Source organism: Negadavirga shengliensis, from assembly GCF_042652345.1.
Lineage (GTDB): Bacteria > Bacteroidota > Bacteroidia > Cytophagales > Cyclobacteriaceae > Negadavirga > Negadavirga shengliensis.
This window is the reverse complement of the sequence record NZ_JBHSJJ010000008.1, coordinates 1-115,343: the sequence shown is the minus strand read 5'-3', so window position 1 is coordinate 115,343 and position 115,343 is coordinate 1. Positions and strand designations below refer to the sequence as shown.

Below are 115,343 nucleotides of genomic sequence, written 5' to 3'. Positions count from 1 at the left end.
CTATTTTAATGGAGAAAAAATCCACGAAAACGAATCCATTCAGCAGGTTTGGGGAGGTGCCAACTCCGGCATGGATGGCGGCAATGATGGCGGCAAGGGCATCACCGACCGTCCCGGCGGCATCAAATTGCAGGCGGAGGGACATGATGTGTTGTTCAGAAACATCTGGATACAACGGCTGAAATTGGATGAACCGGACACTGATTTTTAAAGCCGGAGCAAAAGACATCCGTTACCCACCTGTCTACGGGCTCCGGCGATAAGGGGAACGACATTTCATTGGCAGTGTTTTTGATACCCATGAGGTAAAAACGGAACTACCATGAATTTTAAACGTATTTTCGGACCATTGCTGACTTTAGCGGGAATTTTCGGACTGATTTATGGCGCCTACCTTTTTCTAAACCCGGAATCAGCTGACTGGAAAACCATTTTGGTTCTTCTTGTGCTCGGTTTCGTTTTCTTCGGTTCCGGCTTAGGCCTGCTAAAAACAACTAAAGACAAACACTGATCCAGCGGACCCGTACATGGAGGCTATTTTTTTTAGGGTCGTCACCACTATTTTTTTAATACGATCGACAAAAGGTATAAAGTTTGTTGAAATAAGGATGCGATATCGCATGAAACAAAACCAACTACCGATGAAACCGATAACTAATAGCCCTTTACGCTACCCGTGGATGATCATTTTTTTCCTTTTTTATTCTTCAAGCGTTCCCATCCCGGGATTCGCCCAGGTGAAAGTGGAAAATGAAATCGTCGAAGAAAACATCGACAGCGAAGAATCTGTCTTTTCCGTCATAAAAGTGATAGGGGGATTGGAGCACCCCTGGGGAGTGACTTGGCTGCCCGATGGCAGCATGGTCGTCACAGAAAGACCGGGAAAAATGTACCTTATTCACGAAGATGAGGTCCAAGAACTCAAAGGCCTTCCCAAAATCGATACGGATGAGGACCAGCTTACCGCGCCCCAAGGCGGCAACCAGGGAGGGTTGCTGGATGTGGTCGCTCACCCCGAATACGCTTTCAATGGCTGGATTTATTTTACCTACTCCAGTCCGGGCGATGATGATTCCGTTATTGGAGACGATGAACATGGGACTGGAACCACGTTGGCCAGGGCAAAGATTTCCTCTGACCGTAAAAAGCTGGAAGAAGTTGAAACCATTTACGCCCAGGTACCGAGGACAGATCCTGGCAGGCATTATGGGTCACGGATTCTATTTCCAGGGGATGGAACGGTTATTTTTTCTATTGGAGACAGAGGACAACGGTGGGGCTCCCAAGATCTCACCGATCCAGCCGGATCCATGATAAGACTGAATGAGAACGGAGGTGCGGTGGAAGACAACCCATTCGTGGGGATGGCCCCCGGCAACCTGAGACCTGAAATCTTTTCATTTGGGCACCGCAACAACCAGGGCATAGCCATGGATCCCGCTACCGGAGTAATCTGGTCCACAGAACATGGCCCAAATGGAGGCGACCTGCTCCACAAAATCGAAAAAGGAAATAACTATGGCTGGCCCCAGGTGGCTTTTGGCAGGGAATACAGCACGGAGGAAAAAATCGGTATCGGCAGAGAAGCACCCGGGGTGACCGCTCCCAAATATGTCTGGGAAGACAACATGGCCCCTTCAGGACTCACTTTTTATCAAAACGGGCCTATCAGTGCATGGAACGGCCATTTGTTTGCCGGCTCGCTCTATCAGAAACAGCTTTTCAGGATGGTGATTGAAAACGATGAAGTGATTCATGTGGAAGAACTGCTCAAAGACAAAATCGGAAGGATAAGAGATGTAAGACAAGGTCCTGACGGGGACTTATACCTGTTGACCGATGAAGAGGACGGCGGTTTATACCGGCTGACCCAAAACCTTGCCGAATAAACGGCGATATTATTTATTTATGTGCAAAAAACGGGCCCATGTCCCCCTTCCAATATTCATTGGGGATGACACGCTCGCTTAAATGCGGACACCTTCATCAATAAAAAAGCCATGAAACAGTGTTCCATAGCTTTAGTCAATTAACAATAAACCCAAAATAACCTGCTGTAGGAGAAGGATTCGAACCTCCACGGGGCAGTTAGGCGAAACACGAGCTCCATGTTTGCTTTATGCTGTGATCCCCACCCCCGAGACAGGAGGGCATGTATGCCAATTTCATCACCCTACAGTATAAAAGACCATTTGTCTTTGTTTAATATTTCAAAGTTAATACAACAAGGGTAAAAATAAAAATATAGCAATGATTTTAAATAATTTTTACATTATTTTTAATAAATTGTGTTTTTATTGATTTTATCAACAAAACACAACCTCACTGTGTTTCCAAAATTGAGAATTCGCTAACAATACTATCGGTTGGCTGTTTAAAAAGAGCCTTTATCAAGGAGAAAACCTTAAATATACCCCAGATGAAGCATATGGGGGAAAACCTTAACTCCCCGGAACCATGCAGGGTCCAAAACTACAGCCATCGCGGCTATACTACTCCGCAATGGGCAATAAAGTCCGAAAGGCAAAGGTTACCTGAAAGATCATTTAAAAAAATCCTGCAAACCGGCATAGTGCCATCATTTGCAGGATTTGATGAGCGTCAAGCCCGGAATCCTTTTAAGCAGCGTTTCTCGCCGCATTGATGATTCCGAACATGGTCCTTAAGATCAATTTTTGAAGGGCGGCATCTTCTTTACCTTTCTCCAGTATGGTTTGTATTGCATACTGCTGGATGGTGATCAGGGGCAACACAATCTTTTCACGGATCGCTATGGATTCCTTACTCAATTGGTTGTCATCCAACAGGTTCTCCATATTTGAGACCTTTAGAATGTTTTTCAATGACCTTTGGTACTCACCGTACATCAATTCCCAAAATCCACCAAAGGTATCATTATCCTTCAGGTAAGCCGTGGCAGGATAAAAAGATTTTGCCAGGGATTGCATGGAATTTCCGAGTAGAGACCTGAAGAAAAGGGAGTCATTGTACAGTTTTTTCACCTCTTCCAACTTTCCCCTTTTTTCCATTTCTTCTATGGCTTTACCTACGCCAAAGAAACCAGGGATATTCTGTTTCATCTGTGCCCATGCACCCACAAAAGGGATGGCGCGGAGGTCCTCAAATTTCATGCTTCCCCCCTTGCTTCTTTTCACGGGTCTGGAACCTATATTGGTCATCCCAAAAAACTTCAAGGGCGTCACGTTTTCAAGATAAGGGACAAACTGCGGATGGTTTTTCAGTTCTTTATAAGCCTGATAGCTGTACTCCGCCATTTCTTCGATCAGTTCCTTTTGTTTGTCAGTGAGGCTGTTTTCGCTTGAAGGATAGAGGTGGCTTTCCATACCGGCACTGAGCAGTTGTTCCAGGTTATAGGTGCAGCTTACCTGCTTGCCATAATTGGCACTTATTGTCTGTCCCTGAATGGTTATCTGTATCTCTCTGTTTTCCACATTTGGGCCCAGAGAGGCATAGAAATTATGGGTATTACCACCCCCTCTCGCCGGAGGCCCTCCTCTTCCATCGAAAAACACCACATCTATGCCTTCAGTCCTTGCCACTTTGGTCAGTTCCTCTTTGGCCCTCAGGATGGACCAATTTGCCCTGATATATCCTCCATCTTTGGTACCGTCTGAGAAGCCCAGCATAATCGTCTGTTTGTTATCCCGGTTTCTGAGATGTTCCCTATAAATACTGTTTTGATAGAGGCTTTTCATAATACCGGGCGCTGCTGCCAGGTCATCAATGGTTTCAAAAAGGGGCACAATATCCAAATGTAAACTGCCTCCTTTGCCCAACAGCAACCGGTTGAGCTGAAACACCTCCAAAATATGAAGGGCGGATTGGTTGTTTGAAATGATATATCTTTGACAGCCCGAGGGACCGTTTTTCTCCTGGATATAGCGGATTGCTTTGATACTATTCAGCATCTCTTGATGGAAATGGTCTTCAAAGGATTCAATCTGGGGCAATTTATCTGTGGAAAGAACTTTTTCAATTTTCTCAGACTCACCGGCTTCTTGGAATGCAGCCAGCCCCTTTTTTCCTTCCTGCTGAAGTATGAGTGTCTCCCAAAGATCATCATGTTTTCTGCTGTCCTGCCTGACATCCATGCTCGCAAAATGAAACCCAAAGACCCTCACTTTCAGGATAAATTCATCCAATATTTCCAAAAACAATCCCCCGTGCTCTTCTATAATACCTTTCCTGGCTTGGTAAAGTACATCCAGCAACTCTTCCTTAGTGTGAAAAACCTCACCATCGCCGCCAAAAAGGGTATTATAAATCAGTCTTTCAGCCTTGATCAGATGGGATTCAACGTTTTGGAATGTGAGTCTCCTTTTGACTTTTCTGATATCCCTATAGTAACACTTCAATATACTGTTTTGCAACTTGTCCGCCACCTTACGGGTAATATCATGAGTCACATAGGGATTGCCATCCCGATCCCCTCCAGGCCAGAAACCTATCTTCAGGAGGTTGGGATTTTCCCAATCATGGAGGGGCAAATCAAGTTGATTCAACATCCTTACCATGATTTCCGAAATGCTGGGATAAAACACGAATTCCAAAAACCAACAAAGGCTGACAGCCTCATCGTACGGTGTTGGTTTTTCCTTGTTGATAAAACCTGTCTTACCTAACTGTCTCAGCAACATATCGATAGCTCCAAGATCATTTTTACGGATGGCTGATTCCAGATCGGTAATGATTGCAAGCACATTCCCCGGATAAAACTGGGTAGGGTGTGCAGTAAGGGTAAGTCTCACAGAAAAGTTCTTAAGCTTGTCGATAAGGTCTTCCTTTTTATGGTCATTTTCTGCCCTGGAAATCATTGCCGTCATGCTGCCCTTTCCTTTAAGGTCATTTACTTTCTCATAGGCAGCATCTTCTATGGAGTCAAAAAGCACTACCTGCCTTTCGATATACTGAACCATTTTAAAAAGCAAATCATGCCTCTCTTTCTCTGATTTTTCAGCCATCAGCTCTTCGAAAAACTGATGGATGATTTCTTTTGGTGTTTTGTTTTTCTCAAAACCGCTTTGGCAAGCCCCTGTAAGAATCGGCAACAGAGTACCCGTCCTGTATATTTGGTCGAAGGGTAAATCCAAAAATAGACTGTTGTAAATGGTAAACCGCTTAGCTACTTCAGTCTCATATATATTTGTCATTGCTTGGTATATTTTTATTTGAAGTCCCAAATTACTCAAAAATGAGCAATTTTTCCCGGCTACGCATGAATCTCTGCGTATAATTTTGACGCCGTTGGAGAAAAGCTTCTCTATATTCTTAGCTATCAGTTTATTATTTAAAATAATACAATACATCTTGTCAATCTTTACCGATTGCCCAATAAGATCGAATATATTTTGTATTTTAGGCGCTCCATAGCCACCCTTTTAATTAATATCAGGATGTTAATAGCAGTTGTTTCGGGTTTCATTTTTGCCCTTTTGGTTCCGGCTTTAATGAATTATTTCAAGCAAAGGTCCACCCTTTGGGTCTCCCTACTGCCCTTGTCTTTATTCGCTTTTTTTCTATCCAAAATCCCTTATATAAAAACGGGGCCCATTCGGGAATCCTACCAATGGGTGCCCTCCCTCGGCATCAATCTTGATTTCAATCTTGACGGGCTTTCCCTGCTATTTTCCCTGTTGATCACCGGTATCGGTTCGTTGGTGTTTATCTACACGGCCGCTTATTTAAAAGGCCATGTCTATCTGGACCGTTTCTACGCCTACTTGTCCATGTTTATGGCATCCATGTTGGGACTGGTGCTTTCCGACAATATTTTCTCGCTGTTCATTTTCTGGGAACTTACCAGTATCAGTTCATTTTTCCTGATCGGGTTCAACAACGACAGCGGGGCTTCCAGGAAGTCCGCCCTTATCGCTTTGGGCATTACCGGTCTTGGCGGTCTTTTCCTGCTGGCCGGGATGATCACCCTGGGATACATTACAGAGGCCAACAAGATATCCTCCATGCTTTCGCTCGCCGAAGCCATTAAAGCACACGGGCTGTACCCGTTGCTCCTTTTTTTCGTTTTTGTAGCCGCCTTTACCAAATCAGCTCAGTTTCCGTTTCATTTTTGGTTACCTGGTGCCATGAAAGCCCCCACCCCGGTTTCCACCTACCTCCACTCCGCCACCATGGTAAAAGCGGGGGTGTACCTTTTGGCAAGGTTCACGCCGGTTTTAGGCGGCCATGAATGGTGGAACGGCACGCTGATAACCATAGGGGCCATTACCATGGTATATGCTGCTTTTCATGCGGTTTTTCGGTTGGATTTAAAAGGGATTTTAGCCTACTCCACCATAGCGGCGTTGGGCATTCTGGTATTTCTGATCGGACTGGGAACGGAAGCCGCGCTTTTAGCCGCAGGTGTTTATATTCTGGTACACGCCCTTTATAAAGCCACCCTCTTTTTGATCACCGGCATCATTGACCACGAAACAGGCACCCGCGATGTGTCCAGGCTGCGGGGGCTGAACAAGGTAATGCTGCCTGTGGGAGTAGCGGGGTTATTGGCAGCCCTTTCCAATGCCGGCGTCCCTCCTACTTTAGGTTTTATCGGCAAAGATCTTATTTATGAGGCTACCCTGGGAATAGGAGACTTAGGTTGGTTTCTCACCCTACTTGCTGTTGTCACCAACATAACCCTTCTCTTTGCAGGTTTTCTTGCAGGAATCAAACCTTTTGGCGGGCCACTCCCCCGGGAATTTGAGAAAATACACCTGCCCAGCCCGATCATGTATATCCCCCCTTTGATACTGGCAGGACTGGGTATTTTGTTCGGCTTCTTTCCGGGATTGATAGAACAGCGGCTTGTTTATCCCCTTGTCAGCAGTTTGACACAGGCTGTTCCTGAATTTCACTTGCAGTTATGGCACGGATTCAATACCGTTTTGGTGCTCAGCGTGGCCACCATTGCCTCGGGGATTGCCCTTTATCTGATCCTGAAGCCGTCAGAAAACCTGCTGGCAAAAACCGAGCGGTTTGAGGTGATTTCTCCCCAGCGGATAATCATAGGCCTTGCCGGTATCTTCCAAAAAGCCGGAAAGTACTGGACAAACTTTTTCCAGAACGGATACCTGAGGTATTACCTTATCACCATACTGGTATTCATTTCTGTTTTGCTGGCCTACAGGCTGTTATTTGGGGTTGAAATATATTTTGACACCTCATCCCTGACGGAAATAACGCTTTATGAAGCTACGGTCATATTCATTATGGCATCTGCCATCTTCTTTACGGTATTCTCCAAGTCGCGACTGGTGGCCGTGGTTTCGATGGGCGTGGTCGGGTATGCTTTCTGCCTGATATTTTTGTTTTATTCCGCCCCGGATCTTGCCATGACACAGTTTTCGATCGATACGCTGACGGTGATCCTGTTTGTGCTGGTGATTTACAACCTCCCCCGTTATCTAAAATTATCTGACACAAGGGACAGAATCAGAGATGGGTTGCTTTCGTTGATTTTCGGAATCCTGGTCAGCATCTTGACGCTGGAAGTTTTGAATGAATCCGTCATTAAAGATACCACGGCTTACTATGCCGAAAATGCTTATCTGCTGGGTAAAGGAAAAAACGTGGTCAATGTCATATTGGTGGACTTCCGGGGCTTCGATACCATGGTAGAAATCACTGTACTGGCCATTGCTGCTATAGGAGTTTTCAGCTTGTTAAAACTTCATTTAAAAAGTGTTGAAAAAGAATAATATATGAAGACAATAATTTTTAAAACAGCTTCCACTTACCTGCTACCGCTACTGCTGTTGTTTTCGGTATTTATTCTCCTGCGGGGACACTATCTTCCCGGAGGCGGGTTTGTGGGAGGGTTAATCGCTTCCATTGCCTTTGTCATCCACTCTTTTGCCAACGGCATTGAAAAAACCAAAAACATTGTCAAATTCCATCCCGGTTTCCTGATGCCCCTGGGCCTATCGCTGGCTCTGGCAGCCGGGGCCGCCCCTTTGTTTATCAGTGAACCGTTCATGACCGGACTCTGGTTTGACGATCCCCTTCCTGTCATAGGAATGGTGGGTACTGCGCTGTTCTTCGATACCGGTGTATTCCTGGTTGTGATCGGGGTTACCCTGACTATCATCTTTACTATTTCTGAAGGCTTATAAAAATGGAAATATTACTGGCCATCATTATTGGATTATTATATGCGGCAGGCATTTATATGATGCTCCGCCGAAGCCTGGTAAAACTGATCATCGGGCTGATTTTGCTGGGCAACGGGGCCAACCTCTTGATTTTTCTGCTGGGCAGAATAGCCAAGGGGACACCGCCGATCATCGGGGCTACGGAGAAGGTCCTGTCTGAAATATATGCCGATCCTGTTCCCCAAGCCCTTATCCTCACCGCTATTGTGATCAGCTTTGGATTACAGGCCTTTGCCATCATTCTGGTCAAACGTGCTTATAAAGTGGTGAAAACCGATGATTTAGATGAAATGAATGCAACCGACGAAGACTTATGAGTAACCCGTACATTGTTTTGCCTGTAATTTTCCAGCTTTTTATCGCTGTCATCCTGATGTTCTGCTGGACCCGCAAAAACCTGCAAAAACTGATCTCAGTGACCGGATCCCTGATCGCGTTGATCATCAGTGTCAGCTTATTTGCAAGCGTCAGGACAGGCGGTATACAGACCATGCAAGCGGGCAATTGGGAAGCTCCTTTTGGTATCAGTTTTGTGGCGGATACTTTCAGTGCGATGATGGTGGTACTGACAGCCATCTCAGGTCTGGCAGTATCCGTCTTCTCTGTAGGCAGCGTGCGAAACGCCAGAATAAAGTTCGGTTATTTCCCGATTTTACACCTACTCCTCATGGGGCTCAGCGGAGCCTTCCTGACAGGCGACATCTTCAACCTGTACGTATGGTTCGAAATCATCATCATTTCTTCCTTTGTCCTCATTACCATTGGAGGGGAAAAAGCCCAGCTGGAAGGTGCCATTAAATATGTAACCATGAACCTGTTGGCCTCAGTGATCTTTCTCACTGCCATCGCCATCCTTTATGGCTTGACGGGTAGCCTGAATATGGCCGATCTTTCTTTAAAAGTAAGTGAAATTGAAAACCGGGGCTTGGTCAATGTTACCGCCATACTGTTTCTCGTGGGCTTTGGCATAAAGTCAGCCGTCTTCCCCTTGTATTTTTGGCTTCCCGCCTCTTATCATACGCCTCCACCGGCAATTTCCGCCATCTTTGGGGGCTTGCTCACCAAGGTGGGGGTATATGCACTTTTAAGGGTTTTTACCCTGATATTCATACCTGATGCTTTTCTCTCCACATTGATTACCGTGATCGCTATCATGACCATCCTTACAGGGGGAATAGGGGCATTGGGTCAAAATAATATCAGAAAAATCTTCAGTTATCTGATCATTTGCCATATCGGTTATATGGTCGCCGGATTAGGTATATATACAGAAGTTGCCATCACCGGTGCCATCTTCTATTTGGTCCATGACATCATCGTCAAAACTAACTTGTTCATGGCAAGCGGGCTGATCTTTAAAATCAAAGGCACCTACAGCATGAGGTTACTGGGTGGGTTTTATAAACAATATCCAAAATTAAGCCTGTTAATGGCGGTACCTTTGTTTTCCCTGGTCGGCATCCCCCCGCTTTCAGGATTCTGGGGAAAGCTTCTTCTGGTTGAGGGAGGTATCGAAACCTCAAATTACTGGCTAATTAGCTTTATTATCCTCGGAAGTTTCCTTACCTTAATTATCATAGCCAGGTTGTGGGCCGAAGTATTCTGGAAAGAAGGCCCCGATCTTCCAAAAAAGAAGCATGTAAAATATTTTAATGAACTGAAACCCCTGAAAAAACAAGCCATGATCATTTCCATTGCCCTGCTTGGACTGGTTTCACTCGCCACCGGTTTTGGTGCAGAATGGGTGATCAGGGTCGCACAAACAGTTTCTTCAGAACTATTGGATTCCCGTAATTATATAGACGCGGTATTGGGGACATTATAAGAATTGACTACCATGATTAAGACCAGATTTCTAAGTAACCTTTTGCTCTCCTTCATTTGGCTGGCAGTCACGGGAGCTTTTACCTTTGAGAATTTTGTTTTTGGGTTCCTGCTAAGCTTTGTCCTTATGTGGCTGATTACAACCAACAGGAGAGAGGATAAATACTTCTATCGTGGACCCAAGCTGGTCGCTTTTATTTTCTTCTTCCTGTATGAATTGATAAAAGCCAATGTACAGGTGGCGTATGATGTGATTACGCCCAGATATTATATGAAACCGGGGATTATAAAAATACCCCTTACCGCCAAAAGCAACCTGGAAATCACCCTGTTGGCCAACCTGATTACCCTTACGCCCGGGACTTTGAGCCTGGATGTGTCGGATGACCGAAAAGTATTGTATGTACATGCCATGTATGTGAATGACAAAGAAACGTTTATTGCCAACATCAAGAACGGTTTTGAAAGGAAATTATTGGAAATATTAAGATGAGCCTATACGACTATTTATATTATGTGATATTGCCGGTTCTGGCCCTTTCCACGCTGATCATATTCGTCAGGTTCCTTAAAGGCCCCACTTTGTCCGACCGTGTGGTATCCCTGGATTTACTGCTAACCACCGGTATAGGGATCATTTCCATCTACAGTATCCACACGGACCAACCCACCTTCCTGGATATTGCCATGATCATGGCCCTGATTGCATTTCTGGGTACGGTGGCATTTTCTTATTACATGGAAAAAAGAGAAAAAAATGAATGAAATATTGATCATAGGACTAAGCTCCTTAGGAGCGCTTTTTATTCTTTTGGCAGCGATAGGAGTGGTAAGAATGCCGGATTTATACTTGAGGATATCGGTAACGACCAAGGCTGCCACCCTCGGTATAGGCCTGATTTTAGGAGCTGCAGCCTTTTATTTTCAGGACAGTGCCATTACTTCCAGAGTGCTTGCCATCATCCTCTTTATGCTGTTGACCGCTCCTGTCGGCGCCCATATGATTGGCCGGGCTTCTTATTTCACCGGCGTAAAACTTTGGAAAAATTCTAAATTTGATGATCTTAAGGGGAAATATGATCCTAAGACACATCAACTGTCAAGTGAAGATAAACCCATCAAATCCACAGACCATGAATAAGTTTCTTGCCGTTATGGCCGGCTTATTGCTGCTTGCATGCGGTAGCCCTGAGCAAAAGGAAGAACAAACCCAAAACAGTATGACCACTGACTATCAATTCCTACTTGGAACTTACAACGAAGAAAACAGGAAAGGCATCCACCTAGTGAACTTCGCACCGGACCAGGAAAAACTGGAGATATTGGCCACCGCACCGGAGCCTGACAATCCGTCCTTTGTCATCATGAACAAGACTCAAAACCTCGTTTTTTCCGTAGAAGAAACGGGAGGGGAACAGGGAGGTAAAGTCTCTTCATTTGCTTTAAAAGAAGGTAGGTTCGGTAAAATAAATTCTGTTTCTTCCCAGGGTGAACACCCCTGCTATGTCAGTATGGACCCTTCGGAAAAGTTTTTGGTGGCAGGAAATTATTCCTCGGGAAATTTTGCCGTGATCCCCGTAAGCCGGGAAGGCAGGTTATCCGATGCCGTACAGACCATCCAGCATCAAGGAAGCAGCGTAAACCCCAATAGACAAAAACAACCTCATGTCCATGCTGCTATATTCCATCCCCAGGATCACAGGCTGTTGATCGCAGATTTGGGCACTGATGAGGTAGTGGTTTACGATTTTGATTCCCAAAATGACAAGCCGGTGGCTGAAGAACCGTTTTATAGGCTGAAAGTAAGTCCTGGGGCCGGTCCCAGACATCTTGTTTTCAACTCCAAAGGAGACCGTCTTTATCTTGTCCATGAGATTACCGCTGAAATTGGTGTATATGGATACCTGGACGGAAAACTGGAGCACATAGCGACCCATAGCCTGCTTCAAGATGGATTTGAGGGGAAAGTAGGTGCAGCAGAGATAAGGATTACTGAAGATGACCGCTTTGTTTATGTATCCAATCGGGGCGAAGCCAATGAAATCATCGTTTTTCAAGCTCAAAATGATGGTGGGCTCACCCACATCCAAACCATTCCGTCCGGTGGGGAAGCTCCAAGAAATTTCAACCTGACGCCGGACGGAAAATACCTGCTGGCCGGCAATCAGAACAGCAGTAAGCTAGTGGTTTTCGAAAAAGATGATGATACCGGCAAACTGACGCCTACTGACATGACGTTGAATGTTAATAAACCCGTTTATATAAACTTCCTGAATTAAATCAAATTAACGACCCATCGGATTTCCAGTATTGGATTCTTTTCCTTAATATTGGAGCCGATTTCAAAACGGACGATAGTTTCTATTGCACGATTACAATGCAACATATGAATATGACAGAAACCAGTGCGCTGAAGTACGAAAGCATTCTGAACAGAAGGGAAACGGAAAAAGCCATTGACTTGATCAAAACCAATTTTCCGGTTTTGATGGCCAAGAGGCTTAATTTGTTTAAAGTATCCTGTCCTTTGGCCATTATTGACGGCACCGGAATCAACGATGACCTGAACGGTGTGGAAAGGCCTGTGGGATTCCCTATCAAGAACCAGGATGATGCCCGTGCCGTAGTGGTACAATCTCTCGCCAAATGGAAAAGATGGCAACTGGCTGAGTTGGAGGTAGCTCCGGGAGAAGGGATTTTTACAGATATGCGGGCGCTGCGTCCCGATGAGGACTATTCACCGCTGCATTCATTATATGTAGACCAGTGGGACTGGGAAAAGAGAATACCTGCCGAAGAACGCACCCTTTCATCCCTGAAAAATACTGTAAATGCCATCTATGACACTTACAAGGACATAGAAAAAATGGTGTATGATCAGTTCGAAGACATTACACCGGTCTTACCTGATGAAATTACTTTTATCCATTCAGAAGAATTGGTGCAACAATATCCGGATTTAAGTCCGAAAGAAAGGGAGTACGAAGCCTGCAAAGCCTATGGGGCCATATTCCTTATAGGTATAGGAAGTATCTTGAGCAACGGAGAAAAGCATGATGGACGTGCTCCCGATTATGACGACTGGTGCAGTGAGAATGAAGACGGGTTTAAGGGCCTGAACGGGGATATTCTGGTTTGGAATCCGGTTTTGGAAAATTGCTTCGAGCTTTCCTCCATGGGCATCAGGGTGGATGCGCCTACCCTGGAAAGGCAGCTGAAAATTGCCGGGGAAGAGAAAAGAAAAGAACTGTTTTTTCATAAAAAACTGTTACAAGGAGATCTCCCCGAAAGCATAGGAGGAGGGATAGGGCAATCCAGAACCTGCATGTTTTTGCTGAGAAAAAGGCATATAGGAGAGGTACAATCCGGTATATGGCCTAAAGAAGAAGTGGAAAAATGCCTTCAAGAAGGCATAAAACTGATGAAATAACTTCGGGCTTTTGAGATTATCCAAAAATATGCTCTTAAAGGGGCACCAAAAGGGCAAAAAAAACCGTTTTTTGCCCTTTTTTAGCTGAAAATGTATTTTAAGAAATCTTTAATTTTCAAAAAATAATTTTATCAATCACTTTTTTTTGTAAAAAGAATCCTTACCTTTACTTCCAATATTACAATCAATTTAATTACAATTATGAACACAGGAAAAGTTAAATTTTTTAATGAGTCCAAAGGATTCGGTTTTATTATTGATGATGAATCATCAAAAGAATATTTTGTGCATGTCTCTGGTCTAATCGACGAAATCAGAGAAGACGATGATGTATCCTTCGACCTCAAAGAAGGAAGAAAAGGTCTGAATGCGGTGAATGTGAAGGTAGTTAACGCATAACATAACATTGACATCAGTAATTGAAAGCAACCTTTAAAAGGTTGCTTTTTTGTTTTAACACCTTCCCATTTTTCTGTAAAATCAACCTTGAGTTTGCTCCTGACGAACAGGATTTTTTAAATCATTGTCGGCGGGGGTTGTCATCACGCCGTATTTTTGTCCTTGACATATTGGGAAGGAAGAGAGCCGTAGGTGGCCTTGAAATGCCTTGAAAAATACTTGGCGTTGTTGTACCCTACTTTATAGGCAATCTCGGAAACGGTAAACTGATGTTTTTCCAGCAGCTGGGCGGCACGCTGCAACCGGATCATTCTGATAAATTCCAAAGGACCGTTTCCTGTAAGTGAGCTTATCTTCTTGTAAAGGTGAACCCTGCTCATTCCCAATTCGCGGCTCAATTGCTCAACAGAAAACTCTGGGTTATCAATCTCTTTCTCTACGATAGCCACTGCATTCTGAATCAGTCTGTCATCCAATGATTCAAGCTCTTCCTCGCTGGTATCCACCGTAATCTTCTTCCGGTAATGCTTTTGCAATCTTTCCCTTTCCGACAATAAATTATGAATACTTGAAGCGAGAATTTCCAGATTGAAAGGTTTATGCATGTACAAATTACAGCCAGAGTCAATCCCCTGTAACTGATCTTCCTCTGAGGTTTTTGCGGTCAGCAATATTACCGGAATATGAGAAGTCTTGATATTGGTCTTGATCTGCTTGCAAAGCGTCGCCCCATCCATATGCGGCATCAAAAGGTCCGATATCACCAGATCGGGGATATAATGAAGCGCTATTTCCAAACCTTCTTTCCCATGAGAGGCTTGCAAAACATTGTATTCCCTTCTTAAGACTTCGCTCAGATACTGTCTGAGCTCTTCGTTATCTTCCACAATAAGGATACTTGGCTTTACGGTATTTTCGGGTGAATCACCCAAAGAAAACAATGACTCTTTGCCATTGTCCACGGCGTATTTTTCCCATACCAAGATGTTTTCATCTACCTTTAAGGGCAGCCGAACCTCAAAGACGCTTCCTTCACCCTTCTTGCTTTTAACTTCAATGGTACCTTTATGCAACTTCGTAAATTCCATGGCCAAGGACAGGCCGATACCGGTGCCTTGGTTGTTTTCTGATTCCATGGTGAAGTACCTATCAAATATTTTATCAATATGCTTATCATCAATCCCTATACCGTTATCCTCAAACCGGATGGCAAGCATTCCCTCTGCATTTCCACGTTGGGAAAATTCCAGCTCCACATGTATGCTTCCTCCATCCGGCGTAAACTTGAACGCGTTGGACAAGAAGTTGAACACAATCTTTTCCAGTTTATCGGGATCAAAAGTGGTGGAAATGGAACGGACGTTTGAGGAAAAAGAAAGATCGATGTTCTTTTTCTGTGAAATGCCCTGAAAGGATTTTACATTTTCTTCAACGAAAGCGATGATATCACCTTCTGACGGACTGAGTTTCAACCCTTCTTTTTCAATATTTTTGATGTCCAGGAGTTGGTTGATGAGTAACAACAGCCTTTTTGCATTTTTTTGAATAGTTTGATATTGGAATACTTCCGGAGAATCCGGTCTGTCCTGAAGCAATTTCTCCACGGGAGCCAGAATAAGGGTCAAGGGGGTCCTGAACTCATGGCTGACATTGGTAAAAAACCTGGTCTTCATTTTATCCAGTTCAGCAAGTCTCCTGCTTTCCTTCAACTCGTCCTGCCGTTTCAACCTCTCCCTTTCCCTGGCCACAAACCATCGCCAGGCCAAAATGAACAGGATGAAAAACAAAATAAAATAACCTACATAAGCCAAAGGCGTCTTCCAAAAGGGAGCTTTTATTTCAATCCTTAGACTGTATTCATCATTTCCCAAAATACCGTCAATATTAGTTGCCTTCACAACCAGTCTATAGTTCCCGGGATCCAGGTTGGTATAGGTCACCTTGAAAGGAGGTGTTTGCAACATTATCCATTCCTCATTGAAACCTTCCAGTTTATATAAGAACCTGCTTTTAGCAGGATTGAAATAATTAAGTGCTGAAAAAGAAACGGAGAAAATATTTTCATGATGCCTGAGTTGGATTTTCTCAGCTTGATTCAAGGAAGAGGAAAGGAGGGATCTTCCATTTATCTCTTCATGGACAGCCACCGGCTGGTTGAATAATTGAAATTCAGTAAACACCACCTTTGGCTCAGAGGTATTGAAATTAAACGCTTCAGGATCCAATACATTGAATCCGTTTGACCCTCCAAAATAAAAATTACCCTTTTTGGAAGCAAAGGCGGCGTTTTTATTGAAATAGGCGCTTTGCAACCCGTCTCCCTCATCAAAATGACCAAATTCCAGTTCAAAAACATCTCCCGTCCGGTCTACATTGGCATGGATTAAACCGCCCTGGGAACTTATCCAGAGATTGCCGTTTTTTTCTGCCAGCACCGAAATCAGGTATTCATTAGGCAGCCCCTTTGCTTTGTTAAAGCTGACAAAGCGGTCTTTCCTTCTATCATAGTAAGCCAAGCCCTTGCTTGTTGTCACCCAAATGATGCCTTCATGATCTTTGGCAAGTTCCGTGACATACTTTATACTAAGCCCTGAAACATCATCACTTTTACCGGAGAAAAACTTATGGAAGCCATTGTCTATATTGAATACATCAATACCATTGTTACCCCCAACCCAAATGTTGCCTTTTTCATCCTCCAAAAGTGCCGTGACGTACTTGTTGCTCAAAGGAAATTCCTCTCCATCCGCCGGAAAGTGGATGAATTTTTCAGTTGTCCGGTCATACAAGTGAAGGCCTTCCCTGAGCGTGCCTACCCATAATCTTCCCTTGCTGTCTTCAAAAATCTTCCAGATATTGTTATCCCTCAATGAACCGGGTTTTAACAAATCCGCCGTGAAATGTTTGAATGAATCCCCATCATATGCATAGAGGCCATTTTGGTAAGTCCCGATCCAAAGCATGCCATCCCTATCCATTTTCATATCTACGATTACCTCTCCGGGTTGGAGTCCCGGACCGGTGACAGGAAATACATCATGGGAAGTTTTGTTTACTGGATCGTACTTCCAAAGCCCCCCTCCATTGGAACCTATGTATAAATAACCGTTTTGATCCTCCTCAAAAGCATTCACATCATTGAAGGGTAAGGGGCTTGTTTGCTGCATATCCCTTCTTACCAGATCAAACCGGGAAATGCTGGAATGGTATAAATGAATCCCCTTTTTATGGGTACCTATCCAAATGACATCCTGTTCGTCTCTGTATAAGGCATACACCGCATTATGAGAGATACTTCTCGGCTCCTCCGGCTGGTGAAGAATATAGCTCACACTTTGATTATGCTTGTCTATCAGGTTGATCCCGCCGTGATCAGTGCCCACCCAAATCTTACCCTTTGGATATTCCATGATGCTTTGTATCAGCGGATTATTCAGCCTAAAAACAGAAGACGTGTCATTGATATACCGGATCGAAGACGTGGAAGTGGAAATATGCGCGAGACCTAACGCATAGTCCGGACAAAATATCCAGGCATCCCCGTCCTCATCCATAAATATCTCCAGTTGGTAGCTCAAGGCGGGATCCAGAAACTTATCCGCCTTGTAGCTTTTAACCGCGGTAAGGTTTTCCGAATCCAGCACATCCACAGCGCCGTTTTGATAAACCACCCAAAAATCGCCATCGGGAGCTTCATCGATATAGGAAACGTGGTTGTAACTTAAACTACCTTGGATGGAAGAATTCTGGGCAAAATAAGTGGCTTTCTTGTTGGACGGGTCATAAAGCGTCATTCCTTCAAATGGATGGACAAACCAATATCTGCCTTTGGAATCCTTAAAAACCATCTTTACCTGTTCACTTTTCAGCTGGTACTTCTGTGCCATACGCCCCAGACTTCTTTCAAATATTTCTTCTTCCTTGAGGTATACGTTAAAAATGCGGTTGAAATTTTTCAACCAAAGATTCCCCTCCGGCCCCTCATATATCCTGAAGATGGAGTTCTGGCTTAGAGCGGAAGAATCCGCATCATCACTCAAAAACGTGCGCATGGACGTGCCGTCATAGCGATTCAACCCATTTGCTGTGCCAAACCACATCAAACCGTCCTGGTCCTTAAAAATAGCCTGAACGTCGCCATTGGAAAGTGCCTTGTCCCCTTCCAGTTTTTTGAACAACATGCTCCCACTTTCCTGTCCGGCTGCGGGATCAACTGAGAAAAGGAAGGCAAAAACAAACAAACAAACCAGTTTATAATGCATTTTTAGGCTGATCGGATTCAGTATCAAATTTAAAAACATCTCTCTTACCTCCGCTATCTTTTTAAATAAAAAAAACAAAACACACTGATTATCAGTAAATATCACCGGCTTATCAATTCTTCAAAATCATCCCTGATATAAATGATGTTCCGCCCAAGCTCAATCCATCGTTTTTTTTCCAGCTGTTTGAGCAGCCGTGAAACCACTTCTCTTGATGTCCCCAGCTCGTTGGCGATTTCCTGATGAGTGATATGGAGTTCATTGGCTTTGACTTGCTTCATTTTGGTGACAATATAGCGCATCAGCCGTTCGTCCATTCTCTTGAATGCTACCGCGTCCAGGGTATGCAACATTTCCTGAAACCGGTGTTGGTAGGTCTGGGCCACGTAATTTTTCCACTGTTTATATTCGTCGGTCCATTTTTCATGCATTTGCACCGGAACAGCTAAAACAAGGGTCGGTTCTTCCGCAAGGGCCTTGATCTCACTGGTTTTTGAGGATGAGCAGCAGGTCAGGGAAAGCGCACAGGTATCTCCCGGCTCCAAATAATACAAAAACAGTTCTTTGCCATCTTCATCCATCCGGAGGATTTTGATGGCGCCCTCCAAAACGATGGGGACTGTTTTAATGAACTGACCGGGGGTCATGATGGATTGCCCCGGTTCTATTTTCATCAAAATGCCCTCTTTCGCGAGCGCTTCCAAAAGATGGTTATCCGTAAAAAAAGGCAGCTTTCTTTTTAATTCTTCCAATGCGATCATTACTTACTATATATAGTTTGTCCTCTCTGTTTATTGAAAATCTCCGTCTCTGCTGTATAGGTTTATCAATTTTCTTCCATCACACGCATCCCTTACCGGCCCTTTAATTGTCTCACCAGATTCTCTTTTTTTCTGGTTGAGACCTCTATCTCGGTTCCGTCCATCAGTACCAACGTGCCGCCTTTTCCCTTTCTGTACTGTTTCACTATATCCAAATTAACCAAATGGGAATTATGGACACGGAAAAACCCATAGTCCTTCAACTGTTCCTCAAATTCTTTCAGGGTTTTGGACACCGTTAGCTTTTGCCGGTTTTTCAGGAAGATGTGGGAATAATTCACGTCGGCCTGTAACCGGGTGATTTCATCGGCAAATATAAAAGTAAGCCCTTCATTTGAAGGCAGACAAACTCTTTTTCTTCCTATAAATCTATTTTGAAGATGAGTTAAAAGGGTGTCCATTTTTGCCGCCCGTAGTTCCATAGATGCTTTTTCTTCCAATTTACCCAACGTACGCAAGAGATCTTCCGCTTCTATCGGTTTGAGCAGATAATCCACCGCTGAAACTTTAAACGCTTCTACCGCATATTGGTTATGGGCTGTGGTAAACACGACATCAAAAGGTACAACCGGAAGGGAAAGCAACCAGTCAAATGCAGAAACAGCGCCCAGTTTGATATCCAGAAACACCACCTGTGGATTTTCGCGAAGCAAACTCTCGGCCTCTTTTACGCTTTCGGCCGAACCCAATAAGGTCACCGTGTCTTTGGCATAATGTTCCAATAATCTTTCAAACCGTAGCCGGCAATGTGCCTCATCATCTACCAGAATAGCCTTGATCATTTTTTCTAATTAGAAAGGTTTAATTCTACCTTGAAACCATGTTCCAAATCAATATGGCTGACACTGGCTTCTCTGGATTGGGTGATGTTCCACATGGCCAATCTGTCAGCGGTAAGGGACATCCCGCGGGATTGCCATCCCGGATGCTTTGTCTGTTTTATCCCGGCTTTTCTACCCACTCCATTGTCCTCCACCGAGCAGGAAATACCGTTTATCGTCTTATAAACCAATATCAGGATTTTACCAGGCCCTTCCATCCCAGACAGGCCATGCCAAATGCTGTTCTCCACATAAGGTTGAAGTAAAAGGGGCGGTACTTCGATCTGATCGGGGTCCAATCCTTCCTCTACCTTGATGTTGTAAGTAAACTTGTTGTTCAATCGTAAGGATTCCAATTGCATGTAAAGCTCCAACATCTGGAGGTCCTCACTCAGTCTGATGGCCTTTTCCCCACTTTTTTCGAGGATCATCCGCATTAACTTGGCAAACTTTCCCAGATAATAATCCGCTGTCATCGAATCATTTCTCAATATGAAATCACTTATGGAATTTAACGAATTAAAAATAAAGTGCGGGTCCAACTGTGCTTTTAGCCATTTCATCTCCGTTTCTGCCATATGCTGTTTCAAAGACGCCTCTTTTTCCCGTTCCTTGGCATCCCTCTTCTTCTTATACAACGCATAAGCCACCCAGGAAAAGAACAAAACACTTATGAAGCCTACCAAGAAAATATTCTTCTGCCATTGCTGCCTCCGGGTCTCTGCTTTCCCCACTTCCAATTCCTTTTCATGTTCGGCCTGTAGCAGAGCCGCTTTTTTTTCAAACCCGAACTGCACTTGTTGGCGCATCAGTTCTTTTCGCTTCGTATCGTTCATAATACTGTCGCTGATCTCCACATGGGATTTGTACCAGTATAATGCCTTCGCATAATCTCCCAGCCTTTCAAAAGACAGGCTGAGATCTCTGTACACATCCTCCAATACGCCCAGTGCGCCGGATTCGATCGCTGTATCTTTGCTTTTAAGCCTCCATTCCAACACAATTTGCGGCACCTCTGCGGGGGAAATGCCCAAAGCAGCAAGCTCGCCCGGGGACATTTCTTCCAACAAAGCCGCTATCTGAAGGTAATTTCTGCTCCTGTTTTGCAAATCATGGCTACCTTCATACAGGATTCTGGCTTTTTCAAAATGATCGAAAGCCTTGGCATAAAGTCCCTGTTTCCTGAAAACTTCCCCCATATTGGTATAATCGCTGGCCACCCGCCGGTCATTCCCTATAGCTTCATTGATTTCCAAGGCCTGAACAAAATAGGCCATTGCTTGGTCATGCTGCTCTTTCATATCATAAATCGCCCCCAGATTTCCCATGGCGTTGGCCATCCCCTGCCTGTTGTCCAAGGCAGTATAAACGGCGAGCGCCTCCAGATGGGAATTTAGCGCGTCATCCAGCTGGCCGATATTTTTATACACCAGTCCTATATTGGTGGCGAGGTTGCCTTTCACCACGCTGTCGTCTTCAGCGGCAAGTCTGGCAGCTTCCAAAAAGGTTTCCAAGGCTTTGGTATAATCCGCAAGCGCCAGGTATACCACTCCCATGTTGCTGTAATTGTAATATTGACCGGGGAGGTGGTTTAAATCCCTGAACAGCTGAATGGCTTCATCATGCTTTGCTATAGCCGTTGGAAAATCGGAAAGGTTATAATGGACCAATGCCAGGTTGCTCAATGCCCTGGCCATGCCCACGGGGTTTTTTGCAGCCCCATGGATTTCCAGGGATTTTTGATAAGCTTTCAAAGCCAAAGAGTCCTTTCCTTTAGCCCAGTAATTTGTTCCCAGATGACTGTAAGCTACGCCCAAAAACCGGTCATGAGCTAGATCACGAGCCAGGTCAAGGGCCTTTTCAGCATAAAGTACACCCGAATCCGGATTGATGGGATGGTAAGCATAGGCAATCTCGTTCAAAAGGGTGAGCTGAACAGTATCCCTCGCGGCGTTCCGGGAAGCCTCACCCAATAGGGAATCCAATTGGCTGCTTTGGGAGAAACCGAGCAATGGCGATAGCCATAACAACATTATCAATGATTTTTTCATCAGAATGACCTGGAGAAGCCCTTATTCTTCCGGATACTAAACAGTTACCTGCAATTAATAAATAATCCCCCACATTCAATCAATCTCCCTTTACTTTATTATATGTCTACTCTAATTTCAGAAATAATATTTTAAAAAAAGCAAAAAAATGAAAAGTTTTACAACCAACAAAAAAATTCTTACAGTAGCAATCGCCATAATTTGGGGATTTGTACTATCGCCACTGGAATCAAGGTCCCAAGCCTTCGATAAAGGGACAAAGGTGCTCAGCGCCGGAATAGGCATAGGCAGTTCTCTGGGCAGCTTTTCGTATTCTTCACAGCTACCTGCATTGAGTGTGCAGTATGAACAGGGCGTATGGGAAGTTGGCGGACCCGGGGTCATCAGCCTCGGAGGGTATCTGGGTTACAAAAGTTATAATTGGCGCCATGAATCAACCGGCTTCACCTCTTCTGCCAGTTGGAAATATACCATTGTAGGACTGAGAAGTGCTTATCATTATCAAGGGCTTGAAAATGACAACATCGATGTTTACGGCGGATTGATGCTGTCGGCAAACATCCTCAATTATACCTACAAGGACTCTACCGGTGGAAACATGAATTCAGGCAATTTCGGTAATACCACCGGGTTCACCTTGTATGTTGGGGGACGGTACTATTTTGCTCCCAATCTGGGAGTCTTTTCGGAGCTGGGCTATGGAGTCTCATACCTTAATCTCGGTTTGGTCCTGAAGCTTTAATTCTTCGTATTATTTTTTCGCACATCAGGGAATGGAGCGAAAACATGATTTCCGGTATGAAGTTCTTGCAATCCGCGAGAGGGGGGCAAGAGATGAAATGCATTCAATCTCTTACCCAAACCTCTCCTTCTTTTTTTGCAGTGACCGCGGTACCATAGAAAATGTGTTGCCCCATCCTCCTATTAAAAAGTCCGGTCTCCATCTTCCGGCGTGCCCGTATTGATTCAAATGGCCTGAAGACCATGGAAACTTTCCCCGGATAAGCCAACCTTTAAAAAAAGGACCGAAAACAAATGTTCACAGCTCTCCCTATACTATCTTGCGACAAAGCATGTCTGCAAAATACCTTTTATCATCCATAAAGACCTCTATGACTTCAAACCCGGCCTTTTCCACCAATTCACTTACGTCCGACACGCTGTATTTTTGGGAAATTTCGGTAAAAATGGGCTCTGCCATTTCAAAAGAGACTTCCATACCCAGTTGTTCGACGAACACCCGCTGTTCCTTCAAACTGACAAGGTGGCTTTTGCAGGTCCCTGTAACGGGATCATATACCGGCCAGTGCCTGAACGCATCCAGGTCAAAATCAGCACCCAACTCCCTATTGATCCTTTTCAATAAATTCAGGTTAAAAGCCTTTGTCACTCCGCCTTCATCATTATAGGCCCTCAAAATAACTGCCGGGTCTTTTTTCAAATCAAAACCCAGGAGTAACTGGTCACCGGACTCAAGTGAGGCAGAAATAGAGTCCAAAAGGGACTTGGTCTCATTCTCTGTATAATTGCCAACGTTGGAGCCAAGGAAGATCATCAAGCTGGGCTGATCGTTCCGCCATGCGTTCTTCTTTAAGGCCTCAAAATAATTTTCGGCGATAAGGCGAAAAGACAAATCCGGAAATTCTTTCTTCAAGGTCTCCGATAATAAATCCAAAACATTGGAAGAAATATCGTTGGGATAATAGGTAAAAGGGATATGCTGCTGATAGAGGTAAGAGAGCAGCAGCTTGCTTTTAAATCCGTCCCCAACCCCCAACTCTATTAAATTGAACTTTTGTCCCAAATCCACTATGGGTTTCAGGATTTTTTCCCGGTCGGTCTCTAAGATGCTGAATTCTGACCGGGTAAGATAATACTCGGGTATTTTCATGATCTGCTGAAAAAGCAGATCCCCATATTCATCATAGAAGTACCTGGAAGGGATATGTTTGGGATGTGCTGTCAAGCCTTTTGCCACGTCTTTTGCAAAAGCGGATTGATAGATATAGTCTGTCTTCATAAAAGTTGTAGGGATAAAATATTAGGATCTTGCAAGCCGGATTCCGGTAAACTGCCATCTTGATTCCGGACCAAAGAAATTGCGGTAACTGTACCGGGAATGACCTTCTGAGGTAGTCACAGATGCTCCCCTGAGCACCATCTGGTTTATCATAAATTTGCCATTGTATTCGCCGATGGCCCCTGAGGGCTTCTTGAATCCCGGATAAGGCAGATAGGCAGAATTTGTCCACTCCCATCGCTTACCCCAATCAAAATGATGGCAGGCGGCTTCCCACTCATATTCGGTGGGCAGACGATATCCGGACCACTCTGCAAAGGCCGCTGCTTCGTAAAAAGAAATATGTGCAACAGGTGCCGCTAAATCCAAATCCGTCATACCATCCAAGGTATAAACCCTGTAGGCTCCCTGCCCATCCGGTATCCAATACAAAGGGGCTTTGATTTGATTTGCGTTTATCCATGCCCATCCGTCGGAGTGCCAAAATTCACTTTTCCGGTATCCACCGGCTAAGATAAACTGCAGGTATTCACCATTCGTCACCAGCCTGGTGCTGATTTCGCAAGGATGCAAATATGTTCTGTGCCTCCCTAGTTCATTGTCAAAACAAAAACCGTCCCCTTCATAACCTATTTCATATAAACCCTCTTCGATTGGATGCCAACCCCCTTCTTTTTCTATGGGATATTCCCCAATGTCCAATATCCGGGGGTAGAGAGGGTTATGAAAGAGGTTATATTTCAGGTCTGTGAGCACCAGTTCCTGATGCTGTTGTTCATGACTTATGCCCAATTCGAGCAGCGGCCTGAACTCCTCGATATCGGAACGGCTCAGAAATTGCTGCATATGTGTGTCGACATGAGACCGGTAAGCCAGTACTTCATCAACGGTAGGCCGACTGATCAAGCCACGCTGGTCACGGGGCACCCGCTCTCCTACCTTATTGTAGTAACTATTGAACAAATAGTTAAATTGCGGGTGGAATTCTTTGTATCCGTTGTGGTATTTTTTAAGTAAAAAAGTCTCAAAAAACCAGGTAGTGTGGGCCAAATGCCATTTTACGGGACTGACTTCCACGGCTGCCTGAAGACCAAAATCCTCAATTTCCAGATTTTGGCACAATGCCAGGGTTTTTTCCCTTACCCCCTGAAATAGAAGACCCAATTGGGAAACGGTTGCTGGTTGAATAGCGGTTGATCGATCCATTTTAAAATGATTACATCTTTCCTATATGAATTAAGGCATCGCCTGCGTTGATTACAGGCTGGTTGTTAATACCAATTACAAAACCATTGACAGAGCTTTTTACCGGAACCTTAACTTGCCCGTAAGGATCTGTTATCCTGGCCATAACCTGACCTTTCCTCACCTCTTCTCCCTGGGATACATTGGGAGTGAATATACCCGATACTTTTGCCCGGGTCCAAGAACTCTCCCTTAATTTCATGGTCCTGCTTTCCGAAACTTCCCCATCAATCATGCCAAGATGCGTAAGCATTCTGCGTGTCCCGGCAATGCCTTCCGAAATAACCCTGTCGTCCAAACGCATCGATTCCCCTCCCTCATAAACGAGAATGTGTTTTTTCATTTTGTAGGCTTCCTTGCGGAAAGATTTGTCAATAGGAGGGGAATTGACCGTAAAATGCGCCCCAAAGGCCTCTGCAAGCCTCAATCCCTTTTTATCTCTGAAATCTACCCGCACTTGGGGAAAGTTGGAAAGCATACGCCCTCCTGTATGAAAATCTATACCATAATCTATCTGAGGGATGATCTGATGCGTCAGAATATAAGCTATCTGAGACGCCAGCGAACCCTTGTTGCTTCCCGGAAAACTCCTGTTGAGGTCCCTTCCGTCTGGAAAGGTTCTGGAATTACTGAGAAAACCGTATACATTTACCAGGGGAATAAAAATCAATGTCCCTTTGATGGGCACAAACAGCCCATCTTCCAGCATCTGTTTTACTGCAACTATCCCATTGATTTCATCCCCGTGAACACCACCGCTGATTAATACTGAGGGGCCCGGCAATTTGGCACTCCTTATAAATACCGGCAAATCAATGAGTGTATGGGTAGGTAACCTGGCAATGGCGATCTCCAGGTTAAGCGACTGGCCGGGTCTTATCCTGACACCATTGATGATCATTTCCCTCATAGTTAAAGAAAAAGGTTAGCTGTTTATCTGTTTGATGGGGAATTCGTTTTCTAATTGCCCAAATAATTTATTATTTCGCATAATATTAACTAATTATGAAGATACTAGAAAACGTTTCATTAAAGGAATACAATACTTTTGGAATAGACAAAAAGGCACATTTTTTCATACAGGCCAAGGAAATACAAGACATCCGGGAAGCCATCACCTGGTCCCGGACCCAAAAGCTCCCTCTGTTTGTTCTCGGCGGAGGAAGTAACGTGTTGTTCACGCATGACTTGGAAGCGGTGGTTTTAAAGGTGAACATCCAGGGGATTTCCATTAGCCGGGAATCCGGGGAACATGTCTGGCTTAAAGCAGGGGCCGGGGTCGTCTGGCAGGACCTTGTGGACCATGCTATAAAAAAAGGATGGTCAGGGATCGAAAACCTCTCGTGGATTCCCGGCACTGTAGGAGCCTCTCCCATGCAAAACATAGGTGCTTATGGTGTAGAGATCAGGGAAGTGTTTGATCACCTGACAGCCGTAAACAGGGAGACTTTACAAACAGAAACATTTGATAATGAAGCCTGTTGCTTTGGGTACAGGGAAAGCATTTTTAAAAACCATCTTAAAGACAAATACATCATCAGCTATGTGGTACTGAAACTTAACAAGCAACACCATTTCAATACCAGTTATGGGGATGTCCAAAAAACCCTGGAGGAACTCGGCTATGCGCCCGACATTCAATCCATCAGCGAAGCCGTCATTCGTATCCGACAAAAAAAACTCCCCGATCCCAAAGCGATCGGCAATGCTGGAAGTTTTTTCAAAAACCCAACCCTATCCCAAGAAACATTTGACCGGCTGAAGCGCAGGTTTCCTGATATACCTGGATATACTACAGCAAACGGAGTAAAAATCCCGGCGGCATGGCTCATAGATCAGGCCGGCTGGAAAGGCAAACGTTTTGGCCAAGCAGGCGTCCATCACCGTCAGCCACTGGTACTGGTGAATTTTGGGGCGGCTGAAGGAAAAGACATCCTGGACCTGAGCAAGATGATACAGGAAGACATCTCCCAAAAATTCGGCATTCACCTCGAGCGTGAAGTAAATGTGATTTAAATCAGTGGATCGTCTATGATGAGCCTTTTGCTGTATTTTTCAACGGAGATACCGAATTTTCTGAGAAATGTTATCCCCTCATCTTCAGTAAGACCTTTATATTCCGCATAGGAGTACATGTACATTACTTTATGAATCCCCATGGAATAAATGATCCTGGCGCAAGGCAGACATGGGGCGAGGGTCACATACAGGGTAGACCCCTCTACCGAAGCTTTATTTTTGACCGCATAAAGTATCGCGTTTTGCTCAGCATGTAAAGCCAGGGAGCAGCTACCCTTACTGTCCCGGCTACAGCCCGTTTCCGGAAATTCCTCATCACAGTTATGTGTACCGGAAGGAGGGCCGTTGTAACCAATTGAAATGATCCTGGTTTCCTTGGTGAGTACAGCGCCCACATGTTTTTTTATACAATGGGATCTTTTGGCCAAATTCACGGCCAGTTCCATAAATATGTCATCAAAATCCGGTCGGTCCATAGAAAAGCTAAATCGTAATATTCCCGGGTAAAAGTAGTATTAGTTATCCAATTTAAAAACCTTACCTGTTTCATTGAAAAATCAACTTTAATGCGGGAGTTTCATCTTTCTGAGAGATAAGCCCTTTTTTAGGTGAAAAATATAAAGGTACCGGTAGTTTATTAAAAACTATTACGTACTTTTGTATAAATTTAATTGCTTTTTAAAAACATGTTTTTGTATTTCGATGGTTAAAATAGTCCTCATAGATGATGATCCCATCAGCATTTTTGTAACAGAGAAGCTGATACACAAAAACGTCCGGATGCCTTGTAAGATCTTCAGCTTTGACAATGCACTGGATGCTTTGAGGGATATAAAGAATATAAAACCCCAGTATCTGTTTGTTGATCTGAATATGCCGGACATGTCCGGGTGGGATTTTTTGGAAAGGTTTTGTCCCAAAAACAGGGAACCGGAGATATATATACTGAGTAGCTCGATCGACCAGAGAGACATCAACAGGGCGAATCAGTATGACCAAGTAAAAAAATTTCTTTCCAAACCCCTTATCAAACATTATGTGAATATGATCTTTGGAGAAGAAAGACAGGCTTGAATTTTATTTTTAGCTCTTTCCTTTTATAAATGCTTCTTTTGTTTTATACTGTTGTCATCAAAAAAGCGGAAAGGCCATGGCAAAAGCGAATCCCGTCCTTATCAAAGCCCTTAAGAAAACTGTTCTAAAGCTAAAAAACGGAGCTTCTTACCAATGGGGCCACATGGGGGCCTGTAACTGCGGCAACCTTGCGCAGGAAATCAGCCAATTAAGTAAGGGGGATATCCACCGTTATGCCATGCAAGGCCACGGGGACTGGAGCGAACAACTGAGGGATTATTGTCCCACAAGCGGATACCCCATGGACCTGCTTATCTCCAAGCTCCTGGAAACAGGCCTGGACATTGATGATTTGAAGCATTTGGAAAGATTGTCCGATCCCTGCGTCCTGGCTTTGCTCCCCCTCGGGAAGAGGGGAAACGTCAAATACAATGACAGATCAGATGTTATTGCCTATCTGGAATGCTGGATAGACCTACTGGAGGAAGATTGGTCCAAAAATGCCTTTACAGGGCAACCCGTAGCCTCCGAAAAAATAAATGCTCCCTGCATATTGAGTTAATTAGTAATTTTTTATTAATTAGCGAAGACAAAGGTTAAATTAACAACTCACTAATTTTAGCTCCTATGATAGAGGACTTTGATGACGACTACGACGACGATCTGGATGATTTCGAAGACGAATTTGCCGATGAATTCAGTGATGAAATCTTTGACGAGGATGAAGATACGGGCCTTGAAGATGATGTTTTCAGGGATTTCGAGGAGGATGACTTCGAGGATTCCGATGAGTTTGACGAAGATGACTTCGAAGATGAGGGTGAAGAAGATGAGGACGACCGGGACTATTGAGGCCGTAAGCGCTTAACGCCCATTGCTCCTTATTTTAGCCTATGGCCGGCCTTTTAAAATACAACTCCTTCAATCAAAAAAGCAGTATTTCTTTCTTAAAGTTGTACTGCTTTTTTATTGGTCATTTTGCAAAAACAGCATTCTATATTATCTTGCGAAAAAATTTGATAAATAAAAAAACAAAAACATATGCTACTAGAAATTTTCAGTTCGCCAATAGCTTCAGGAGCCCAATTATTTTGGCTTATTGTTTGTATACTTGTCGGTTTAGGAGCTGGGATTTCTGCCATAGATTTCCGCAAGACAGTATTTAAAAAGGGTTCCAAAGAAGGTTGACGAAAACCTGAACATTTCATTCCCTTCTAAGTTTATATTGAGCCGGTTCTTAGCCGGCTTTTATTTTACGTTGCCCATCAGGGACCGGATGGGCTTTGACAGCAATAATAAAACGGCACCGGCCCCCATTGTAGTGTAAACAATGAGTGCATACCGGTCAGGCATCTGCTGCAACGCGTCTGCCGTTCCCCCGCTCGCCTCTCCGGCTATCCTTCCAGCCACTAGATTTCCTAACGCTATGGAAAAAAACCACATTCCCATCATCTGTCCGGCAAACTTTTTCGGGGCAAGCTTGGTGGTCAGACTGAGCCCCACCGGGCTAAGGCTCAGCTCACCAAATGTGTGAAACAGATACGTCACTACCAACCAAGTTGGGGCGGCCACTCCCCCACCGGCGGCTATTTTAGCTGCAAAATACATGATCAAAAACCCTATTCCAAGCAAGAGCAGGCCAATGGCAAATTTAAGGGGTGAACTGGGTTCCAGGTTTCTCCTTCCCAACCATACCCACATCGCTCCAAATAAAGGGGCAAATATGATGATAAAAATGCTGTTGATGGATTGAAAATAGCCCGTGGGTATCTCCCATCCAAACACATGACGGTTGGTAAACCTTTCCGCAAATAGGTTCAGAGAAGATCCTGCCTGTTCAAAGCCAGACCAGAAAATGGCGGAAAATGAAAACAAAATGGCAATCACCAGCACCTTCTTTTTTTCTTCTCCATTAAGTCCGCCAAAAAACAGGACATAGAGGAAAAACAACAACGCCACCAAAGCTATCACTGTGTTGGCTAAAGCCGCTACTGCGGAGGCATTGACGGAAAAAATGCCGAGAAAAAAAAGCAAGATGACCAATGCCACGACGGTCCCTACTCCTATGGTGACCCGGATAAGCCTTTTCCGCTTATCCTGTTCCTCCTTACCTCGGGGGACTGGAGCCTCACCTAAGCGGTCGAGGTATTTCCCCGTAAGCCGGTATTGTACCAGTCCCATCAACATGCCGAATCCCGCAAGACCGAACCCTAAATGCCAGTCATATACCGCTAAAGTGCTACAGGCTATGGGAGCCATAAAAGCACCGAGATTGATTCCCATATAGAAAATGGAAAAGCCAGCATCCCGCTTGGAACTGTTTTCCGGGTACAATTGCCCCACAATAGAACTGATGTTGGGTTTCAGCATGCCTGTACCGATCACGATCAATACCAGGCCGAGAAAAAACGTCTGCAAATCCAGACCGGTAGGTGCCGACCGCAGGTCGGCTTCTTTGACCAACCAACCGACCAAACCTGGCAAGGCCATGGTGAAATGGCCCAAGGTAATGATGATCCCGCCGTACCAAATCGATTTTTTGAGCCCCAGCAGCCTATCGGCCAACCATCCACCGGGAAGCGCCAGTAAATATACCGCCATACTATAAAGGCCATAAATTGCTCCTGAAGAGCGGTCATCAAACCCCAGCCCTCCCGCCGTTGCCGGGGCTGTCATGAAAAGTATCAGCAACGCCCGCATGCCATAGTAACTGAACCTTTCCCACATTTCCGTAAAAAAAAGCGTCATCAACCCCTTAGGGTGGCCGAACAACTCTGGGCCTTCCATTTCCATGATTTCTTCCGGGGCATTGCGTTTGCCCAAAAACTTATCATCTTTTTCCAATACCAGGCTTATTTATTTTGATGGATCCTTTAGCTTCCCTTAAAAAACCTAGAGCGCATGAGTATGAACGCTATACCTCATACAATTGCTCATATTGCAATGATACTACAATTATTTCTGTATTATTGCAAAAAAATCAATAAAGTAAGCATGAAATGGCCATGAGCGGTGGCGCTCAGTCTGACGAAAATGAATAAATTGGAAATGAAACCCCTTGCTTTTCGGAAGGCTATCAGGCCATTCCATATGACCATGTAAAACAAATTATAATTATATGAAAACAGGAGAAATACACACCGAAAAAGGCATCATGACCGTGGACTTTTATGAAAAAGATGCGCCTAACACTGTGGCCAACTTTGTCAAGCTTTCCAAAGAAGGGTTTTATGATGGACTGACTTTCCATCGGGTCATCCCAAACTTTGTGATTCAGGGCGGCTGCCCAATAGGCAACGGAGCGGGAGGACCCGGTTATACGATAGACTGCGAACTGGAAGGAGAAAACCAATACCACGACCGGGGGGTTCTGTCCATGGCTCACGCAGGCAGAAACACAGGAGGCTCGCAGTTTTTCATTTGCCATAACCGGACCAATACCCAACACCTGGACAGAAACCATACCTGTTTTGGAAAAGTCACCGATGGTTTGGAGGTCTTGGACCAGATCCGTCAGGGGGACAAAATCGAGAAAATCATTATCAATGATTAACGGAAACCCATCAGAATAAAGCCCCGGCAATAGTCGCCGTCATCAGACAGGCAAGCGTGGCGGCCAACAAAGCCCTCATCCCGAGCCTGGAGAGATTTCCCTGTTGACCGGGTGCGATACTTCCTATCCCTCCCACCTGGATGGCGATGGAGCTGAAATTGGAAAACCCACAAAGCGCATATGTAGCGATGATGATGGATTTTTCTGTCAACCCACCGGCTTCCTTCATTTCAGCCAATCCGAGATACGCTACAAATTCATTGATGACTGTCTTTTGGCCTAAAAGGGAGCCTACGGACAAAGTGTCTCCCCATTCGACCCCTATGACCCAGGCAAACACCCTGAAAATCTGCCCCAAAATATACTCCAAAGAAAGGCCTGAAAATTGCCCCTCGGTAGCCTTCGCTATTACGAGATTTATGCCGGTAGGATCTCCGATCACTTCTGACAATATATAGTTAATGGCCGCTATGACTGCGATAAAAGCCAATAGCATTGCCCCTACATTCAGCGCCAGTTTCAGCCCTTCTGAAGCCCCCCTGGCCATGGCGTCAATGAGGTTCACGTCCTGGATTTCCCCACTGATCTCCAGGTTTTCATTAATGGCGGACCTGTCTGTTTCCGGGATGATAATCTTTGACATGACAATGGCCGCCGGGGCATTCATTATGCTGGCGCCGAGCAGATAAGTGGCAAACCTGGTCTTCTGTACGGGGTCATCTCCTCCCAAAAAAGCCACATATCCCGCCAAAACACCCCCTGCTATGGTGGCCATCCCGCCAGTCATGAGGCACATCAGTTCGGACCGCGACATGGTGGGAATAAAAGGCCTGACCAAAAGAGGGGCTTCTGTCTGACCCAGGAAGATATTTCCCGCAGCCGAAAGGCTTTCTGCCCCCGAAAGCCGCATGGTCCTGGACATCACCCAAGCAATGGCATACACCACTTTCTGTAAGATCCCTAAATAGTAAAGGCCCGCGGATACCGTCGAAAAAAATATTATAGTGGGAAGTACCTGAAAAGCAAAAATAAATCCAAAAGAATTGGTGGCTAAGTCCCCAAAAAGGAAAACCGCCCCGTCTTGGGAAAACCCCAAAAACCTTACAAAGATGGCGCTTATGGCAGTAAAAACCCTGGCCACCACATCGACCTTGGTAATCAAAATACCGAACAATGCCTGCAAGGCCACACCTATTGCCACCAATCGCCAATCCACCTGCTTTCTGTTGGCTGAGAACAGGGTAGCCACCAACAGCAGCACCAAAATACCAAGCAGGCCTCTAAAGTACTCCATCTACAAGTTCAGGGTTAAATTTCAAGCTGCCTGATTTTTTGTATGTTCCAGGCCTCCAATAGTGGCAAAGGGTAGCCTATAAAAACAGCCCGGCAACTTCATACCGGGCTTTATTTTAGTTTCTGCGATTGATTTCATCCCTTAATCTGGCAGCCCTTTCATAATCCTCATTATTGATCGCTTTTTGGAGCATCTGATTAAGCTTTTCCAGGCTGAAATCTTTCAGCGAAGCATCGGAGGATTTTTTCTTTTCCCCCTGGCCGCTTGGCGGGGATTTGGGTCCGGCGGCCTCTTGTTCCCGCTTTTCATCCTCTTCCGTAAATTCAATAGCCGCCTCTGACATTACCGACTTGGCACAGTAGATGGGTGCATCGAACCTGACCGCGATGGCAATGGCGTCAGAAGGCCTGGCATCGATTTCAACTTTTTTAAAGGCCCCCTGGCAAACTATCTTTGCATAAAAAACGCCTTCCCTCATATCCGAAATAAGAACATGCTCGATGGTAAAATCAAAATTAGAGGAAAAAGATTTAAAGAGGTCATGGGTCATCGGCCTGTTTGGGATAATCTTCTCAATCTCAATCGCTATCGCCTGGGCTTCAAACATACCAATAACGATTGGCAACCTCCTTCTGCCTTCTAATTCACCCAAGACCAGCGTAAATGAACCAGACTGCGAATGGTTGGATGACAAACCTAATATTTCTAACTCAACAGTATTGTCCACGGGCTGTTATTTTATGGCTTTTATTGCTTCAGTTAACTTAGGCACCACTTCAAAAGCATCTCCTACAATTCCATAGTCCGCTGCCTTGAAGAAAGGCGCTTCCGAATCCTTGTTTATGACTACAATATACTTCGATGAATTGACACCTGCAAGATGCTGAATTGCTCCGGATATTCCAATGGCTATGTACAAAGTCGGTGAAATCTTCACCCCGGTCTGCCCCACATGTTCATGATGCGGTCTCCATCCCATATCGGAAACTGGCTTGGAACATCCAACCGCAGCTCCAAGGGACTTGGCAAGTTCTTCTAAAATCCCCCAGTTCTCCGGACCTTTTAGTCCTCTGCCACCTGACACCACTATATCGGCCTCGGGCAGTAAAACATCCCCTTCCGCCTTGTCGGTTCCTGTTATTTTGGCTGCAAAATCATTTTCAGGAATATCTACATCAAAAGGTTCAACATTGGGCGCTGCCCCATCGGTTTTGATTTCAACGGTATTCTTTTTAATCGCAAGTATTTTCCTTTCTGTTGTGATGGCTGTATCGGCAAAGGCCTTGCCGGTATAGATGCTCCTCCTGACTTTGAAACCATCAGAGGTATCCGGCAACGAGACCACGTTAGAAACCAAACCTGCTTCGAGCTTAACGGACAGCCGGGATGCAACAGCATCTCCCAGGGAAGATTTGGCCAACACCACTATCTGTGCCCCGGATTTTTCAAAGGCCTGTGCTACAACCGTCGCATGGGCCTGAATGATCCCCGCATTCAACCGTGGATCGGTTACATGGAATATCCTAGAAGCTCCTGCAGCACCCACAGCACTCCATTCACTTTCATTAACCGAACCCAAAGCAATGACTGCAACATCGCCCTCCCCCTGATTTTGAGCGAGTTGATGAGCATAAGATATCGCCTCCAGAGAAGATTTTTTGACTGTCCCCTCATCATGTTCTATATATACCAATATTGACATAACTTCTGTTTTATTTAGGTTAAACCCGGTTTAAAGTACTTTTGCCTCATTCTTAAGTAACTGCACCAATTCCTCCACCTTGTCTTTGTCTACTAATTTTACGGCGCCTTTAGCGGGAGGCAGCGCATATTCCCTGACATCGGTGTTGACCTCATCGGTGACAGGCTCCACGGTATTTAAAGGTTTGGTCCTTGCCGACATGATACCCCGCATATTAGGAATTTTCCACTCCGCTATGGGTTCCTGACAGCCTGCTATGAACGGCAAGGCCACTTCAATATATTCCTTACCTCCTTCTATCTCTCTTGCCATCTTACCCACATTGTTCTCAATGTCAAGTTTCATCACCGGTGAGATGGACGGAATTTCCAGCAATTCACCCACCATTCCGTGCACCATGCCCCCATTGAAATCAATGGATTCTCTTCCCATCATGATCAAATCATAATTCCCTTCTTTCGCATAATGGGCAATCTGCGAGGCCACAAAAAAAGCATCCTTTGGAAAAGCATTGATCCTAATGGCTTCATCGGCACCGATAGCAAGTGCCTTCCTCAAAGTGGGTTCGCTCTCCGCCTCCCCCACATTCAAAACAGTAATGCTGCCGCCACTCTGTTCTTTAAGTTCGACAGCTCTGGCCAACGCGTAATCATCGTAGGGGCCTATGATGAACTGCACGCCGGATTTATCCAGCTTGGTATTGTTATCCGTAAACTGAATCCTGGAAGTGGTATCAGGAACATGCGTTATACAAACAAGTATTTTCATAAACTTTTATTTCAATTTTTGCTAAATTAGTCAATTTAATGAATACACCTTTTATTTAAAAAAAAGACCATGAACAATATGGACCGAATCCGCGAACTTCTGCAATTTGCTGAAGAAGAACCGGAAAACCCGTTCAATATTTACGCCCTTGCTCTGGAATATCAAAATCAGGACAAAGAAAAGGCATCTTTTTATTTTAACAAACTATTGGAGGAACATAAAAATTATCTTCCCACCTATTATCATGCAGCAGCGTTTTATGCCTCGGAAGGCAATATATCTCTGGCAAACAAGCTCTACCTTGAAGGCCTTGCGTTGGCAAAAAGACAAAACAACCAGCATGCCAAAAAGGAACTTGACAACGCTTATCTCAACTTTCAGTTGGAAAACGAGTAAAATCCAAACCGTTATGCCGGGGAAATGACCTCTATACCTTTAATACCAATTTGCCCATTTGATTTCCGGATGCCATCTTTTCAAAGGCCTCCAAGGCATTTTCAAGGGGTCTGACACTGTCTATCTGTGGAACTATTTTTTTGCCGTTCACGAACAGAAGCATATCAGAAAAATCCTGATCACTGCCCATCGTTGATCCCTGTATCCTGATCTGGTTCCAAAAAACCTTCCTGGCATTGAGTTGGGAAGGGTTGCCCAAAGTAGCTCCGTAAAAAACGATGCTGCCCCCCGGCCTCACCACGTCCAGCAAATTTGAAAGGGTATCTCCCATCGCGCTGTCCACTATTAAATCAAAACCGCCACTCATATCCAAAGCTTGCTTTGGCCATGATGCCTCCTGATAGTCAAAACCCGCCTTCACTCCCATGGCAATGGCTTTATCGATTTTTGATTTTTCGCCGCTGTTCACATAGACTTCGGCACCCATAGCCACCGCAAACTGAACGGCCATCTGTGCCACGCCTCCGCCATATCCCGTGATCAACACTTTATCACCTTTTTTTACCTTTCCATGATACACCAGCGCCCGATAAGCCGTCAGTCCGGCCAGCGGCAAAGCAGCCGCTCTTTCAAAATCCAAATGCTCAGGCTTGGTATGCAATCTGTCGGCATCCACATGAAGGTACTCCGCAAAAGTCCCGTGGTCCGGCATGCCCAGAATTCTAAAATTGCGGTCCTGAACCCGGGAATTATTTCCCCAATGTATGGCCGGGTTAATGATGACCTCCTTCCCAATCCAGGAACTGTCAACTTCATTCCCCACAGCTATCACTACCCCTGCGCCATCCGATCCTAATACCACTGCATCTGTGAGATTAGGGTATTTTCCTTCCCTGCACCACTGGTCTCTATGATTCAAAGCGGCGGCATGAATCTTGATTTTTGCTTCGTTGACTCCCAAGGTAGGGAGATTCATGGCTGCCAAACGGATTTTATCGGGATGTTGGCTGTCCAATACGACTGCTTTCATAGGGGTTGGTATTTGGCAATTCACTTATGTTTATCAAATTCCTAAAAATACAACAAAGGCCCTGCCATATATTCCAGGACCGGTTTACAAAAGGTATTTTTCAAAAAGGAGCGGGACCTCCGCCTCCGATATCTCCCGAAAAAGGGTCATCATCATGCTCCGGACCATTGGCCTTGCTCCCTAGCCGGATCATGCCCCCGCCTTCAAAATCCTTACCTCCCGAAGTACTTGGAAACCGGCTGCCATAAAGGGCGTCTTGGGGCTGATAGGGAACGTTAAGATCCAAATCCGTAAACTTGGTATACTTACCGATAAATCTTAATTTGACGTTTTCAAGTGAACCGTTACGGTGTTTGGCGATGATGACTTCCCCCACCCCGGAAGTACTGTTGCCATCTTCATCTTCTGTGATACCATAATATTCCGGTCGATACAAAAACATCACGATATCCGCATCCTGTTCTATGGCACCGGACTCCCTCAGATCGGATAATTGGGGACGTTTGTCCCCTCCCCTGGTTTCCACCGCTCTGGAAAGCTGGGACAGCGCAATCACCGGCACATTGAGTTCTTTTGCTATTTTCTTCAGCGCTCTGGAAATACTGGATATTTCCTGTTCCCTGTTCCCTCCATTGCCCCCCTTGCTGTCACCCGACATGAGCTGCAAATAGTCGATCACAATAAGCTGCACGTCATTTTGAGCCTTTAGTCGCCGGCATTTTGCCCGTAGTTCCAATATGGACAAGGCCGGGGTATCATCCACATAAATGGGGGCAGAGGTAAGCTTTCCTGTTTTGTGGATAAGTTGTTGCCACTCATAATCCGCCAGGTTTCCTTTCTTTATTTTTTCCGAATCCAGTTCAGCCTCGGATGAGATCAACCTGTTCACCAACTGCACGGAAGACATTTCCAATGAAAAGATCGCCACTGGCCGGCTGTGGTCCACGGCCGCATTTCTCAACACGGAGAGCACAAATGCCGTCTTTCCCATGGCAGGTCGGGCAGCGATGATCACGAGGTCGGATTTCTGCCAGCCGGAAGTAACCCTATCCAGGGCAGTAAAACCACTGGGAACACCGGTCAGACCATCTTTTTGACCCTTTTTCCCCTCCAACTCGACAATGGCTTCCCTCATGATGGAACGCATGTCCACGTAATTCTTCTTGATATTGTTTTCGGAAATCTCGAAAAGAGACTGTTCCATTTTATCCAAGAGCTCAAACACATCGGTGGTGTCTTCAAATGCTTCCCTTTGGATTTCTGAAGCAATACGGATCATGTCACGCTTCATCGCCTGCTCGGTGATGATCCGGGCATGGTACTCCACGTTGGCGGCGGAAGACACCTTCGAGGTCAGTTCGGTAATATGATAGGCTCCACCTGCCAGCTCCAGCTTGCCGTTTTTTCTGAGTTGGTTGGTCACCGTGAGCAGGTCTATGGGCTCCCCTTCATTGAAAAGATCAAGGATGGCCTCATAAATATGCTTGTGGGCATCTTTGTAAAAGCTATCAGGGGATAGGATATCCACTACGGCAGTGAGTGCATCCTTCTCCAGCATCAAAGCCCCAAGAACCGCTTCCTCCAGGTCCACCGCTTGCGGAGGTAACTTCCCCAATGCCGAAGACTGCTCAATAAACCTCCTTCTGGTATTTCCTATCCTTTCTTTTTTATTAATGTTGCTTTCCGCCATATAAACAAATGTACTCGCTTTATGTCAAAGATTTTGAACAATTTATACACTTATTTATCCACATCTTTCTAACTATTACAATAACAAGGTCTTAACGCAATTTCGTATTAAGAACGAAAGAAAAAATAACTTTCATGGACAAGTTCTTATGCCCTTTTCAAATTGCACGCCACCGTCAGTGCCCTCAAAAGACGATATCATCAAGATACCTGAAAGGATCCAGGAACACATCCTACTTATCGTTCACTTCAACCTGGATTTATCCATCACTGTGCACCCATATCCGATGAAGCGGACGAGGCCATTATTTATTTAGACCTAAAAGCCGTATCTTTAAAAAAAATTATGCCTTATGGGTAAATACACCTCTTGGAGGGGTTTGAAAATGAAAACTTAAAGGTTTTTCCCAGGTTGTGAATCAATTGAGCAAGTACCTGGAATCAAGAACTTATCAAAACACTGATCTTTTGCTGATGAGTTCAGGGACATCCGACAATATGGAGACCTAATCCTGCTAAGCACAAAATAATTAAATAAACAATAATAATGAACTTGAATTTAAAGCATCCTCTGGCATTTTTTGACCTGGAGGCAACCGGCATTAATATTTCTACAGACCGGATAGTAGAAATATCCATCTTGAAAGTTTACCCAGATGGTAAGGAAGAAATCAAAACTTTGAAAATCAATCCTACCATACCCATTCCCAGAGAATCCTCTCTGATTCATGGGATTTATGATGAAGACGTAAAGGACTCCCCCACATTCAAAGAAGTAGCGAGAGAGCTTCACAGGTTTTTTGAAGGGGCGGATCTGGCGGGTTTTAATGTTTTAAAATATGATATTCCCTTATTGGTAGAAGAATTTCTGCGGTCAGGTATTGATTTTGACATTGAAAAAAGAAACCTGTTGGATGCCCAGAAGATTTTCCATATGATGGAAAAAAGGAACCTGACCGCCGCTTACAAGTTTTACTGTGGAAAAACCCTTGAAAATGCCCACAGTGCGGAAGCGGATACCCTGGCCACTTATGAAGTCTTTAAAGCACAGGTGGCGAAATATGAAGGAGAAGAGGTGGAGGACCTTCAGGGAAACAAAATGGGGATTATAGAAAATGACATGAAAAAGATCCATGCCCTGATCAATGAAAAGATGGTGGATCTGGCAGGAAGGTTTGTCTTCAATGACCAGGGCCAGGAATGCTTTAACTTCGGCAAGCTCAAAGGCAAGACCATAGAACAGGTTCTGAAAGAAGAGCCGGGGTATTACGACTGGATGATGAAAGGCGATTTCCCTCTGGATACCAAAAGAAAACTCACTCAAGTGAAGCTAAGAGGATTCAACAAATAACCTATCCCCGCTGGGGGGCTGGATATTTGGAAGGTTGGCGGCCTTGGGAAAAACCCATTCTGATTAAGCTCATAAGGAACCTCCTCTTTTTTGTCCAAATATTTGGGCGCATTCATCTCCTTTCCCCAGGTAATCGTCATTCCTGAAAGCAAGGCCATTCTCTGCCAAAGCTTTCCTCAACTTGGGCAGTGTGGATGGGCCCATCCCGTGCAACCGAATTATCTCCGCTTCCCTATATTCTGCCAATTTCTCCAGAGAATATATACCCATGTTTTCCAATGCCCTTCTTGCCGGAGCAGCAAGGAGCGATAGAAAGCCTTCTTTGGGCTTCCTTTCCTGCTCGCATGCCGGGCAGGTGGGGCAGTCACTGCTTTTGTAATACCTATGACCCTTAGGGCATGCTCTTAATGTTACCATAAGCGGATCATTTTAACCTGACCATGCATAACACGGTCTCATCATCCTCCAGATACCACTCCACACAATATCCCTCAGGGTCTATTTCAGGCCGGGCAATCAATTCATTAAATGCTTCGCCTATGCTCTCAATATCCTCTCTGTAGCCCTTTATCCTCAAACCGATATAATCACCGCTTCTTATCAGTTTTCTATCTCCGTCCGATTTTTCCACATGGTCCGTGTGGCGCACTTCAGCCCCCGCCCAGTAAACAATTTTACCCTTTTCCGGTCTCGACAATCCAAAATATTTTCTTTTACGGGAAAAAGGGATTTTTTGATGGAGGGCTTGATGGGCTTTCAAAATACCATCAGGAAAAGCATCGGCCTCTACACAAAACAGCTCGATGTCTTTATCTATTCTTATTTTTTCCATGGCAGTTGATATTTTAAGAACAAACTTAAAAAAATCGTCATCCAATAACGGTTGTACAATCCGACAATTTAACGGGGTAAACACGTCAAGCCGGTATTGAAAATTTCCCGATGCCCCATGCATAATTGACCAGGCCAGTGTCCTGTTAAGTATAAATTGACGGAAATCTCAACGATTAGTGGACAAAAAAATCGTGCTAATCCCCGAATCCTGTTGACCGGGTCCGAGGCAACCCCTGACTGCCGTCCTTTAGGCAGGTGTGGACATTTTACTAATTGCAGCGACCCGAAACCCGGCATTTCTCAGGACAGGCAAAATAAAAGCGGAGGTTAATCCGCTTCCTTAAGTTCCAAATTGTAATCCAAATCCCTTTCTAAGCCTTCATCTAAAGGCTGCATGTCCTCTCCCAGCATGGTAATGGACCGGTCATCATTGAGGACAAAATACCGGGGCTCATTCGTGCCGGGATTCAGCTGAAACAGGGTGGCATCCCTATCCCTGTCATAGCCGGAAATGATGGTATAATTCCCCTCCACCGCTTCCTCTGTATCACCGGCAGGAGTGTTTATGTAATTCATCACCAACCGGTAATCGGGTGTTACTTCGCTCGAGTCGTTTTCCAACCAAAGTTCCACCTGGATTTCGTCACAATCGATACAGGGAATGCCACCCTCATAAACGATCCATTCACTTCCCGTCACCTTTTCTTCCAAATTTTCCACCACTTCTTCTATAGCGGTGGTTGACTCTCTGTTTTCGGAAGGGCCACATGCATATAACCATCCCGCTATTATGATTAAAACCGTTTTTTTCATCTTTCATTTGTTTAGGTTAAAGTATAGATATTATGTCGGAAACCCGTTACCGGAGTCCTCACAACTGACCATCAGCGAGTGAATTTTTGCTGATTAAAAGGGATAATGGTTTAAATTTATACAAAAATAATACCTAAGTCGTATAAGCATGGAATCGGATAAAGGCACGTCTGACAATCGCAAAATCATACATATCGACATGGATGCTTTTTTTGCTTCTGTAGAGCAGTTGGATCATCCCGAGCTCCGTGGCAAACCTGTGGCGGTAGGCGGAAATAGAGAACGGGGTGTTGTGGCGGCAGCCAGCTATGAAGCCAGGCGGTTCGGTGTAAGGTCTGCCATGCCCGCTGCAATAGCTGCCCGAAAATGTCCTCATCTGATTTTCGTCAAGCCCAGGTTTGAACGTTATAAAGAAATTTCCCACCAAATCAGGCAGCTCTTTTTGGAATATACCGACCTTGTGGAGCCCCTTTCATTGGACGAAGCTTTTCTGGACGTCACAGAAAACAAATTGGGCAGGCCTTCTGCCAGTTTGCTGGCACGGGAAATACGGGAGAGGATCAAGAAAGAAACCGGCCTAAATGCTTCAGCGGGTATTTCCTATAACAAATTCCTGGCAAAAGTGGCCTCAGACCTAAACAAACCCAATGGCCAGGCTGTCATACCGCCGGATAAGGCAGAGGCTTTCCTGGAAAACCTCCCTATAGAGAAATTTTATGGCATAGGAAAAGTCACCGCCCAAAAGATGAAAGCATTGGGTATCCATAGCGGCTTTGACCTAAAGCAGTTTTCGCTGTCATTTCTGATCAGCAGATTTGGAAAATCAGGTTTGCATTACTTTGAAATCGTCCGGGGTATCCATCTCAGCGAAGTCAAACCTAACCGCGTCCGAAAATCCATTAGCGTGGAAAGAACTTTCGAAAAGGATATTTTCTCGACCCGGGAAATAGAAGAAGCGCTAAATTTAATCACCTCCGAGCTGCTTGGCAGGCTAGAGAGAACCCAGGCCAAAGGAAGGACCATTACCCTCAAAATCAAATTCAATGATTTCAGCATTCAAACCAGAAGCAAAAGCTTGCCGGAATACATAAAACAAGAAGAAATTCCTGAAATGGGGATGGAACTGCTCAGGCAGGAAAGCACCATGGCCCCGGTCAGGTTGTTGGGGCTGGGCATATCCAATCTTTTCCAGAGCAAATCGGGATCATTGCCTGGCGAACAATTGAAATTTGACTACTGAGTGGGATAGCGATCTGTTGAAAATGGAAATGTCCGGCATTATAGTTGCATGATAATCCAAAATCCATGCAAACCGTTGATAATTTATGAGCCTCCGCAAGAAAACCTTTGAAAACAGCCTCAAATATGGGGTTCCAATAGTAATTATAGCCGCGACCATCGCCATGAAAAGGTCCAAAGGTCTGGGCAGCATCGCCGTGTTCGCCGTAACGGCGCCTATTCTGGTAGGATTTCTTTTAGGTCTCAAAAAACTGAACGACGATCATCAGCAACCATGATTAAAACGGATAACCTATGGCAAAATTGAAAATAAGGTTTTGACGGCGCCATTGGCCATCTCCAATATCAAAATCTCTTTCCCACCTTTGCCCTTCCGGCATATAGGGTCTACGTAGGGGGGTAGCCATATCAAACCTTATCACAAAAAATTCCACGTCCACCCTTAGTCCAAATCCCGTGCCCACACCCAGTTCATTGAACCAGTTTCTGCTGAATTTCCCCCCAGGCAACGCCTCATTATCATTTACCAACCATACATTTCCCGCATCCAGGAAAACGGCACCTCTCAACAGCGAAACAAGGGGAAACCGGTATTCTATGTTTCCTTCCAATCTGATATCCCCTGCCTGGTCGAAAAAGCTTCCTATATCAAGACGTTCCGGACGAAACGACCCGGGCCCCAATGAGCGGATCCTAAAAGCCCTTACACTGTTTGGTCCCCCCGAAAAAAATTGCTTCACGAAGGGAAGGGATACGGAATTTCCATAAGGGATTCCCACTCCGCCAAACAACCGGGTGGCGAGCACATTTTTTTCTGAAAACCGCCAATAATACCTGAAATCAATATCTGCCTTATTATATTGTGCATATTCTAAACCTAAAAATGTATTGACATTTCGGGAATCCACCAATTCGTTGAGAAAATTCAGGCCGAAACCTGCAAAATCCAAATTGGCCCCAACATAGACGCTGTGGGTACGGAATTGATCCATTAGCATGTTGAAAGCAAAACTATAGGTGACCCCTGCAATGAACTGATGTTCAAAGCTTTGCCTCAAAAAGGGGTTGTTGTCCAAAATAACGTCAAATTCAGGTGATGTCCGGGACAGGTTCACAAAATTAAGGCTAATGGGATTGATTTCATGGTATACAAAGCGGTTGGCATTCCAGAAATATCCATAGGAAGAAGACAAAGTATTCAACCGATAAAACCCTCTCCTGTCTTGGAATTCCGTACCCAGACTGATTTTGGTCTTTGGCACGGAATAGGCGAAGCGTTCCCGGATTTCAATGGGAAATACCACCCGTGGAAATATCAAATCGCCTTTCAACCCAAGTTCGAAGGAGTTGAGCCCTTCTCTTTCCCCGCTTGCAATTTGGGATTCATAGGCAAATTTTGCCGTGAGATTCAACGTCTCGCCGCCATAAAAAAGGTTCCTGTTCCTATAATTCAGCAGCAGGGCCGGGCCTGCAAAGTTGTTGGATTTGGAAACACCCTGAAGCTCCACCCGTACCGATCTTTTGTCTAACGGGGAAAGGTAAATATTGGCATCCAAAAGGCCTTGGCCATCTGAAGACAGGGTATCCCTTTCCTGATACCGCAGGTTTACAAACCTGTAGTTCCCAATTCCTGAAAGCCTGTTGCTGGTCAACCTGGAAAGATCCGAATTAAACCTCTGCCCCTCTTCCAATAAAATGTATTGTTCCAATAACTCCGGCCTGAAAGCCTTCTCTTCCTGAATAAACTGTATCCCCCTTATCTCCACGGTATCCGTTCCTTCCCCGTAATCGTCAAGGGAATAGTTCGGATAAACCCTGATGTTTTGGAGATCATAGGGAATGATGGCCTTTTCCGGCGCATTTTGCTTTAAGCGCAAAAACAGATCAAATTGTTTTTCGTCATATTGGTTGGTATCTGCTTCAAATATCAAAAAATCCCCGTTGAAATTGTAGAAACCTCTTTTTTTAAGTTCAACGTCAATACGTTCCCGCTCCTCTTTCATTTTGTTGAGATCAAAACGGTCCCCCTCTTTTAGCTTGGTATCTTCCAGCAACTCCCTGATGTTTTGGTCTATCTGAATGCTATCCCTTTCGTATTGGTAGGATTTTAAGGTATAAGGCGTCTTTAGAAGCACTTCATAGTGTACCGAAGCGAATTTTTCTTTTCTCTGAACCTCCGAACCTACTTCTGAATAGAAAAAGCCCATGTTCTCCAATCTGTTGAGCAGCAATTCCTCTGTTCTTGTGGGGTTTACATCACTGAGGTACACCGGCTCTTCACCGATTTTATTTTTCAGGAAGCGGTTGATGAAACCCGGATTCTCCCGGCTGCCTTTGTAATGGGCCCATAATCCTATGCGCATTCCCAGTATTTTACTGTTGGGCCGGGGTCTTAGAAGATTTTCCATTTGGGTTTCCACCTCGCGCGTCCCTTTAAATGTGCCTTCTTTCTCCAGTTTTACGTCTGCACCCGTGTATAAATATTCCTCCTCGGGGATGAATTTTTTAACGCCGCAGCCCGTCAATGACAAGAGCCCGGAAGCCAGACCAATGGCCAATATACAAAAACAAGGCTTTATGGAAAATGACTTAATCTTCATTATCATCCTCTTCTTTTTTGGTCTTTTCATTTTGCTTTTTCCCGTCCTCTGGCTTTTGGTTCAGGTCTGGGGGCAGAAAGCCGCCGTTACGCCGTGTCTCAATCCCCCTCCATAGCTCATAAAACTGGTTGAATTCCCTGTTGAATATCACTGACATACCGGTTACCACCAACTGTCCATCAATAAAGCTTTCAAACTGGTTTCGCCGGAACCCTCTTAGTCTGTATCTGCCATTTTCAGTGAGAAGGTATTCTATGCTGACATTGCCCAACAACGCATTTCCCCTGTCCATGCCCTGAGCTTGCGAGCTGCCTTCGATATCAATTTGGCTACCCACCTGGACGACTAATCTGTCATCAAAAAAGCGTTTTCGGGCACTGAGATTGAGTTGCGTCCTGTCTTGCGGTGCCGCTCCCTGGTAATCCCGGTAGCTGTCCAGATCAAAGTCAAGTTCCACACCGCTTTCTCCTAATAAATTGTCAGAAAGCGCGTTCAGCTGCCCCGATAGCAGCTGACTGACGCTCGATCTCGCCAAAGCGGCGGTCCCTCCGCCTCCGCCATCACTTCCACTATCAGGAAAAAACCGGTTGAGCACCAAAAGGGAAAATACCTGTCTGTTCAACTCCCCCTCCTGATTGTTCAGTTGCTGTACCTGGCTGTAGACGTTGCCTCCCAATGCTCCCCGCTGTTCTTCCGGCATGTCCAGCTGGAAAGAAATTTCAGGCCTTATAAGTTCTCCCCTGATGTTCAAATAAACCAAAAATGGCAGTTCCTGCCGGTATTGGGTCATGCCTTCCCTGCTTAAACCGGCGGCAGAGGCCGCCATCAGTTCAGAGGCGGAGGTCTTTACCCGGTATATTGCTGTAAGGTTGAGGTTGGCATCCATCGGATCACCTCCCCAAGTAATGGTGCTGCCTTCCTGTATGTCAAACCTTCGGCTTACCAACTGGTAGAGACTCATCTCATAATGGCCTTTTCTCAGCTCATAACTGCCCGACAGGGTAATGCGTCCATTAGGGTCCATATTCAAATTGAGATCGGCCTCGCCGGCGACCTGTAGGTTATCTCCCGAACGTTCGTCCACCACCACATTAAAAACCGCATTGGGGTCCACATTGAGCATGGCGGCGACCTGAAGGCCAGTAAAGCCCGAAGTGGTCATTTCCAGCTCCCTTCGGGTCAAGATGTCGTCCGGGTCTTCCCTGTTCACAAAAAGCACGACCCCGTCACGTTCCACCAAATCAAGCTGGCTCTCAGGAATGATAAAAGTCAGGTCTGTACCGCTTTTTACACTCAACCTGCCCTTAACCACGGGGAGGGTCATGTCTCCGCCGATCTGTATGTCTGCATCTATTGTCGCATTGCCATAAAACAAGTCGTTGTCTTCCCGGGTAGAATTCAACACCCTGAAGTTCTGGGCAGTCAGGGTAAGGTCAAAAGCCGGATTGGCCAAATCGTCCGTGAGTACAGCTCCATCCAGACGAAACTGATTGTCATCTTGATCATTGATGGTAAAATCATTAAAATAAACACCCTCATTGTCTAATTTCAGTTGCTGACCGGACAACCTGTACCTCGAATTGATGGCCGAAACCGTAAATACCGCATCATCGAATTTAAATTCCCCTTCATAGTGCGGGGCTGAAGTGGTTCCCTGTACATCAAAATTCCCCGAGATAGCTCCCTCGGCATTGCTGATGGCCCCTAGAGATAACCCTTCGACCACTTTCATCTGAAGTTCATTGAGGTCCAGTGACAAATTCAGCCTGGCCCCCCCTTCGTCCGCCAAGAAATCGCCTTCAAGATCCAGATCTATTCCTCCATCTTTTAAATACATTCCGAAGTCATATGACCTGTCACCGGTAGATTGTGCATTAAGTGCCAGATTTCCCAGCTGCGTATCCAACAAGGTCATCTCATCCACTGTCAAATCGGCTATGATACCCGTAGCTCCGAAAGGGTTCTCCGCTACCAACTTACCGTTTACAAACCCTGTAGCTATCAGTTCTTCCGGATTCAAGATGCTTGTGAGCGTCCCTAACCTAAAATCCCTGAACAGTACAGCCACATGTTCTTCCTCAATGCCCTCTGCTTCATTGCTAAAGGTAAGCTGCTGGTTGCTCCGGCTCAGGACAAAATCCGTGAAGTGCAAATATTGGGGGGCATACGTGACCAGATTATTCTGGGGTATTTCCCAATCTCTCTTGTTAAGAATCAGGTTGTCAGGGTTGACATGGAGGTTCACGGTATCTTCTTCAAACCTCAGGTCAAATGACACGTTCATCAGGTTTTCTTCACCATCCTTTGAATTGAAATCCATGTAAAAAACATCCTCTTCCACTTCACCTCTTAAATAGGTCCTGCCTACAGACAACGGCCCTGACTCCAGTCCTACCAATACCAACGCAAACGCCATCTCCTCCTCATCACTCCTCACCCTGACGTGCAGACTATCGATATCAATTTCATTGTAGGATATAAAGGGAAAATCAATCCTTCCAGTAAGCTCTTTTTCCGCTTCCCTGAAGTTGATTTCCATACTCCCCGGGTCTAACCTCTCCAAGCCCGGTAAGAGTACCTCGTGTAGAAGAGGTGAAGGCTCAATGGTCATGTGAAAATTAAGTTCCACCGGTTCATCCTCCGCCATGGCTACCGTGTCACTAAAATAGCGGTTAAAATGCCTGGAAAAACCTGCAATCATATTTTCAGGGGAAGCATTGGCTGCCAATTCCCCATCCAGAATAGCACTATTAAGTTTCATCCGCGTGGAATCAGGGTCTACTTTCAAATTCAGTAAAAAATCGCCGATAGGATAAGGCCTTTCTTCAAAGACGACAATTCCCTCTTCCAATTTGCTGCCCAAATCAAAAGCTTCGGGATTGCCTTCCCAGTCTACCAGCAATTTAAAACTGGCTCTCAGATCATTGGGACTCAGGTTCAAAGCAAAAAAATCTGCTCCTTTCAAATCCAGCTCTGCATGGATTTGGGAATTCGCGGAATCCAGAGCCATCGTAGAATGCAACGTCATATCAAGGTTATCATTCTGAAAAGCCAAATCAACCTCCCCTTTTCCTTCTGTAAGGCTTCCCGAAAGTTCCAGCCCGTTGTAATCATATCCGTACAGCTCAAGCTGCTCAAATGAGGAAACCAAACGGGCGTTAAGATCATCGATATCATTCCCTTCACCATCCGCTTCCAAAGCAAAAGTGAGCATCCCCAGGTCCGGGTTTTGGAGAATCTCTCCCAAAGGAAGTTGATTGACCTCCAGCGCTGCCTCAAAAGCCAACTTGTCTGCGCGTCGAAAACCACCATTCAGATTAATTTCCGCACCAAATGAAAGCAGGGAAACCTTTGCCTGAAAATCATCAGGGTGGCCGGAGGTAATCCCTTCCAAAAACAGATCCTCCGGCAAGGCTATTCCGAGTTCTTCCTCCGAAACAAAGTCCTGGAAATCCGTTTTAACGGACGAAAATCTCAACCTGAAAATATCCCAAGCCAATTGATCCATATCCATTGCATGTTGGATATTCCCTTCGACCTCCAGAAAGGTATCTTCCCCCCAGTTCATTTCAAGTCCTTCTAGCCGGAGACTGTCCAGCGTCCCTCCGGTTTTAATTTGAGCCGTCACCGGGCTTTTGGCAGCAGCAGCAACATAAGGGTCCTGTTCTAACTCAGGAGCAAAGAAAAAACCATCTCTCAGGTCCAAACTGATTTTTGTCAATTCCACCTCAAACGAGGTTTTCTCTGGACTTTGGATAAAATCAGAAAGACTTTGGTAATCCAGCTCCAACTGTCCCTGGATACTGCTGTAGCCAGTGTTCAAATCCAGATTTTTGAGGCTGATACGGGAGTCATCAGCCGTGACAGCGTAAGAAAAGTGGTCCAGGCGAAAACCTGAAGCCTCTCTGAACGAAAATTCCTCCAATGCCATTCCTGCTTTTTCACCTTTAAGGTAGATGTTATTGGACCTCAAATTCAGTTCCTGAAACGCCATCGCTGAGGGGTTGAAATATCCCGATCTTGGTTCAGCCATCTCCGTTTTCATTACTAAACCGACATTTTCAATATCCAGCTGTCCCAGTTCCACCACCCAATCGGGCCAGGAAAAAGGAGAGGATGAACCCTCCGGAGCACTGGTTTGACCCGGGCTTTCGGATAAGGCCTGGTATGTTATTTCGGAGTCCTTCAACCCCAGTCCCTCGACCAACACCCGCTGACTTTCCAAATCGGCCTCAGGTACTTTGACAAAAAACTGTCCAAGAGACAAAGATGCCAAAAGGTTATCGGGCTCTGCCTCATAAGAAACCTGTATATTCTCCAATAAAAAATCATCTATGACTACTAATGGCAGCGGCCCATCCGCGCTTTCTTCTTCTGAGGGAGGAAAGGGTTTGGACTGCTTGTACCTTATTTCTGAGTCAGCAAAATAAAAATGCTCCACATGGTAATTCATCTTATCCAGATCCAACGTTCCCATATCCAACTCCAAAACTCCCAGGAGAAACGCCGCGTCCAATCCCATGTAAGCATCCGTATACCGTAGATTGAACCTGGAAAGACGGACCGGTCCAATAGACATGTCCATGGTGGAAGTTTCGTCTTCCCCTATCTTTTCCTCCTGAGTAGGCTGCGGGGAATCCGGAGAAGCAAAAGCTTTCAATAAAAAGTCAAAATTGAATCCCCCCTCCTCATCTCTCTCCACGTTGGCGGTCAATCCTTCCCATTCTAATCTGCTTATGTGTATGGCGCCTTCTTTAATAAGGGGCAGTATTTTCACACCTGTCTCCAATCTGTCCGAATACACCAGGGTATCGCCCGTTTCATCCTCCAGATACAGTCCCTGTAAGAACAGGTCACCTCTAAAGGTAATGAACAGCCTGTCGATCTCCACCCGGGTACCCGTTTTGTCCGCTACGTAAGAGGTCGCTTTCCGGACAATCAATTCCTGCCCCCAAGGGCTCCTTACTAAAAGTATCAAGGAGACTATCAGCAAAAGCAAAGACAGCAGTATCCAACCCAATACCTTTAAAAATTTTTTAAATATCTTTTTTGCCGAAGCCAAAGGAAGATCGTTTAATAGAACAAATTTTGTAGGGAGTTACCCAATCGTTTTTATAAAACAAAGAGATAACGAAAAAAGAGTGGGCTCATGGTCCACTCTTTTGCTTAAATCAAAAATAATACCAGCATTAATGGGAAAAACCCATCGATTCCATCACCGAATTCACGTCCACGCCTAATCCCCCGGCAACCCTGGATCCAAATTCTTCGTCCATGCGGAACCAATGGCACAATTGTCTGTTGACGATCTCATCCCTTTTCGGACCGGAGATACCGCTCATAGCGTTTATGACGTTTTTAATGGTATTGTCCTGTTCCTCCTGCGTCATCACGTCCCTGAACAACGCCCTTGGCTGGGAATAATGATCATTGTCTCCGATTTTACTGTTCCTGTCATACCAATCGGCAATGGTGTCTTCCAATTGCTCTGATGGCTCTCTGTAGGATTCATCTACTTTAATATCATCAAAACTGTTGGGCCAGTAGTTGGGCTGCCTGCCACCGTTTCCGTCTATCCTCATAGCCCCATCCCTTTGATAGTTGTTTACTGCATAGGGACAACGGTTGACGGGTATTTGCTCATAGTTTGCTCCCAGCCGGTACCGGTGGGCATCCGGGTAGGAAAGCAATCTTCCCTGAAGCATTTTATCCGGGCTGTAGCCCAAACCATCCACCACGTGGGCGGGAGCAAAGGCAGCCTGTTCCACATCCTGGAAATAGTTATCGGGGTTTTGATGAAGCTCCATCACCCCCACATCGATCAAAGGAAATTCAGCGTGGGGCCATACTTTGGTAAGGTCAAAGGGGTTAAAGTCCACCTTCTTGGACTGTTCCACTGTCATCACCTGGATTTTGAGGTTCCATTTGGGATAATTTCCCTGGTCTATAGACTCCAGTAAATCCCTCTGGGCGTAATCCATGTCTTTGGCTTTCATTTGTGCTGCCTCTTCGTCAGTGAAGTTCTTGATGCCTTGAGCCGTTTTAAAATGATACTTCACATATACCCGCTCATTTTTGGCATTGATCATAGAAAAGGTGTGTGACCCAAATCCATCCATATGCCTGTATCCGTCAGGGGTGCCCCTGTCGCTCATCAAGATCAGCACCTGATGCAATGATTCCGGATTAAGAGACCAGAAGTCCCACATCATGGTTGCCGATTTACAGTTGGTATAAGGATCTCTTTTTTGAGTATGTATAAAGTCGCCAAACTTCTTGGGGTCTTTTACAAAAAAGACCGGCGTATTGTTGCCGACCAAATCCCAGTTCCCGTCTTCGGTGTAAAATTTAATCGCAAAACCTCTCGGGTCCCTTTCCGTGTCCGCGGAACCCTTTTCCCCTCCCACAGTGGAGAACCTGGCAAATATCCTGGTTTTCTTTCCTACTTTGTTGAACAGTTTGGCTTTGGTATATTGGGTGATATCGTTGGTAACCGTGAAGGTACCATAAGCCCCGGAACCTTTTGCATGCACCACCCTTTCCGGGATCCTCTCCCTGTTGAAATGGGCCATTTTTTCGTGCAAGATGTAATCTTCCAGAAGAATGGGGCCTTTGGGGCCCACTGTTTTGGAGTTCTCATTTTCAACATAAACCCTTCCGGATGCGGTGGTCAGCTTGTTGTGTTTTTTTTCTTCAGCCATGGTCTTATTTTTTATCGAATGTTTCAGCTAAGGTAGTCAACCTGTAACTATAGCAAAAATTGATTGTTTCTATAATACAATAGACAAAATCTATTTTATGGTTTTTCATGATCGCCCGCCTTTCGGACGTTATAAGATATAAACACAGAATGTCTACGTCAGTTCACACTAAAATAATAAAATTAAGGAAACAGAATTAAATGAAGGCCATGATTTTAATCATCTAAACCTGTCATTTTGTCGGTATTTTATTAAATTCGCAGTCTGAAAGAAAGCGGCAAATGGAAAACATCATCAAAGACATAGATATCATTAATGGAGCAGAGGCAAATGCCTGTGATTTCCAAACCACTCTGGAAGAAAATCCGGAAAGTGCCAAAAAGTTATACATAGAAAGTTACGGTTGCCAAATGAATTTTTCTGACAGCGAAATCGTGGCTTCTATCATGAAGGATCAGGGGTATGGTACTACCTCTGATTATACCAAGGCAGATGTGATATTTTTGAACACCTGTTCCATCAGGGACAAAGCTGAACTTACGGTAAGGAAGCGATTAAGCCAATTCAATCATATCAAAACACAAAATCCTGATCTGACCATAGGGGTATTGGGCTGTATGGCCGAAAGACTCAAGGACAAGCTCCTGGAAGAGGAAAAGCTGGTTGACCTGGTGGTCGGGCCTGATGCTTACCGTGACCTCCCCAAGTTGGTGTCCGAAGCGGAAGAGGGACAAAAAGGAGTCAATACGTTCCTGTCAAGAGAGGAAACCTATGCTGATATTTCCCCCGTCAGATTAAATTCCAACGGCGTAAGTGCCTTTATATCCATCATGAGGGGCTGTGACAACATGTGTTCTTTTTGTGTGGTGCCCTTCACCAGGGGAAGGGAAAGAAGCAGGGATCCCCGCTCTATTGTGCTGGAGGCCAGGGATCTGTTCGGAAAGGGTTTCAAAGAAGTGACCTTGCTGGGGCAAAATGTAGACAGCTATAAATGGTCTCCCGAGGAAAACAACAAGGCAAGGCTCAACAAAAAAGAGGATTCCGTGGAAAAGATCATCCATTTTGCGGATCTTTTGGAAATGGTGGCAGAGATTGACCCCGGTTTAAGGATCAGGTTTTCTACATCTCATCCCAAGGACATTACAGACGAAGTTCTTTATACCATGAAAAAGTACGACAATATCTGTAAATACATCCATCTCCCGGTACAAAGCGGCAATGACAGGATATTGAAACTCATGAACAGGACCTACGACAGGGAGTGGTATCTGCAACGGGTCAGGAAAATCCGGGAAATTTTGGGGGATGATTGCGGGATATCTTCTGACATGATAGCCGGTTTCTGTTCTGAAACCGAGGCGGAACACCGAGACACCCTGAGCCTTATGGATATAGTCAGGTATGATTTTTCATACATGTTTTATTATTCCGAACGGCCTGGTACCCTTGCGGCCAAAAAGTATGCCGATGACATTTCCCCAGAGGTAAAAAAGAGGAGGCTTCAGGAAATCATAGAAAAACAAAACCAGCTTTCTCTCAGCAGAAACCGACAGGACATAGGCAAAGTGCAGGAAATACTTGTGGAAGGCCCTTCAAAACGGTCTGATCAACAGCTCAAAGGCCGGAATTCAGCCAACAAGGTAGTCATCATTCCCGCCGGAAAATTCAAAAAGGGTGACTATGTGCACGTAAAAATCGTGGATTGTTCATCCGCTACCCTGTTTGGGGAAATCATTGACTGATTTTTCACCATCGAGCCCATGATTATGATCAGCAATTCTGAAATATTAAATGTCAAGCAGCGCTTTGGCATCATTGGAAACAGTCCCTTATTGAACCATGCCATCCAGGTCGCCATGCAGGCATCTCCTACGGATATGACCGTTTTGATCACAGGAGAAAGTGGCAGCGGAAAAGAGTCTTTTTCCAAAATCATCCATTTTCTGAGCAAAAGAAAACATGGAAAATTCATAGCGATTAATTGCGGGGCCATCCCCGAAGGAACCATAGATTCGGAATTGTTCGGGCACGAAAAAGGATCATTTACCGGCGCGCATGAAGCCAGAAAGGGATATTTTGAAGTCACTGATGGTGGAAGCATTTTTTTGGATGAGATCGGCGAAATGCCTCTTGGCACACAGGCAAGGCTCCTTCGGGTACTGGAAAACGGAGAATTTATTAAAGTGGGCTCCTCCAAAGTACTCAAAACCGACGTAAGGGTGATCGCTGCCACGAACGTAAATTTACTTAAGGCCGTGGAAAAAGGAAAATTCAGGGAAGATCTCTATTACAGGCTGAACACGGTACCTATATTTGTTCCTCCTCTCCGGCAACGGGGAGAAGATATGGTCCTGTTATTCAGGAAATTCACCACTGATTTCTCTGAAAAATATAAGGTAAAGCCCATTTCGCTAACAGAAGAAGCGAAAAACCTGTTGATGAAATTTCCTTTTCCAGGTAATATCAGGCAACTGAAAAATTTGGCGGAACAAATTTCGTTATTGGAAATGGAAAGGGAAGTAGATGCCAATACGTTGTCCAGGTATTTGCCTTCCGACCAAAGCACGCTTCCTGTAACGTTCACCGGAAACAAAAAGGGAAAAGATGCTTATAGTGATTTCACCGAGCGGGAAATTCTGTATAAGGTACTTTTCGACATGAAAAAGGACATGACGGAACTTAAAAAGCTGCTTTTGGAAACCTATCAGTCGGGGGGGCTTAACCAAAATATCCTTAAAAAGCATCAAAATCTCTTTGAAGATGTGGACAACGCTTCAAATTATGAGGAAGTAAGGGATACCCCTTCCAACCTGCCCTTGATTCTGGAGACAATGACCGATAAAAAGGAGAACCCAGAAGAACCGGAACCGAAAAAGCATCATTATGAAGAGGATGCTATCGAAGATATTGTACATGAAGAGGATGACAATTCGCTTTCATTGGAAAAGAAAGAAAAGGAACTGATTCTGAAAGCTTTAAAAAAACATCACAACAAACGCAAATATGCGGCTATGGATTTGGGCATTTCCGAACGAACACTTTATAGAAAAATCAAGCAATATGACATCCAAGAATAAACGTTATCAGTTTATTCCCGTGTGGCTCCTGTTGCCATTGCTGTTCCATTCATGTAAAATAGAATACAGTTTTACCGGAACTACCTTGGATTACAACGTGACCAAAACCTTCTCTGTAGAGAATTTCTACAACGATTCGGGGGGCGGGCCTGCCAATATGGGGCAGTTGTTTACGGAGAACCTGAAGGATTTCTTTCAGAGAAACACGCAGCTGGAACTGGTGAGAAACAACGGAGACCTTCAGTTTTTGGGGGCTATCAGCAAGTATGTGATCAGCCCTCAGGCCACGGTCTCCAGTCAGGACGCCAATCAACCCGACAGAGCAGGGCAGATGAGGGTCACCATTTCTGTGGAAGTAGAGTTCATTAATCTGGCCAACGAGGAGGAAAATATGAAAAGGACTTTTTCCTTTTTTCAGGACTATGATCCCCGATCCACATCACTCCTGCAGGTGGAGACAGGCCTTGTGGAAAAGATTTTCGAGAACATCATTCAGGATATATTCACTTCTACTGTTGCCAATTGGTGAAAATCATTAATTTTATGGAATAACACTTAACCCCCTGACGCCGTGAATGCCCAAAAGCTTATCTCGCTGATCAACAAAGGCAATCAATTGGATAAAGAAGATTTCAAAGCATCCGTCAAGCTGCATGAAGACTTTCCTTATTTTTTGATCCCCAAAGTACTGGCAGCCAAATATGAAATGGAAAAATCCGCTGGGCAGTCCAAAGAACTGCTCCATTGGGCGGCGGTCCTGAGCCCGGACAGGCGGAGGCTCAAGCAACTTATCGAAAAACCATTGGCTTTTCTTGCTCCGGATCATGAATCCATGGCAGAGAGAGAAGCTGGTGCTGATACGCTTGAGAAAAAGCGGGCTTTGACTGATGAACCCGGAAAAACAACCGACAGCGCTTCTGCTGACGGACCCTCTTCCGAACATGACCCCTCTTCTGAAGAAGAAAATGAGGAGGATGAAAAGGAAAAAGAGCCGACAAAACCAGACCGGAATGCGGTCCTAAAAAGGCTGGAAGAAAACCTGAATAAAATCAAGGAGGCTTCCATAAAGAAAAACGATGAGTTGCAAAATCCTCAGGAGGATAGGGACAAAACAACACCTCCCATACCTTCTGTTAAAGAAGACTTGATTTCCTCCATAAAGAAAAAGAAAAAACTAAAACTCCTGGATGAAAAAATCAAAGAACAGAACAGCATCATCAAATCATTTCATGAGAAGCCCATAAGGCTTTCTGCTGAAAAGATACATGATGACGAGTATGAAAAACTACCCGATTTGTCAGAAAAAAGCACCGTACTGAATGACAATACGGTTTCCGAATCCTTCGCCAAACTCCTTATCCGGCAAAACAAAAAAACCGCGGCAGCCGAAATATATCAGAAATTAATGTTGAAGTTTCCAGATAAAAAAGCTTACTTTGCAGATCAAATTGCGCAATTAAATGCATAAATTCACCATACAATGTTTGTAGTTATCATCAGTATCATAATTATATTGGCAGTTTTGCTGGTATTGGTCATCCTGGGCCAAAATTCGAAAGGCGGAGTAGGAGCGGCATTTGGAGGCAGCGCCTCTCAAATTATGGGTGTGACCAAAACAGGAAATATCCTGGAAAAAACCACTTGGGTATTGGCCATCGCCATCCTTGTGCTTTCATTGGCATCTTCTGTTTTTCATCAGAGCAGCAGCCCATCAGGATTCTCTTCTCCTAATATTGAAAATGCCAGAAAGCAAATCATTACGCCTTCTTTTGATGAGGAATCGCTTTTACCTTCTGAACAAGACAATGAAGAAGAGTCAGATTTGAATCTTGAAGTTGATCCTGAATAAAAAACATTGAGATTTTCCAAAAAAACTGATAGGCCTGCCCAATTTTGGGTGGGTCTCTTTATTTCTCCGGGTTATTATAACATTTAATCACAAAACATTGGTCAAGTGGCCGAATATCGTTAATTTAACATTTTAACCACAATCAAAACTATCACCAAACAGAAGATTTATGTTCGAAAATCATTTGACAATGGAAGATCTTGGAGTCAACGAGTGGCCCAACATCATCCTTTGGGCTGCCCCGGTAATGTTCATCCTGGTATTTGCCGAATGGGGTCTAAGCGTTTATAAAAACAGGGACACTTACGACGGGAAAGATTTTCTGGCCGCCGCCGCCATTGGGTTGGTCAATGTAGGTCTGAGTGCCATGATTAAAGTTTTTACTTTCGGTATTGCCCTGTTTTGCTGGAACATAGTCCCCTGGAAAATTCCCGCTTCTGCCTGGTCATTTGTCCTTTGTTTTTTTGCGATAGATTTTGCAAGGTACTGGGCGCACCGCATATCTCATGAACAAAGATTCTGGTGGGCCACCCATATTACCCACCATAATTCAAAAAAATATAATTTCTCGGTTTCATTTAGGCTGGGCTGGACACAACATATCAAAATCATTTTCTTTGTACCTGTCATGCTCATGGGGTTTGATCCTTTCGTGTTCTTTATAGGACATCAAATCGCCGTACTCTATCAGTTTTGGATCCACACAGAATACATCAAGAAACTGCCTGCCCCTATCGAGTTTTTCTTCACCACCCCATCACATCATAGGGTTCACCATGCCAGTGATGAACATTATTTAGATAAAAATTACGGCTCTACTTTTATCATTTGGGACAGGATATTCGGCACGTTTATGCCTGAAAGGGAAAGACCTACTTATGGGATTACCAAACCTGTCACCTCTTACAATCCGGTATACCTTGTATTCCATGAATGGGTGGATATATTTAAAGACCTGCGCAAAGCCAAAAACTTCAATGAAGGCTACCGGATCCTGTTTGGCAAACCTGGTGAAGAAGTGATTAAAAACAGGGAGAAACTGGAAGCAGAAGCAGAAATAAAGAAAGTAACTGCCAAACCCACCCCTATTTTACTATCGAACGAAAAATCATTATTAAAGAAAGAGGACTAACCTGAAAGACTGAAAAGGGAGGCAATGGGGGTCTCCCTTTTTTATTAGGCCTCGACATGTTTCAAAAGCAGTCTTTTGCTTACAGGCAGCAAGCTTTCTTCCAGAGGCACCTCCTGCAGGGAATGTATCCTCCAGGCAGAAGGATTGGGAAGGTCTCCGAATTTTTTCACCAAATCCATTTTGATCCTGTCATAGGTATTTACCAGACTTCTTCTGACCTTTCCCACAAACTGCAAAGCAATTCCCCGGAACTTGTCCAGGCTATTTTGAAAAAGTGTGATCGTATACCGGTACACGTAAATATCCTTTGAACTGTCGTATGACAATAAGGCATACCCTTCTTTCTGGTAGAGGGGGGTCAGTCCGATGGGCTCTATTTCCAGATGGCTCTCGATGAATTCATAAATACTTTTTCCTTCCTCTATTTGTTCTTTGATTTTAGGACGGGCAAAATCGACAATTTCCCCGAGCTCTTTCATCACATCATCTTCCTGCATGAGCCTGGCATATTTTATTTTCAGGTTTTCAAAATCCACGCCTTTCAGTTCTTTGGGAAAAGCCAGCTTCATTTGGTGTCTGTTTTTGTCAATATGACACAGCTTTTCATAATGTTTGATCAGCTCTGACATCGCTGGGTACAGTTTCACCTCCCTGAATTTTTCATCCACGCTTTTGAGGTAGGCCAAAAGAATATATTTCTTATATTCAAAATCGATCCATCCTTCAGAAATCCAGTTTTCAGATAACCTGTTCATATCACCACATCTTTGGTATTCTGCATAAAAAATTACGAAAAAGTGACATCAGGTGCAATACCATTCAGCAAAATTGTCAGACTGCATTTTTGTCACCAAGGGAAACCTGTCATAAAAGTTGCCGTGTTTAAGACTTTATGTCACAAATTCCCAACCTCGGGGAATTGGCACAGAAAGTGCAAATAGGCAAAACGTATTGTTGAAAATTAACCATAAAAAATAACTAAACACATGTCAAAAGTAAACATCCAACCTTTAGCAGACAGGGTTTTGGTTGAACCCGCTGCCGCCGAAGAAAAAACAGCTTCAGGTCTTTACATTCCAGACACTGCGAAAGAGAAGCCTCAGAAAGGCACTGTAGTAGCTGTTGGAAACGGTAAAAAAGACGAACCAATGACTGTAAAAGTCGGAGACACTGTTCTTTACGGCAAATACTCAGGTACTGAGCTGTCTGTGGACGGTGTAGATTATTTGATCATGAGGGAAGCAGATATCTTTGCTATCCTTTAATTTTCCTTTAATCAAATTAAAAAGTTTCAAATCAAAATTTAAAAGAAAGAAAAATGGCTAAGGAATTATTTTTCAATACAAACGCAAGAGACAGGCTTAAAAAAGGTGTGGACGCTCTTGCCGATGCAGTAAAAGTAACATTGGGTCCAAAAGGAAGAAATGTGATCCTTGACAAAAAATTCGGGGCTCCTACCATTACCAAAGACGGTGTGACTGTCGCTAAAGAAATCGAACTGGAAGACGGCATTGAAAACATGGGTGCCCAGCTTGTCAAAGAAGTGGCCTCTAAAACAGCCGATGATGCAGGCGACGGAACGACTACCGCAACCGTATTAACCCAGTCTATTTTTTCAGTTGGTATCAAAAACGTAGCTGCGGGAGCAAACCCAATGGATCTGAAAAGAGGCATAGACAAGGCCGTTCAATCCGTGGTAGCTGAGCTGAAAGCCAACTCCAAGGAAATTTCAACCTCTAAAGAAATCGCTCAGGTAGGTACCATCTCCGCGAACAACGACGAAGAAATCGGTAACATGATCGCCGACGCCATGGACAAAGTAGGCAAAGACGGTGTCATTACCGTAGAGGAAGCAAAAGGTACTGAGACTGAAGTGAAGACGGTTGAAGGTATGCAGTTTGACAGAGGTTACCTCTCCCCTTACTTCACTACCAACACAGAAAAAATGGAGGCAGAACTGGAGAACCCATACATTCTTATCTACGATAAGAAAATCTCTGCCATGAAAGAATTGCTGCCTATTTTGGAACCAGTCGCCCAATCAGGAAGACCGCTTCTGATCATTGCCGAAGATGTGGACGGCGAAGCGTTGGCTACTTTGGTGGTTAACAAAATCAGGGGTGCCTTGAAAGTCGCCGCAGTAAAAGCTCCGGGTTTTGGCGACAGAAGGAAAGCCATGTTGGAAGACATCGCTATCCTTACCGGCGGTACCGTCATTTCTGAGGAAAGAGGTTATAAGCTGGAAAACGTGACCCTCGAATACCTTGGTTCTGCTGAAAAGATCAACATTGATAAGGACAATACCACTATCGTCAACGGTGCCGGTGAAAAATCAGGCATCCAAGGCCGCATCAATGAGATCAAAACGCAGATTGAAAAAACCACTTCTGACTATGACCGCGAGAAGCTTCAGGAAAGGCTTGCCAAGTTGTCCGGAGGTGTGGCCATCCTTTACATAGGGGCCGCAACTGAAGTGGAAATGAAAGAAAAGAAAGACAGGGTGGATGATGCCTTGCATGCAACCCGTGCTGCCGTTCAGGAAGGCGTGGTTGTAGGTGGTGGCGTGGCGCTCATCAGAGCTGCCAAGGCACTGGAAAACCTTAAAGGCGCCAACGATGATGAAGATACGGGCATCAATATCATCAAGCAGGCTGTTGAATCACCATTGAGAACAATCGTGGCCAACTCGGGTGGCGAAGGATCTGTGGTTATCAACCGTATCCGTGAATCAGAAGGTGACTTTGGTTACAACGCACGGACAGACAAATTTGAAGACCTGTTCCAGGCCGGTGTGATCGACCCTACTAAAGTAACAAGGTTGGCATTGGAAAATGCGGCATCCATTGCTGCACTGCTCCTTACCACCGAGTGCGTGGTCGCTGACATCAAAGAAGACGCTCCTGCCGGACCTCCTATGGGCGGCGGAGGAATGGGTGGCATGATGTAATCCATCCCCATCTAGTATACTGACAAAGGGAAGCCATAGTGCTTCCCTTTTTGCATTATTGCCTTATAAGAAAAGATTCAGCCTGACTGGCACCCGTTTAAAATTTGAATCAATATATTTTAATACTGAAATTATAATGTTAAATTTCTGACACTAGCGTTTTAGGGCAAAAAATTTATTACAAGACATTATTAAATAGGTCAATGTATCCATTCGATTTGATTGTTTTAATTGATGATGATCCCATTAACAACCTGATCAACAAACGGTTAATCAACAAACTGAAACTATCCTCTAAAACCATTGAATTTTTGGAAGCTGAAAAAGCCCTTGACTGTTTAAAAGACATGGATGCTGAAAAAAAAATCCTGATTTTGGTGGATATTAACATGCCCGTCATGAACGGGTGGGACTTTTTGGATCATTATGTTGAACTCGAAAATTCCCGGAATGACCGTGTCATCATGCTATCCAGCTCGATCGATTTTCAGGATAGACAAAGATCCAAACAGTTTCCTTTCGTAAAAGGCTTCATTGAAAAACCCCTTACCCATGAAAAGTTACAAAATATACTGCAATAGATATAAGCCTAACCATCCTGCATCCTAAAATAGAAAACATGGAAGGATGCGAAATCTACCGGTTTTCGGGTCAGCATTTTGAAAAGTTCTGGGTCACAGATCCCCACCGGATAAAATCACATATTTCGGAGGAAAGTAAAGTCTGGATCAATATCCAGGATATCAATAACCAGACCTTTATGGAAGAAATAAAAGAGGTTTTCAACATCCATCCGCTAATTTACGAAGATCTCACCCATCCCACACAACGCCCCAAAATAGAATTTTTTGATGATTTTATCTTCATTACCATACGGATGATCTATTCACCTAACCGAAAACTCAACCAGGTGAAATCAGAGAAAATCAGCCTGCTGTTTGGGAATCACTTCATACTTACTTTTCAGGAAAATCCTGAGGATGTTTTCGATCCCATAAGGGCCCGGCTGGAAAACCCACAAGGGAAAATGAGAAAATTGGGCACCGATTATTTTTCATATACCCTTTTGGACGCCATTATCGACCACTATTTCCATATCCTGGAAATTATAGTCGATGAAATGGAACACCTCGAAAACAAACTGCTCAACAAATCCAAAAGCTTTCAACTTTCTGCTGTCTACACCCAGCGCAAACATATTGAATTCATCAGGAGAAACATTTGGCCGATCAGGGAACTCCTGTCACAATGGAAAAAGTCAGACCACCATCTTATCCGAAAGAAGAACCTGATATATATCAACGATGCTTACGATCACTGCATTGAAATCATTGAGAATCTTGAACTCCAGAAAGAATCGGTGAACAGTTTGGTGGAAATGTATATGGCCCAACTCAATATCCGGCAAAATGAGGTCATGAAAACACTTACCATTATTGCGACCATATTCATTCCCCTTACTTTCCTGGCTGGGGTATATGGGATGAATTTTGAAAACATGCCCGAATTGCAATGGCAATATGGTTACCTTTATACATGGGTCACTTTTGTAAGTGTTACGCTGGTTTTGATATATTATTTCAAAAAGAGAAGATGGCTGTGATTCAAACCATCAGGTTCTTTAAAGGAATCTAGTATTTTCCGATTAGGCGGGTTGGATATTATTGAACATATTTAGCTTATTTTCTTTCAGACGGACGGATATAAACCGGCTTTCCTCCCTCATCTCACCATCGATATGAAATGCAGCTCCATCAATATTTTCGATTTGGGCGTTTTTCCCTTTCCAGGTTTTCACAAAATCCAAATCACTAAAATCTTCGGTGATAAAACCCAGGGTAAGCGATAACCAATCCTGAATCCCTTCCGGGTTAAGGGATATGATCTCGAAAACCCCATCATCTATGTTCCCACCGGGATTGATCTTGGCTCCTGTTCCGTACATTTGTCCATTGGCGACTACCAGCATTTTAGACAAGATATCCATTGACATTCCATCCACCTGTAAATGATACCTGTTAGGTCTCGTTTCAAACATTTGGGAGAGCGAGTTTTTGAAATAGGCAATCATTCCCCTTTCATCCCCCTCTTCAAATTTCTTGATCAAGCCCGCGTTGAAACCGAAATCACATAAATGCAGACATAGCTCTCCGTTGATGTCCAGCATGTCCATTTTAATCACCTGTCCCTTCCCCAGTGCGCTCAAACTGTCCTCCCAATCATTTATGCCCAGACATTTCGCCAGCCCGTTTGCCGAACCGAAGGGAACGGGCAATATGGGACACTCCAAATTGGAAATCTGGGACACAACCATTTTAATGGTACCATCCCCACCGCCGATCATGAGAAGATCCGGACAGGTTTCCTCCAGTAAGGCCCTGACTTTTTGCTCATCGTCCTTCCCGGTAGTTTTCCATATAGACACCTGGTATCCAAAAATATCCTGTATGATTTCGTCCACCAATTCGTCTTTGTTTTCGATGTTTCCTGATATGGGATTAATAATAAACAAGGCATTTTTCATTGTTTTTTGCTTAATAAGAATTGTGTGGCGTGCTGAATGGCTTCCTTCGTGTTTTTGACCCAGGCTACCTGAACTTCAGGTTGGTAACGGTTGAGGATCTTTTCCCGCTCTTTGTCTTCTCTATCTATCCTTCTGATATAAACAGCGATGACCCGCCCCCGAAATTTTTGGATCACCTCTGAGTAAAGCTCCGGATCGTGCTGGCCACTATCCCCTACCAAAACAAACTTCATTTCTTTATAGAGAGACATTAATAGACATATTTTATCCAATTTGTGCCCATGGTCACCTCCTCCGGATTGCCAGATGTTTCTCAGGTTGACATGGAGGTCTTTAAGCAGGATGGGTCCGGAAGGAATATTTCGGTACCTGAGAAAATCCATAATCAAATCATATAGATTCCAATCGCTGCTGGAAACGTAAAAGACAGGATGGGCCCCCCCCTCCGAAATCAAATGGTAGAATTCACTTACACCGGGAAAAGGTCTCCTGGTATAAGCATTTTTAGAAACTGAAAGCCAAAACTTCTTTCCCACTTTTGTCGCATGTGACACAACTATCGTGTCATCGATATCCGAGATAATTCCAAAATCATGGTCGCTGGCGTACCTCAGAATATCGATTTCAATCCACTCGTTTTCGGGTTGTATACCGGGTTCTTTTATGATGTTCAAACGCGCTTTCTCTTTGTTATTGGTTACCGGATGGGGATCATCAAAGCGTTTTTCAAAAATACCTTCTTCGTCACTCACCATTTCTATTCTCAGATGGTGATATTCCAACATCACCCTCACATCCGGAATGCTGCTTCCGGCATATCTTCTGATGGCCGCAATGATATTCTGAAATGCGTTTTTGTTTTCCGAAGGCCTGCTTTGCCGGTAGGCTTCTACGATTCTTCCTTTGATAAAAATCTCCTTTTCGTTCCCGAAAGCCAAAAACAGTTCCATTCTGACCAGCCCCAGTTTTCCGATCTTTCGCTTCAAAACTGCAAGCCCGTATCTGAAAGGGGAGGTGATCCAGCGGAGTAAAACCATATTTGCGTTTTAACTAAGGCCCATCAAATCCTAAGCCAGCGGCTGTCCTTACCCTGGAAAAAGAGATATTTTTCTGTACAAATATGGAATTCATGACCAAAATGGCATCAAACAGGCTGGTTTCCCTGGCGTTGATAAGAAAAAGTGAACTCTCTCCCATATCAAACCTTATCTTCTCCCCCTCCAGTAACCGTTCCAATCCTGCAATGTTGTCTTCGAAAGTGTTGACCTGCTTGTTCAGTACCAGGAGATTGTTGTATTCCTGCTCAAGTCTCGCGCTAAGCTGCTGGTATTGCAGGTCCCGCTTGTATTCGACCATGTTGATCTTCGCCTTGGTGACACCCAATGCCCCGCGTTCCTTTCTTAAAAAAATAGGTGTACTGATTTGGATACCCCATTTATAGTTGTTCTCAAAAAAAGGTGCATTTTCAAGCCCATTAAACGACTCGGTAAGAAAGTTGTAGTTGATTTTTACGACAGGTTTCAATTGTTCGGCCTTCCATCTCCGGTCCACATTCAAATATTCCAGATCATAGTCCAACAGCCTAAGGTCGGGATGTTCTACAATAGCACTCCTGAAGGCATTTATGTCGACCTGATCGAAATACTCATTTTCCAGTCCTTCCGGTAGGACACCCTGCTCCAGAAAAATGGGGTTTTGGTCTTCATCCCATAAATACACGTTCAAATCCTGTGTTCTGGCAAAAAACCTGTTTTCGGCTTCCTGTAGATGGATCACCCTGTTCAGTACCTGTGTATACGCCTCCACCGTATCTATCGCCGGTAAGTCTCCCTGCTCATAACTAGACTTGATCCCTTCAAAACGGATCTCCGCCAGCCTCACACCTTCTTCCCTCACAAGCAAATCCGCGTATGCGCCCGCCCAGTTCCAATAAGCCTGCGTGGCATCCAGATAAAGGCCATTGAGTAGCTGACGCCGTTCCTCAGAGGTAGATGCTGCAAAAATCTCCGCCTGTCTCAAGGCTGCTCTCCTTCTGTCTATAAACAGCCCCTGCCCCACATTGACTGATGCCCCCAAAGCCATCAAACCACCCTGTGGCACATTGTTTTCCGAATTAAGGTAGACCCCTCTGTTTTGCTCCACCAGTCCCTTTAATTCAACACCAGCCATGGTGGGTACCAAGACACCGGCTTCCCTTTTGTTATAATATTCCCTGCCATTATAATTTTTTTCATCCAAGGTGCCATACAGTAAAGGATCAAAGCCCCCTCTGGCCATACGAAGCTCCTGTCTACCCATTTCCAAGGTAACATCCGCTTGCCTCGCCACAGGATGGTAGGATCTCACCCATTCCAGAAAATCATCATAAGTAAGTGTACCCTGACCAACGACCAGACCGGTTCTAATTAAAAGCACTATGAAACAACAAAGTTTTTTCATTTTTTACTCCTACTTATTTCTCTTGATTCCTTGACGGTATAAAAATCAGGTGGGAACCCGTTCATCTGACGCCAGATTTCATACCATATAGGCACATCGTTCAGCAAAGCGATGCCTTCAGCACCTGAGCCTAAGCGGAGTGCGTCCGGCCAGGGCTCTTCATCCATATCGGGTACCACCAATATCCTGTATCTGTGATTATCACTTGTGAAATTGTCGATGGCATAAACCCTTCCTCCAAAAGTACCGTTGGATAGTTGGGGCCAACCGGAAAAGACAATAGCAGGCCACCCATCGAAGATAAACCTGATTTTATTGCCTACTTTTATCAATGGAAGGTCAATAGGAGCAACATACATCTCCACTGCTAGGGAATAGTCCTGTGGCATAATACTCACAATTTCCGCCCCCTCTTTTATCGTTTCCCCGATCCCCACCTGAATGGCCTTGGTGATATAACCGGCTTGGGGTGCCAATACATAATACATGCCTGACCTTACTGTATAATTTGAAAGCTGGTTTTCCAACTTGTTAACGGTGGCCTCGGCATCATATTGGTCTGAAAGCGCAGAGTACCTGTCTGCATTTACTTTGGCCAATCGGTCCCGGAAATCATTATCAATCGCATTCAATTCAATCTGCGCGGTAAGTTGATCATTTCTGCTGCTCAACAGTCTGTTCTCCGCGCTGATCTTTCTTGCCTGAGTCTCCTGCAATCTGATTTTTCTTGTTTCCAGATCCGTTAATGACTTCAGCCCCTCCTCATAGAGCTTTTCCATCCGCTCGTACTGTCGCTCCGCCACAGTAAGGTTCACTTTTTCAGCCTCCAACATGATGCTGTCAGACAATATACTTAAGCGGGCTTGTTCCAACCTGTTTAGAGCCTGTTCCCTCCTGAGTTTATTGTTTTCTGTCAATGCTACCAATTGGTTCTCCTGAGCCCTCACTTTTTCTTCATAGGATTTTACCGAAAGCATTTTGGCATCCACCTGTAACCGGGTCCTTTCCAGAAGCGCCGGATCCATATACTCATCCTTGACCTCTGAAATGTAAAGGATGGTATCCCCCTTGTTTACAAAATCCCCTTCCTGTACATACCACTTTTCAATCCTTCCCGGAATAATCGAATGGATGGTTTGGGGACGGTGCTCAGGTTTGAGTGCGGTCACCATACCTTTGGACCGGAAATTTTGGGTCCATGGCAAAAAAAGCATCACAAAGGCCACCAATAAGATATACAGCAATATCCTCACCCGCTTTCTGCTTTGATCGCTCGGAAGCGTCATCTTGTAACTGTCAAAGGAGAACGGATTAACCCGGCCTTTAATGGAATTTTTTGAAATGTTAAGCATGGCTATTGTTCATTTTTTCCTTTCTGAAATGCCTTGTATTCATCATAACTTCCTTCAAATACAACGGAGCCATTTTTCATCTCCACAATTTTGTCCGCTTTTTGCAACACCCTGTCTTGCACACTCGTTGCTACCAGAGTCCAGGGTCCATTAAATATATAATCCAGCAATTTTTCTGCCTCCTCTCCATCCAAGTAGTTAAATTCTTCCTCCAGCAACAACAGTTTCGGAGAAAAGCAAAGACTACGGGCCAATATGATCCTGCTGATATTTGCATTGCTCAACTGCATTCCTTCCGGCATCAAAACGGTATCCAGGTCATCTTTTAACTTGAACACGTAATCATTTAACCCGACAAGTTCCACTATCTCCCTTATTTTTTCCTCTTCCACGTCGTCTTTGCCTACCGTAATATTTTCCCTTATCGAACCGTGGAAAATGGACTGGCGGGACAGGCTATCCCCTATCATGGACCTCAGTTTCTCTAAGGAAACGGTTTCCAAAGGCAACTTATTGATCAGGATTTTGCCTTCATAATCCTCGATCAATCCGGCCATCATATGCAGCAAAGTACTTTTGCCGGAACCACTGACTCCGGTCACAACCAGTTTCTCCCCTTCCTCTATATCGAGATTTATATGGTTTACAACGGGATGATCCATATTTTTAGGCTGAAAGGTCAGATTCCTCAATGAATAGGAAAACCCGTTGTTTGTTATTTTAAGCGACTTGTCGATCCCGTCTGACCTTTCGAGGCCCATATCCATGATCAAACCCAGTTTTTCCGTCGCGGTCAGGGTATCATACACCGTTTCCAGGCTAAGGATCAGCTTTTCAACAGACGCTATGATCAATACAATGATAATTTCGGCTGCCACGAACTGGCCCAAGCTGATCTCATCCGACATGAGGAGTATACTGCCTGCAATCAATAGCGATCCGACAATCAGTACTTTAAAAGCAATCATTACCTTATACTGGAAAATCAGCACGCCAAAGTGGTTGTTCCTGTATTCCACATATTGTTTTACCAGTTTGTCCACGCGGGTAAAAGGTAAGGAAGAAAATCCCGATAACTTGAAAGTTCCCAAAGTCCTTCCGATTTCCTCCAGCCAAAAAGCGACTTCGTATTTTGCAGATGATTCTTTAAGGCTGGTAGCCATTCCTTTTGGGCTGGTAAACCTAAATATCAAATAAAGGATGATTACCAGGACTACCGCGAAAATGATAAAGAACTGATGGTAAACGGCAAGCAGAACCAGTCCGAAAAAAACCTGTAGGGAGGCCGTACTGAAATCTATAAGGAGCTTGGCCAGACCCTTTTGCAGATTGATGGTGTCAAAAAAACGGTTCACCAACTCGGGGGCAAACTTTCCCATAAGGGCTTCTGTCTTTATCCGGGGAACCCTGTAAGCAAATTCAAGCGCGGATTTGCTGAAAATCCTCTGCTGTAGTTTCTCAGTGAGATATAATTGGCTGATTTGAAGGTATCCCCCAAAAATCACCCCTAAAGCCACAATGGCCACAAGCAGTACCCATGACGTGGTCATCCTTCCGCCCAAAATAAAATTCAGGATAGCCTGAACTCCCAACGGCAAAGAAAGAGAAACCAAACCATTCAGAACTGCATAAAAATATATCGAATAAATTTCTTTTTTTTCATCGCGAAGAAGGTTAAAAAACCTCTTAAGGGGGGTATTAACCAATTCAGTTTTCATCCTTTATTGTTTTAAATACTAAATCGTAATAAAAACTCAGCTTATCAGTTCCTTTTAGACCGGATTCGGTCATCATAGGCATATGCTTCATAAAAAAAGCATGCAGTAAAGTAGATTCCAGAAGAGTGGAAACCAAGGTTTTGGGGTATTTATAATTGGGATTGAGCTCTCTGACTATTTGTGTGATTCTTTCACTTAGCTTATAGAACTGTTTAAAGTATCCGTTTCTATTTTCCACATCAACTTCTTTTGTCAAAAATGCCTTGTAGGATTCCTCCGTGACGATACCTCTTAAAGTCTCGATGTCAATGTATATGTTCTCCTTATAAGTAGGTCCCTCCACCAATAACTGAATGATCACCTTCATTTTTTCATGAGGGTCGTCCAGATTGGAAATGGAAAATACCAGGTGATGCTCCAGCCACCCCCAATACCAGGTAGTCAGATAAAGTAGAAGTTTGTGTTTGTTTTCAAAATAACGGTAAATAGCCCCTTCGGTACTCCCCACTTTTTCAGAAAGCTTTTTGAAAGTAAAGCTCTCCATTCCCAGGTCTTCAATCAGTTCAAGGCTTTGGTTGATGATTTTTTTCCCCAAGTCCGAACTCAACGGATCTTTGATATAAATATCACTGTTTACCGGCACTACGATGTAGTTCAATATATGCTCCATTCGACTGTAAAAGAAAAACTCTTAATGTAGTACTAACGACTTCCGGAAAAGTATGTTTTACTTACTGCGTAGTTTTTTTGTCTTCCGTTCAAATCTTTTTTAAGGATTGCTGATGACAACCGGGGGTAGAGCGTTTAAAACAAATCCAAGCAATGTTCACAGCTATTCACCAGAATATAAAAAATCACTGGGGTGCCTTATTTTACATTTCCTACCATATAGAGGTAAATTACCTTGGAATACCGTAACATAAAGGGCAAAAATAATATGTTCAAAACGACTACCGCAACTATGTAGACCATAATATCGGGATCATTAAAGAAGGTATTCAGAACCACCATCACTGTAATGAAAAGCGCCACGGAAAGTGCATAACTGATATACATGGCACCATAATAAAAATCAGGTTCTGGATTGAGGTTGGCTTCACAATGGGGACAGGTAAAATGTACTTGTGTGAGTTTTCTAAAACTATAAACCGGCACCGGGAACATATCCCCTATTCTACATTTGGGACATTTGGCGGCGACCATGGCCCTGGTCAGACTTGTTTGCTCCATATTTTTTGCATTTGTTGCCCTCAACGGACTTCTTCGAGGTCATAGTCTTTTCCCAATCCCCATCGCAGAAGTTCTTCCAAATCGTACAGTTCGAGGGTTTCCAGATCTTTAACCCTGAAATTCTCTGAGCCGATGCGCTCCAATACCTGCAAATACCGGATTTCTCCAAAGTTTGTCAGCCGGTAAACCCTGCCTACGCGTATGTTGTCAATTGCAAGCGGCATCTATCCTCTTTAATGTTTTTCAATAATCCACTTTACTCTTTTATCATGACTCCCTCTGCCACAAAAGTAGTGCTTTCTTCATCCTCCACAATAGCGTCAATCTCTTCTTGTGTTTTTCCCGCGTCTTCTGCATAATGCCTGAGGGTATGCACATCGGTTAATGAGTAGTCGGCCTTGCCCGATATGATCACCTCATTGCCCTGGGAATCCTTTGGCACAAAAAAACCATAGTCTTTAAAAGTCACACGCATGTGTTTTCCGTCAGGTAATTTCAAAGTCATCCAGCATCCTTTTTGAACACATACTTCTATGATTTCTCCCCTTACCTTTCCCTCAAAACTTCCGTTTTGGTGCAGCTGCGCATACATTTCCTCAACGGTGACTGCTCCTGCAGCTTGAATAGCCTCTCCATAGCGGGAATAAACCTCTTTATTTTGATCTGACCTGTCGGATTCTTTACTACAGGCGTTTAAAAGGAGTAGTGTGATGGCGACCGTAATAAGGTATCTTTTCATGGTTGTGTAAGGATTCTGGCTTCAACAAATTCATGCCTTACAAATTTATAAAGCATTATTGAATTTTCACCAACAAGAAGATTCAAAGTAATTTTAAGGCTAAGGCTTCAAATTGATTGATAATCTATTAATTTTGCAACTCATAAAAAAACAGCTCCAAAAAATGACCGTCACAAAGAAATTCGTAATTGATTTTGACAGTACCTTTACACAAGTAGAAGCATTGGACATATTGGGAGAAATCAGCTTGAATGATGATCCTGAAAAAGAAAGAAAACTTCAAGCTATAAAGGACATTACGGACCAGGGCATGGAGGGAACCCTGACTTTCAGGGAAAGCCTGGTCAAAAGAGTGGAAATCCTCAATGCCAACAAGTCCCAGATAGCTGAATTGGTGACCGTTTTAAAAGAGAAGGTTTCCAACTCCTTTCAGAGAAACAAGGAGTTTCTCAGGGAAAATGCCGAAGACATCTACATTATATCAAACGGGTTTAAGGATTTCGTCGTGCCTATCGTCACTGCATATGGCATTAAAGAGGAAAATGTATTTGCCAATGAACTCAAATATGGTGAAGACGGCAAAATTATCGGGTTCAATGAGAATAATCCGCTTTCCAAAAACAACGGAAAACCTGAAACCATCAAAAATTTAAAATTGGAGGGGGATATCTATGTCATAGGAGACGGATATACCGATTATGAAATAAAAGCCTCCGGTGTCGCCAATAAATTCTATGCTTTTACCGAAAATATAAACCGTCCTACTGTATCTTCCAAGGCAGATCACATCGCACCGAGTCTGGATGAAATCCTATACATAAATAAGATGAACAAAAAATTTTCTTACCCCAAAAGCAGGATAAATGTATTGCTCCTTGAAAATGTACATCCCATAGGGGTGGAGCTGATGAGGGAGGAAGGATATAACGTGGAGGTGATCAGTTCTGCACTTTCTGAGGAAGAGCTGGCCGAAAAAATCAAAACAGTATCGGTGCTGGGGATCAGGTCTAAAACCCAAGTCACCAAAAAGGTGCTGGAAAACGCCAATAGACTCATTGCAGTCGGTGCATTTTGTATTGGCACCAATCAGATTGACCTTGATACCTGCCAGGAAAAAGGGATAGCCGTGTTCAACGCCCCTTTCAGCAACACCCGGTCCGTGGTGGAATTGGCAATTGGGGAAATCATTTTCCTGATGCGCAACATCGCAGACAAAAGCAAGCTGATGCATCAGGGAAAATGGAACAAATCAGCAAGCGGGAGTGTCGAGATCAGGGGAAAAAAACTGGGGATTATCGGTTATGGAAATATCGGGGCACAATTATCCGTTTTGGCAGAAAATATGGGCTTGGATGTCTATTATTATGATGTATTGGAAAAACTGGCATTGGGGAATGCCACTAAAATAGATTCTCTGGAGGAACTGCTGAACACCTGCGACGTGATTACCCTGCATGTGGATGGCAGAAAAGAAAACAAGCTTTTGATAGACAAGAAGAGGCTTAAGATGATGAAAAAGGGCTCTTACCTGATCAACCTCAGCAGAGGGCATGTGGTGGATGTTCCCGCCCTGAGAGATGCATTATCCAGTGGGCATCTTGCCGGCGCTGCCATTGATGTTTTCCCCAGTGAACCAAAAAACAACGACGAACCGTTTGAGTCTGAACTGATCGGTTTACCCAACACCATCCTTACGCCCCATATCGGCGGCAGTACGCTGGAGGCCCAGGAAAACATCGCACGGTTTGTTCCTGGCAAGATCATAGAATACATCAATACAGGAAACACTTATAACAGCGTCAATTTTCCGAACATCCAGCTTCCCTTTTTGCAGGATGCGCACAGGCTGATCCATATCCATATGAATGAACCGGGCATTATGGCAAAAATCAACCAGATATTGGCGGAGCACAAAATCAATATTGTTGGGCAATACCTTAAGACCAATGAAAAAATCGGATATGTCATTACGGATATCGACAAGGCTTACTCCAACAAAGTAATAGAGGACCTGAAAAGCATTGAAGGCACCATCCGGTTCAGGATGCTTTATTAGCATTCGGAAAAAACCATTCGTTAAAACCAAAAGGACTCCTTCGGGTAAACACTGTTTCCCTTAAGGAGTCCTTTTAAAATGAGCCCGGATCTTGGAGTGTTACAAACCTCCGATATGACAGGATTTGAGCTGCTTTAGTATCGCAACCTTCCACTGTTAACCTGGTTTTTTTGGAACCGAGGTCCTTCAATGAAGGATGAGGCCTGGTTTTGAAATAAAGCTTCACTCGGCATTTTAATCAACTTGTGAAGTTTGAACATGTCGCTGATCCGAACTCTATGCAAATATACAATAGATTGTGAGAATCCTCAAATCCACCGGGTTTACCTGCCGGGCATGCGATACACATGGAAAGAACATTTGCAGCCCTCCTCTATTATTAGACTTTACATTTGGTCTGATTAAAAAAACAACAAATAACTTATATTTGTAATCAATTTATTCATTATATTAAATTTTCCGAATGGCTTGAAAGTGATTCCGGAAACCCTAAAGCTTTTTAATCAGGAACTAATTATAAATCGAGAATGTATCAAACCAAAAAGATCATTGTTTGCCTGGATCAAACGGAAATGGACAAAACGTTGGTGCAATTTGCCGCCTTTATCGCCAGCATCAACCAGTCAAAAAAAATCTACTTTACCAATGTCATCCGTAATCTCTCCATACCAAAAGATGTGCTGAAAGAGTTCCCTAATCTAATTGACAACATGATGGAGGAACGGAAAAACCAGATGAAAAAAACGGTGGAGGAACATTTTGACAAGTCCTTGTCCACCAATATGTCTTTTGTGGTAAAGGAAGGCCAGTTATCAAAAAAAATCCTGAAACTTGCTAACGATAAATCCGCAGACATCATTCTGGTCGGCCGGAAGATCACCCTTCCAGGCACCGGAGTACTCTCCCAGCGGCTAGCCAGGCGTGCGTCCTGCTCTCTCCTTATTGTTCCGGAGAACAGTTCTCCAAAAGCCAAAAAATTATTGGTCCCCAGTGATTTTTCGGACTACGCAAAGGATGCCATAGAAGAGGCCATTGAAATCGCTGAAAAAAACGGCCGAAAAGGAGAAATCATCTGTCAAAATGTCTTTACCGTACCGTCCGGATACCATTTTACCGGTAAATCCTTTGAGGAATTTTCCTCCATCATGCAAACCCATGCCGAGGTCAACTATAAAAAGTTCATTCGAAAAATAGATACTAAAGGAATAAACATCAATCCGATATATACCATGGACAAAGATGATGATCCAACAGATGACATCATCCAAAAGGCATTGGATATCAAAGCAGATATGATCATTATCGGTGTAAAAGGACGGACCGCGGCCACGGCTCTTTTTATAGGGAGCCTTGCCGAACGCCTTATCCAACGAAACGACAAAGTACCCATGCTTGTCACCCGTCCCAAAGGAAAAAATGCAGGAATCATTGAATACATCCTAGAAATATAATTGTTTTTACATACGTAAAAACATCTTTTAGGGTATTAAATTTAAATTTCATAACTTAAGCCAAGATTTAAAATATAGGGCAATATGAAAACTTTATCTGTTTTTCTTTTAGTTTCATTGTTTTTTTGTAATTCGGAAGTTGAGGCACAACTTATGAGAAGGTTAAAAAACGCCGCTGAACAAGGGGTTTCCAGGGCGGTGGAAAAAAGGGTGGAAAGAGAGGTAGAAAAGGCCACCCAAAGGCAGTTGGAAAAAGCTTTTGGAAATCTATATGGAGATCCGGCAGGGAGTCCAAAAGGAACAGGGTATGATTTCAGTAAGATTTTAGCGTCCGTTAATACGGACGTGGATACCGAAAGCGCCTATGATTTCTCAGGGCTGGCCATTATGGAGATCACCGGAACAGAAGCCAATGGCAAAACCATCGACCCTGTACACATCCATTACTTACTCAGTTCCAACAGCAATCACTACGGCATGGAATTTATAGATAAAGAAAATTCCAAAAACCAGGAAAGAACCATCATGATCTTTGATCATAAAAACAACGCGACCATTATGTTATTGGAAAGCGAGGGAGAGAGGTCCAGTCTGGCCTTTTCATTAGACTGGAACAACCTTATGGAAATGGAAAATACCGAGGAAACGGAACAGGAGGTCATTGGCCTAAACGACTACAAATTTGAAAAAACAGGCAATACCAAAAATATATTAGGGTACACCTGTGATGAATACCATGTTTCAGGAGATGAGTTTGAAGGATCTTATTGGGTAAGCCAAAGCGTTATCGAAGGATTGGAATCCTTCTGGGGGAAAAACAGCCCCTTGGTTACCCAAAAAATAAGAAACAATAACCAGCTATATTTTAACGATCTGCCGGAAGGCAACATGCTGGAAATGCATTTTGTAAGCAAGGAGGATCAGAGCAGTTCTCATTTTACATTCACCGAAATTGATAAAAACAAAAGCCATACATTTTCAATGGAAGACTATCCTAATGTGATGCATGCGAGATAATTTTTATATTGCCGGGGATTTCTTTTCTATCATTTAAAAATTGTAGTAATTGAAAATATCGATCATTGTAGCGAAGGCAAAAAACAATGCTATCGGCTTAGACGGCAGACTTCCCTGGCATTTGCCATCAGACCTGAAGCATTTTAAAAAAACCACTTCCGGACATCACGTAATCCTGGGGCGGAAGACATTTGAGTCCTTGGGAAAGCCCTTGCCGGGAAGGACCCATATCATTGTTACAAAAAACAAGAATTTCACTCCTCCCCCGGGACAGTATGTAGCACATAGCATCGAGGACGCCATCAACATCGCAAAATCCAAAGAACTGGACCGGATATTTATCCTCGGAGGGGCTGAAATATACAAACTGGCTTTGCCTCTGGCTGATGAAATGATCATTACTGAAATTGAAACCCTACCTGAAGCAGATACTTTTTTTCCTGAGTTTGATAGGGAGAAATGGCAGATTAAGTCCCGGGAGCACGTCCCAAAGGATGACCAAAACAAGTTCGACCATGCTTTTGTGACCTATATCAGAAAAAATGCAAAGAAACATCACAGCTGAAATATTATCCATTGGAGATGAGCTGCTCTACGGACAAATCCAGGATACCAACAGCCACTGGATCAGTCAGCAGTTGGATGGTATTGGAGTAAAGGTCATCAGGCGCACCACCGTGGGTGATGAGAGGAAGTCCATTTTGGCAGCTTTTGCTGCTTCAGCGTCAGTAGCAGACATCATCCTGATGACAGGAGGGCTGGGCCCTACCAGGGATGACTTAACCAAGCCGCTGCTTGCGGAATACTTTCAAAGTGATTTGGTCTTGGTACCAGAAGCCCTGGAGGCCATCCAGGGTTTCTTTAACAAAAGAGGGCGGGAATTAACATCAACAAACAGACAGCAGGCTTATCTGCCCGAAAAATGCACGTATGTACACAACCCGGTAGGCACAGCACCGGGAATGTGGTTCGAAAAAGACGGAAAGGTGTGGATGTCCATGCCAGGTGTCCCCCATGAGATGAGGTATCTTATGGAAAACTTTGTCATCCCAAAAATAAAAGATATTTTCCCCTTACCGATCATTTATCATAAAATGATCAAGACAGTGGGCATTGGAGAAAGCTGGTTATCGGATATGATCAGCGACTGGGAATCCTCTCTGCCTTCCCATATAAAACTGGCCTACCTGCCTTCTTTGGGTGAGGTAAGGCTACGGCTTACAGCTACCGGAAACGATCAAGGCACCTTGGCGAATGACGTCGAAAAACAAGTTGAAAAGTTATTGCCTTTGATCTCTAAATATGTGTATGGCTACAACCAAGATACCCTTGCTACGGTAATAGGGCAACTTCTCAATCAAAGAAAAAAGAAGCTGGCCCTGGCTGAAAGCTGCTCAGGTGGGTATATAGCCCACCTTATTACCGGTGTTGCGGGATCCAGCGATTATTTTAACGGTGCCATAGTTCCCTACCACAACACCTTTAAAGAAAACGTATTGGGTGTCCGGCAACATACATTGATTAATCATGGAGCAGTAAGCGAAGAAACCGTTATAGAAATGGCGACGAAGGTCAGGGAAAAATTCCAGGCCGATTTCGGGCTGTCCAGCAGTGGAATCGCCGGACCAGGGGGTGGCACCGCCGATAAACCTGTGGGACTGGTATGGATAGCTTGCAGCAGTACGGACGGTTGTTTTACCAGGAAACTACAGCTCACCGAAGACAGGATGGTCAATATCCAACTAACGGCAACCGCTGCATTAAATTTATTGAGACAGACGATCTTAAAGGAAACTGAATAAAATTTTGACAGATTCCTTTTGCAAACTAAATTCTAAAATTTAGTTTTATGTCAGAGGATAAAACAGAAGTAAACAATTGGTTATGGCGACAGTTGAAATGGTTATGCCCAAAATGGGGGAAAGTATAATGGAGGGAACCATTCTCTCCTGGCTTAAAAAAGAAGGGGACAAAATAGAACAGGATGAATCTGTTTTGGAAGTGGCCACAGACAAAGTGGATACAGAAGTGCCTGCCATACACTCTGGGATCCTAAAAAAAATCCTTGCTGATGAAGGTGAGGTTGTTGAAGTGGGCAAACCCATCGCCCTTATCGAAGTGGAAAAGGAAATTTCCACCCGTATGGAATACCACGATACCCCTCCCACATCAGAAGAAACAGCGGAGGAAACAGACGTACTGCAAGCAGCACCCGAACACACATCACTTCTGGTTTCCTCCCAACCAACTTCTTATACTGACGCCCCGGTAAAAGATGAACGTTTCTATTCTCCGCTGGTGTTGAGTATCGCAAAAGAAGAAAGTATTGCCAAGGAGGAACTCTCTAAAATCCCCGGAAGCGGCAAAGAAGGACGTGTGACGAAGAACGATATCCTTGCCTATCTTGAACATAAAAAATCCATCAACTCCTCTGAAGAGACCCTGGGTACAGGCCTTGCTGCTCAAATACAAATCAGTGGAGAAGATGAAATCATCGAAATGGACAGGATGAGGAAGATGATAGCCCAGCGAATGCTGGACTCAAAAAATATTTCCGCACATGTCACCTCCTTCGTTGAAGCCGACGTCACCAATATTGTGGTTTGGAGAAACAAGATCAAGGATGAATACCTGAAAAAAGAAGGGGAGGCCATCACCTTTACCCCTGTTTTTGTGCAAGCAATCGCCAAAGCCCTTAAAGATTACCCCATGATCAATATCTCCGTGGAAGGAGACAAAATCATCAAGAAAAAGCAGATAAACATAGGTATCGCAGTAGCCCTTCCAAACGGCAACCTCATTGTACCGGTAATCAAGAATGCGGATCAGTACAGTCTCTCCGGCTTATCCAAAAAAGTCAATGACCTCGCCTTAAGGGCTAGGAACCTGAAACTAAATCCTGATGAACTGAAGGGAGGCACCTATACCCTATCCAATGTAGGTCCTTTTGGGAATATAATGGGGACACCCATTATTGTCCAGCCTCAAGTGGCCATTTTGGCTGTTGGAACCATCGTCAAAAAACCCGCGGTAATCGAAACACCAACGGGAGATATGATTGGCATCAGACATAAAATGTTTTTATCCCACTCATATGATCACAGAGTAGTGGACGGAGCTTTAGGGGGAATGTTTGTAAAAAAAGTTGCCGATTACCTTGAAGCTTTTAGCCTGGACACAAAAATATGAATACATAAATACATAAGCATGGGATTGAACCTGGAAAAATACAATTAACAGAAGAACAGTTCGTTCAGTTTACCTCCCTGCCAACTCGTGCGAACAGATTCTGATTTTTTCAACAATTTCATTTATTTTCACCGGCTTGGTGAGGTAACCGTTCATACCTATACTCAATGCCTTCTCAATATCCTCTTTAAACACACTGGCAGAAAGACCAATGATAGTGACGGATTTGCCATTTTTAAGATTACGGATATATTTTGTAGCATCCATACCGTTCATGCCTGGCATCTGGTTATCCATAAAAATCAGATCATAAGTATTTTCCTCCACCATCTTCACCGCTTCAAGACCATTTATTGCCACATCAACCGTGTATCCCATTTGTCCCAGCAACATTACCATAAACTTGAGGTTGATCTCATTGTCCTCGGCCAATAATATTTTAAGTGGATATTCCTCGGCCATCTTTTCAAGTTCCACGCTGTCATCTTTAATCTCCTCAGGCAATTTTTTTTCCGGCTTTTCTTCGCAGGTTCTGCCTATAATGGTAAAAGAAAATACCGACCCGATCCCCAGTTCACTCTCTATCTGCAAAACCCCACCCATTAATTCTATCAACTTGTTGGCAATGGCCAATCCTAAACCTGTCCCCTTATAATCCACATTGCTTGTGGATCCAACCTGAGTAAAAGGTTTCGTGAGTTGATTAAGCTTATCCCTTGCTATTCCCATACCATTGTCCTGCACTGAACAGTTAAGGATAACGTTCTCTATAAAGACTGATTCACACTTTACAGACACTTGTACGGTACCTCCTTTTCTGGAAAATTTCACTGCATTGCCTATAATGTTAAAAAATATCTGGCTAAGCTTTTCTTTATCCAGTTCTATGTATTTCGGAACGTCGGGATCAACATCCAAATTGATACTGATGTTTTTGTCGATGGCCATTCCGGAGAAAATATTAATGATCCGCTCTATTTCGGACTTGATGCTGAGGCGGGAAAAATCCAGTTCCATTTTACCAGCTTCTATTTTGGAGTAATCCAATATGTCATTCACAATATTAAGCAGTGATTCACCGGAGTCGAACACAATCGAGAGCAAATTTCTTTGCTCTGTGGTTAATTCGGTTTTATCCAATAAACCTACGATCCCCAAAAGGCCATTCAAAGGTGTTCTGATTTCGTGACTCATGTTTGCCAGAAAATTGGATTTCTCCTTGTTCGCGTTTTCCGCCGCTTCCTTGGCTTCACGCAATCCCCGTTCCCATAATTTCTGTCCGGTAATGTCTCTTGCCACTGACATTATTCTGGTTTCATCCAGCTTAAAAAACCTTACCTCAAAATACCTTCTTCCTATGCCCAAGAGCAAATCCAGCTCCTCCGTCTGCATCTTCCCGCTTTTCAACGCCCTTTGAAAGGCTTTCATTGTCTTTTCGCCACCTTCCGGCCCTATAATATCCTTAATGTTTTTGCCAAGGGATTTATGGGGCGGCTCTACCAACAAATCTTCATTTTGGAGATAATAATCCAAAAATTCTCCTTGATTGTTATAGATATAGATGATATCAGGCAAGCTTTTCAGCACTGACCTCAGACGGTTCTCGCTTCGTATAAGCTCCTGATCCGCCAGGTACTTGTCATTGATGTCCGTACATATCCCTACTCCCCCCTTAAATGCCCCCTCTTCATCATAGAATAGTTTTTCAAACAGCCTGACTCTGATTTTTTGTCCATCTTGTCTGACTACGTTGGTCTCGTAGTAATAATAATCCTTTTTTTTGCGCACTACATCATCAACCGCCTTTTGAAACGCCTCATAATCGTCTACCATAAAATCCTCAGAAGGCATATTCTCATACATTTTTACCGAGTATCCCAATACATCCTCCACGTTTTCGCTGACCTGATACAATTTCCAGTTTTTGTCCCGATAGTATATAAACCCTTTGGACTGTTGTAACAACATGGTTTGCTGTCTAAGCAATTGGTCGAGGTCCCTGGATTTCTTTTCCAGCAAACGATTGTTCTCACTCGTGATCTTGAAATATTTCGAAAGAAACAATATCACCAGAAACAGCAAACCAAAAAGTGCAGCAAACAGGTAAAAGTAATTGCCATATATCCCGGAGATGATGGTTGCCCTTTTTTGAAAAAACACAAACGCAAGATTCTTGTCCAGGTATGCGAGCGAAAAAGGATACTGAACCAAAATTGCATTAGAGGCCTGTTCATCTCCGATTTTCACCGGCCCTTCATATTCCCCTCGCAATCCGCCTTCTATTTCTCTCTCTATTTGCTCAAAAAGGCCCTTATCCAAACTTACCTCTGACTGCTTTTGGTAATAAGAAATATTTGTCAGCTCCCCATTTTCATACAACAGTTTGTAATTATCGGGTCCCAAATAATAATTGCTCAAGTGTTCCCAGAAAAAGCTATGTAAATCCATCATAATGAGCATCTTGACTTTTCCCCCGTTGGAAGTAACATGCAAACATTCCCCACAGGATATGTCAGAAAGGTTCCTTGGTACTATTTTACTTACAAAATAATTTGTCGGGGAGACATGATAATAGGCAGTTTGGTTACCTGTTTCAATGAATACCGTATCCAGCAGGGACAGGTAATTATTAAGCAATCTTCGTATTCTTGCTTCGTCTATCAATCCGTTTTGATGGTCCGAAATTTGGGCGCTTTTGTCCTCCAGGTTATTTGCGAAGAAAATAAGATCATCATAAAGATTACTATAGTTCCGTTGCACTTCATTGGCCGCCAGTTCCACCTGCTTGTTCAAAAAAAGCTTTCGGTATTCAATGAGGTTTTTAGATAAAGAATTGTAAAACAATACCGCCAAAAAAAATGTAAAAATAATGGAGGCCATACTTAAGCCTATTAACCACCAAAACCTCTCAGTCCTGTTTTTAATGTTTCTCCGTTTGCTTAGAAAATCAGTCATGGATGTCCAGTAAATACCAGTCCAACATATTCATTTGCCGGCAATAGACCTCGTGACGTTTTCCCGTCATTTCAAATTCCCAAAAATTCTCCTTTTCCAGCAAAAACTTAGAGGCCATCCGCCGTACTTCCTTGCTTTTGCTTTTGAAAAGATTGAAATCTTCCTTTCTGAAATTGTCAGATATGATGGTTTGTATATAAGTATGGTTTTTTAAAGGAGGCATGCTTAAAGCCTCTATAGCACCGACATTTCCTGCTACAATGGTACCCTGACTGTCTATTATAAGCATCTTTTTATCATATCGGTCCAAGAAAATACTCATAAAATCAGTAAGGGTTATGTCCATTCCCAACACACCGCGCAACTCCTCGTTATGGTACACGGGATGGATCAAAGACAATATCCATCCTCTTCCTACCGGATCAATATAAACTTCTTCAACCCACACGCTTTTCTTTGATGGATTGCGTACCTCATCTGCAAGATAGTAAAAATTGAATCCCGTTACGTCAACTTTTAAGTCCAACGTATTCAGCAAATCATAGGGCGGATACAATCTTGAAAACTGATTTGCAGAATTATAATACACTTGCGAAACCATGGGGTATTTGTTGATGATTTCCTTAAATTCGGTATCCATCAATTCCGTGATATATACCTCATTAATGGATTTCTCCAGATCGGTAGACGCAAATGAAACGAAAACAGTGCTTTCATCATTGTCCGGATTGGGATTATAAAAAAAACCACTGTCATTCATGATGTATTTGGCGGGGTCAACCAAAGGGACAAGACTGTCTGATTTTTCAAACAAATCGGCCGAGTAGCCCGAAAGCGCCTCGATTTCCCTTTCCAAAGGCAACAGTTCAGATTCAATGTTGCGGATGATAGAATCCAAAAAATAAAAATGGGTTACAGGCCCCTCCTTTCTTTCTGATTGACAAGCCGAAGAAACCAATAACCAACAAATTACTATTAAAAAAAAACATTTCATCTTCGAATATTTAAATTCAAGTAAAGTTAAATATTTTCCAGACTATTTCTTAATGTTTTTTGCATTTCATGAAATCTTTTCTTAACGCTTTCGAAAAATTCGCCTTCAAATAAAGAATCCAAGTCTTTTTCCGCAGCAATCTCCGTTTCATCTACTTTAAAAGTCTGTTCCACCCCACCCTGTTCAAACTTGATAATGTATTTGTTGTTCCAGGAAAACAGACTTATTCTAATATCATTCCGGACAGTTTCTTTTATCACTCTCATGCGGATCTCACTACCATTGTAGAATAGGTGATTTCGGATTTCAGTGAAGAAGCCACGGAACAATATTTTTCGACCGCCAGCTTTACCACTTTATCGAATTCCTCCAGACTGGCGTCAGGAGAAGTCAAGACAAATTTGAGGTGAATGCTTTTATAATAAGCCGGAATCCCCTCATTCCTGATTCCTTCCGCTTCTATTTTAAAATCTTCAATCTTTCTTCTCTTTTTTTTCATCATCAAAACCGCATCCACTGCTGAGCAACCGGCCAGCCCGGAAAGCAACAATTCCATGGGGGATTGGTGCATTTTCTCAGGACCGTTATACATATCGATATTCACTGTATTTCCTGTTGCATTGACTGATTCATATTCATAATCAGCCTTCATTCTGAGGGTAATATTTTTTTTTGACATTTCGCTTTTTAAAATAATAAAATAAATTTGATTAACAATATTTTTTAATTTTTCACATGTTTCTCCGATATTGCCCACCTACTTCATACAAGGCATGGGTGATTTGCCCCAGCGAACAATATTTGACCGCTTCCATCAAGGAAGCAAATATATTTTCATTTTGAATGACCGAACGCTTAAGGATTTTAAGATACCTTTCCGACTTTTCCTGGTTTTTTGCCGTGTAAACAGCCAGATTAGCAATCTGGTTTTCCTTTTCCTTCGGATCAGACCGTATTATTTCTTTAGGCACAACTACGGGCGACCCTTCGGATGACAGAAAAGTATTGACCCCTATTACGGGATACTCTCCACTATGTTTCAAATGTTCAAAATACATGCTCTCCTCCTGTATTTTAGACCTTTGATAGGTGGTTTCCATGGCCCCCAGAACCCCTCCCCGCTCCGAGATTCTCTCAAATTCCCGGTAGACCGCCTCTTCCACCAAGTCTGTCAATTCTTCTATAATATAAGATCCCTGAAGTGGATTTTCATTTTTCGCTAATCCAAGCTCTTTGTTGATAATCAGCTGTATGGCCAGCGCCCTTCTCACCGAGGCTTCGGTAGGCGTAGTTATGGCCTCGTCAAAGGCATTGGTGTGCAACGAATTGCAGTTGTCATAAATTGCATAAAGGGCCTGTAGGGTAGTTCTAATGTCATTAAAATCTATTTCCTGGGCATGAAGCGAGCGGCCGGAGGTTTGGATATGGTATTTAAGTCTTTGCGACCTTTCATTGGCTCCGTATTTCACCTTCATTGCTTTTGCCCAGATCCGCCTGGCCACCCTGCCTATAACGGCATACTCCGGATCAATGCCATTGGAAAAGAAAAAAGACAAATTAGGCGCAAAGTCGTCGACGTGCATTCCCCTGGATAGAAAATATTCCACATAGGTAAACCCATTGGATAAAGTCAAAGCCAGCTGGGTAATGGGATTGGCTCCTGCTTCCGCTATATGATAACCGGATACGGATACGGAATAAAAGTTCCTGATTTTATGGTCAACAAAATACTGCTGCACATCCCCCATCAGCTTCAGTGAAAACGCTGTCGAGAAGATACAGGTATTCTGGGCCTGGTCTTCCTTTAAGATATCTGCCTGTACCGTCCCCCTTGCTTGTGATAAGGTTCGGGCTTTGATTTTCTGAAAAATGCTTTCCGGCAAAACCTCGTCACCGGAAATCCCAAGCAACATCAGCCCCAGACCATCATTTCCCGGAGGAAGGATTCCCTGATAGGCAGGCTCGGGCAATCCCTTTTCCGCAAAAATCCCGGCGATTTTATTCCGGATTTCGGATTCAAGCCCTTCGTTTTTGATATATATTTCACATTGCTGATCAATCGCAGCGTTCAGATAAAAAGCAGTGAGAATAGCGGCAGGGCCATTGATGGTCATCGATACCGAAGTGCCCGGATGAAAAAGGTCGAAACCTGAATACAGCTTTTTCACATCGTCAAGTGTACAGATATTCACTCCGGAGTTGCCGATCTTACCGTAAATATCCGGCCTGATGTCCGGATCTTCCCCGTATAATGTAACGGAGTCAAAGGCCGTGGAAAGCCTGGTAGCGGGCATTCCCTTTGAAAGGTAATGAAAGCGCTTGTTTGTCCTCTCCGGACCTCCTTCTCCAGCAAACATCCTTGTCGGGTCTTCATTCTCTCTTTTATAAGGAAACACTCCCGCTGTAAATGGAAACTCTCCGGGAACGTTTTCCCTCAGACTCCACTTTAGCAGATCCCCCCAGGCTTCAAATTTAGGCAGGGCCACTTTGGGTATCCTGCTGTGGGCAAGTGACGTGGAATAAGTCTTTATGGAAAGCTCCTCATCCCTGACCTTATATTTGTGTTCGTCCTCTTTATATCTTTTGACCAGACATTTCCAGTTTTTCAACCATTCCAGATTTTGGGGATCCAGGGCTTCCTCAGCTTTGGTGTAACTGTCCTTCAATTGGGCGAGAACAGGGCCTTCCGCATCCTGCTCCTGCAATACCTCCATCGTTTTTTGGATGCAGTAAAGTTTTTGGGCGATGTCCTTTTGGTTCTCCACCCATTGATCATATCCCCTATTGGAGATGACGATCTCTTCCAGGTACCGTATCCTTGAGGAAGGAATGATCTTGAATACCGAGGAGGGGTGCATCGAAGCCGCAGACCGCGTCAAAGCCTTTGGTTCCTGTTGAATAGGCAACTTCTCCAAAAGTGCCTCATACAGCCTATCCATGCCGGGATCATTAAATTGCGAAGCAATGGTTCCAAAAACAGGTATTTGTTCATCCTCAACATCCCAAAGCAGACGGTTCCGCCTATACTGCTTTTTCACATCTCTTTGGGCATCCTCCGCTCCAGGCTTATCAAATTTGTTTATTGCCACCCAATCTGCAAAATCCAGCATGTCTATTTTTTCCAACTGGGAAGCTGCTCCGTATTCGGGAGTCATTACATATAAAGCATAGTCAGAAAAATCAACTATTTCCGTATCAGATTGGCCGATCCCGGAACTTTCCAAAATGATCAGGTCAAAACCGGCCGCTTTGAACACCTCCAATGCAAAACCCACATGTTCCGACAGGGCCAGGTTGCTCCTTCGGGTGGCCATGGATCTCATGTATATCCGCGGGTGGTGAATGGCATTCATCCGTATTCTGTCTCCCAACAAGGCACCCCCGGTTTTCCTTTTTGTTGGGTCTACGGACAATACGGCAATCCTGATGAGGTCGTCGCCTTCTAAACATCTGCGGATCAACTCATCCATTACAGATGACTTACCTGCCCCCCCTGGCCCGGTAATGCCCAGGACCGGGGTTGTTTTCCGTTTCTCCGACTGGGAAGCCAGCAATGAAGACAAATGTGTCATGGAGGCTGGAAGGTTTTCGCCCACGGTTATCAATCTGGCCAGGTTTTGGTCATCAGCCAGATCCTTTACAGAGGACTCCTGCCACTTGTCCGTTAATGCAAAATCGGCTTTCTCAAGGAGATCATCTATCATGCCCTGCAACCCAAGTTTCCTGCCATCATCGGGAGAATAGATGCGGCTGATTCCATAAGCATGCAGATCCATTATCTCTGAAGGTAAAATGGTGCCTCCCCCCCCGCCAAAAATCCGGATATGACCCGCGCCGTTTGCTGCCAACGTGTCATACAAATATTTGAAAAACTCCATGTGCCCCCCTTGATAAGATGTGATGGCCACGGCATGGACATCTTCCTGTATGGCACATCGAACAATCTCCTCCACCGATCTGTTATGCCCCAAATGGACCACTTCACAGCCAGATGCCTGAATGATTCTTCTCATGATATTGATCGAAACATCATGACCATCAAAGAGCGAAGTGGCTGTGGCAATTCTCAGTTTATTTTTGGGAATATATCTTTTCTGCATTTAATTGCAATAAATGTATCAACATGGCAAAGCCCTTCATTTTCACTCCCCATCCTCCCATACAAATATAGTCATTCCTTAGGAAAATTGGATCGGTACCGGGTTTTCGCAAAATTATATTTTACTAAAATTCCAAAAAAACATTATCCATGAAATGATATTTCAAAAAACAGGGCTTCTATCAGTTTAATTGCCTGGCCAAAGGCTTGGAATACAGAATAAAGTGAAATATTAAAGAATTTATCTATCAAAAGTCTTTGAGAAACATGAGCTAAATCATATTTTTACTTAGAAGGTTAAAAGTATTTTTGTGTTCCCAATGACTTATCAGACATGAAGTTTTCACTGTATTTAGGCAAATATAAAGGAATAAAAGTATTCATTCATTGGACTTTTTCCCTTTTACTGTTGTGGATCATTATCGCTAACACCAGATCCGGGGTGGATATAGGAGACACAGGTTGGTCGCTGTTGTTTATACTTTCCATTTTTTTCTGTGTAATTCTCCATGAATTCGGTCACGCCCTCACCGCTCAAAAATACGGGATCCAAACCAAGGACATCATTTTACTGCCTATAGGAGGCCTGGCCAGACTGGAAAAACTGCCCGAAGACCCTAAACAGGAATTGAACGTCGCATTGGCAGGCCCTCTGGTCAATATCGTCCTTTTTCTTCTTTTAGGATTCGTTGTATACATCTCCGGCTTTGATGTTGAAGCCATTGAGGAGCCCCATTTGGATGGCAGCACCATTCTCCTGTATCTGGCATCTGCCAATTTGTTCTTGGCGCTTTTCAATCTGCTTCCTGCATTTCCCATGGATGGGGGCAGGGTACTCAGGGCTTTATTGTCCATCAGAATGTCCCGTGTTGAAGCCACGCAAATAGCTGGAGGTATCGGACAGGTGTTGGCAATAGGTTTTGTCTTTTTAGGATTGTTTTATAACCCCATCCTGGTTTTGATTGGTATTTTTGTTTTTTTGGGTGCTCAGGCTGAGGTCAACCATATCCGTCAAAGCTCATTCCTGAAAGGTTATCTTGTCGGGGATGCTTTGATGAAAAAATTTCCCATTGTGGCATTTGATGCCCCTTTGAAAAAAGCTGTTGAAAAGCTGCTGGATAGCCAGGCCACTCATTTTGTGGTAGTAAAAAACGATGAGCCTTTTGGCACTTTAAGCAGGGATGAAATCATCAAGGGCCTGGGAGATGGGGATGACTCCATCGAAATAGAGAAAGTATTCTCGCCCGGCCCACTAAAACTGGACCTTCACATGCCGTTGGAAGAAGCCTTCAAAAGGATGGCAGCAGAAAACAGGAAAGTTGCCTTGGTTTATGAAGACAACCTTTTCATGGGTATACTTGACCAGGAAAACATTGCTGAATTCATCATGGTCAAGAATGCACTGAACAAATGATCAGTATCCCTCCCGCTCCTCATCGGTTAACCATACAAGAAACCCAGGAAATCCTCCAGACCTCCATGTCCGGACTTTCGGATCATGAAGTGGCTGAACGTTTGAAGAAGTTTGGGAAAAATGAAATCCCTGACCCTAAGAAAAAACCAGCGTGGAAGATTCTGCTGAAGCAGTTTAAGCACTTAATGGTTTACATCCTGATTTTGGCCGCGCTTATATCTTATTTGACCGGTCACCATATTGATGTGTATGTGATTTTGGCCATCGTAGTGATCAATGCCGTCATCGGGTTCGTACAGGAATACAAAGCGGAAGGAGCGGTGGAGGCCCTCAAAAGCCTCCTCGTCCCGCGGTGCAAAGTCATCAGGAATGGAAAACTCCTGACCATAGATTCCAAAGACTTGGTTCCGGGAGATTTGCTCGCGCTGGAGGAAGGGGACCTGATTCCCGCTGACGCCCGGATAGTGGAGCAAAAAAATGCCAGGAGCATGGAGGCTTCCCTTACCGGGGAAGCCGTTCCTGTAGAGAAACACACCGCACCCATTGATGAAAATACTGCCGTGGCCGAACGCGCTAATATGACTTGGAAAAGTACTTTTCTGGCCAGTGGAAGCATGAAAGCGTGGGTTACAGGTACGGGGTTGAACACGCAAATCGGTGAAATAGCCGCTACCTTAAAAACCCTTACCCCTCAAAAAACCAATTTTCAAATAAAGTCTGACAAGCTTGCCCAACAAATGGCCATCATTGCCATTCTGAGTGCCGTGCTGCTGTTTTTGGTCGGATACTTCCTGCAAGAGGCAGATATTTCAGAAGTGCTGCTGATTTCTATTGCCGCCCTGGTCTCCGCCATTCCTGAAGGGCTTCCGGCGGTTTTATCGATCGTTTTGGCCATCGGGTCATACAGAATGTCCCGCAAAAATGCCATTATCCGTGAATTTTCCGCAACGGAAAGTCTTGGCTCTGTCAGTACCATTGTGACCGATAAAACCGGTACGCTCACACAAAACACCATGACCATAAAAAAAGTGTGGGGAGCGCCGGGAAAAGAAGTCGTGGTGACCGGAGAAGGCTGGGATCACCGTGGCGAGCTGATCGGTTCAGGGGAAGACCTTGAAAGCCTGAAAGACCTGCTGGTAATCGCCGCGCATAGCCATAAATCTTCTGTGCACCGGGATGAATCAGGAAAATACAAGGTCACAGGAGACCCCACGGAAGCCGCCTTTTCGGTATTGGCAAAAAAAGGAAACACAGAAAGGAATCTGAAAATCGTTGACGACTTTGCTTTTAGCTCGGAACTAAAATACCGGGCTACTATCATAGAATGGAATGGAAGGCTGATGAAAGTTTATATCGGAGCTCCGGAATCCATCCTTGGAAGGACCTCATTTATAAAAAAGAGGTGTGGAGAAACAGGCGCCATCGGAGAAGAGGATTTGGCTATCATAGAAAAACACCTGAGGGATTGGTCCCATGAAAGCCTTCGTGTTCTTGCCCTTGCCTTGAAAACGCTCGAAAACCAGGAAGAACCGGATTCGGATCTGGTTTTTATAGGATTGGCGGGCATGATGGACCCACCCCGTCCAGGAGTGAAAAAAGCTGTGGAAGACTGTCATCGGGCCGGAATCAGGGTGATCATGGCGACGGGAGATCACGCTGCAACAGCCCTCGCCATCGGCAAAGAAGTAGGAATAGTACAACCGGGCAGGGAAAAAGTCTATACTGACAGTGAATTGCAGGCCATGGATCCGAGTACTTTTGATAAAGCGGTTCTGGAAGCGGATGTTTTTTCAAGGCTCACGCCGCTTATGAAATTGAAAATTGCCGAATCGCTGCAAAAAAACGGGGAGTTGGTCGCCATGACTGGTGACGGTGTCAATGATGCGCCTGCACTGAAACAGGCCAATGTAGGCGTTTCCATGGGCATCATGGGAACTGACGTGGCAAGAGACGCTTCCATGATGGTGCTTGCTGATGACAACTTTGCTACCATTGTCAATGCCGTAGAACAGGGAAGAATCGTTTTCAACAATGCCAGAAGGACCAGTTTCTTCCTGGTCACCACCAATTTTGCAGAAATCACCACCCTGATACTGGCAGTAGGCATGGGTTATCCCATGCCCCTGACCGCCACCCAGATCCTCTGGATCAACCTGGTCACCGATGGCTTCTGCGACAAAGCATTGGCTACGGAAAAGGGGCAGGGAAATGAGCTGCTGCTCCCGCCCGTAACTCCAAAAGAAAACATCCTAAACAAAAACATAGTGCCTTTTCTGGTCATCAATGCTTTTTTCATGACCGCTCTGGCCATAGGGGCTTTTGTCTATTATTTGCCCGAAGGCCTGGAAAAAGCCAGGACCATCGTCTTCATAGTGCTGGCTTTTACCCAACTATTCAATGTCTTAAACATGAGAAACCTCAGGGGATCTTCTTTCAAAATAGGTTTGTTTTCCAACAACTGGGTCAATTATGCCCTGCTGGTTTCAGTGGTGATACAAGTCCTGATCATCGAGGTTCCTGCGATGGCGGAACTATTTGACTTTCAACCGGTTCTAGCGATGGAGTTTCTATTTTGGGTATTCCTCTCTTCGTTTGTATTTTGGATAGCCGAACTTTATAAATTAATATTTCTGAAAAAATGAACCAACGAATCAACATCACAACCGCCGAGGAGGCTGTAAAAATCATCAACAGCCACCAGAGAGTCTTTGTTCACGGCAGTGCCGCCACCCCCTCGGTATTGCTTCAGGCTTTGACTGAAAGAAAGGAAGAACTGGAAAATGTGGAGATTGTGGCCATTACTACCTTAGGTGACATGCCGCTCACTGGTGCGGATTGTAGAGGCAGTTTCTTTATCAATTCTCTCTTTGTTTCCGAAAATGTCCGAAAAGCCGTCAACAGTGATCAAGGTGGATATGTCCCCATTTTCCTTAGTGAGATCGGAAGGCTTTTCCGTAAAAACATACTTCCGATAGATGTGGCCCTCATACAGGTGTCACCTCCGGACCAACATGGCTATTGCTCTTTAGGCAGTTCTGTGGATGTGGCCAGGCCGGCAGTGGAAACCGCCAAATTCATAATTGCCCAGATCAATAAACAAATGCCCCGCACCCATGGGGATAGCCTGATTCATTCCAATTCCTTTTTTGCGGCTGTGGAAGTGGACGAACCCCTGCCACAAGTGAATTATGCGGCAAAATTGGATGACGCTGATTATAAAATAGGCAGCTATATAGCAGAGATGATTGAAGATGGCTCCACCCTCCAAATGGGAATCGGCGGAATCCCCGATGCGGTGCTCAAATCACTTACCCAGCACAGGGATTTGGGTATTCATACAGAAATGTTTTCAGATGGCGTAATCGATCTGCTTAAGACCGGTGCAATTACCAACAAATACAAGAAAAAACACCCCGGAAAAATCGTATCTTCTTTTGCCATAGGCACGGAAAAACTCTACTACAACATCAACGATAACCCCGTTTTTTCTTTCCATGAAGCTGCCTATGTTAACGACACCGCTGTTATCCGAAAAAACCCAAAAGTGGTTTCTATCAATTCCTGCCTGGAAATCGACCTCACCGGACAGGTCTGTGCGGACTCAATAGGAAGTTACCATTATTCGGGGGTAGGTGGCCAAATGGATTTTATGCGGGGGGCCGCTCTTTCCGATGATGGAAAACCCATCATGGCGCTAAAGGCCGCCACCAAAAACGGCATGTCGAAAATCGTTCCCTTTTTAAGGCCGGGAGCAGGTGTCGTCACCACCAGGGCACATGTCCATTATGTGGTAACTGAATACGGCGTGGCTTATCTATATGGCAAGAACCTAAGACAGCGGGCTTACGAACTCAAAAAAATAGCTGCACCGGAACATCAGGAAGCTTTAGAAAAATCCATCGTAGAACGATTCGGGAGTCTGGTATATCCGGTAAGATAAATGTTTCACTGGAATGGAATTTCCGGAAGTCATCCCCTTTCGGAAATTCCAAAACCAAGAATAAACTCCGTGCCTGACCCCGGAATGCTTCTCACATCGATCTCTCCCTGATTCAAAGCCACAAATTGCTTTACAAGCAACAATCCCAACCCGGTCCCGGTCTCATTTGCCGTACCCACTTGGGAAAGCATCCTTTGATTCCCTACTCCGGAGATGATGTCCTGCGCGACATCATCGATTCCCTCTCCGCTATCTTTGATATGAAATAGAATTTTATGCGCCATCGGTGTGTAAAACAAGCTTATTTCACCATGGTACGGTGTGAATTTGACAGCATTACCCAGCAGGTTTTGAACAATGATCTGAAAATGGGCCTTGTCCATCCAAACCTCAGGCAAACTTTGCCGGGAATGGATCACTTTGATCCGCTTGGCTTTGGTCTGAAAGCCATACGTAGTCACCAAATCATCCACTACTACTGTCATATCAAAAGATTCGGGATTAACCTCCATGCCATCTGTCTGCTTATTGGCCCATTGGAGCAGGTTGTTCAACATTCTTTCCGTATTTTCTACCTGCTCGTGAAGGAGTGCCATGGCTTCTTCTCTGTCCACTTCCGTAAAATACCCCTCCTGCTGGAGCATAAGAAGTTGTTTGATCGAATTCATCGGAGACCTGAGATCATGGGACAGGATCGAAAGCAGTTTGGTTTTGGTCTGGTTGATCTCTTTCAAAAGCTGATTTTGCTTATCGATCATCTCGTTTTGTTGCTGAATCGATCTGTTTTTTTCTCCGAGTTCAATATTGAAATGTTCCTTCAGCAGCAGGTTTTTCCGATAAAAATAAACAAGGGTAAAAAGAAACACCACTACCAAAACCATAAAAATCGTCAGCCTGTAATGCTGCCGAATCTGGTGTTCTGCCACTGATTTTTCTGCCCTGAGTCTTTCATTGTCGGCATGTGAGAGTTCGAGCTGCAAGCGGGAAATCTGTCTGTTCTTGGCAGTATTGTAGAGGCTGTCATGATAAGCTTTGTTCATCCGGGTAAAATAAAGCGCCTTCGAAAATTCACCTGCTTTTTCATAAATTTCTCCCATGACATGGGTTATCCTTTCCATATCCCAATTGCCACCATGCGCTTCGGCCATTTTCAAAGCCAGTTGCCCATATTCCAAAGCCGTTTTTATCTCTCCCTTCTCCAAAGCGACCTCCGCCATCCCTGTATAAGCGAAAGTACTTTCCCAGTTGGTAAGTAAATCCTTGGCATCCAGCACTTCCTGATACAGCTGCATGGCTTTGTCATATTGCAAAAGTGAACTGTGAACCTTGGCCATCCGGTTTTTGGCCATCAAGTTAACGATATCCCCCCTATTTGTTTCCAAAAAATCCAGGCTGGCCTGAAGGTGGTAAATGGCCGAATCATACGCTTTTAGCTCATCAAAAGCTATCCCGATATTAAAGTGATTGATGGCCAGGGAAACACTGTCGGAAAGCTCCATATTAATGGGCAAACAGTCTTTCCAGACTTTTATGGCCTGCTCAAAATCCTTATCGGCCAAATAAATCAGGCCCCGGCCGTTTAAGGCGGTGACTTCCGCTGGCTTGTCCTCTCCTTTTTTCGCCAGTTCCAGTGCCTCCACATAGTGCCGGAGCGAAAGGTCGTATTCGCCGGAAATATAATATACCGCCCCTTTGCGGTTCTTTATGCTGGCCATCATCCCATAGTCTTCCGGATCCGCCAGTTCCATGGCTTTTCTGACAAAATACAAGGCAGAATCCTTCTGCTCGTATTGGTAACCCTTTGCCTTATCCAAATACGCCTCAACCTGAAAACTTTCAGAAGCTTTCATGGATACATTGTGAAATAGAAAACCCACCAAAAAAGGGAAACAAAAACGGCAACCTATAATACCCAGCATGGAACCATCTTCACTTAAATATCAGTACTGTATGGTCAAAAATAGACTATAAATCCTGATTTTCTGTCCCATGTCCAGACTATTTTACCTGTGGTGTCTCAGGTATCAGAAAGACAGTGGAAGAGGGCAAAACATTTCATTTGCTGCTTCTCATCAGCAACATGGATCCATCGCTTTGTTTTCTTATTTGTTGATTTTATACTTTAGCAACTGGGCATTGATGGCCACGATCACTGTGCTCAGGCTCATGAAGATAGCACCCACCGCAGGACTGATGATCAACCCGGGAATAAATCCGGTAGCCAGAGGCAACGCCACCGCATTGTATCCCGTCGCCCATGCCAGGTTTTGGATCATTTTCTTATAGGTGGCCCTTCCAAACAACAACAAGCTGACAATGTCTCTTGGATTACTGTTGACCAAAATAATGTCCGCGGTTTCAGCGGCCACATCGGTTCCCGAGCCTACGGCAATGCCCACATCCGCTTTGGCCAATGCCGGCGCGTCATTGACCCCGTCACCCGTCATGGCCACAAAATGACCCTCCCCCTGGAGCTGTTCGATAATCTCCACTTTTTGGTGAGGCAGCACTTCACTGTAATATCCATCCAAACCCAGGTTTTCACTTACCGCTTTGGCCGTTTTTTCATTATCACCTGTAGCCATATACAGCTTTATCCCATTTTCCTTTAAGGTCTGTACTGCTTGGGGGCTTTCCTCGCGGATTTTGTCGGAGAGGGCTATGAATCCTGCCAATTCATCCTCGCGGAAAACAAAAACGATCGTCTCAGCCTCATCCGATTTGGCATTTTCCGGATAGGCTACATTTTTTTCCTTTAAATATCCCGGGCTGACAACTTTCCAATTTTCATTTCCAATTCTACCCTGGATGCCTTTCGCTGTAAGTGCTTCAAATTTTTCGGTTTTCTTCAAAGGCACTTTTTTTTCCTTGGCCGCTTTCACGATACCCTGAGCAATAGGATGTTCCGATTGTTGTTCCAAAGCCGCCGCCGACCCCAGCAGTTCATCGTCGTCAAGCCCCTCCATGAGGCTTTCATACCTGGAGACTCCGAATTTTCCTTCCGTAAGGGTACCTGTTTTATCAAATACCATTGCCGTCACCTTTCTGGCGTTTTCAAAGGCCGTTCGGTTGCGTATAAGCAAGCCTTTCCCTGCAGAAACGGCGGTAGAAATGGCCACCACCAATGGAATGGCCAAGCCAAGCGCGTGGGGACAGGAGATAACCATCACCGTCACCATGCGCTCCAACGCGAAATCCATGCGTTCTCCCATAGTTAACCACACCACCAGGGTAAGGGTGCCCAAACCAATAGCGATAAAAGTGAGCCATCTTGCCGCTATATCGGCCAGGTTTTGTGTTTTGGATTTGGTTTTCTGGGCATCCTCCACCAATTGGATCACTTTGCTGAGATAACTTTCCTTTCCGGTTTTTGATACTTTTACTTTAAAAGACTGGCTTCCATTCACCGACCCTCCGATGACTTGGTCGCCTTTTGTTTTTTTCACCGGCTTGCTCTCCCCCGTGAGCATGCTTTCGTCCAGATAACTCTCTCCCTCCACGATGATCCCGTCCGCGGGGATCTTTTCATTTGCCTTTATCAGAATGAGGTCATCCTTGTTGAGTTCTTCTATCTTTACATCCTTCACTTGATCTCCCTCCATCAGATGCGCTTCCGAAGGCATCATTTGTACCAATAGTTCCAAAGCTCTGGAAGCTCCCATCACCGACTTCATCTCTATCCAATGTCCCAGAAGCATAATGACAATCAAGGTGGCCAGCTCCCAATAAAAATCCATTCCTTCAAGCCCAAAAACCACAGCGGAACTATACACATAAGCTACCGTTATAGCTACGGCAATAAGGGTCATCATACCGGGATTTAAACCTTTCAATTCTGTCACTGCACCTTTCAGGAAAGGCCATCCGCCGTAAAAAAAGATGACTGAAGACAAGCCAAAAAGCAAATACCTGTCTCCGGCAAAGGTAAACTCAAAACCCAGCCAGTGTTGGATCATTTCGGAAAGGGCCAGTACCGGCAGGGTAAGTATCAGGGATACCCAAAAACGTCGCTTAAAATCATCCACCATATGATCGTGGTGGCCATGGTGTTGATGTGCTGCTTCTTGATGATGGCCGGGATGATCTTGATCGTGGCCTTTGTGGGAATGTTTATCGTGGGTTTTCATTTTTGTTGTGGGTTAACGTGGAAAATAAGTCTGTGCGGCATCCGGAGTTTAATGCATTGGTCTTGTAGTGATGGCCGATAAAGGATTAAAAAAAGCCATGCTCAAGCATGGCCCCTTCCCTTAATCAATGGTCTCCTTTACACTGCCGCAAGTCAACATGGCATCTCCATAATAAGGATTGCGGACTTCGTTGAGGCTGGACAACCAAGAACCTCCCTTGTTGTCGTCGGCCATGGGGCAGTGAACCAGGTAAACCTGACCCGACTCAGGCTTGTTGTTCTTTACCAGGATGAGCATTTCATCGCTCAATGCTTTAAACGCTTTGCGTTGATCGGCCAAATGGGCAGCGGATTCTATTTTCCGGGCACTTCCCAGAGCCCTTTCACTGTCTTCCACACCTTCAAGGGCATCGACCAAGTCGGCAGCTGCCTGCTGGGCGGCTTTTTCGCTGGCTTCTACCAATGCATCTTTGAGCTGTATATAGCTGTTGTAAGCCACGTCTAACTGCCGATCCTTAAAGGCTATTACATTTTCAGTGGTTTCTTCTCTTCTTTCTCCGGTTTCATCATGGTGCTGATGCTTGCTGCAGCCGTTCCAGGCAATCACTGATATCAATCCTAAAATAAATGCTGTCTTTTTCATTGTTTTTATAGTTTAGTTGTATTTAGATTTCATCCAATTTGTTTTGCAAATGAGGATTATAATACCTAATGACGATGCCCCTCGTCGGGTCGTGAAGCGGGTACCCCAGGTCTTTCAAAAACCGGCTTCCCTTCTTCATAGGTGGCTTTCACCTCTCCGCAATTCATCATCGCATCTCCAAAATAAGGATTACGGATCTCCTCAAATTCACTCAGCCAGTATGCTCCCTGGTTATCAAATGCCATGGGGCAATAATGTCTGTATACTTTACTCCGCAGCAACCCAAAGGTCTCCGCCATATCCAGAATGCCGTCGGAGATGGTAGAAAAATGCGCCCTTTGTTTTTCCAGATCATCCGTATTGCCCAATTGCTTCAGAGCATCTGTCATGACAGTCATCTGTGCCATCCACGTGTCATGGGCCTTGTTTTCCAGAGATTGCATTTCCACTTTGCCGATGGCGTTTAGCATGTTTTTGGAGGCGTTCCCCGCTTTCTCCGAGTCGGATTCCACCAAGGCATTCTTCATGTCAAAATAATCCTCAGCCACTTCCGAAATTTGCTTCCTGAACGATTCGGGTACTTCAATGCGCTTTGATTCCGGCCTCATCATCATACTGTAATTGCCGGACAATTGGGCCGCTGCATCGATGGCAAACACCCCGTTGGTGACAATCTCCTCGCCAGGTTCCAGACCTTCTTCTATGACATACCGGTCTCCCATTTTCGGCCCTATTCCCACTTCCCTCATTTCATAAGCAGGATAATCTGTGCCGGCGACTTTGACATAAACTATGGAGCGTTTACCGGACCATAATAATGCCGTCCGAGGCACAGAAATGCTTTGGTGCCCCGCTCTTGAAGTCTGAACCCTGGCATTCACAAACATCTCCGGCTTTAACTCCATTTCCCTGTTTGAAGTTTCTGCTCTCACAGAAGCGGTTCTCGTAGCCGGGTTGATCACCGGATCTATGTAAGCCACCTTTGCTTTAAAGGTTTTTCCCGGAACAGCAGCCACCTGAAAATTAAGTTCATTACCTACTTTCAGCAAGGGCAGATCGGTTTCATAGGCATCTATCATCACCCATATGCGGGAAAGATCCGCCACGTTGAACAGTACAGCCCCGGTCGAAACGTAGTCCCCTATCGATACATTTCTTTGGGTAACGATCCCTCCCTTATCTGCAAACACATCAAATTCGTCCCTGATTTTTCCGCTTTGCTCGATTTCATGAATCTGGTCCTCACTGAGCTTCCACAACCTGAGCTTTTCCCTTGCCGAAGCATACAGTTCGGGAAAGCTCCCCTTTGTTTTTGAGGCTTCAATCAGCTCTTTTTGTGCAGTGAGCAGCTCGGGGGAGTAGATAGTAGCGAGCTTTTCCCCGGCTTTGACATACTGACCGGTAAAACTCACATACAGATTTTCAATCCTTCCCGGATATTTGGCCGTGATCGATGCAAGCAGACGCTCGTCCGCTTTGATTTTTCCTGTGAGGTGTAATTCCCCCTCCGGAGATATGCCTTCTACCCGGCTGGTTTGGATATTCGCCATGGCCACAGCTTCAGGAGTCATCTCATGGACCAAAGGGCTGGTTGCTGCTCCGTTTCTTTTCGCCGAAACCGGTATCAGATCCATTCCACAGATAGGGCATTTCCCCGGCTCATCCTGACGGATCTGAGGGTGCATGGAGCATGTCCACGTTTCCTGGACATGCTCTCCATGGGCATGAGCCTGATCATCGTGTTGATGGGACCCTGTGGGCCTGACCAACCATCCTATAAAGATTCCTAACACCAATGCCAGTAGAATAGCAAGAAGGTTTTTTCTATTTTTCAACATGTTCTTCATCATTTTCGAATCAATACAATTCAATGGAGGCAAGTGCCTCAAGGCCCGAAACCACCTTGTGTTGGTCCACGACAGCTGAGATCAGTTTGAGCCGGTAATCCAGCAGCTGCTGCTGTACCCTTAACAACTCTTCAAAATCCCTTCCTTCGGAAGTATAAGCAACCATTAAAAGGTCCAGGGTCTGCCGGGCCAGGCCTGTTTGGTCCTTATAAAGTTTGGCCCTCCTGAATGCGTCATCGAGATCCCGCAAATAGGCTGCCCATTCATAGGCCAGTTGATTGGTGGTGCTTTCTTTTCGAAGTTCCACCATCTCCTGACTGAGTTCAGCTTCTCTTAACTGCGCCCTGTATTTCTTTCTGTAAATGGGCAATGTCACCTTTACCATGGGCATCACCATGTCATCACCGCCCATCTGCATGCCGTTTTCTGTTCTCGGTGAAAAGGGCATATAATTCACCCCTGCTCCAAACATCGGCCGTCCCTCCAACTTCGCCATCTGCCTCCGGGCACCATAAGCCTCCTTCTCCGCATCCAACATTTTCAACATGGGATTATTGGCAGTAATGCTGTCCAGCAAGGACAACCGTTCCACCGACAAAGCAACTTCTTCAAGACTGTCGGAGACGGCAATGGGCACAGCCTGGTCCCTATTGAGCAGTGAATTGATCCTCGCCATGAGGGGGGCCCTGGAATCATGGAGAAGGGCAAGCCGGTTTTCCAATTCTTTGATTTCCATCCTCACCCTCAACACATCACTCATCCCGGAACTTGCTGTGTTCATGGAAGGGCTTGCGCTGTTCATAGCAGTAGGAGCCGTAGTTCCTTTACCTCCGCCCATGTTCATGCCTGCACCCATTCCGGAACTGCCTGCCCGGCTGGTGATTTGAGTCCCCGTCCCACTCATAGGCTGCTGCATGCTTCCCTGTCCACTGCCAGCACCTGAGCTTTGGAATCTGACGAGGGCCAACCGCTCAAACCTTTCCAGTATTTCCAGGTTTTCTTCACTCACGCTGATTTCTTCCTCCAATTTATAAAGGTCGTACCAAGCGGTTTTGACTTCCAAAAACAGCCGGTTTTTGGCCTCCTGAAAAAGCTCATACCGCGTTAGCGCCATTTTAGAAGCCTCGTCTTTTTTTGTTTTCAACATGCCAAACCAGGGAAACATCTGCATCAGCTGCAGTTCCCCCCGCTGCAATCCCATGGGGAGTTCCATTGGTCTGAGAAAAAAACCCATACTCAATTCGGGGTCAGGCAAACCTCCCATCTGCGGAACCCTTTCGAGAGAAGCTTCATATTCCTTGAAATAAGCCCGCAACTCCGGATTGTTCTCTGCGGCTACCTGAAGCAGCTCTGGCAAAGATTGCCCCCGGGCAAAAGCCGCCAATCCCATACCAAGTAGGATGATCCAAATTGTTCTTTTCATTGTTGTACTTTTAAGATTCTACAAAAGCCTCCGGGTTTCTTTTCAGTTTTATTTCCGCCCACAAAGCATATAAGACCGGCACCATAAACAAGGTCACCAAGGCTACCACCATGCCCCCGAAGGACGGTATGGCCATGGGAATCATGATATCGGCGCCCCTCCCGGAGGACGTCAATACGGGTAACAAAGCCAACAAGGTGGTGGCTGTGGTCATCAGACAAGGTCTTACCCGCTTGATTCCAGCATCCAGCACCGCCTTCCGGATCTCTTTGACGTTTCCCGGGGAATTCCTTTCAAAACTTTGCTTAAGATAGGTCCCGATGACCACCCCATCATCTGTGGCAATGCCAAACAAAGCTATAAAACCGACCCAAACCGCCACACTCAGATTATAAGTACCCATCTGAAACAGCTCCCTGAGGTTGGTCCCCAACACATTAAAATTCATAAACCAATCCTGCCCATACAGCCATAGCATCAGGAAGCCTCCCGAAAATGCCATGGCAATGGCGGAAAATATCATCAGGCCAGTGGCCACGGAGCGGAACTGGAAATAAAGGATCAGGAATATGATGATCAGGGAAAGAGGTACTACAACAGACAGGCGCTTTTCAGCCCTGACCTGGTTTTCATAGTTGCCGGAAAACTCATAACGTACGCCGGCAGGCACTACTAGCTCACCGGAATCAACTTTCTGCTTCAAATATGCTTGGGCGGCTTCTACCACGTCTACCTCCGCAAACCCCGCCATTTTATCCAGCAGGACATACCCCACCAAAAAACTATTCTCACCCCGGATCATTTCCGGACCTGGCCTATAGGTGATATTCGCCAATTGTTCAAGAGGGACATAGGCCCCTGCCGGCGTAGGTACCAACATGCGTTCAATTGCCGATGGATCATCCCTCCACTCTCTTGCGTACCGCACCCTGATGGGAAACCGCTCCCTTCCCTCTACAGTGGTGCTCAGTTCCATACCTCCGATGGCGGTCTCAATATAGTCCTGAACATCCCTTATATTGAGGCCATACCTGGCTATCTCTTTTCGATCAATGTCAATTTCCAAATACGGTTTGCCTACAATCCTATCGGCAAACACCGCCTGTTCTTTCACAGACGGTACTTCCTTCAGGTATTTTTCCAGTTGCAAACCGAAGTCCTCTATGGTCTTAAGGTCAGGTCCGTAAACTTTGATCCCCATGGGAGCACGCATTCCGGTCTGTAACATGACCAACCGCGTTTCTATAGGCTGCAGCTTGGGGGCGGAAGTGACCCAGGGAATGTTCACCGCGCTGATGATTTCATTCCAAATATCGTCGGGGGTTCGAATATGACTCCGCCATTGCCTGAAATAAGCCCCTCTCTTATCCGGTATCAATTCATCGGCCTTTATCTTATGCGGCAGATCGGTAGCCGGGTCATATGTCCCGCCGTTTTTCAGCTCAAAATGTCCGTTGTCATCCACTTTAAACCGCAGGCGGATACCATTCCGGTCAGCGAGGTATTCACTTCGATAGTGGATCAGGTTTTCAAACATGGACAAGGGCGCGGGGTCAATGGCTGTTTCTGCCCTGCCGGCTTTCCCAACCACCATTTCCACCTCGGGAATGGCACTGACCATCATGTCAAGTCTTTGAAGTACTTCCCTGTTTTCCTGTACGCCCGCATGCGGCATTGAGGTCGGCATCAACAAAAAAGACCCCTCGTTGAGGGATGGCATAAACTCTTTGCCCATACCGGGAAAGATGTGGGAAAGTGAGGACCAGGGCGAAGTTTCCCGGATATTCCATCCCAACTTTTCGGTACTATTTGGAACAAAACCGAAAACCTTGTCAAAACCCAGCCATATGTTCATGCCCAGCAAGATGATAAAGGCTGGCACCAACAAAAACAATCCTTTGTGTTCTAAACACCACGTCAAAATCCTCGGATAGGCTTTAATGAAGATAGAAAATGCTCCCAATACGAGCCCAAGGGCTAAGGCAATAAAAATAAAATTGGCCAATATGCTGTTGGAAACCCCCAAAGGTCTCCATTCCACAGTCAGTAACCATGAAACCGCTATTACAGTGAGGCTTACCATTATCAGATTACGATAAGGCGACAGTTTTTCAGGATAATAGTAAAGCAACAGATTCACCAAGCCGAAACCCATCAGCACCAAACCTGCCCAGGTCCAAAAGCTATAAGCCACCAGCAAACCGACCACCACAAGCAGGTAATTTAGATAGACACGGTATCTGCCCTGGCCCTTTTTGAGGGAAAATATCCAGTGGGAGAAAGCAGGCATGATCACCAGGGTAAAAATCAACGCAGCCAGAAGGGCAAAGGTCTTGGTATACGCCAGGGGACCAAACAGTTTCCCTTCCGCCGCCTGCAAGGTAAACACCGGCAGAAAGCTGATGATGGTGGTGCTCACCGCGGTCAGTATCGCCGAAGCTACTTCTGTGGTGGCTTCAAATACAATTTTAAACCTCGATTTTTCCTTAGGGGCATTTTCAATATGTCGAAGGATATTTTCATTCAATATGACTCCCAAATCCACCATGGTCCCAATAGCGATGGCAATGCCTGACAAAGCCACAATATTGGCATCCACGTTGAGATATTTCATGAAAATAAAGCACATCAACACCGCCATGGGCAATAGGGCCGAAATAAGCAGGGAAGCCCTCAGGTTATAAACCATGACGACAATGACGATGATCGTAATAAGAATTTGGAGACTGATTGCCTCGTAAAGGGTACCCAATGTCTCATAGATCAAACCTGTACGGTCATAAAACGGTACCACGGTAACTTTTGAAACCGTACCATCCTCCAACGTTTTGGAGGGAAGCCCTTCGGAAATGGTTGCAATTTCCTCTTTTACGGCTTCTATCACTTGCAGCGGGTTGTCGCCGTAGCGGGCGATTACCACCCCTCCCACAGCCTCTGCACCGGACTTATCCAAAATCCCTCCCATATTCCTTGGCTGTGGACCTATATTCACTTTTCCAATGTCCTTTACCCGGATCGGGACATTGTCCACCATCTTCACCACCGCATCATCCAAATCCTCCAGACTCTTGACATACCCGAGGCCCCGGACAAAATAATCCACCCGGTTCACCTCGATGGTGTTTGCGCCCACATCAATATTGCTGTTTTTCACGGCCTGCATCACATCCATCAGCGAGACGTCGTGGGATTTGAGCGCCACTGGGTCAATATCTACCTGGTATTCTTTCACATAACCGCCCACAGAAGCCACCTCGGCTACCCCCTCCACGCTCGTGAGCGCGTAGCGCACATAATAATCCTGAATCGTACGAAGCTCGTGCAGGTCCCAGCCTCCTACCGGATTGCCGTCTTTGTCCCTTCCTTCCAAAGTATACCAGTAGATCTGGCCCAGTGCCGTGGCATCGGGTCCCAGTTTGGGCTGCACCCCGTCCGGTAGCAGCCCTTCGGTAAGTGAATTCAACTTCTCCAACACACGGGATCGGCTCCAGTAGAATTCAATGTCCTCATTGAAAATGATGTAAATACTCGAAAAGCCAAAGGCAGAACTGCTGCGCACGCTTTTCACACCGGGCAGACCCAACAGCGAAGTCGTGAGGGGATAAGTAATTTGATCTTCCACATCTTGGGGGGACCTCCCCATCCATTCCGTGAAGACAATCTGCTGGTTTTCCCCAATGTCCGGTATGGCATCTACAGGTACCGGATCTGAGGGTAAGCCTATATCCCAGCGGAATGGGGCCACAACAATGCCCCACAAAACAATGAGCACCAACAACAGCACGGTCACCAGCTTGTTTTCCAAAAAGAATTTTATGATTGCATTTAACATTGATGCAGGAATTGTACCCGGCAACGGTTTTGAATCAGTTTATCCGGGTGGTGAAACTTAAATCAGGATATGATCCCCGCCCCGATGCTCCGCATTTCCACCGTGTTGGTTCCCGTCTTTAGGAACATTAGGGGTGGTGGACAGAAACGGTTCCCTAAACCGGAACGCTTGTGTCGAATAGAATAAGAAGAATCCGGATAGCGGTGTTAGTTTTTTGGATAGGGGAAATAGAAGAAGCACGCAAAAAGCATTGCTTCCGGCAGCTGCGCCTTTCTATATCAAAAAGACTTGATTAAAAATATAAATAGGGTTCTTAAGTATCTTAGGTGGATCGGTGTTATTTTCATGACCACCGCCTTCAGTCAGTTGGGGTAGAAAGTAAAATTCAGACGCGATACCGGCGACGAAAGCCAGCAATACGTTCGTGGGAACGTTGAGGTCGTGGTGCTGCCCCCACTGATTGGAGTTTGGCATTTCTACCTGCGGCACATTCTCACAGCAGTCAGACGGCATATCAGAAGCGTCAGAGGAAGATTCGGAGCAACAGTCGTGTTTCTCCAGATAAAAATTGACTTTCCTGAGGTTTTCCTCACAGAAATGAAAAGAATAACTCAGGCCTGCGTGGAAGAGAAAGTATAAAAGCAGAAGCGATATTTGAATAAACCTTCGCATATGGTTTGACTAACGTTACAAAGATAAAAAAGTTGGCCGGAAAAAATTCATATAATTTTGGGAGAAATTAAATCCGACGGGGCCATCACAATGCAGCCTTGGCATAGAAACCCAATCCTATCCCACAAAAACCTGCAGGGTGTTACTCTTATGTGAATCATAATTTTCGTGTTAACCCGTAAAAACCTGTCCGAATCTGCTTCGGATCCGTGGAGTTTCTTTGGGCTGGTAAGAACAGGCGGGACCCGAAATACCCCGTCAGGGTTCTACAGCAGCCCCATATACCATTCCCTCGGGCATGGTATATCGGTCCTTCTTTGCTGTACTTTCACGCTTCTCAGCGAATGTGCATCATTCCTATAAATCTCTTATTGGCCTGGTTCTGCTTCCAATGCCGGGTTGTATAGCAGAAGTTTATTATCAAAGTCGTACAGGGTTAATTTTCTCAACTCATAATAGGCGGTCCAATAATCCCGGAGGGATTGAATGTAGGCCCGGCGGTTCCTGTCTTTTTCCTGCTGCGCAATGGCTAGATCGGTTATGGTTACATTTCCGTTTTGATAACGCTTAAATGATATCTCATAGCGCTTGTCGGCCACATCATCGGATGTTTGGGTGATCTCAATCCTCTCTTTTAACATTAAAAAGTTCCGGACTTTGGTAAAGATCTCCTGTTCAAAGTTGATAATTTCCTGCTCTATCGTATAAATCGTCAATTCCTGGTTGGCTTTGGCCATGCTCATCCGCGCCTTGTTTCTTCCCCAGTCCAATATGGGGACACTGATCCCCAGACTTACCAGGGCCTGTGTGTTGGGATTAGAATAAATATCTCCCCACATGAGGGCTGCATTGTTGTAACCGTACTCAGCATTCAGGTTCATTTGAAAACGTTGCCCCCGGGCCATTGCTATTTCCCGTTCTGCTTCCAATCGCTGCCTATCAAATCCAATGGCCACCGCTCTGTTTTGGAAAGCATAATCAATGGCCAGATCTGTATCGATGTCAAATTGGGGAATTTCATCTGGAAGAACCAGGTTAACGTTTACGGTTTCGTTCAGGCCTATATAAGACTTCAATCGCAACGCGGCTGTTTCCATGTCCAGCCTTGCCTGGGAAACTTCCTGCTTGGCCTCCAAAACCTGCAACTCCACCTGCAGTAGCTTATCTTCATAGGTGGTGCCAATATTATACCTTCCCCGCTCTATTTTTAAAATCTCTTCCGTATTGGTGAGATTTTTGGTGGCGATATCCAGATTGACTTGGGCGACCAGAAAATCGAAGAACATGACCGTAACCCGTTCACTGATTTCCTCCATCTCTTCAGCATATTCCCTTTTGCTTTCTTCATACCTTATCGGCTCGATTTTCCGGTTCCACTTCAGCTGGTTAAAAGCAAAAATGGGCTGAAACAATCTTACATTAACCGGCACACCACTCCACCGGGTTCTGGGATCTCCTTCCGGTGCCAAAAAATTGTCGAAACGGTTGGTGGAGCTATTGACTGAGATGCGGCCGCCCGTCGTCGCTATTTCCTGTTGTAAGCCGAGTTCCAGATCCATAAAGTTCTGCCTCACCTCCCTGAACGCAATGGTACCATCGGGTTGGACAACGCTGCTGAATTGCTGCGAGTAGCTGGGCACCGTCCCACTGAGCCTGAGCTGTGGATTGTAATCCGATAAATACAATCTGTATCTCCAATACAGATTCTCTCTTCTGGTATCCGCCCGTAACGCTGCCGGTGACTGGGCCTTGGCCCGGGCCACTATATCTTCCAATGTGTAACTGACGGTCTCCTGACCATTTGCATAAAAAAAGGCCATAAAAAAAGTAATGGCCAGGCTAAAACGTAATTTTTCATTCATATCGTAATGAGGTTATGGGGTCCTGACTGGCTGCCCTTTTTGCAGGGGTGATCCCAAAAACCAATCCCACTGTAGCAGCCACTCCAAATGACAATATAATGGATGGCATGGTAATTACAGTGGGGAATTCGGCAAAGGTAGACACCAGATGCGCCAAAATTATCCCCAAAATCACTCCGATTAAACCGCCCGATATACTGATCATAATGGATTCAAATAGAAACTGATTTACAATATCGGATTTTTTTGCTCCTAACGAAAGTCTTAGGCCTATTTCTTTTATTCTTTCCATCACAGAGGCCAGCATGATGTTCATAATGCCTATTCCTCCTACCAAAAGTGATATGCCTGCAATGGCTCCCAACACGATATTAAAGATGTTTTGCGTCCGCTGTTGTTGTTTTAAAAGCAATTCGGGGATGGTCACCTCAAAATCCACCACATTGTAATGTCTTCTTTCCAACATTTTAGCCAGTACTTCGGCAGTTGGGGAAAGTGTTTCACTTTCTTCTACCTGAACCACAAGCTTATCGATTTGGTGATAATTGGAGCGTTGGGAATTCCCGTTGTTACTTCTCAGCGCAAATTCCGTAACCAGGTCACGGTTCTTATAGCGGATCAGCATGGTTTGGATAGGAATATATACATCCATGTTAAAATCCCGGATTCCCAATTTGGAGATGCTGGATTCTGATACCATCCTCTCCTCCAGGACACCAATAACCTCCAGCCACTGATTGCCGCTTTTGATCTTCTTTCCCACAGGATTTTCTTTCGGGAAAAATTTGGATTGAACGCTCCTCCCAATGATGCAGACAGCATCCCCTTTGATCAGGTTTTTTTTGCTAAACATCCGGCCCTCTTTCAACCGGAAGTCCAGCACATCAAAATAAGCGGGCGTCACCCCCACCAGCTTGGCAGACCTGCGTATCCCACTCTTGACGATATGGGTATCAAATACTATTTCCGGGCTGATATTGTTGATGCCCGGTATCGTGGTACGGATGGCTTCCACATCCTCTAATTTTAGCCCGGGTGAGAATTTGCCTCTCTCCTTCTCCAGGCCGCTGCTCTCATCCACTTCTTCCTCGATCTGCTCGACTATCGGTTCTATCACGATGTTGTTTACCCCGACCAGCTTGATCTGCTCCATGATTTCCTGTTGGGCGCCGGTCCCAATCGCCAACATGGCGATCACCGCCGCCACCCCAAAAATAATTCCCAGTGCCGTCAGCAACGAGCGCATCTTATTGGCCAATACAGCCTCAAAAGCAATATAAAAGTTAGCTTTTAACCTTTCGCTTAACATACTTGCGTTTTAAACTTGGCTGAAATGCATCACGACGCTGCAAATCATGGATTATCCTTTAAAAAAGTCTGGTTTCTGTCAACGGCAGCCACAGGCTCTTCAGGATCGTCAAGGTTTCTTTTCCCATTCAATTCATCAAGCAGACGTACAGCCAGGTTTGCTCCCCAATTGGGTGTATTGAGATACACCCGGTCTCCTATATTCAGTCCTTTTTCGATTACCACGTCGTTGGCATTGGTCATTCCCATTTTCACTTCCTGCTTCACGCCATTTTTGAGATAAACGTAATTGATGCTATCGTTTTCGACATTGATGGCTTCCAGAGGCACATACAGTACATCTTCCAGTTGTTCGGCGATAATGGCGTTGCTGGTGGTCATAGAGGGCCGGAGCATAGGATCACTCTCGTTGATCCGGACCACCACTTCAAACACTTTGGCATCAGAATTAGGCCGCTGTTGCCCCACATTGGCCACTTTTGTCACCTTTCCCGTATATTTTTTATCCGGAAAGGCATCCATTCCGATTTCTACCGATTGACCGGTTTTCACCCTACGGATATCCACTTCGTTCACATAGGTAATGCTTTGCATGGAAGTAAGGTCAGGCAGGGTAGCCACCACAGGGTTCCAGGAACTGATCTGGCTTCCTTCCTTCACTTTGTTCCCCCGGTTGGTCACATAAATCACCATACCGTCCTGTGGCGCAAGCACCACAAATTTATCCAAAACATCTATCATTTGGTTCACTTCCGCTTCTACTTCCCGGAGTTTCGCTCCTACTTCTACCATCCTTGCTCTTTCCTGCATGGTCTTGATGCGGTACCTTTCCTTGGCCTGATCAAACTCCCTTTTGGCCTTTTCAAGGTTGTATTCGTTCTGCTTGATGATGGCAGGTGGCTCAAATTGGGACTGTTCAAGAATAAGTTCCTGCTCCTGTACAATATATTCCAAATTGAGGATATTGTCTCTCTCTACCCTTAAATTGAGAGAAGTATCCAGCTGTGTCTGTTCATATTGTGCCCGGATCTGCTCCAGATCCAGCCGCTTATCTTCCAGCCGGCCAAATAATTCAGTCTTATCAATGGAACAGATAAATTCGCCTTTTTTCACCACGGTACCTTCATCTACCATTTTATCAATGGTGAAGTTACCTATTCTGAACTTCCGTGCTTCCGAAGGTCCGAAGACTTGAACAGAACGAAGCGCTTCCAATTCCCCCGTGGTGGTGATCTCTACTTTAAACTTCCCCTGTCTGACCGAGGCCAGGAGGTCATTGCTCGCTCCGGGTCCGCCCTGGGTAAAGAAAAAGTACAAAATCACAATTACCACGAGACTACCGACCGCTACATATATAAGGTTCTTCTTCATTCTAATTGTAATCTATATTTACAAATTTAAACTTTTCGGTGGCGGGTTCCTCCCCAATGACCAATTTATTTCGCCATTGACGTAAAATAAAACCGGCTGCAGAATGATCCTGATTTGTCTCCGCAATTATTGTAACAATTATTAACTTGCGCTTTATTGCCCGTCCCTTTCCTCGAAAAAAGGCAGGGGGGCATAGACAGCATCATTCATTTAACCTGATTAACCTGAGAAATTCCTGAAAAATGCCTTTAAAACCACTTGTCAGCTGGACCATCCGTTATATCCCCCGAAAACACCTACAACGTTTCAGCCATGTTTTACTGCGCATCGCCGCTGTATTCTATACGGGAAATAATGTCCAATGTACGGTTTGCGAGCGGAAATTCCGGGAATTTTTGCCTTACGGGCGCAAAGCGAGAGAGAATGCCCTTTGCCCCAACTGTCTCGCCTTGGAAAGACATCGCTTAATGTGGTTGTTTCTGAAAAAAGAGACCTCCTTTTTCAGCAAAAAATTGCGGGTTCTTCATATCGCACCTGAGCTGTGTTTTTTGGATCGCTTTGAGAAGCTTCCCAATCTGGAATATGTGACCGGCGACCTTGAATCGCCATTGGCGAAGGTGAAAATGGATATCCATGAGATCCCCTTTCCTGACAAGAGCTTTGATGTAGTGTTTTGCAATCATGTGCTGGAACATGTGGAAGATGACCTGCGGGCATGCTGGGAAATCAACCGGGTGTTGAAGCCAAATGGCTGGGGCATCATCCAGTCGCCTGTGTATGATCTGGAAAAAACCCTTGAAGATCCCAACATCACCTCAGCTAAGGAGAGGGAGCGGGTATTTGGGCAAAGGGATCACGTAAGGAAATATGGAAAAGATTATGCACAGCGCTTAAGCCGGTCAGGATTGAAAGTAAGTGAGAACCATTTTGTAAACCAGCTTTCTGAAGAGATGATTAAAAAGCACGCGCTGCCGCCGAAAGAAGTCATCTACTATTGTGAAAAGGGCGGAAACAAAAACTAAAGCATCGGTAATAATTGAATGCCCTGCCGCAATCCCTGTAACAGGCGAAGGTTAGCGATGAGACCTTATCTACTGCCTCTTTCCCATGTTTTGTCAAATAAATAGCCATAAACAATTCCGCTCCCATAGCCACACAACTGGCCCACCGAGGTTAAAACTGAAAGCAAACCTATTGAAACCGACCTGTTTTGCCATGTGGATGAGACCAATACGCAGACGGACCATGTCAGATATCCTAACCCCAGAAATAACAACCATCTGGCCGCTAGCCAATTAAAAAGCAGCAATCCAACCAGCCCCAGAACGTAGAAGAACGGCAGCAGATGGACCGGTTTCACCGCTTCAGGATGAAAATTAGACACAAACACCCGGTTTCTGCCAAACTGAAAAGCCTGTTTTACGAATGATGAGAAAGTGTTTTTTCGCCGGTGATATACAACAGCCTCTTTGACCAATTCCAGCCGGAAACCTGCCTTTTTGATCCTTAAGCTCATCTCTATATCTTCGGCCATATTGGGATGGATAAAACCACCCAGGCGTTCATAAACCTTTCGGGCAAAGCCCATATTATAGCCCCTGGCCTGATAAGCAGCGGGGTTTTTTACCTTTCCCCGTATACCGCCGGTGGTCCAAAAAGACGTCATGCTGAAATTCATCGCTTTTTGCCAGGCGCTGAAATCCGCTCCGGCATCATCGGGCCCTCCATGGGCATCCAATCCTTTTATTTGAATAGCCTGGTACAGTATGGATAAATAACCGCTCGGAACAATACAGTCTGAGTCAAAAAAAACGAAATAATTTCCTTTGGCCTTTTCCATTCCCAGGTTTCTGGCAAAACCCTGTCCGGTATTATTTTGGTAATAATAGTTTACCCGCATGGTTTTGGCAAACTTTTGAAGCGTGTGTTCACAAGTACGGTAAGAACCATCATCCACAATGATCACTTCAAAATCCTTAAAATCCTGGAGATAAAGGCTGTTCAGCAATTCCTCCGTCTCTTCCGGCCTATTATATACGGGAATGATGACAGAGAAAAACATCAATTGTCCCAATTGATTTCCTCAGAAATATTGTAATCTGACCGCCGGGAAGTGTTCGAGGTCATCATTTCAGCTAAAAACCCCGTCAAAAAAAGCTGCATCCCCACTACCACGGCAACCAAGGCCAAAAAGAAGAGAGGTTGCTCAGTAATCTCTCTCACCGGAATGTTGTTTCTCAGTCCGTGGATTTTCTCATATACCAAAAGGAAAGTGATTATAAATCCCGTGAAAAAGGATAATGTCCCTAAAGTACCAAAAAAGTGCATGGGGTTCTTTTTATAACGGTTTACAAATGAGACCGATATCAGGTCCAAAAAACCATTAATGAACCTCTCGAAACCAAATTTAGTCTGCCCATATTTGCGGGCTTGGTGTGTCACTTCCTTTTCTCCTATTTTTCCAAATCCATTCCATTTGGCTATCAGAGGGATATACCGGTGCATTTCTCCATAAATATGGATATTTTTCACTACTTTCTTTTTATAAGCTTTCAGTCCGCAATTAAAATCGTGCAACTGAATTCCGGAAATCAGCCGGGTTACCCAATTAAAAAAACGCGAGGGTAAAGTCTTGGTGATGGGATCATGCCTCTTTTTCTTCCATCCCGAGACAATATCGAAACCTTCCCCCATAACCATTTTGTACAAACCAGGTATCTCCCCGGGATTATCCTGCAGGTCTGCATCCAGGGTCACCACCACTTCTCCCCTTGCTTTGGAAAAGCCTATATCCAGAGCGGCAGACTTACCGTAATTTCGGATAAAGCCCACTGCCCTGATGTTTGGGTTTTCCCCGGCCAGGTCCTTGATCACCTTCCAGGACTCGTCTGTACTTCCATCATCTACAAAAATCACCTCATATTCAAACCCCTCAGCTTCCAAAACAGTCTTTAGCCATTGCATCAATTCCGGTAAGGATTCTTCTTCGTTAAATACAGGTACGATGACAGAGATTTGAAGCATGTCGTTTAATAATCCAGCGATTTGTCCCTTTTCTTTAGAATGGCCCCTAATATCAGGGACATGATAGCATAGATGATCAGAGCAAAACCAAAGGCCTTAATTTGTCCCATAACAGTATAAGAACGGCTCATTTCACTTCTCATTTCATCCAATTGGTCCGCCGAAATGCTATCTCCGGCCCCAAATTTATCAAGCATGCTTAACATGCCTTCCAACTGACGCTCCACCAGTATCTCCGGTAGACCGGGATCAATGACAGAATAAAGCAGAACACTGCCTATGGTGGCAATTAGCCCGCTGATAATCAAGGTTACAAATGAAAACTGAAAGGCCGTACTGAAGGTCATGTAACCCCCGATTTCCTTTCTGTACTGTCTTCCAAAATAGATGATCAGTGCAAAAAACAATATCAAAACGAAAATATTGTACCAGGCAGCCACTAAAAGGCTGTAATCAATAAAATAAATAACAAAGTTGATGATCAACATCAACAAACCGATAATCATCCCGGATTTTACCGAGGCTTGTACAGGAGAAGTCGTATTTTCCATATATTAACCAGTTTATGATTTAAAAGTCCTTTTTAAAATTATGGAAATTATTATAGTAAAGAACAATCCAGGAATGATTTTTCTCAAAAAATCATTCACTGAAACATCCCAAATACTCATCTTCCGGATACTTTCGTAAGTATCATCAAAAGCTTTCTGACTAAGCTGTTCCACAAAAAGTGCCCGTTTCTCCTCCATCAAAGCAATATTGATTTCTTTGAAAGTTTCAAAAACAGGAGGATTAGCCCATAGGAAGGCGTAAATGAATCCAGCTGAAATAGCCGCCATCAAGGTGTACACAAAAAAGCCGACGCTCATACCTTGGGAAAAGTACAATTGCCCTTCATTGAACCTATCCCTGAAATTTTTCACCCCGATAAATACAAAAAGTGGGGTGATGATGTATCCAAATATAAGGGTCAGGTTAATGGGTTCCATTCCCATCCAATGCATCAGTAAAAAAGAGAGTATGCACAGGAGCCCTCCCGCAACCCCAAAAGGGTAGGCAGCTTGAAAATATTTAGACATTTACCTCTTCAAATTTCCCCTTGTTCACCACAAACTTTACGCTTCCTTTTAGCCCTTTTCCAAACCATGGGGAATTGCTGCTCGGCGAAGGGTTGGTTGGTTGATCAAATTCCCATTCAGCATGGGGATCAAAAACAGTAAGCGAATCCCAGGATGTCGATGCCTTTTTCAGCACTTTTGCCGGCCCCTTTGTTAATTTACTGATTAATAGGGGATAACCCAAATCCGGCTCCAGTTCAACAAGCGCGGGAACAAAGGTCTGCAGCCCTGCCATACCAAAAGGTGCCAAATCAAATTCCATATTTTTGGCATCATAATCATGAGGAACATGATTGGAGACAATGGCATCTATGGTCCCATCTTTTAAACCTTCAACTAGGGCCTCCTTTTGGGCTTGTTCCCTAAATGGGGGCAATACTTTCAGGGATGTATCAAAATCAGTAAGGTCCGTGTCGGTAAATAGAAGCTGGTAAAGTGACACATCAGCGGTTACCGACAAACCCTCCTGCTTTGCTTGTCTAATCTGTTCCACAGCACCGATGGTACTAAGGGTCTGGAAATGCAAATGCCCCCCCGCATAGCGTAATATTTCAAGATTCTTACGTACCGCAACTTCTTCTGCAATATCCGGGATTCCCTTCACCCCCATTGTGGTAGAAACCACCCCCTCATGCATATGGCCAAAAATCGCCATCAAAGGATCGTAACTATGGTCAAATAAGGTGCCGTTGAATTTCTGAAGATATTGGAGTGCTTTCATCATTCTGTCCGAATGGGACAATGGCACAAGGCCTTCCCCAAAAATCCTGACACCATTGTGATAAAGGTCCAACATTTCCGTTAAATCCTCCCCTTCCATATTTTTGGTCACGGCAGCCTGCACGTGGATGGTGGCAAGAAAATCCTTTGCCCTGCTTTGTATATAGGAAACTTCATTTTTTGATTGTACAGGGGGGAAAGTATTGGGCAGCAAAACGGCTTCCACTATCCCTGCATTTTTAAGACACGCGCCCAGGCTCTCCAGAGTTTCCCTGTGTTCCAATCCAGGCTCACCTGCGAAACACCTGAGGTCAATCCAGCCTTCCGACCCAAGTAAACCCGTACAGTCAATCCGTGTGGCGTCGCCAGTATCGGTATCAGATGACTGTAACTGTATACTTTTACCGTCAAAAACATAATCAGCCGGTTCAAGTATTTCTTTATCTGTGATTATTTTCAGTGATTGGAATATAACGGACATGGAAAATTAATTTGTGCAAAACTGCAATTTAATTCCTAAAAATGGAAATTATCCGGCCCGGCAATATCACTTTTTCCCAATGACCGAACTTATCATAAAAAAGTATCTTCCAAAAAAACGGAAGAGGAATCCCTTCTCTGCACCTAAAACCGGGCGGAAAATGGACGAAATAGGTTCACATTTCCTTTTTCTTATTTACCAAGCAGGTAATAGGGAACGGGGAACGGGGAACCGGACAAAAACTCCCGTGCACTTTTCTTTCCTGTCCGTTATCCACCGAATGTTCAAGGAATCAGGGAACAGGGAAGCGGAGGAAGGCCTCCCGTTTGTTTTTCACTGTTCAGCGTTCACGGAGTGTTCATGAAACCGGGAACAGGGAATGGGGAACAGAACAGGACAGGACAAAAACTTCCATGCACCTTCCTTCCTAGCCGCTATCCACCGAATGTTCAGGAACCCGGGAACGGGGAAGCGGCCAAAAACTCCCGTGCACTTTTCATTCCTGTCCGTTATCCACAGAATGTCCGTGAAACAGGGAACGGGCAACAGGGGAACCGGACGGGATCCCCCCGGAACGCAGAAAGCCCCTTCCCGACAGCTGTCGGGAAGGGGCTCCTTATGAATAATACGGCGGCGGCCTACTCTCCCGGGTGTGACCCCAGTACCATCGGCGCTGCAGGGCTTAAC

At 44.7% G+C, this 115,343-nt stretch carries 97 protein-coding genes (1 of these 97 running past the window's edge); 44 read left to right on the top strand and 53 right to left on the bottom strand.

Features of this window, described 5'->3' with window-relative positions:
• From ACFPFU_RS15005 to ACFPFU_RS14995, 3 genes are all read left to right on the top strand, one after another.
• On the top strand, positions 1-211 hold the 3' end of the coding sequence (locus ACFPFU_RS15005; RefSeq protein ID WP_377065588.1) for a 3-keto-disaccharide hydrolase. Its footprint begins 569 nt before the window's first position; the window shows 211 of its 780 coding nt (coding positions 570-780); its start codon lies off the left edge, out of view; its stop codon occupies positions 209-211.
• 111 nt (positions 212-322) lie between these two features.
• Positions 323-511 carry a hypothetical protein gene (locus ACFPFU_RS15000; RefSeq protein ID WP_377065587.1) on the top strand — a complete coding sequence of 63 codons (189 nt, stop codon included), beginning with the start codon at positions 323-325 and terminating at the stop codon, positions 509-511.
• Positions 512-641: 130 nt separating this feature from the next.
• On the top strand, positions 642-1,889 hold the full coding sequence (locus ACFPFU_RS14995; protein WP_377065586.1) for a PQQ-dependent sugar dehydrogenase: 1,248 nt from the start codon (positions 642-644) through the stop codon (positions 1,887-1,889).
• Positions 1,890-2,618: 729 nt separating this feature from the next.
• Here the strand turns inward: ACFPFU_RS14995 and ACFPFU_RS14990 are convergent.
• Positions 2,619-5,171: a phosphoenolpyruvate carboxylase gene (locus ACFPFU_RS14990; protein ID WP_377065585.1), complete on the bottom strand. Its 2,553-nt coding sequence runs from the start codon at positions 5,169-5,171 to the stop codon at positions 2,619-2,621.
• A 243-nt stretch (positions 5,172-5,414) separates the two neighbouring features.
• Between ACFPFU_RS14990 and ACFPFU_RS14985 the strand changes: the two genes are divergently transcribed.
• The 10 genes from ACFPFU_RS14985 to ACFPFU_RS14940 all read left to right on the top strand — a co-directional run bounded on the left by ACFPFU_RS14985 (position 5,415) and on the right by ACFPFU_RS14940 (position 13,824).
• Complete coding sequence (locus ACFPFU_RS14985) at positions 5,415-7,718, top strand: putative monovalent cation/H+ antiporter subunit A (protein ID WP_377065584.1); 2,304 nt, start codon at positions 5,415-5,417, stop codon at positions 7,716-7,718.
• 3 nt (positions 7,719-7,721) lie between these two features.
• Positions 7,722-8,132 (top strand): Na+/H+ antiporter subunit B, encoded by a 411-nt coding sequence (locus tag ACFPFU_RS14980; RefSeq protein WP_377065583.1) that lies wholly within the window; start codon positions 7,722-7,724, stop codon positions 8,130-8,132.
• A gap of 2 nt (positions 8,133-8,134) precedes the next feature.
• Positions 8,135-8,488: a Na+/H+ antiporter subunit C gene (locus ACFPFU_RS14975; protein WP_377065582.1), complete on the top strand. Its 354-nt coding sequence runs from the start codon at positions 8,135-8,137 to the stop codon at positions 8,486-8,488.
• Entirely contained in the window at positions 8,485-9,996 is a 1,512-nt protein-coding gene (locus tag ACFPFU_RS14970) for a proton-conducting transporter transmembrane domain-containing protein (protein WP_377065581.1), read from the top strand. Before ACFPFU_RS14975 ends, ACFPFU_RS14970 begins: the two co-directional genes overlap by 4 nt.
• 12 nt (positions 9,997-10,008) lie before the next feature.
• Positions 10,009-10,488 carry a Na+/H+ antiporter subunit E gene (locus ACFPFU_RS14965; RefSeq protein ID WP_377065580.1) on the top strand — a complete coding sequence of 160 codons (480 nt, stop codon included), beginning with the start codon at positions 10,009-10,011 and terminating at the stop codon, positions 10,486-10,488.
• Entirely contained in the window at positions 10,485-10,760 is a 276-nt protein-coding gene (locus tag ACFPFU_RS14960; protein ID WP_377065579.1) for a cation:proton antiporter, read from the top strand. The genes ACFPFU_RS14965 and ACFPFU_RS14960 overlap by 4 nt, the downstream gene beginning before the upstream one ends.
• On the top strand, positions 10,753-11,136 hold the full coding sequence (mnhG, locus tag ACFPFU_RS14955) for a monovalent cation/H(+) antiporter subunit G (RefSeq protein WP_377065578.1): 384 nt from the start codon (positions 10,753-10,755) through the stop codon (positions 11,134-11,136). The genes ACFPFU_RS14960 and mnhG overlap by 8 nt, the downstream gene beginning before the upstream one ends.
• Positions 11,129-12,274 carry a beta-propeller fold lactonase family protein gene (locus ACFPFU_RS14950; protein WP_377065577.1) on the top strand — a complete coding sequence of 382 codons (1,146 nt, stop codon included), beginning with the start codon at positions 11,129-11,131 and terminating at the stop codon, positions 12,272-12,274. The genes mnhG and ACFPFU_RS14950 overlap by 8 nt, the downstream gene beginning before the upstream one ends.
• Before the next feature lie 107 nt (positions 12,275-12,381).
• Positions 12,382-13,425, top strand: a complete 1,044-nt coding sequence (gene asnA, locus ACFPFU_RS14945; RefSeq protein ID WP_377065576.1) for an aspartate--ammonia ligase — start codon at positions 12,382-12,384, stop codon at positions 13,423-13,425.
• A 201-nt stretch (positions 13,426-13,626) separates the two neighbouring features.
• On the top strand, positions 13,627-13,824 hold the full coding sequence (locus ACFPFU_RS14940; RefSeq protein WP_014020889.1) for a cold-shock protein: 198 nt from the start codon (positions 13,627-13,629) through the stop codon (positions 13,822-13,824).
• A 143-nt stretch (positions 13,825-13,967) separates the two neighbouring features.
• On the opposite strand, the gene ACFPFU_RS14935 is transcribed toward ACFPFU_RS14940, so the two are convergent.
• The 4 genes from ACFPFU_RS14935 to ACFPFU_RS14920 all read right to left on the bottom strand — a co-directional run bounded on the left by ACFPFU_RS14935 (position 13,968) and on the right by ACFPFU_RS14920 (position 21,761).
• A complete protein-coding gene (locus ACFPFU_RS14935; protein ID WP_377065575.1) occupies positions 13,968-18,086 on the bottom strand; it encodes a hybrid sensor histidine kinase/response regulator transcription factor in 4,119 nt (1,372 codons plus the stop codon).
• Positions 18,087-18,187: 101 nt separating this feature from the next.
• On the bottom strand, positions 18,188-18,844 hold the full coding sequence (locus ACFPFU_RS14930; RefSeq protein WP_377065715.1) for a Crp/Fnr family transcriptional regulator: 657 nt from the start codon (positions 18,842-18,844) through the stop codon (positions 18,188-18,190).
• A 95-nt stretch (positions 18,845-18,939) separates the two neighbouring features.
• Positions 18,940-19,689, bottom strand: a complete 750-nt coding sequence (locus ACFPFU_RS14925; RefSeq protein WP_377065574.1) for a LytR/AlgR family response regulator transcription factor — start codon at positions 19,687-19,689, stop codon at positions 18,940-18,942.
• Positions 19,690-19,694: 5 nt separating this feature from the next.
• The gene (locus tag ACFPFU_RS14920) at positions 19,695-21,761 is read right to left on the bottom strand and encodes a tetratricopeptide repeat-containing sensor histidine kinase (RefSeq protein ID WP_377065573.1); all 2,067 of its coding nucleotides are present in this window, start codon (positions 21,759-21,761) and stop codon (positions 19,695-19,697) included.
• Between the two features lie 166 nt (positions 21,762-21,927).
• On the opposite strand from ACFPFU_RS14920, the gene ACFPFU_RS14915 reads away from it, so the two are divergent.
• Positions 21,928-22,521, top strand: a complete 594-nt coding sequence (locus ACFPFU_RS14915) for a hypothetical protein (RefSeq protein ID WP_377065572.1) — start codon at positions 21,928-21,930, stop codon at positions 22,519-22,521.
• Between the two features lie 309 nt (positions 22,522-22,830).
• Here the strand turns inward: ACFPFU_RS14915 and egtD are convergent, their stop codons facing one another.
• Genes egtD through ACFPFU_RS14900 form a run of 3 tightly spaced genes read right to left on the bottom strand, consistent with a single transcriptional unit; the run spans position 22,831 to position 25,954 of the window.
• On the bottom strand, positions 22,831-23,799 hold the full coding sequence (gene egtD / locus ACFPFU_RS14910) for an L-histidine N(alpha)-methyltransferase (RefSeq protein ID WP_377065571.1): 969 nt from the start codon (positions 23,797-23,799) through the stop codon (positions 22,831-22,833).
• A 21-nt stretch (positions 23,800-23,820) separates the two neighbouring features.
• Positions 23,821-25,005, bottom strand: a complete 1,185-nt coding sequence (gene egtB, locus ACFPFU_RS14905; protein WP_377065570.1) for an ergothioneine biosynthesis protein EgtB — start codon at positions 25,003-25,005, stop codon at positions 23,821-23,823.
• Between the two features lie 10 nt (positions 25,006-25,015).
• A complete protein-coding gene (locus ACFPFU_RS14900) occupies positions 25,016-25,954 on the bottom strand; it encodes a succinylglutamate desuccinylase/aspartoacylase family protein (RefSeq protein ID WP_377065569.1) in 939 nt (312 codons plus the stop codon).
• Positions 25,955-26,049: 95 nt separating this feature from the next.
• On the opposite strand from ACFPFU_RS14900, the gene murB reads away from it, so the two are divergent.
• Entirely contained in the window at positions 26,050-27,060 is a 1,011-nt protein-coding gene (gene murB / locus ACFPFU_RS14895; RefSeq protein WP_377065568.1) for a UDP-N-acetylmuramate dehydrogenase, read from the top strand.
• On the opposite strand, the gene ACFPFU_RS14890 is transcribed toward murB, so the two are convergent.
• Positions 27,057-27,539 (bottom strand): deoxycytidylate deaminase, encoded by a 483-nt coding sequence (locus ACFPFU_RS14890; RefSeq protein ID WP_377065567.1) that lies wholly within the window; start codon positions 27,537-27,539, stop codon positions 27,057-27,059. The two genes, murB and ACFPFU_RS14890, sit on opposite strands and share 4 nt — an antisense overlap.
• A gap of 226 nt (positions 27,540-27,765) precedes the next feature.
• Here ACFPFU_RS14890 and ACFPFU_RS14885 point away from each other — a divergent pair, with 226 nt between their 5' ends.
• The 3 genes from ACFPFU_RS14885 (at position 27,766) to ACFPFU_RS14875 (ending at position 28,989) form a co-directional block, all read left to right on the top strand.
• Positions 27,766-28,137 (top strand): response regulator, encoded by a 372-nt coding sequence (locus ACFPFU_RS14885; protein WP_377065566.1) that lies wholly within the window; start codon positions 27,766-27,768, stop codon positions 28,135-28,137.
• A 76-nt stretch (positions 28,138-28,213) separates the two neighbouring features.
• Complete coding sequence (locus tag ACFPFU_RS14880; protein WP_377065565.1) at positions 28,214-28,699, top strand: hypothetical protein; 486 nt, start codon at positions 28,214-28,216, stop codon at positions 28,697-28,699.
• 65 nt (positions 28,700-28,764) lie between these two features.
• Positions 28,765-28,989, top strand: coding sequence for a hypothetical protein (locus tag ACFPFU_RS14875; protein ID WP_377065564.1), 225 nt, complete (start codon positions 28,765-28,767; stop codon positions 28,987-28,989).
• A gap of 95 nt (positions 28,990-29,084) precedes the next feature.
• On the opposite strand, the gene ACFPFU_RS14870 is transcribed toward ACFPFU_RS14875, so the two are convergent.
• Positions 29,085-29,345 carry a hypothetical protein gene (locus tag ACFPFU_RS14870; protein WP_377065563.1) on the bottom strand — a complete coding sequence of 87 codons (261 nt, stop codon included), beginning with the start codon at positions 29,343-29,345 and terminating at the stop codon, positions 29,085-29,087.
• Positions 29,346-29,385: 40 nt separating this feature from the next.
• Positions 29,386-30,930 (bottom strand): peptide MFS transporter, encoded by a 1,545-nt coding sequence (locus ACFPFU_RS14865; protein ID WP_377065714.1) that lies wholly within the window; start codon positions 30,928-30,930, stop codon positions 29,386-29,388.
• Positions 30,931-31,255: 325 nt separating this feature from the next.
• Here ACFPFU_RS14865 and ACFPFU_RS14860 point away from each other — a divergent pair, with 325 nt between their 5' ends.
• Entirely contained in the window at positions 31,256-31,690 is a 435-nt protein-coding gene (locus tag ACFPFU_RS14860) for a peptidylprolyl isomerase (protein ID WP_377065562.1), read from the top strand.
• A 10-nt stretch (positions 31,691-31,700) separates the two neighbouring features.
• On the opposite strand, the gene ACFPFU_RS14855 is transcribed toward ACFPFU_RS14860, so the two are convergent.
• The 4 genes from ACFPFU_RS14855 to ACFPFU_RS14840 all read right to left on the bottom strand — a co-directional run bounded on the left by ACFPFU_RS14855 (position 31,701) and on the right by ACFPFU_RS14840 (position 35,454).
• Positions 31,701-32,984 carry a NupC/NupG family nucleoside CNT transporter gene (locus ACFPFU_RS14855; RefSeq protein WP_377065561.1) on the bottom strand — a complete coding sequence of 428 codons (1,284 nt, stop codon included), beginning with the start codon at positions 32,982-32,984 and terminating at the stop codon, positions 31,701-31,703.
• Between the two features lie 115 nt (positions 32,985-33,099).
• Positions 33,100-33,711: a bifunctional nuclease family protein gene (locus ACFPFU_RS14850; RefSeq protein ID WP_377065560.1), complete on the bottom strand. Its 612-nt coding sequence runs from the start codon at positions 33,709-33,711 to the stop codon at positions 33,100-33,102.
• Between the two features lie 6 nt (positions 33,712-33,717).
• Positions 33,718-34,686, bottom strand: coding sequence for an electron transfer flavoprotein subunit alpha/FixB family protein (locus ACFPFU_RS14845; RefSeq protein ID WP_377065559.1), 969 nt, complete (start codon positions 34,684-34,686; stop codon positions 33,718-33,720).
• Positions 34,687-34,716: 30 nt separating this feature from the next.
• Complete coding sequence (locus ACFPFU_RS14840) at positions 34,717-35,454, bottom strand: electron transfer flavoprotein subunit beta/FixA family protein (protein WP_377065558.1); 738 nt, start codon at positions 35,452-35,454, stop codon at positions 34,717-34,719.
• A 78-nt stretch (positions 35,455-35,532) separates the two neighbouring features.
• Here ACFPFU_RS14840 and ACFPFU_RS14835 point away from each other — a divergent pair, with 78 nt between their 5' ends.
• A complete protein-coding gene (locus tag ACFPFU_RS14835; protein ID WP_377065557.1) occupies positions 35,533-35,850 on the top strand; it encodes a tetratricopeptide repeat protein in 318 nt (105 codons plus the stop codon).
• 31 nt (positions 35,851-35,881) lie between these two features.
• Here the strand turns inward: ACFPFU_RS14835 and ACFPFU_RS14830 are convergent, their stop codons facing one another.
• Complete coding sequence (locus ACFPFU_RS14830; RefSeq protein WP_377065556.1) at positions 35,882-36,880, bottom strand: quinone oxidoreductase family protein; 999 nt, start codon at positions 36,878-36,880, stop codon at positions 35,882-35,884.
• Positions 36,881-36,980: 100 nt separating this feature from the next.
• Positions 36,981-38,570: a replicative DNA helicase gene (gene dnaB, locus ACFPFU_RS14825; RefSeq protein WP_377065555.1), complete on the bottom strand. Its 1,590-nt coding sequence runs from the start codon at positions 38,568-38,570 to the stop codon at positions 36,981-36,983.
• Between the two features lie 546 nt (positions 38,571-39,116).
• On the opposite strand from dnaB, the gene ACFPFU_RS14820 reads away from it, so the two are divergent.
• The gene (locus tag ACFPFU_RS14820; protein ID WP_377065554.1) at positions 39,117-39,920 is read left to right on the top strand and encodes an exonuclease domain-containing protein; all 804 of its coding nucleotides are present in this window, start codon (positions 39,117-39,119) and stop codon (positions 39,918-39,920) included.
• 69 nt (positions 39,921-39,989) lie between these two features.
• Here ACFPFU_RS14820 and ACFPFU_RS14815 read toward each other — a convergent pair whose 3' ends face one another.
• From ACFPFU_RS14815 to ACFPFU_RS14805, 3 genes are all read right to left on the bottom strand, one after another.
• The gene (locus ACFPFU_RS14815) at positions 39,990-40,337 is read right to left on the bottom strand and encodes an RNA polymerase alpha subunit C-terminal domain-containing protein (protein WP_377065553.1); all 348 of its coding nucleotides are present in this window, start codon (positions 40,335-40,337) and stop codon (positions 39,990-39,992) included.
• A 7-nt stretch (positions 40,338-40,344) separates the two neighbouring features.
• Positions 40,345-40,752 (bottom strand): transcriptional regulator, encoded by a 408-nt coding sequence (locus ACFPFU_RS14810; protein WP_377065552.1) that lies wholly within the window; start codon positions 40,750-40,752, stop codon positions 40,345-40,347.
• 329 nt (positions 40,753-41,081) lie between these two features.
• On the bottom strand, positions 41,082-41,567 hold the full coding sequence (locus ACFPFU_RS14805; protein ID WP_377065551.1) for a copper resistance protein NlpE N-terminal domain-containing protein: 486 nt from the start codon (positions 41,565-41,567) through the stop codon (positions 41,082-41,084).
• 148 nt (positions 41,568-41,715) lie between these two features.
• Here ACFPFU_RS14805 and dinB point away from each other — a divergent pair, with 148 nt between their 5' ends.
• A complete protein-coding gene (gene dinB / locus ACFPFU_RS14800; protein ID WP_377065550.1) occupies positions 41,716-42,807 on the top strand; it encodes a DNA polymerase IV in 1,092 nt (363 codons plus the stop codon).
• A gap of 85 nt (positions 42,808-42,892) precedes the next feature.
• A complete protein-coding gene (locus ACFPFU_RS14795; protein WP_377065549.1) occupies positions 42,893-43,084 on the top strand; it encodes a hypothetical protein in 192 nt (63 codons plus the stop codon).
• Here ACFPFU_RS14795 and tamL read toward each other — a convergent pair whose 3' ends face one another.
• The 3 genes from tamL to ACFPFU_RS14780 form a co-directional block, all read right to left on the bottom strand.
• On the bottom strand, positions 43,085-45,406 hold the full coding sequence (tamL, locus tag ACFPFU_RS14790) for a translocation and assembly module lipoprotein TamL (RefSeq protein WP_377065548.1): 2,322 nt from the start codon (positions 45,404-45,406) through the stop codon (positions 43,085-43,087).
• Positions 45,396-50,468 carry a translocation/assembly module TamB domain-containing protein gene (locus ACFPFU_RS14785; RefSeq protein WP_377065547.1) on the bottom strand — a complete coding sequence of 1,691 codons (5,073 nt, stop codon included), beginning with the start codon at positions 50,466-50,468 and terminating at the stop codon, positions 45,396-45,398. The genes tamL and ACFPFU_RS14785 overlap by 11 nt, the downstream gene beginning before the upstream one ends.
• 127 nt (positions 50,469-50,595) lie before the next feature.
• Positions 50,596-52,107, bottom strand: a complete 1,512-nt coding sequence (locus tag ACFPFU_RS14780; RefSeq protein ID WP_377065546.1) for a catalase — start codon at positions 52,105-52,107, stop codon at positions 50,596-50,598.
• A gap of 281 nt (positions 52,108-52,388) precedes the next feature.
• On the opposite strand from ACFPFU_RS14780, the gene miaB reads away from it, so the two are divergent.
• The 6 genes from miaB to ACFPFU_RS14750 all read left to right on the top strand — a co-directional run bounded on the left by miaB (position 52,389) and on the right by ACFPFU_RS14750 (position 58,165).
• Positions 52,389-53,849 (top strand): tRNA (N6-isopentenyl adenosine(37)-C2)-methylthiotransferase MiaB, encoded by a 1,461-nt coding sequence (miaB, locus tag ACFPFU_RS14775; protein WP_377065545.1) that lies wholly within the window; start codon positions 52,389-52,391, stop codon positions 53,847-53,849.
• A 24-nt stretch (positions 53,850-53,873) separates the two neighbouring features.
• The gene (locus ACFPFU_RS14770; RefSeq protein WP_377065713.1) at positions 53,874-55,184 is read left to right on the top strand and encodes a sigma-54 interaction domain-containing protein; all 1,311 of its coding nucleotides are present in this window, start codon (positions 53,874-53,876) and stop codon (positions 55,182-55,184) included.
• Positions 55,168-55,713, top strand: coding sequence for an LPS assembly lipoprotein LptE (gene lptE, locus ACFPFU_RS14765; RefSeq protein ID WP_377065544.1), 546 nt, complete (start codon positions 55,168-55,170; stop codon positions 55,711-55,713). The genes ACFPFU_RS14770 and lptE overlap by 17 nt, the downstream gene beginning before the upstream one ends.
• Positions 55,714-55,755: 42 nt before the next feature.
• A complete protein-coding gene (locus ACFPFU_RS14760; protein ID WP_377065543.1) occupies positions 55,756-56,652 on the top strand; it encodes a hypothetical protein in 897 nt (298 codons plus the stop codon).
• Between the two features lie 12 nt (positions 56,653-56,664).
• A complete protein-coding gene (gene secG, locus ACFPFU_RS14755; protein ID WP_377065542.1) occupies positions 56,665-57,033 on the top strand; it encodes a preprotein translocase subunit SecG in 369 nt (122 codons plus the stop codon).
• Between the two features lie 169 nt (positions 57,034-57,202).
• Positions 57,203-58,165 (top strand): sterol desaturase family protein, encoded by a 963-nt coding sequence (locus ACFPFU_RS14750; protein ID WP_377065541.1) that lies wholly within the window; start codon positions 57,203-57,205, stop codon positions 58,163-58,165.
• A 44-nt stretch (positions 58,166-58,209) separates the two neighbouring features.
• On the opposite strand, the gene ACFPFU_RS14745 is transcribed toward ACFPFU_RS14750, so the two are convergent.
• Positions 58,210-58,920 (bottom strand): hypothetical protein, encoded by a 711-nt coding sequence (locus ACFPFU_RS14745; RefSeq protein WP_377065540.1) that lies wholly within the window; start codon positions 58,918-58,920, stop codon positions 58,210-58,212.
• Between the two features lie 231 nt (positions 58,921-59,151).
• Here ACFPFU_RS14745 and ACFPFU_RS14740 point away from each other — a divergent pair, with 231 nt between their 5' ends.
• The 4 genes from ACFPFU_RS14740 (at position 59,152) to corA (ending at position 62,715) form a co-directional block, all read left to right on the top strand.
• A complete protein-coding gene (locus tag ACFPFU_RS14740) occupies positions 59,152-59,430 on the top strand; it encodes a co-chaperone GroES (RefSeq protein WP_377065539.1) in 279 nt (92 codons plus the stop codon).
• A 53-nt stretch (positions 59,431-59,483) separates the two neighbouring features.
• Positions 59,484-61,112 (top strand): chaperonin GroEL, encoded by a 1,629-nt coding sequence (gene groL / locus ACFPFU_RS14735; RefSeq protein WP_377065538.1) that lies wholly within the window; start codon positions 59,484-59,486, stop codon positions 61,110-61,112.
• A gap of 203 nt (positions 61,113-61,315) precedes the next feature.
• Entirely contained in the window at positions 61,316-61,693 is a 378-nt protein-coding gene (locus tag ACFPFU_RS14730) for a response regulator (protein ID WP_377065537.1), read from the top strand.
• A 38-nt stretch (positions 61,694-61,731) separates the two neighbouring features.
• On the top strand, positions 61,732-62,715 hold the full coding sequence (gene corA, locus ACFPFU_RS14725; RefSeq protein WP_377065536.1) for a magnesium/cobalt transporter CorA: 984 nt from the start codon (positions 61,732-61,734) through the stop codon (positions 62,713-62,715).
• Between the two features lie 42 nt (positions 62,716-62,757).
• Here the strand turns inward: corA and ACFPFU_RS14720 are convergent, their stop codons facing one another.
• From ACFPFU_RS14720 to ACFPFU_RS14680, 9 genes are all read right to left on the bottom strand, one after another.
• Positions 62,758-63,636 carry a diacylglycerol/lipid kinase family protein gene (locus ACFPFU_RS14720; protein ID WP_377065535.1) on the bottom strand — a complete coding sequence of 293 codons (879 nt, stop codon included), beginning with the start codon at positions 63,634-63,636 and terminating at the stop codon, positions 62,758-62,760.
• Positions 63,633-64,673 (bottom strand): phosphatase domain-containing protein, encoded by a 1,041-nt coding sequence (locus tag ACFPFU_RS14715; protein ID WP_377065534.1) that lies wholly within the window; start codon positions 64,671-64,673, stop codon positions 63,633-63,635. The genes ACFPFU_RS14720 and ACFPFU_RS14715 overlap by 4 nt, the downstream gene beginning before the upstream one ends.
• Positions 64,674-64,686: 13 nt before the next feature.
• Entirely contained in the window at positions 64,687-66,051 is a 1,365-nt protein-coding gene (locus tag ACFPFU_RS14710) for a TolC family protein (RefSeq protein WP_377065533.1), read from the bottom strand.
• Positions 66,052-66,071: 20 nt separating this feature from the next.
• A complete protein-coding gene (locus ACFPFU_RS14705) occupies positions 66,072-67,427 on the bottom strand; it encodes an HlyD family secretion protein (RefSeq protein WP_377065532.1) in 1,356 nt (451 codons plus the stop codon).
• 2 nt (positions 67,428-67,429) lie between these two features.
• Complete coding sequence (locus ACFPFU_RS14700) at positions 67,430-69,145, bottom strand: peptidase domain-containing ABC transporter (protein WP_377065531.1); 1,716 nt, start codon at positions 69,143-69,145, stop codon at positions 67,430-67,432.
• Positions 69,135-69,815 (bottom strand): TetR/AcrR family transcriptional regulator, encoded by a 681-nt coding sequence (locus ACFPFU_RS14695; protein ID WP_377065530.1) that lies wholly within the window; start codon positions 69,813-69,815, stop codon positions 69,135-69,137. The genes ACFPFU_RS14700 and ACFPFU_RS14695 overlap by 11 nt, the downstream gene beginning before the upstream one ends.
• 197 nt (positions 69,816-70,012) lie before the next feature.
• Positions 70,013-70,375 (bottom strand): DUF983 domain-containing protein, encoded by a 363-nt coding sequence (locus tag ACFPFU_RS14690; RefSeq protein WP_377065529.1) that lies wholly within the window; start codon positions 70,373-70,375, stop codon positions 70,013-70,015.
• Between the two features lie 20 nt (positions 70,376-70,395).
• The gene (locus ACFPFU_RS14685) at positions 70,396-70,599 is read right to left on the bottom strand and encodes a hypothetical protein (protein WP_377065528.1); all 204 of its coding nucleotides are present in this window, start codon (positions 70,597-70,599) and stop codon (positions 70,396-70,398) included.
• Between the two features lie 32 nt (positions 70,600-70,631).
• Positions 70,632-71,114, bottom strand: coding sequence for a DUF4920 domain-containing protein (locus tag ACFPFU_RS14680; RefSeq protein ID WP_377065527.1), 483 nt, complete (start codon positions 71,112-71,114; stop codon positions 70,632-70,634).
• 163 nt (positions 71,115-71,277) lie between these two features.
• Here ACFPFU_RS14680 and serA point away from each other — a divergent pair, with 163 nt between their 5' ends.
• From serA to ACFPFU_RS14650, 6 genes are all read left to right on the top strand, one after another.
• Positions 71,278-73,170, top strand: coding sequence for a phosphoglycerate dehydrogenase (gene serA / locus ACFPFU_RS14675; protein WP_377065526.1), 1,893 nt, complete (start codon positions 71,278-71,280; stop codon positions 73,168-73,170).
• Between the two features lie 527 nt (positions 73,171-73,697).
• A complete protein-coding gene (locus tag ACFPFU_RS14670; RefSeq protein ID WP_377065525.1) occupies positions 73,698-74,621 on the top strand; it encodes a universal stress protein in 924 nt (307 codons plus the stop codon).
• 153 nt (positions 74,622-74,774) lie between these two features.
• Positions 74,775-75,638 carry a DUF4412 domain-containing protein gene (locus ACFPFU_RS14665; RefSeq protein WP_377065524.1) on the top strand — a complete coding sequence of 288 codons (864 nt, stop codon included), beginning with the start codon at positions 74,775-74,777 and terminating at the stop codon, positions 75,636-75,638.
• Between the two features lie 49 nt (positions 75,639-75,687).
• On the top strand, positions 75,688-76,203 hold the full coding sequence (locus ACFPFU_RS14660; protein WP_377065523.1) for a dihydrofolate reductase: 516 nt from the start codon (positions 75,688-75,690) through the stop codon (positions 76,201-76,203).
• Positions 76,181-77,440, top strand: coding sequence for a competence/damage-inducible protein A (locus ACFPFU_RS14655; protein WP_377065522.1), 1,260 nt, complete (start codon positions 76,181-76,183; stop codon positions 77,438-77,440). Before ACFPFU_RS14660 ends, ACFPFU_RS14655 begins: the two co-directional genes overlap by 23 nt.
• Before the next feature lie 82 nt (positions 77,441-77,522).
• The gene (locus ACFPFU_RS14650) at positions 77,523-78,827 is read left to right on the top strand and encodes a dihydrolipoamide acetyltransferase family protein (protein WP_377065521.1); all 1,305 of its coding nucleotides are present in this window, start codon (positions 77,523-77,525) and stop codon (positions 78,825-78,827) included.
• Positions 78,828-78,896: 69 nt separating this feature from the next.
• On the opposite strand, the gene ACFPFU_RS14645 is transcribed toward ACFPFU_RS14650, so the two are convergent.
• The 5 genes from ACFPFU_RS14645 to ACFPFU_RS14625 are packed head-to-tail and all read right to left on the bottom strand — an operon-like array spanning position 78,897 to position 86,876.
• Positions 78,897-81,782, bottom strand: coding sequence for a response regulator (locus ACFPFU_RS14645; protein ID WP_377065520.1), 2,886 nt, complete (start codon positions 81,780-81,782; stop codon positions 78,897-78,899).
• Positions 81,775-82,776, bottom strand: a complete 1,002-nt coding sequence (locus ACFPFU_RS14640) for a cache domain-containing protein (RefSeq protein ID WP_377065519.1) — start codon at positions 82,774-82,776, stop codon at positions 81,775-81,777. Before ACFPFU_RS14640 ends, ACFPFU_RS14645 begins: the two co-directional genes overlap by 8 nt.
• A 26-nt stretch (positions 82,777-82,802) precedes the next feature.
• Positions 82,803-83,042 carry a hypothetical protein gene (locus ACFPFU_RS14635; RefSeq protein ID WP_377065518.1) on the bottom strand — a complete coding sequence of 80 codons (240 nt, stop codon included), beginning with the start codon at positions 83,040-83,042 and terminating at the stop codon, positions 82,803-82,805.
• A complete protein-coding gene (locus ACFPFU_RS14630) occupies positions 83,039-83,455 on the bottom strand; it encodes an OsmC family protein (protein ID WP_377065517.1) in 417 nt (138 codons plus the stop codon). Before ACFPFU_RS14630 ends, ACFPFU_RS14635 begins: the two co-directional genes overlap by 4 nt.
• A 52-nt stretch (positions 83,456-83,507) precedes the next feature.
• Entirely contained in the window at positions 83,508-86,876 is a 3,369-nt protein-coding gene (locus ACFPFU_RS14625; protein WP_377065516.1) for a methylmalonyl-CoA mutase family protein, read from the bottom strand.
• A 333-nt stretch (positions 86,877-87,209) separates the two neighbouring features.
• On the opposite strand from ACFPFU_RS14625, the gene ACFPFU_RS14620 reads away from it, so the two are divergent.
• Genes ACFPFU_RS14620 through ACFPFU_RS14610 form a run of 3 tightly spaced genes read left to right on the top strand, consistent with a single transcriptional unit; the run spans position 87,210 to position 92,229 of the window.
• A complete protein-coding gene (locus ACFPFU_RS14620) occupies positions 87,210-88,289 on the top strand; it encodes a site-2 protease family protein (protein ID WP_377065515.1) in 1,080 nt (359 codons plus the stop codon).
• A complete protein-coding gene (locus ACFPFU_RS14615) occupies positions 88,286-90,931 on the top strand; it encodes a cation-translocating P-type ATPase (protein ID WP_377065514.1) in 2,646 nt (881 codons plus the stop codon). Before ACFPFU_RS14620 ends, ACFPFU_RS14615 begins: the two co-directional genes overlap by 4 nt.
• Positions 90,928-92,229, top strand: a complete 1,302-nt coding sequence (locus ACFPFU_RS14610) for an acetyl-CoA hydrolase/transferase family protein (protein ID WP_377065513.1) — start codon at positions 90,928-90,930, stop codon at positions 92,227-92,229. Before ACFPFU_RS14615 ends, ACFPFU_RS14610 begins: the two co-directional genes overlap by 4 nt.
• A 29-nt stretch (positions 92,230-92,258) precedes the next feature.
• Here the strand turns inward: ACFPFU_RS14610 and ACFPFU_RS14605 are convergent, their stop codons facing one another.
• The 10 genes from ACFPFU_RS14605 to ACFPFU_RS14560 form a co-directional block, all read right to left on the bottom strand.
• Positions 92,259-94,079, bottom strand: coding sequence for a tetratricopeptide repeat protein (locus ACFPFU_RS14605; RefSeq protein ID WP_377065512.1), 1,821 nt, complete (start codon positions 94,077-94,079; stop codon positions 92,259-92,261).
• 252 nt (positions 94,080-94,331) lie between these two features.
• Positions 94,332-96,356 (bottom strand): copper-translocating P-type ATPase, encoded by a 2,025-nt coding sequence (locus ACFPFU_RS14600; RefSeq protein ID WP_377065511.1) that lies wholly within the window; start codon positions 96,354-96,356, stop codon positions 94,332-94,334.
• A 120-nt stretch (positions 96,357-96,476) separates the two neighbouring features.
• Positions 96,477-96,998: a DUF3347 domain-containing protein gene (locus ACFPFU_RS14595; protein WP_377065510.1), complete on the bottom strand. Its 522-nt coding sequence runs from the start codon at positions 96,996-96,998 to the stop codon at positions 96,477-96,479.
• Positions 96,999-97,063: 65 nt separating this feature from the next.
• Complete coding sequence (locus ACFPFU_RS14590) at positions 97,064-98,836, bottom strand: efflux RND transporter periplasmic adaptor subunit (protein ID WP_377065509.1); 1,773 nt, start codon at positions 98,834-98,836, stop codon at positions 97,064-97,066.
• A gap of 19 nt (positions 98,837-98,855) precedes the next feature.
• Positions 98,856-100,268: a TolC family protein gene (locus ACFPFU_RS14585; protein ID WP_377065508.1), complete on the bottom strand. Its 1,413-nt coding sequence runs from the start codon at positions 100,266-100,268 to the stop codon at positions 98,856-98,858.
• Positions 100,269-100,278: 10 nt separating this feature from the next.
• Positions 100,279-104,100: an efflux RND transporter permease subunit gene (locus tag ACFPFU_RS14580; RefSeq protein WP_377065507.1), complete on the bottom strand. Its 3,822-nt coding sequence runs from the start codon at positions 104,098-104,100 to the stop codon at positions 100,279-100,281.
• A gap of 273 nt (positions 104,101-104,373) precedes the next feature.
• A complete protein-coding gene (locus ACFPFU_RS14575) occupies positions 104,374-104,772 on the bottom strand; it encodes an HYC_CC_PP family protein (RefSeq protein WP_377065506.1) in 399 nt (132 codons plus the stop codon).
• A 368-nt stretch (positions 104,773-105,140) separates the two neighbouring features.
• Positions 105,141-106,634: a TolC family protein gene (locus ACFPFU_RS14570; RefSeq protein ID WP_377065505.1), complete on the bottom strand. Its 1,494-nt coding sequence runs from the start codon at positions 106,632-106,634 to the stop codon at positions 105,141-105,143.
• Entirely contained in the window at positions 106,627-107,943 is a 1,317-nt protein-coding gene (locus ACFPFU_RS14565) for an ABC transporter permease (protein ID WP_377065504.1), read from the bottom strand. Before ACFPFU_RS14565 ends, ACFPFU_RS14570 begins: the two co-directional genes overlap by 8 nt.
• Before the next feature lie 44 nt (positions 107,944-107,987).
• Positions 107,988-109,313: an efflux RND transporter periplasmic adaptor subunit gene (locus tag ACFPFU_RS14560; RefSeq protein WP_377065503.1), complete on the bottom strand. Its 1,326-nt coding sequence runs from the start codon at positions 109,311-109,313 to the stop codon at positions 107,988-107,990.
• Between the two features lie 242 nt (positions 109,314-109,555).
• Here ACFPFU_RS14560 and ACFPFU_RS14555 point away from each other — a divergent pair, with 242 nt between their 5' ends.
• On the top strand, positions 109,556-110,335 hold the full coding sequence (locus ACFPFU_RS14555) for a class I SAM-dependent methyltransferase (RefSeq protein WP_377065502.1): 780 nt from the start codon (positions 109,556-109,558) through the stop codon (positions 110,333-110,335).
• Positions 110,336-110,400: 65 nt separating this feature from the next.
• Here ACFPFU_RS14555 and ACFPFU_RS14550 read toward each other — a convergent pair whose 3' ends face one another.
• The 5 genes from ACFPFU_RS14550 to ACFPFU_RS14530 are packed head-to-tail and all read right to left on the bottom strand — an operon-like array spanning position 110,401 to position 114,656.
• Entirely contained in the window at positions 110,401-111,375 is a 975-nt protein-coding gene (locus tag ACFPFU_RS14550; RefSeq protein ID WP_377065501.1) for a glycosyltransferase family 2 protein, read from the bottom strand.
• Positions 111,375-112,337 carry a glycosyltransferase family 2 protein gene (locus tag ACFPFU_RS14545; protein WP_377065500.1) on the bottom strand — a complete coding sequence of 321 codons (963 nt, stop codon included), beginning with the start codon at positions 112,335-112,337 and terminating at the stop codon, positions 111,375-111,377. Before ACFPFU_RS14545 ends, ACFPFU_RS14550 begins: the two co-directional genes overlap by 1 nt.
• 5 nt (positions 112,338-112,342) lie before the next feature.
• The gene (locus ACFPFU_RS14540; RefSeq protein WP_377065499.1) at positions 112,343-112,888 is read right to left on the bottom strand and encodes a DUF4199 domain-containing protein; all 546 of its coding nucleotides are present in this window, start codon (positions 112,886-112,888) and stop codon (positions 112,343-112,345) included.
• Between the two features lie 12 nt (positions 112,889-112,900).
• A complete protein-coding gene (locus tag ACFPFU_RS14535; protein ID WP_377065498.1) occupies positions 112,901-113,416 on the bottom strand; it encodes a DUF4199 domain-containing protein in 516 nt (171 codons plus the stop codon).
• Positions 113,409-114,656, bottom strand: a complete 1,248-nt coding sequence (locus ACFPFU_RS14530) for a dihydroorotase (protein WP_377065497.1) — start codon at positions 114,654-114,656, stop codon at positions 113,409-113,411. Before ACFPFU_RS14530 ends, ACFPFU_RS14535 begins: the two co-directional genes overlap by 8 nt.
• A gap of 360 nt (positions 114,657-115,016) precedes the next feature.
• Here ACFPFU_RS14530 and ACFPFU_RS14525 point away from each other — a divergent pair.
• A partial coding sequence (locus ACFPFU_RS14525) for a hypothetical protein (RefSeq protein WP_377065496.1) occupies positions 115,017-115,343 on the top strand: 327 nt, incomplete at its 3' end.

Excerpts from the sequence above, each read along its gene's own strand:
- ACFPFU_RS15000 (WP_377065587.1), top strand. The coding sequence starts at position 323 with ATGAATTTTAAACGTATTTTCGGACCATTGCTGACTTTAGCGGGAATT.
- ACFPFU_RS14995 (WP_377065586.1), top strand. The coding sequence starts at position 642 with ATGAAACCGATAACTAATAGCCCTTTACGCTACCCGTGGATGATCATT.
- ACFPFU_RS14990 (WP_377065585.1), bottom strand. The coding sequence starts at position 5,171 with ATGACAAATATATATGAGACTGAAGTAGCTAAGCGGTTTACCATTTAC.
- ACFPFU_RS14985 (WP_377065584.1), top strand. The coding sequence starts at position 5,415 with ATGTTAATAGCAGTTGTTTCGGGTTTCATTTTTGCCCTTTTGGTTCCG.
- ACFPFU_RS14980 (WP_377065583.1), top strand. The coding sequence starts at position 7,722 with ATGAAGACAATAATTTTTAAAACAGCTTCCACTTACCTGCTACCGCTA.
- ACFPFU_RS14975 (WP_377065582.1), top strand. The coding sequence starts at position 8,135 with ATGGAAATATTACTGGCCATCATTATTGGATTATTATATGCGGCAGGC.
- ACFPFU_RS14970 (WP_377065581.1), top strand. The coding sequence starts at position 8,485 with ATGAGTAACCCGTACATTGTTTTGCCTGTAATTTTCCAGCTTTTTATC.
- ACFPFU_RS14965 (WP_377065580.1), top strand. The coding sequence starts at position 10,009 with ATGATTAAGACCAGATTTCTAAGTAACCTTTTGCTCTCCTTCATTTGG.
- ACFPFU_RS14960 (WP_377065579.1), top strand. The coding sequence starts at position 10,485 with ATGAGCCTATACGACTATTTATATTATGTGATATTGCCGGTTCTGGCC.
- mnhG (WP_377065578.1), top strand. The coding sequence starts at position 10,753 with ATGAATGAAATATTGATCATAGGACTAAGCTCCTTAGGAGCGCTTTTT.
- ACFPFU_RS14950 (WP_377065577.1), top strand. The coding sequence starts at position 11,129 with ATGAATAAGTTTCTTGCCGTTATGGCCGGCTTATTGCTGCTTGCATGC.
- asnA (WP_377065576.1), top strand. The coding sequence starts at position 12,382 with ATGAATATGACAGAAACCAGTGCGCTGAAGTACGAAAGCATTCTGAAC.
- ACFPFU_RS14940 (WP_014020889.1), top strand. The coding sequence starts at position 13,627 with ATGAACACAGGAAAAGTTAAATTTTTTAATGAGTCCAAAGGATTCGGT.
- ACFPFU_RS14935 (WP_377065575.1), bottom strand. The coding sequence starts at position 18,086 with ATGCATTATAAACTGGTTTGTTTGTTTGTTTTTGCCTTCCTTTTCTCA.
- ACFPFU_RS14925 (WP_377065574.1), bottom strand. The coding sequence starts at position 19,689 with ATGATCAAGGCTATTCTGGTAGATGATGAGGCACATTGCCGGCTACGG.
- ACFPFU_RS14920 (WP_377065573.1), bottom strand. The coding sequence starts at position 21,761 with ATGTTGTTATGGCTATCGCCATTGCTCGGTTTCTCCCAAAGCAGCCAA.
- ACFPFU_RS14915 (WP_377065572.1), top strand. The coding sequence starts at position 21,928 with ATGAAAAGTTTTACAACCAACAAAAAAATTCTTACAGTAGCAATCGCC.
- egtD (WP_377065571.1), bottom strand. The coding sequence starts at position 23,799 with ATGAAGACAGACTATATCTATCAATCCGCTTTTGCAAAAGACGTGGCA.
- egtB (WP_377065570.1), bottom strand. The coding sequence starts at position 25,005 with ATGGATCGATCAACCGCTATTCAACCAGCAACCGTTTCCCAATTGGGT.
- ACFPFU_RS14900 (WP_377065569.1), bottom strand. The coding sequence starts at position 25,954 with ATGAGGGAAATGATCATCAATGGTGTCAGGATAAGACCCGGCCAGTCG.
- murB (WP_377065568.1), top strand. The coding sequence starts at position 26,050 with ATGAAGATACTAGAAAACGTTTCATTAAAGGAATACAATACTTTTGGA.
- ACFPFU_RS14890 (WP_377065567.1), bottom strand. The coding sequence starts at position 27,539 with ATGGACCGACCGGATTTTGATGACATATTTATGGAACTGGCCGTGAAT.
- ACFPFU_RS14885 (WP_377065566.1), top strand. The coding sequence starts at position 27,766 with ATGGTTAAAATAGTCCTCATAGATGATGATCCCATCAGCATTTTTGTA.
- ACFPFU_RS14880 (WP_377065565.1), top strand. The coding sequence starts at position 28,214 with ATGGCAAAAGCGAATCCCGTCCTTATCAAAGCCCTTAAGAAAACTGTT.
- ACFPFU_RS14875 (WP_377065564.1), top strand. The coding sequence starts at position 28,765 with ATGATAGAGGACTTTGATGACGACTACGACGACGATCTGGATGATTTC.
- ACFPFU_RS14870 (WP_377065563.1), bottom strand. The coding sequence starts at position 29,345 with ATGAAATGTTCAGGTTTTCGTCAACCTTCTTTGGAACCCTTTTTAAAT.
- ACFPFU_RS14865 (WP_377065714.1), bottom strand. The coding sequence starts at position 30,930 with ATGGAAATGGAAGGCCCAGAGTTGTTCGGCCACCCTAAGGGGTTGATG.
- ACFPFU_RS14860 (WP_377065562.1), top strand. The coding sequence starts at position 31,256 with ATGAAAACAGGAGAAATACACACCGAAAAAGGCATCATGACCGTGGAC.
- ACFPFU_RS14855 (WP_377065561.1), bottom strand. The coding sequence starts at position 32,984 with ATGGAGTACTTTAGAGGCCTGCTTGGTATTTTGGTGCTGCTGTTGGTG.
- ACFPFU_RS14845 (WP_377065559.1), bottom strand. The coding sequence starts at position 34,686 with ATGTCAATATTGGTATATATAGAACATGATGAGGGGACAGTCAAAAAA.
- ACFPFU_RS14840 (WP_377065558.1), bottom strand. The coding sequence starts at position 35,454 with ATGAAAATACTTGTTTGTATAACGCATGTTCCTGATACCACTTCCAGG.
- ACFPFU_RS14835 (WP_377065557.1), top strand. The coding sequence starts at position 35,533 with ATGGACCGAATCCGCGAACTTCTGCAATTTGCTGAAGAAGAACCGGAA.
- ACFPFU_RS14830 (WP_377065556.1), bottom strand. The coding sequence starts at position 36,880 with ATGAAAGCAGTCGTATTGGACAGCCAACATCCCGATAAAATCCGTTTG.
- dnaB (WP_377065555.1), bottom strand. The coding sequence starts at position 38,570 with ATGGCGGAAAGCAACATTAATAAAAAAGAAAGGATAGGAAATACCAGA.
- ACFPFU_RS14820 (WP_377065554.1), top strand. The coding sequence starts at position 39,117 with ATGAACTTGAATTTAAAGCATCCTCTGGCATTTTTTGACCTGGAGGCA.
- ACFPFU_RS14815 (WP_377065553.1), bottom strand. The coding sequence starts at position 40,337 with ATGGTAACATTAAGAGCATGCCCTAAGGGTCATAGGTATTACAAAAGC.
- ACFPFU_RS14810 (WP_377065552.1), bottom strand. The coding sequence starts at position 40,752 with ATGGAAAAAATAAGAATAGATAAAGACATCGAGCTGTTTTGTGTAGAG.
- ACFPFU_RS14805 (WP_377065551.1), bottom strand. The coding sequence starts at position 41,567 with ATGAAAAAAACGGTTTTAATCATAATAGCGGGATGGTTATATGCATGT.
- dinB (WP_377065550.1), top strand. The coding sequence starts at position 41,716 with ATGGAATCGGATAAAGGCACGTCTGACAATCGCAAAATCATACATATC.
- ACFPFU_RS14795 (WP_377065549.1), top strand. The coding sequence starts at position 42,893 with ATGAGCCTCCGCAAGAAAACCTTTGAAAACAGCCTCAAATATGGGGTT.
- tamL (WP_377065548.1), bottom strand. The coding sequence starts at position 45,406 with ATGAAGATTAAGTCATTTTCCATAAAGCCTTGTTTTTGTATATTGGCC.
- ACFPFU_RS14780 (WP_377065546.1), bottom strand. The coding sequence starts at position 52,107 with ATGGCTGAAGAAAAAAAACACAACAAGCTGACCACCGCATCCGGAAGG.
- miaB (WP_377065545.1), top strand. The coding sequence starts at position 52,389 with ATGGAAAACATCATCAAAGACATAGATATCATTAATGGAGCAGAGGCA.
- ACFPFU_RS14770 (WP_377065713.1), top strand. The coding sequence starts at position 53,874 with ATGATCAGCAATTCTGAAATATTAAATGTCAAGCAGCGCTTTGGCATC.
- lptE (WP_377065544.1), top strand. The coding sequence starts at position 55,168 with ATGACATCCAAGAATAAACGTTATCAGTTTATTCCCGTGTGGCTCCTG.
- secG (WP_377065542.1), top strand. The coding sequence starts at position 56,665 with ATGTTTGTAGTTATCATCAGTATCATAATTATATTGGCAGTTTTGCTG.
- ACFPFU_RS14750 (WP_377065541.1), top strand. The coding sequence starts at position 57,203 with ATGTTCGAAAATCATTTGACAATGGAAGATCTTGGAGTCAACGAGTGG.
- ACFPFU_RS14745 (WP_377065540.1), bottom strand. The coding sequence starts at position 58,920 with ATGAACAGGTTATCTGAAAACTGGATTTCTGAAGGATGGATCGATTTT.
- ACFPFU_RS14740 (WP_377065539.1), top strand. The coding sequence starts at position 59,152 with ATGTCAAAAGTAAACATCCAACCTTTAGCAGACAGGGTTTTGGTTGAA.
- groL (WP_377065538.1), top strand. The coding sequence starts at position 59,484 with ATGGCTAAGGAATTATTTTTCAATACAAACGCAAGAGACAGGCTTAAA.
- ACFPFU_RS14730 (WP_377065537.1), top strand. The coding sequence starts at position 61,316 with ATGTATCCATTCGATTTGATTGTTTTAATTGATGATGATCCCATTAAC.
- corA (WP_377065536.1), top strand. The coding sequence starts at position 61,732 with ATGGAAGGATGCGAAATCTACCGGTTTTCGGGTCAGCATTTTGAAAAG.
- ACFPFU_RS14720 (WP_377065535.1), bottom strand. The coding sequence starts at position 63,636 with ATGAAAAATGCCTTGTTTATTATTAATCCCATATCAGGAAACATCGAA.
- ACFPFU_RS14715 (WP_377065534.1), bottom strand. The coding sequence starts at position 64,673 with ATGGTTTTACTCCGCTGGATCACCTCCCCTTTCAGATACGGGCTTGCA.
- ACFPFU_RS14705 (WP_377065532.1), bottom strand. The coding sequence starts at position 67,427 with ATGCTTAACATTTCAAAAAATTCCATTAAAGGCCGGGTTAATCCGTTC.
- ACFPFU_RS14700 (WP_377065531.1), bottom strand. The coding sequence starts at position 69,145 with ATGAAAACTGAATTGGTTAATACCCCCCTTAAGAGGTTTTTTAACCTT.
- ACFPFU_RS14695 (WP_377065530.1), bottom strand. The coding sequence starts at position 69,815 with ATGGAGCATATATTGAACTACATCGTAGTGCCGGTAAACAGTGATATT.
- ACFPFU_RS14690 (WP_377065529.1), bottom strand. The coding sequence starts at position 70,375 with ATGGAGCAAACAAGTCTGACCAGGGCCATGGTCGCCGCCAAATGTCCC.
- ACFPFU_RS14685 (WP_377065528.1), bottom strand. The coding sequence starts at position 70,599 with ATGCCGCTTGCAATTGACAACATACGCGTAGGCAGGGTTTACCGGCTG.
- ACFPFU_RS14680 (WP_377065527.1), bottom strand. The coding sequence starts at position 71,114 with ATGAAAAGATACCTTATTACGGTCGCCATCACACTACTCCTTTTAAAC.
- serA (WP_377065526.1), top strand. The coding sequence starts at position 71,278 with ATGACCGTCACAAAGAAATTCGTAATTGATTTTGACAGTACCTTTACA.
- ACFPFU_RS14670 (WP_377065525.1), top strand. The coding sequence starts at position 73,698 with ATGTATCAAACCAAAAAGATCATTGTTTGCCTGGATCAAACGGAAATG.
- ACFPFU_RS14665 (WP_377065524.1), top strand. The coding sequence starts at position 74,775 with ATGAGAAGGTTAAAAAACGCCGCTGAACAAGGGGTTTCCAGGGCGGTG.
- ACFPFU_RS14655 (WP_377065522.1), top strand. The coding sequence starts at position 76,181 with ATGCAAAGAAACATCACAGCTGAAATATTATCCATTGGAGATGAGCTG.
- ACFPFU_RS14650 (WP_377065521.1), top strand. The coding sequence starts at position 77,523 with ATGGCGACAGTTGAAATGGTTATGCCCAAAATGGGGGAAAGTATAATG.
- ACFPFU_RS14645 (WP_377065520.1), bottom strand. The coding sequence starts at position 81,782 with ATGACTGATTTTCTAAGCAAACGGAGAAACATTAAAAACAGGACTGAG.
- ACFPFU_RS14640 (WP_377065519.1), bottom strand. The coding sequence starts at position 82,776 with ATGAAATGTTTTTTTTTAATAGTAATTTGTTGGTTATTGGTTTCTTCG.
- ACFPFU_RS14635 (WP_377065518.1), bottom strand. The coding sequence starts at position 83,042 with ATGAGAGTGATAAAAGAAACTGTCCGGAATGATATTAGAATAAGTCTG.
- ACFPFU_RS14630 (WP_377065517.1), bottom strand. The coding sequence starts at position 83,455 with ATGTCAAAAAAAAATATTACCCTCAGAATGAAGGCTGATTATGAATAT.
- ACFPFU_RS14625 (WP_377065516.1), bottom strand. The coding sequence starts at position 86,876 with ATGCAGAAAAGATATATTCCCAAAAATAAACTGAGAATTGCCACAGCC.
- ACFPFU_RS14620 (WP_377065515.1), top strand. The coding sequence starts at position 87,210 with ATGAAGTTTTCACTGTATTTAGGCAAATATAAAGGAATAAAAGTATTC.
- ACFPFU_RS14615 (WP_377065514.1), top strand. The coding sequence starts at position 88,286 with ATGATCAGTATCCCTCCCGCTCCTCATCGGTTAACCATACAAGAAACC.
- ACFPFU_RS14610 (WP_377065513.1), top strand. The coding sequence starts at position 90,928 with ATGAACCAACGAATCAACATCACAACCGCCGAGGAGGCTGTAAAAATC.
- ACFPFU_RS14605 (WP_377065512.1), bottom strand. The coding sequence starts at position 94,079 with ATGAAAGCTTCTGAAAGTTTTCAGGTTGAGGCGTATTTGGATAAGGCA.
- ACFPFU_RS14600 (WP_377065511.1), bottom strand. The coding sequence starts at position 96,356 with ATGAAAACCCACGATAAACATTCCCACAAAGGCCACGATCAAGATCAT.
- ACFPFU_RS14595 (WP_377065510.1), bottom strand. The coding sequence starts at position 96,998 with ATGAAAAAGACAGCATTTATTTTAGGATTGATATCAGTGATTGCCTGG.
- ACFPFU_RS14590 (WP_377065509.1), bottom strand. The coding sequence starts at position 98,836 with ATGTTGAAAAATAGAAAAAACCTTCTTGCTATTCTACTGGCATTGGTG.
- ACFPFU_RS14585 (WP_377065508.1), bottom strand. The coding sequence starts at position 100,268 with ATGAAAAGAACAATTTGGATCATCCTACTTGGTATGGGATTGGCGGCT.
- ACFPFU_RS14580 (WP_377065507.1), bottom strand. The coding sequence starts at position 104,100 with ATGTTAAATGCAATCATAAAATTCTTTTTGGAAAACAAGCTGGTGACC.
- ACFPFU_RS14575 (WP_377065506.1), bottom strand. The coding sequence starts at position 104,772 with ATGCGAAGGTTTATTCAAATATCGCTTCTGCTTTTATACTTTCTCTTC.
- ACFPFU_RS14570 (WP_377065505.1), bottom strand. The coding sequence starts at position 106,634 with ATGAATGAAAAATTACGTTTTAGCCTGGCCATTACTTTTTTTATGGCC.
- ACFPFU_RS14565 (WP_377065504.1), bottom strand. The coding sequence starts at position 107,943 with ATGTTAAGCGAAAGGTTAAAAGCTAACTTTTATATTGCTTTTGAGGCT.
- ACFPFU_RS14560 (WP_377065503.1), bottom strand. The coding sequence starts at position 109,313 with ATGAAGAAGAACCTTATATATGTAGCGGTCGGTAGTCTCGTGGTAATT.
- ACFPFU_RS14555 (WP_377065502.1), top strand. The coding sequence starts at position 109,556 with ATGCCTTTAAAACCACTTGTCAGCTGGACCATCCGTTATATCCCCCGA.
- ACFPFU_RS14550 (WP_377065501.1), bottom strand. The coding sequence starts at position 111,375 with ATGTTTTTCTCTGTCATCATTCCCGTATATAATAGGCCGGAAGAGACG.
- ACFPFU_RS14545 (WP_377065500.1), bottom strand. The coding sequence starts at position 112,337 with ATGCTTCAAATCTCTGTCATCGTACCTGTATTTAACGAAGAAGAATCC.
- ACFPFU_RS14540 (WP_377065499.1), bottom strand. The coding sequence starts at position 112,888 with ATGGAAAATACGACTTCTCCTGTACAAGCCTCGGTAAAATCCGGGATG.
- ACFPFU_RS14535 (WP_377065498.1), bottom strand. The coding sequence starts at position 113,416 with ATGTCTAAATATTTTCAAGCTGCCTACCCTTTTGGGGTTGCGGGAGGG.
- ACFPFU_RS14530 (WP_377065497.1), bottom strand. The coding sequence starts at position 114,656 with ATGTCCGTTATATTCCAATCACTGAAAATAATCACAGATAAAGAAATA.